At 51.8% G+C, this 115,343-nt stretch carries 108 protein-coding genes and 2 tRNA genes (2 of these 110 cut by a window edge); 64 read left to right on the top strand and 46 right to left on the bottom strand.

The genetic code is table 11. The features are described 5' to 3' along the window. Positions 1-396, top strand: partial view of an arsenic resistance protein gene (locus tag CRO57_RS10820; protein ID WP_097153470.1) — the final stretch only. It extends 645 nt beyond the left edge of the window; the window shows 396 of its 1,041 coding nt (coding positions 646-1,041); its start codon lies off the left edge, out of view; it ends in the stop codon at positions 394-396. Between the two features lie 6 nt (positions 397-402). Here CRO57_RS10820 and CRO57_RS24750 read toward each other — a convergent pair whose 3' ends face one another. After that, positions 403-567, bottom strand: coding sequence for a hypothetical protein (locus CRO57_RS24750; RefSeq protein ID WP_170956053.1), 165 nt, complete (start codon positions 565-567; stop codon positions 403-405). A 106-nt stretch (positions 568-673) separates the two neighbouring features. Here CRO57_RS24750 and CRO57_RS10815 point away from each other — a divergent pair, with 106 nt between their 5' ends. Then, the gene (locus CRO57_RS10815; RefSeq protein ID WP_210200841.1) at positions 674-1,408 is read left to right on the top strand and encodes a nuclear transport factor 2 family protein; all 735 of its coding nucleotides are present in this window, start codon (positions 674-676) and stop codon (positions 1,406-1,408) included. A 52-nt stretch (positions 1,409-1,460) separates the two neighbouring features. On the opposite strand, the gene CRO57_RS10810 is transcribed toward CRO57_RS10815, so the two are convergent. Then, the gene (locus CRO57_RS10810; RefSeq protein WP_097153468.1) at positions 1,461-3,839 is read right to left on the bottom strand and encodes a VapE domain-containing protein; all 2,379 of its coding nucleotides are present in this window, start codon (positions 3,837-3,839) and stop codon (positions 1,461-1,463) included. Between the two features lie 520 nt (positions 3,840-4,359). Next, positions 4,360-4,587, bottom strand: coding sequence for a hypothetical protein (locus tag CRO57_RS24745; RefSeq protein WP_170956052.1), 228 nt, complete (start codon positions 4,585-4,587; stop codon positions 4,360-4,362). Between the two features lie 118 nt (positions 4,588-4,705). Between CRO57_RS24745 and CRO57_RS10800 the strand changes: the two genes are divergently transcribed. Together CRO57_RS10800 and hisD are read left to right on the top strand one after the other, a co-directional pair. Next, positions 4,706-5,329 (top strand): helix-turn-helix domain-containing protein, encoded by a 624-nt coding sequence (locus CRO57_RS10800; protein WP_170956051.1) that lies wholly within the window; start codon positions 4,706-4,708, stop codon positions 5,327-5,329. A 381-nt stretch (positions 5,330-5,710) separates the two neighbouring features. Next, positions 5,711-7,003 (top strand): histidinol dehydrogenase, encoded by a 1,293-nt coding sequence (gene hisD / locus CRO57_RS10795; RefSeq protein ID WP_097153465.1) that lies wholly within the window; start codon positions 5,711-5,713, stop codon positions 7,001-7,003. A gap of 67 nt (positions 7,004-7,070) precedes the next feature. Here the strand turns inward: hisD and CRO57_RS10790 are convergent, their stop codons facing one another. Further along, complete coding sequence (locus tag CRO57_RS10790; protein WP_097153464.1) at positions 7,071-7,511, bottom strand: glyoxalase superfamily protein; 441 nt, start codon at positions 7,509-7,511, stop codon at positions 7,071-7,073. 324 nt (positions 7,512-7,835) lie between these two features. On the opposite strand from CRO57_RS10790, the gene gltS reads away from it, so the two are divergent. The 7 genes from gltS to CRO57_RS10750 all read left to right on the top strand — a co-directional run bounded on the left by gltS (position 7,836) and on the right by CRO57_RS10750 (position 11,916). Further along, positions 7,836-9,056 carry a sodium/glutamate symporter gene (gene gltS, locus CRO57_RS10785; protein ID WP_170956050.1) on the top strand — a complete coding sequence of 407 codons (1,221 nt, stop codon included), beginning with the start codon at positions 7,836-7,838 and terminating at the stop codon, positions 9,054-9,056. A gap of 154 nt (positions 9,057-9,210) precedes the next feature. After that, complete coding sequence (locus CRO57_RS10780) at positions 9,211-9,750, top strand: UPF0262 family protein (protein WP_244580072.1); 540 nt, start codon at positions 9,211-9,213, stop codon at positions 9,748-9,750. 2 nt (positions 9,751-9,752) lie between these two features. Beyond that, entirely contained in the window at positions 9,753-10,205 is a 453-nt protein-coding gene (locus tag CRO57_RS10775) for an arsenate-mycothiol transferase ArsC (RefSeq protein ID WP_097153463.1), read from the top strand. 309 nt (positions 10,206-10,514) lie between these two features. Next, positions 10,515-10,733 carry a translation initiation factor IF-1 gene (infA, locus tag CRO57_RS10765; RefSeq protein WP_090070279.1) on the top strand — a complete coding sequence of 73 codons (219 nt, stop codon included), beginning with the start codon at positions 10,515-10,517 and terminating at the stop codon, positions 10,731-10,733. Positions 10,734-10,834: 101 nt separating this feature from the next. After that, entirely contained in the window at positions 10,835-11,458 is a 624-nt protein-coding gene (locus CRO57_RS10760) for a Maf-like protein (RefSeq protein WP_097153461.1), read from the top strand. Between the two features lie 35 nt (positions 11,459-11,493). Then, on the top strand, positions 11,494-11,700 hold the full coding sequence (gene yacG / locus CRO57_RS10755) for a DNA gyrase inhibitor YacG (protein WP_342068281.1): 207 nt from the start codon (positions 11,494-11,496) through the stop codon (positions 11,698-11,700). 140 nt (positions 11,701-11,840) lie between these two features. After that, positions 11,841-11,916: transfer RNA gene (locus tag CRO57_RS10750), tRNA-Phe, on the top strand. Positions 11,917-12,086: 170 nt separating this feature from the next. On the opposite strand, the gene CRO57_RS10745 is transcribed toward CRO57_RS10750, so the two are convergent. From CRO57_RS10745 to CRO57_RS10730, 4 genes are read right to left on the bottom strand one after another with little or no spacing between them, the layout of a single operon-like run. Then, a complete protein-coding gene (locus CRO57_RS10745; RefSeq protein WP_141401222.1) occupies positions 12,087-12,626 on the bottom strand; it encodes a hypothetical protein in 540 nt (179 codons plus the stop codon). Positions 12,627-12,675: 49 nt separating this feature from the next. Further along, positions 12,676-14,964 (bottom strand): hypothetical protein, encoded by a 2,289-nt coding sequence (locus tag CRO57_RS10740; RefSeq protein WP_097153459.1) that lies wholly within the window; start codon positions 14,962-14,964, stop codon positions 12,676-12,678. After that, positions 14,924-16,015 carry a toxic anion resistance protein gene (locus CRO57_RS10735; protein ID WP_097153458.1) on the bottom strand — a complete coding sequence of 364 codons (1,092 nt, stop codon included), beginning with the start codon at positions 16,013-16,015 and terminating at the stop codon, positions 14,924-14,926. The genes CRO57_RS10740 and CRO57_RS10735 overlap by 41 nt, the downstream gene beginning before the upstream one ends. An 11-nt stretch (positions 16,016-16,026) precedes the next feature. Further along, entirely contained in the window at positions 16,027-16,755 is a 729-nt protein-coding gene (locus CRO57_RS10730) for a hypothetical protein (RefSeq protein ID WP_097153457.1), read from the bottom strand. A gap of 478 nt (positions 16,756-17,233) precedes the next feature. Here CRO57_RS10730 and CRO57_RS10725 point away from each other — a divergent pair, with 478 nt between their 5' ends. Then, the gene (locus CRO57_RS10725) at positions 17,234-18,760 is read left to right on the top strand and encodes an ABC-F family ATP-binding cassette domain-containing protein (protein WP_097153456.1); all 1,527 of its coding nucleotides are present in this window, start codon (positions 17,234-17,236) and stop codon (positions 18,758-18,760) included. 246 nt (positions 18,761-19,006) lie between these two features. Next, the gene (locus tag CRO57_RS10720) at positions 19,007-20,299 is read left to right on the top strand and encodes a SulP family inorganic anion transporter (RefSeq protein ID WP_210200840.1); all 1,293 of its coding nucleotides are present in this window, start codon (positions 19,007-19,009) and stop codon (positions 20,297-20,299) included. Positions 20,300-20,470: 171 nt separating this feature from the next. Here CRO57_RS10720 and pyrF read toward each other — a convergent pair whose 3' ends face one another. Continuing rightward, entirely contained in the window at positions 20,471-21,313 is an 843-nt protein-coding gene (pyrF, locus tag CRO57_RS10715; protein WP_097153454.1) for an orotidine-5'-phosphate decarboxylase, read from the bottom strand. Positions 21,314-21,753: 440 nt separating this feature from the next. Between pyrF and CRO57_RS10705 the strand changes: the two genes are divergently transcribed. From CRO57_RS10705 to CRO57_RS10690, 4 genes are all read left to right on the top strand, one after another. Next, on the top strand, positions 21,754-22,059 hold the full coding sequence (locus CRO57_RS10705; RefSeq protein WP_097153452.1) for a ribbon-helix-helix domain-containing protein: 306 nt from the start codon (positions 21,754-21,756) through the stop codon (positions 22,057-22,059). Between the two features lie 106 nt (positions 22,060-22,165). Beyond that, on the top strand, positions 22,166-22,561 hold the full coding sequence (locus CRO57_RS10700; RefSeq protein ID WP_097153451.1) for a VOC family protein: 396 nt from the start codon (positions 22,166-22,168) through the stop codon (positions 22,559-22,561). Positions 22,562-22,614: 53 nt separating this feature from the next. Continuing rightward, entirely contained in the window at positions 22,615-23,136 is a 522-nt protein-coding gene (locus CRO57_RS10695) for a Twin-arginine translocation pathway signal (RefSeq protein ID WP_097153450.1), read from the top strand. Between the two features lie 23 nt (positions 23,137-23,159). Further along, the gene (locus tag CRO57_RS10690; protein ID WP_097153449.1) at positions 23,160-24,731 is read left to right on the top strand and encodes a GMC family oxidoreductase; all 1,572 of its coding nucleotides are present in this window, start codon (positions 23,160-23,162) and stop codon (positions 24,729-24,731) included. Between the two features lie 134 nt (positions 24,732-24,865). Here the strand turns inward: CRO57_RS10690 and CRO57_RS10685 are convergent, their stop codons facing one another. Beyond that, positions 24,866-25,804, bottom strand: a complete 939-nt coding sequence (locus CRO57_RS10685; protein WP_097153448.1) for a DMT family transporter — start codon at positions 25,802-25,804, stop codon at positions 24,866-24,868. Positions 25,805-25,884: 80 nt separating this feature from the next. On the opposite strand from CRO57_RS10685, the gene CRO57_RS10680 reads away from it, so the two are divergent. Then, positions 25,885-26,739 (top strand): LysR family transcriptional regulator, encoded by an 855-nt coding sequence (locus CRO57_RS10680; RefSeq protein ID WP_097153447.1) that lies wholly within the window; start codon positions 25,885-25,887, stop codon positions 26,737-26,739. 170 nt (positions 26,740-26,909) lie between these two features. On the opposite strand, the gene CRO57_RS10675 is transcribed toward CRO57_RS10680, so the two are convergent. Both CRO57_RS10675 and CRO57_RS10670 read right to left on the bottom strand, forming a co-directional pair. Next, positions 26,910-26,993: transfer RNA gene (locus CRO57_RS10675), tRNA-Tyr, on the bottom strand. 416 nt (positions 26,994-27,409) lie between these two features. Continuing rightward, positions 27,410-27,817, bottom strand: a complete 408-nt coding sequence (locus CRO57_RS10670) for a nuclear transport factor 2 family protein (protein ID WP_097153446.1) — start codon at positions 27,815-27,817, stop codon at positions 27,410-27,412. Positions 27,818-27,892: 75 nt separating this feature from the next. Here CRO57_RS10670 and CRO57_RS10665 point away from each other — a divergent pair, with 75 nt between their 5' ends. Together CRO57_RS10665 and CRO57_RS10660 are read left to right on the top strand one after the other, a co-directional pair. Beyond that, a complete protein-coding gene (locus CRO57_RS10665) occupies positions 27,893-28,456 on the top strand; it encodes a TetR/AcrR family transcriptional regulator (protein WP_097153445.1) in 564 nt (187 codons plus the stop codon). An 86-nt stretch (positions 28,457-28,542) separates the two neighbouring features. Then, positions 28,543-29,303, top strand: a protein-coding gene (locus tag CRO57_RS10660) for an IS5 family transposase (protein ID WP_097153444.1) whose coding sequence is annotated in 2 segments (ribosomal slippage) — positions 28,543-28,861 and positions 28,861-29,303 — 762 coding nt in all. Because the reading frame shifts where the segments join, the coding sequence is not laid out codon by codon here. Positions 29,304-29,315: 12 nt separating this feature from the next. Here CRO57_RS10660 and CRO57_RS10655 read toward each other — a convergent pair. The 3 genes from CRO57_RS10655 to CRO57_RS10645 all read right to left on the bottom strand — a co-directional run bounded on the left by CRO57_RS10655 (position 29,316) and on the right by CRO57_RS10645 (position 30,848). Beyond that, on the bottom strand, positions 29,316-29,651 hold the full coding sequence (locus CRO57_RS10655) for a cupin domain-containing protein (protein ID WP_097154029.1): 336 nt from the start codon (positions 29,649-29,651) through the stop codon (positions 29,316-29,318). A gap of 109 nt (positions 29,652-29,760) precedes the next feature. Continuing rightward, entirely contained in the window at positions 29,761-30,381 is a 621-nt protein-coding gene (locus tag CRO57_RS10650) for a LysE family translocator (protein WP_170956049.1), read from the bottom strand. A gap of 8 nt (positions 30,382-30,389) precedes the next feature. Then, positions 30,390-30,848, bottom strand: a complete 459-nt coding sequence (locus CRO57_RS10645; protein WP_097153442.1) for an Lrp/AsnC family transcriptional regulator — start codon at positions 30,846-30,848, stop codon at positions 30,390-30,392. Between the two features lie 324 nt (positions 30,849-31,172). On the opposite strand from CRO57_RS10645, the gene CRO57_RS10640 reads away from it, so the two are divergent. From CRO57_RS10640 to CRO57_RS10625, 4 genes are all read left to right on the top strand, one after another. Continuing rightward, entirely contained in the window at positions 31,173-32,357 is a 1,185-nt protein-coding gene (locus tag CRO57_RS10640; RefSeq protein WP_170956048.1) for a PepSY-associated TM helix domain-containing protein, read from the top strand. 235 nt (positions 32,358-32,592) lie between these two features. Next, complete coding sequence (locus CRO57_RS10635; RefSeq protein ID WP_097153440.1) at positions 32,593-33,807, top strand: GTP-binding protein; 1,215 nt, start codon at positions 32,593-32,595, stop codon at positions 33,805-33,807. Further along, complete coding sequence (locus CRO57_RS10630; RefSeq protein WP_170956047.1) at positions 33,804-34,421, top strand: DUF1826 domain-containing protein; 618 nt, start codon at positions 33,804-33,806, stop codon at positions 34,419-34,421. Before CRO57_RS10635 ends, CRO57_RS10630 begins: the two co-directional genes overlap by 4 nt. 93 nt (positions 34,422-34,514) lie before the next feature. Continuing rightward, positions 34,515-34,895: a hypothetical protein gene (locus CRO57_RS10625; RefSeq protein WP_097153438.1), complete on the top strand. Its 381-nt coding sequence runs from the start codon at positions 34,515-34,517 to the stop codon at positions 34,893-34,895. 16 nt (positions 34,896-34,911) lie between these two features. Here CRO57_RS10625 and CRO57_RS10620 read toward each other — a convergent pair whose 3' ends face one another. The 6 genes from CRO57_RS10620 to CRO57_RS10595 form a co-directional block, all read right to left on the bottom strand. After that, positions 34,912-35,205, bottom strand: a complete 294-nt coding sequence (locus CRO57_RS10620; protein WP_141401219.1) for a hypothetical protein — start codon at positions 35,203-35,205, stop codon at positions 34,912-34,914. Positions 35,206-35,268: 63 nt separating this feature from the next. Then, positions 35,269-36,423, bottom strand: a complete 1,155-nt coding sequence (locus CRO57_RS10615) for an AAA family ATPase (RefSeq protein ID WP_244580071.1) — start codon at positions 36,421-36,423, stop codon at positions 35,269-35,271. A gap of 200 nt (positions 36,424-36,623) precedes the next feature. After that, positions 36,624-37,136, bottom strand: coding sequence for a hypothetical protein (locus tag CRO57_RS10610; protein ID WP_097153436.1), 513 nt, complete (start codon positions 37,134-37,136; stop codon positions 36,624-36,626). Positions 37,137-37,271: 135 nt separating this feature from the next. Beyond that, on the bottom strand, positions 37,272-37,862 hold the full coding sequence (locus tag CRO57_RS10605; protein ID WP_097153435.1) for a pyridoxamine 5'-phosphate oxidase family protein: 591 nt from the start codon (positions 37,860-37,862) through the stop codon (positions 37,272-37,274). A gap of 6 nt (positions 37,863-37,868) precedes the next feature. After that, positions 37,869-39,038, bottom strand: coding sequence for an aminotransferase class I/II-fold pyridoxal phosphate-dependent enzyme (locus tag CRO57_RS10600; protein ID WP_244580070.1), 1,170 nt, complete (start codon positions 39,036-39,038; stop codon positions 37,869-37,871). A 9-nt stretch (positions 39,039-39,047) separates the two neighbouring features. After that, positions 39,048-39,653, bottom strand: a complete 606-nt coding sequence (locus CRO57_RS10595) for a helix-turn-helix transcriptional regulator (protein WP_097153434.1) — start codon at positions 39,651-39,653, stop codon at positions 39,048-39,050. Between the two features lie 172 nt (positions 39,654-39,825). On the opposite strand from CRO57_RS10595, the gene CRO57_RS10590 reads away from it, so the two are divergent. The 5 genes from CRO57_RS10590 to CRO57_RS10570 all read left to right on the top strand — a co-directional run bounded on the left by CRO57_RS10590 (position 39,826) and on the right by CRO57_RS10570 (position 44,129). Further along, a complete protein-coding gene (locus CRO57_RS10590; protein WP_097153433.1) occupies positions 39,826-40,242 on the top strand; it encodes a c-type cytochrome in 417 nt (138 codons plus the stop codon). Between the two features lie 42 nt (positions 40,243-40,284). After that, the gene (locus tag CRO57_RS10585) at positions 40,285-40,605 is read left to right on the top strand and encodes a hypothetical protein (protein WP_170956046.1); all 321 of its coding nucleotides are present in this window, start codon (positions 40,285-40,287) and stop codon (positions 40,603-40,605) included. 39 nt (positions 40,606-40,644) lie between these two features. Next, positions 40,645-41,139, top strand: a complete 495-nt coding sequence (locus CRO57_RS10580; RefSeq protein WP_097154026.1) for a c-type cytochrome — start codon at positions 40,645-40,647, stop codon at positions 41,137-41,139. Next, the gene (locus tag CRO57_RS10575) at positions 41,136-42,611 is read left to right on the top strand and encodes a multicopper oxidase domain-containing protein (protein WP_141401218.1); all 1,476 of its coding nucleotides are present in this window, start codon (positions 41,136-41,138) and stop codon (positions 42,609-42,611) included. Before CRO57_RS10580 ends, CRO57_RS10575 begins: the two co-directional genes overlap by 4 nt. Before the next feature lie 129 nt (positions 42,612-42,740). Then, on the top strand, positions 42,741-44,129 hold the full coding sequence (locus CRO57_RS10570; RefSeq protein WP_097153431.1) for a KAP family P-loop NTPase fold protein: 1,389 nt from the start codon (positions 42,741-42,743) through the stop codon (positions 44,127-44,129). Between the two features lie 7 nt (positions 44,130-44,136). Here the strand turns inward: CRO57_RS10570 and dld are convergent, their stop codons facing one another. The 4 genes from dld to CRO57_RS10550 form a co-directional block, all read right to left on the bottom strand. Beyond that, positions 44,137-45,819: a D-lactate dehydrogenase gene (gene dld, locus CRO57_RS10565; RefSeq protein WP_097153430.1), complete on the bottom strand. Its 1,683-nt coding sequence runs from the start codon at positions 45,817-45,819 to the stop codon at positions 44,137-44,139. A gap of 43 nt (positions 45,820-45,862) precedes the next feature. Beyond that, positions 45,863-47,014, bottom strand: a complete 1,152-nt coding sequence (locus CRO57_RS10560) for an alpha-hydroxy acid oxidase (protein ID WP_097153429.1) — start codon at positions 47,012-47,014, stop codon at positions 45,863-45,865. A gap of 22 nt (positions 47,015-47,036) precedes the next feature. Then, positions 47,037-49,103 (bottom strand): TRAP transporter large permease subunit, encoded by a 2,067-nt coding sequence (locus CRO57_RS10555; protein WP_097153428.1) that lies wholly within the window; start codon positions 49,101-49,103, stop codon positions 47,037-47,039. A 231-nt stretch (positions 49,104-49,334) separates the two neighbouring features. Beyond that, positions 49,335-50,396: a TRAP transporter substrate-binding protein gene (locus CRO57_RS10550; protein WP_097153427.1), complete on the bottom strand. Its 1,062-nt coding sequence runs from the start codon at positions 50,394-50,396 to the stop codon at positions 49,335-49,337. A 381-nt stretch (positions 50,397-50,777) separates the two neighbouring features. Between CRO57_RS10550 and CRO57_RS10545 the strand changes: the two genes are divergently transcribed. After that, positions 50,778-51,590, top strand: coding sequence for a FadR/GntR family transcriptional regulator (locus tag CRO57_RS10545; protein ID WP_210200839.1), 813 nt, complete (start codon positions 50,778-50,780; stop codon positions 51,588-51,590). 45 nt (positions 51,591-51,635) lie between these two features. Here the strand turns inward: CRO57_RS10545 and CRO57_RS10540 are convergent, their stop codons facing one another. After that, a complete protein-coding gene (locus tag CRO57_RS10540) occupies positions 51,636-52,058 on the bottom strand; it encodes a hypothetical protein (protein ID WP_097153426.1) in 423 nt (140 codons plus the stop codon). A 186-nt stretch (positions 52,059-52,244) separates the two neighbouring features. Here CRO57_RS10540 and CRO57_RS10535 point away from each other — a divergent pair, with 186 nt between their 5' ends. Continuing rightward, positions 52,245-54,383, top strand: coding sequence for a S8/S53 family peptidase (locus tag CRO57_RS10535; RefSeq protein WP_097153425.1), 2,139 nt, complete (start codon positions 52,245-52,247; stop codon positions 54,381-54,383). Positions 54,384-54,779: 396 nt separating this feature from the next. On the opposite strand, the gene CRO57_RS10530 is transcribed toward CRO57_RS10535, so the two are convergent. Beyond that, positions 54,780-55,922, bottom strand: a complete 1,143-nt coding sequence (locus CRO57_RS10530; protein ID WP_141401217.1) for a phosphatase PAP2 family protein — start codon at positions 55,920-55,922, stop codon at positions 54,780-54,782. 179 nt (positions 55,923-56,101) lie between these two features. Between CRO57_RS10530 and CRO57_RS10520 the strand changes: the two genes are divergently transcribed. After that, positions 56,102-57,742, top strand: coding sequence for an AfsR/SARP family transcriptional regulator (locus CRO57_RS10520; protein ID WP_097153422.1), 1,641 nt, complete (start codon positions 56,102-56,104; stop codon positions 57,740-57,742). A gap of 59 nt (positions 57,743-57,801) precedes the next feature. Here CRO57_RS10520 and CRO57_RS10515 read toward each other — a convergent pair whose 3' ends face one another. From CRO57_RS10515 to dctP, 4 genes are all read right to left on the bottom strand, one after another. After that, positions 57,802-59,082, bottom strand: coding sequence for an aminotransferase class I/II-fold pyridoxal phosphate-dependent enzyme (locus CRO57_RS10515; RefSeq protein WP_170956045.1), 1,281 nt, complete (start codon positions 59,080-59,082; stop codon positions 57,802-57,804). 23 nt (positions 59,083-59,105) lie between these two features. Next, complete coding sequence (locus CRO57_RS10510; RefSeq protein ID WP_097153420.1) at positions 59,106-60,431, bottom strand: TRAP transporter large permease; 1,326 nt, start codon at positions 60,429-60,431, stop codon at positions 59,106-59,108. Positions 60,432-60,436: 5 nt separating this feature from the next. Further along, entirely contained in the window at positions 60,437-60,871 is a 435-nt protein-coding gene (locus CRO57_RS10505; RefSeq protein ID WP_170956044.1) for a TRAP transporter small permease, read from the bottom strand. Between the two features lie 76 nt (positions 60,872-60,947). Continuing rightward, positions 60,948-61,949: a TRAP transporter substrate-binding protein DctP gene (dctP, locus tag CRO57_RS10500; RefSeq protein WP_097153418.1), complete on the bottom strand. Its 1,002-nt coding sequence runs from the start codon at positions 61,947-61,949 to the stop codon at positions 60,948-60,950. A 119-nt stretch (positions 61,950-62,068) separates the two neighbouring features. On the opposite strand from dctP, the gene CRO57_RS10495 reads away from it, so the two are divergent. The 3 genes from CRO57_RS10495 to CRO57_RS10485 are packed head-to-tail and all read left to right on the top strand — an operon-like array spanning position 62,069 to position 64,348. Continuing rightward, positions 62,069-62,542 (top strand): RidA family protein, encoded by a 474-nt coding sequence (locus CRO57_RS10495; RefSeq protein ID WP_170956043.1) that lies wholly within the window; start codon positions 62,069-62,071, stop codon positions 62,540-62,542. 7 nt (positions 62,543-62,549) lie between these two features. Then, entirely contained in the window at positions 62,550-63,533 is a 984-nt protein-coding gene (locus CRO57_RS10490; RefSeq protein WP_170956042.1) for a D-cysteine desulfhydrase family protein, read from the top strand. Continuing rightward, a complete protein-coding gene (locus CRO57_RS10485; RefSeq protein WP_097153415.1) occupies positions 63,530-64,348 on the top strand; it encodes an alpha/beta fold hydrolase in 819 nt (272 codons plus the stop codon). The genes CRO57_RS10490 and CRO57_RS10485 overlap by 4 nt, the downstream gene beginning before the upstream one ends. A 109-nt stretch (positions 64,349-64,457) precedes the next feature. On the opposite strand, the gene CRO57_RS10480 is transcribed toward CRO57_RS10485, so the two are convergent. From CRO57_RS10480 to CRO57_RS10460, 5 genes are all read right to left on the bottom strand, one after another. Further along, positions 64,458-64,790 (bottom strand): hypothetical protein, encoded by a 333-nt coding sequence (locus CRO57_RS10480; RefSeq protein ID WP_097153414.1) that lies wholly within the window; start codon positions 64,788-64,790, stop codon positions 64,458-64,460. Between the two features lie 200 nt (positions 64,791-64,990). Next, entirely contained in the window at positions 64,991-65,905 is a 915-nt protein-coding gene (locus CRO57_RS10475; RefSeq protein WP_097153413.1) for a sugar kinase, read from the bottom strand. Then, positions 65,906-66,532 carry a 2-dehydro-3-deoxy-6-phosphogalactonate aldolase gene (locus CRO57_RS10470; RefSeq protein WP_097153412.1) on the bottom strand — a complete coding sequence of 209 codons (627 nt, stop codon included), beginning with the start codon at positions 66,530-66,532 and terminating at the stop codon, positions 65,906-65,908. 2 nt (positions 66,533-66,534) lie between these two features. Beyond that, positions 66,535-67,413, bottom strand: coding sequence for a 2-dehydro-3-deoxygalactonokinase (locus tag CRO57_RS10465; RefSeq protein ID WP_170956041.1), 879 nt, complete (start codon positions 67,411-67,413; stop codon positions 66,535-66,537). Then, a complete protein-coding gene (locus CRO57_RS10460; RefSeq protein ID WP_097153410.1) occupies positions 67,410-68,468 on the bottom strand; it encodes a D-TA family PLP-dependent enzyme in 1,059 nt (352 codons plus the stop codon). The genes CRO57_RS10465 and CRO57_RS10460 overlap by 4 nt, the downstream gene beginning before the upstream one ends. A 205-nt stretch (positions 68,469-68,673) precedes the next feature. Here CRO57_RS10460 and CRO57_RS10455 point away from each other — a divergent pair, with 205 nt between their 5' ends. From CRO57_RS10455 to CRO57_RS10430, 6 genes are all read left to right on the top strand, one after another. Then, positions 68,674-69,063 (top strand): RidA family protein, encoded by a 390-nt coding sequence (locus tag CRO57_RS10455; RefSeq protein WP_097153409.1) that lies wholly within the window; start codon positions 68,674-68,676, stop codon positions 69,061-69,063. A gap of 39 nt (positions 69,064-69,102) precedes the next feature. Continuing rightward, a complete protein-coding gene (locus CRO57_RS10450; RefSeq protein ID WP_097153408.1) occupies positions 69,103-69,891 on the top strand; it encodes an IclR family transcriptional regulator in 789 nt (262 codons plus the stop codon). 96 nt (positions 69,892-69,987) lie between these two features. Then, on the top strand, positions 69,988-71,199 hold the full coding sequence (locus CRO57_RS10445; RefSeq protein ID WP_244580069.1) for an exonuclease SbcCD subunit D: 1,212 nt from the start codon (positions 69,988-69,990) through the stop codon (positions 71,197-71,199). Beyond that, positions 71,199-74,261, top strand: a complete 3,063-nt coding sequence (locus CRO57_RS25120; RefSeq protein ID WP_097153407.1) for an AAA family ATPase — start codon at positions 71,199-71,201, stop codon at positions 74,259-74,261. The genes CRO57_RS10445 and CRO57_RS25120 overlap by 1 nt, the downstream gene beginning before the upstream one ends. Positions 74,262-74,321: 60 nt before the next feature. Further along, complete coding sequence (locus CRO57_RS10435; RefSeq protein ID WP_097153406.1) at positions 74,322-75,071, top strand: SDR family NAD(P)-dependent oxidoreductase; 750 nt, start codon at positions 74,322-74,324, stop codon at positions 75,069-75,071. Then, entirely contained in the window at positions 75,068-75,511 is a 444-nt protein-coding gene (locus tag CRO57_RS10430) for a nuclear transport factor 2 family protein (protein WP_097153405.1), read from the top strand. Before CRO57_RS10435 ends, CRO57_RS10430 begins: the two co-directional genes overlap by 4 nt. Before the next feature lie 207 nt (positions 75,512-75,718). Here the strand turns inward: CRO57_RS10430 and CRO57_RS10425 are convergent, their stop codons facing one another. The 3 genes from CRO57_RS10425 to CRO57_RS10415 are packed head-to-tail and all read right to left on the bottom strand — an operon-like array spanning position 75,719 to position 79,148. Further along, the gene (locus CRO57_RS10425) at positions 75,719-76,975 is read right to left on the bottom strand and encodes an SAM-dependent methyltransferase (protein WP_097153404.1); all 1,257 of its coding nucleotides are present in this window, start codon (positions 76,973-76,975) and stop codon (positions 75,719-75,721) included. Further along, complete coding sequence (locus tag CRO57_RS10420) at positions 76,972-77,808, bottom strand: DUF1365 domain-containing protein (protein ID WP_280176176.1); 837 nt, start codon at positions 77,806-77,808, stop codon at positions 76,972-76,974. The genes CRO57_RS10425 and CRO57_RS10420 overlap by 4 nt, the downstream gene beginning before the upstream one ends. Then, a complete protein-coding gene (locus tag CRO57_RS10415) occupies positions 77,805-79,148 on the bottom strand; it encodes an NAD(P)/FAD-dependent oxidoreductase (protein ID WP_097153402.1) in 1,344 nt (447 codons plus the stop codon). Before CRO57_RS10415 ends, CRO57_RS10420 begins: the two co-directional genes overlap by 4 nt. Positions 79,149-79,302: 154 nt before the next feature. Here CRO57_RS10415 and CRO57_RS10410 point away from each other — a divergent pair, with 154 nt between their 5' ends. From CRO57_RS10410 to CRO57_RS10395, 4 genes are all read left to right on the top strand, one after another. After that, positions 79,303-79,896, top strand: a complete 594-nt coding sequence (locus CRO57_RS10410) for a sigma-70 family RNA polymerase sigma factor (RefSeq protein ID WP_097153401.1) — start codon at positions 79,303-79,305, stop codon at positions 79,894-79,896. After that, positions 79,893-80,567: a ChrR family anti-sigma-E factor gene (locus tag CRO57_RS10405; RefSeq protein ID WP_097153400.1), complete on the top strand. Its 675-nt coding sequence runs from the start codon at positions 79,893-79,895 to the stop codon at positions 80,565-80,567. The genes CRO57_RS10410 and CRO57_RS10405 overlap by 4 nt, the downstream gene beginning before the upstream one ends. A gap of 278 nt (positions 80,568-80,845) precedes the next feature. Then, complete coding sequence (locus CRO57_RS10400; RefSeq protein WP_425291281.1) at positions 80,846-81,322, top strand: fasciclin domain-containing protein; 477 nt, start codon at positions 80,846-80,848, stop codon at positions 81,320-81,322. 186 nt (positions 81,323-81,508) lie between these two features. Beyond that, on the top strand, positions 81,509-82,594 hold the full coding sequence (locus CRO57_RS10395) for a substrate-binding domain-containing protein (RefSeq protein ID WP_097153398.1): 1,086 nt from the start codon (positions 81,509-81,511) through the stop codon (positions 82,592-82,594). A gap of 8 nt (positions 82,595-82,602) precedes the next feature. Here CRO57_RS10395 and modC read toward each other — a convergent pair whose 3' ends face one another. The 3 genes from modC to modA are packed head-to-tail and all read right to left on the bottom strand — an operon-like array spanning position 82,603 to position 85,229. Continuing rightward, on the bottom strand, positions 82,603-83,706 hold the full coding sequence (modC, locus tag CRO57_RS10390) for a molybdenum ABC transporter ATP-binding protein (RefSeq protein WP_097153397.1): 1,104 nt from the start codon (positions 83,704-83,706) through the stop codon (positions 82,603-82,605). Continuing rightward, positions 83,703-84,398 (bottom strand): molybdate ABC transporter permease subunit, encoded by a 696-nt coding sequence (modB, locus tag CRO57_RS10385; protein ID WP_097153396.1) that lies wholly within the window; start codon positions 84,396-84,398, stop codon positions 83,703-83,705. The genes modC and modB overlap by 4 nt, the downstream gene beginning before the upstream one ends. Before the next feature lie 42 nt (positions 84,399-84,440). Beyond that, positions 84,441-85,229 (bottom strand): molybdate ABC transporter substrate-binding protein, encoded by a 789-nt coding sequence (gene modA / locus CRO57_RS10380; RefSeq protein WP_170956039.1) that lies wholly within the window; start codon positions 85,227-85,229, stop codon positions 84,441-84,443. A 208-nt stretch (positions 85,230-85,437) separates the two neighbouring features. Here modA and CRO57_RS10375 point away from each other — a divergent pair, with 208 nt between their 5' ends. The 11 genes from CRO57_RS10375 (at position 85,438) to CRO57_RS10320 (ending at position 100,890) form a co-directional block, all read left to right on the top strand. Further along, the gene (locus tag CRO57_RS10375) at positions 85,438-87,606 is read left to right on the top strand and encodes a malate synthase G (RefSeq protein WP_097153394.1); all 2,169 of its coding nucleotides are present in this window, start codon (positions 85,438-85,440) and stop codon (positions 87,604-87,606) included. Between the two features lie 174 nt (positions 87,607-87,780). Next, positions 87,781-88,890 carry an S-(hydroxymethyl)glutathione dehydrogenase/class III alcohol dehydrogenase gene (locus CRO57_RS10370; RefSeq protein WP_097153393.1) on the top strand — a complete coding sequence of 370 codons (1,110 nt, stop codon included), beginning with the start codon at positions 87,781-87,783 and terminating at the stop codon, positions 88,888-88,890. A gap of 402 nt (positions 88,891-89,292) precedes the next feature. After that, complete coding sequence (locus CRO57_RS10365) at positions 89,293-90,108, top strand: hypothetical protein (protein WP_097153392.1); 816 nt, start codon at positions 89,293-89,295, stop codon at positions 90,106-90,108. Between the two features lie 293 nt (positions 90,109-90,401). Further along, positions 90,402-91,235 (top strand): S-formylglutathione hydrolase, encoded by an 834-nt coding sequence (gene fghA, locus CRO57_RS10355; protein ID WP_097153390.1) that lies wholly within the window; start codon positions 90,402-90,404, stop codon positions 91,233-91,235. 239 nt (positions 91,236-91,474) lie between these two features. Continuing rightward, positions 91,475-92,728, top strand: a complete 1,254-nt coding sequence (locus CRO57_RS10350; RefSeq protein WP_210200838.1) for a uracil-xanthine permease family protein — start codon at positions 91,475-91,477, stop codon at positions 92,726-92,728. Positions 92,729-93,260: 532 nt separating this feature from the next. Next, positions 93,261-93,752 (top strand): Lrp/AsnC family transcriptional regulator, encoded by a 492-nt coding sequence (locus CRO57_RS10345; RefSeq protein ID WP_210200837.1) that lies wholly within the window; start codon positions 93,261-93,263, stop codon positions 93,750-93,752. A gap of 277 nt (positions 93,753-94,029) precedes the next feature. Then, complete coding sequence (locus CRO57_RS10340) at positions 94,030-95,784, top strand: sensor histidine kinase (protein WP_170956038.1); 1,755 nt, start codon at positions 94,030-94,032, stop codon at positions 95,782-95,784. A gap of 45 nt (positions 95,785-95,829) precedes the next feature. Continuing rightward, the gene (locus tag CRO57_RS10335; RefSeq protein ID WP_280176181.1) at positions 95,830-97,158 is read left to right on the top strand and encodes a sigma-54-dependent transcriptional regulator; all 1,329 of its coding nucleotides are present in this window, start codon (positions 95,830-95,832) and stop codon (positions 97,156-97,158) included. Between the two features lie 640 nt (positions 97,159-97,798). Then, positions 97,799-98,797 carry a DctP family TRAP transporter solute-binding subunit gene (locus CRO57_RS10330; RefSeq protein ID WP_097153386.1) on the top strand — a complete coding sequence of 333 codons (999 nt, stop codon included), beginning with the start codon at positions 97,799-97,801 and terminating at the stop codon, positions 98,795-98,797. A gap of 84 nt (positions 98,798-98,881) precedes the next feature. Continuing rightward, on the top strand, positions 98,882-99,478 hold the full coding sequence (locus CRO57_RS10325; RefSeq protein WP_097153385.1) for a TRAP transporter small permease: 597 nt from the start codon (positions 98,882-98,884) through the stop codon (positions 99,476-99,478). Positions 99,479-99,489: 11 nt separating this feature from the next. Beyond that, a complete protein-coding gene (locus tag CRO57_RS10320) occupies positions 99,490-100,890 on the top strand; it encodes a TRAP transporter large permease (RefSeq protein ID WP_097153384.1) in 1,401 nt (466 codons plus the stop codon). 318 nt (positions 100,891-101,208) lie between these two features. Here CRO57_RS10320 and CRO57_RS10315 read toward each other — a convergent pair whose 3' ends face one another. Continuing rightward, positions 101,209-102,294 carry a citrate synthase/methylcitrate synthase gene (locus CRO57_RS10315; protein WP_097153383.1) on the bottom strand — a complete coding sequence of 362 codons (1,086 nt, stop codon included), beginning with the start codon at positions 102,292-102,294 and terminating at the stop codon, positions 101,209-101,211. 119 nt (positions 102,295-102,413) lie between these two features. Here CRO57_RS10315 and CRO57_RS10310 point away from each other — a divergent pair, with 119 nt between their 5' ends. From CRO57_RS10310 to CRO57_RS10300, 3 genes are all read left to right on the top strand, one after another. Beyond that, entirely contained in the window at positions 102,414-103,604 is a 1,191-nt protein-coding gene (locus CRO57_RS10310; protein WP_097153382.1) for a citrate synthase family protein, read from the top strand. A 141-nt stretch (positions 103,605-103,745) separates the two neighbouring features. Then, complete coding sequence (locus tag CRO57_RS10305; protein ID WP_097153381.1) at positions 103,746-104,534, top strand: creatininase family protein; 789 nt, start codon at positions 103,746-103,748, stop codon at positions 104,532-104,534. A gap of 130 nt (positions 104,535-104,664) precedes the next feature. Further along, positions 104,665-106,905 carry a heavy metal translocating P-type ATPase gene (locus CRO57_RS10300; RefSeq protein WP_097153380.1) on the top strand — a complete coding sequence of 747 codons (2,241 nt, stop codon included), beginning with the start codon at positions 104,665-104,667 and terminating at the stop codon, positions 106,903-106,905. A 103-nt stretch (positions 106,906-107,008) separates the two neighbouring features. Here the strand turns inward: CRO57_RS10300 and CRO57_RS10295 are convergent, their stop codons facing one another. Next, a complete protein-coding gene (locus CRO57_RS10295) occupies positions 107,009-108,073 on the bottom strand; it encodes a Glu/Leu/Phe/Val dehydrogenase dimerization domain-containing protein (protein WP_244580068.1) in 1,065 nt (354 codons plus the stop codon). A gap of 230 nt (positions 108,074-108,303) precedes the next feature. On the opposite strand from CRO57_RS10295, the gene CRO57_RS10290 reads away from it, so the two are divergent. Further along, complete coding sequence (locus CRO57_RS10290) at positions 108,304-108,975, top strand: DUF1007 family protein (protein WP_170956037.1); 672 nt, start codon at positions 108,304-108,306, stop codon at positions 108,973-108,975. Next, positions 108,966-110,042, top strand: coding sequence for a nickel/cobalt transporter (locus tag CRO57_RS10285; protein ID WP_097153378.1), 1,077 nt, complete (start codon positions 108,966-108,968; stop codon positions 110,040-110,042). Before CRO57_RS10290 ends, CRO57_RS10285 begins: the two co-directional genes overlap by 10 nt. A 56-nt stretch (positions 110,043-110,098) precedes the next feature. Here the strand turns inward: CRO57_RS10285 and CRO57_RS10280 are convergent, their stop codons facing one another. Then, entirely contained in the window at positions 110,099-110,821 is a 723-nt protein-coding gene (locus CRO57_RS10280; RefSeq protein WP_097153377.1) for a response regulator transcription factor, read from the bottom strand. A 104-nt stretch (positions 110,822-110,925) separates the two neighbouring features. Continuing rightward, on the bottom strand, positions 110,926-112,323 hold the full coding sequence (locus CRO57_RS10275) for a cache domain-containing protein (protein ID WP_097153376.1): 1,398 nt from the start codon (positions 112,321-112,323) through the stop codon (positions 110,926-110,928). A gap of 152 nt (positions 112,324-112,475) precedes the next feature. On the opposite strand from CRO57_RS10275, the gene CRO57_RS10270 reads away from it, so the two are divergent. From CRO57_RS10270 to CRO57_RS10260, 3 genes are all read left to right on the top strand, one after another. Further along, positions 112,476-113,564: a TRAP transporter substrate-binding protein gene (locus tag CRO57_RS10270; RefSeq protein WP_097153375.1), complete on the top strand. Its 1,089-nt coding sequence runs from the start codon at positions 112,476-112,478 to the stop codon at positions 113,562-113,564. Between the two features lie 211 nt (positions 113,565-113,775). Further along, the gene (locus tag CRO57_RS10265; RefSeq protein WP_097153374.1) at positions 113,776-114,306 is read left to right on the top strand and encodes a TRAP transporter small permease subunit; all 531 of its coding nucleotides are present in this window, start codon (positions 113,776-113,778) and stop codon (positions 114,304-114,306) included. A gap of 3 nt (positions 114,307-114,309) precedes the next feature. Then, a protein-coding gene (locus tag CRO57_RS10260; protein WP_097153373.1) for a TRAP transporter large permease crosses the window boundary here: on the top strand, positions 114,310-115,343 show its 5' portion. The gene runs 553 nt beyond the window's last position; 1,034 of the gene's 1,587 nt are visible here — the first part of the coding sequence; its start codon is at positions 114,310-114,312; its stop codon lies beyond the right edge, outside the window.

Here is a 115,343-nt window from a genome sequence, read left to right as displayed (position 1 = left end):
ACGGTGGCCGAACATTTCCGCACTTTGGTGTCATGGTCCATTCCGTTTGTGATCGCGGCTTTGGTCTTTTTCATTTTCGCGTCCAATATGGCGGTCCTGTTTGCCCAAAGCGGGCATATCCTGCTGATCGGGCTGGCAATCTTCTCCTTCTTTGTCATCAGCTTCATCGTCACTGAACTGTTGAGCAAAGGTTTCAAGCTTAATCATGGCAACCATGTGCTGCTGAGCATGACAACCACCGCCCGCAATGCTCCATTGATGCTGGCAGTCACCGCAGTGGCCTTTCCCGATCAGCCACAAATCTATGCGGCATTGATCCTTGGCATGCTGATCGAGTTCCCGCATCTCACCGCGCTGTCTGTCATTCTGAACAAGGCAGACGAGGAAAAGGCCTAAGGCCGTTTACCGTCTTACCCTCTCGAACTCTGTCGTAGATCCCGGCACCAGCTTCCAGCCGAGTTTTCGCAAGACTTTGGCGATGCGGTCGAAATGCAGGTTGGTGGCGCGGTCTATGGGCAAGGACGGCAATGCCAATCTGGAACTCTTGTTGCGGATGATCTGACCCATAGGTATTGCCGCTTAGGCTAGACCTATGGGATATTCATTCCTGTGAGATTTATAGCGTCATCCAAATAGAGAAAATCATCCAATGTCATCAAAAAGAGAATTGTTGATGAAGCTTCTCAAGGGCATCGAAACCGGTGATCCCGAGGCTGCGGCTGTGGTGAATGAAGATTTATATATTCAGCATAATCCCCGCACCGGAGAAGGCAGTCTTGGTCTTGCTGAATTATTTGCGAGATTGGCCAAAACTAAGCCCCGGGTTACGTTCATTCGGGTATTTGAAGATGGTGATTTTGCATTTGCCCATAATGAGTATGATTTTGATGGCGTTGAGATTGCATTCGAGGTTTTTCGCTTTGAAAAGGGCAAGGCGGTGGAACATTGGGACAATATCCAGATGCAACAGCCGCTTAATCCGTCTGGGCGTTCGATGATTGATGGTCAGATTGATATCGTGGACAGGCACAAAACAGAGGTCAACAGGGAACTGGTCAGGCAGTTTGCGCAGCAGATATTGGTGGAACGACAATTGGACTGTCTCGATGATTATCTGGCCAAGGATCTGATTCAGCACGATCCGGAAATAGCAGATGGCAGCGAGGCCTTGCGTCGGGCTCTTGAGGCTGAGCAGAAAGGCGAGCCTCGACTAAGTTATCACAAGGTGCATCGAGTGCTTGCTGAGGGAAATTTCGTGCTTTGCATGATTGAAGGAAACAGGGATGGATTGCATTCGGGTCTCTACCATCTTTTCCGAGTGGCCGAGGGCAAGATTGTCGAACAATGGACTACGGTTTCCCCAATTGCACCAAGAAGTGAATGGAAGAACGACAATGGGAAATTCTGACGAGCCCTGCGCTTGTTGGGAATGAAACTGTAATTGCATGAAGGTGGCATCTTTATCCTGCCACCTTCTCAAATTCTGTCGTTGACCCTGCCACCAGCTTCCAGCCAAGTTTGCGCAAGACTTTGGCAATGCGGTCGAAATGGAGGTTGGTGGCGCGGTCTATGGGCAAGTTCAGGGCGGCGATGGCGTCTTTTAGCTCATAATAGCCGGCGCTGGTCGCGTTATATTTGACACTTGCTGCCAGCACGCCTTCCCAGATATCGCCCGATGTGCGGGCCTGTTGCTGGGCTTGCAGCAGATCCTGCTCTTCTTCCTGGATCCACCAGACATTGCCGGATTGATACATGCAGACTGCCTCCGCCCAGATCTGGTCGCGGTCGACTTCTATCTTTTCTCGCTGGACTCTATCCGTCATGACGGGCCAAAAGCGTCGGGCGCCGGTGGGGTCTTTCAGATATGGTGCGCCATCGGGGTTGATGGTGCCGACCATCAGGCTGCGGCGCGGAGCGGTGATGATGTTGCGGCCATAGGGTGGGCGGAAGCGGTCGACCTGCTGGGTCATGAATTTCTTCACCGCATTGGCTTCCTTCTTGGTGAAGGAATGCATTTCTCCTACTTCCAGACACCAGATGCCCTGTTGTTCCATCATGGCGTCCTTGCTCTCGACGTCCGAAATATGATCGGAGAAGAAGTCTTCGCCAAACAGAGCACGGATGCCGGAGGATTTTCGTGCCCCTTGCGGGCCTTCCAAAATCAGCATCGTGTCCATCTTGCAGCCGGGATTGAGCGCTCGCGCCACGGCTGAGATAAGAAAGCGGCGGGAAATGATATTGGTATAGGTGCTTTCTTTGCTGCCGAAATAATCGCTCAGCAGATTAGCCGCGCGGGGGATTCCATCCCAGCGCAGGCCGAACAGATAATCCTCCAGCGGGTCGTAGCTATTGGCCTTGGCTACAGTATCGACCAGCATTTCCAAGGCCTTTGGTTTGGGCGTCAGGCCAAAGGCTTGCTCCATATATTGGGCGAGCCGGGGATAGTCGGCATCCTCTATGGGGCGGGGCTCGAAGCGGGTCTTATGCATCCAGTCCCATGGCGGGCGTTCGACCAGCATGGTGCGCAAGGCAAAGGCATTGTAGCTGATGACGCCTTTCAGGCTTTCATGATGTTCCAGATAGGAGAGGTGATTGTTGGTCGAGTGTTTGACCAGCGCCCCGTCCTTATTGAAGGTCAGATTGTGCATCCAGTCTGGATCTGGCTGAGGAATGATATCTGTGTCGATGCCTTCTGCAACAGATTGTGTATCTGAGATGCGGGCAGGCGCAGGCTCCAACGGTTGCTGCTCTATTGGTGCGGCTTCAATTGGGGCCTCTGCTCGCTCGGCTATCTCCTGCCAATCCGTCAGGCAGGCTCGCATCAAATTCTCGAATGCGGCTTTGTCATAGTCCAGATCGGCTGCATCAAAGCCTTTGGGTAAAGGCTCCGGCCAGTTCTGTTTGCTGATATCTACCCAGCGGATTTTACAGCCAAGGCGGCCGAGCATTTGCGCAATGGGGAGGATGGGTTTGCGGGCCTCGTCGTCGCCATGGAGCATGGCTTTGTAGCCGGGCTCGTCATGGTCGGGCCAGAGGATCACATCCTTGCCTTTGAGTGGGCTCCAATCCACATGGCGTGCGCCATTGGTGCCTCCGGGCCAGCTCAGCACGCAGCGATTGGTTGCCTGCATCAGGTGATCGCGTGCCTTTTCACCCTCCACCAGAATGACTTGGCTAATCTCAGGTCGCAAGCTTTCCAGTCCATAAAGCGGGCGCGGTTTGGTAAAGGGAAAGCGGGACCAGACTGTGCGGCCATCGGGCAGACGCACATGGCGGACCATGGGTGTTTCTTTTCTGCCACCGGGTAGGTCGGCCCGTAGCACCAGTCCATAAAGTTTGCCATTCGCGTCGCGATAGTCATGCACCAGACTTGGCTTTATCTTGCGAAAGGCATCATCGTTGTTCCCACTTTCTGCTGCGCGCTTGGGATTATAGAGGGGCTGCCATTCACCGACCTTGAAGGGGTGATCTTCGATAGGGACAGGTTCGATGCCTTCATAGATATCGTGGATGGCTGATTCTGGCAGGGATGAGATGTTTGGGATTGAGGCAGTATCAGCTTCCTGCTCGCCACCCAATATGGCGCAGGCTTCAGTGAAGGAGACGCCCTTCAAATCTTCGATGAAGGAGATGACATCGCCATGGGCACCGCAGCCCTTGCAATGATAATGCTGGTGGCCGTCATGACCGATGAAGATCTGAAAGGATGGGGTCTTTTCGGAATGAAACGGGCAGAGGCCGACATATTCGCGACCGCTTTTATAGAGTTTGACCCCATTCTGCGCGGCAATGTCAGACAGAGAGGTCAGTCTCTTGATCGTGTCGGTATTGTAGCCCATTCCAGTCTCATCGTGAGATGCCGTGATGTTCACGGCATTCCTGATGCCACGCTGCCAAAGTCAGGTGACAAAAAAAGCCCCGGCATTAAAGCCGGGGCAGTGGAAGATTGAAGGCCCCATAATGATAGACTTTATTTCATCACAGGGTCTTCAACCCCAAACCCATCAAGGCAACATGAAAGGCGGGAGGAGGCATGTTGCCGACGGGCTTGTCTTGAAATTTGCATTATGTTGTGATTATGACATTACTATATTGCTGCGAATGGCATGTGTCAGTGAGAAGGAGCTTCATCGGGAAATCTCGTCAGGAACTTGGTCGATGTCGGGAACAATAATAGCGTCCGGCGAGCTTGCGTCTGGCATCTCTTGGCCAGTCAATGCGGTTCAAGGCTTGGCTGAGGCTGCCGCTGTTCCAAAGGATCCCCAATTGCCGCAAATGCAACAAGGATGAAGGGAAGTTATGGCTGCGCCGGGGATGGGTTGGCCTGCTCTGTCCTGTTGCGGTGGGGTAAAGTGGCGCTCAAACATCTGGGATCAAGTCATCCTTGGTCAGGTTCACATCCTTTTGCTTGGCCAGACGCAGCAGGCGCACCTGAGTATGCTGATCGATCAGTCCGCGGCCGTAATGACGGGCACGGGAGATTTTCGATTTGTCACAATTGAGCTCAAAAGCCAGTTGGTTCTGGCTCATGCCAAATTTGCGCAGGACGATATTCCAGGGCGTATTGGATCGGGTATCGAGGGGCATATTGAAAATTTCTCATTATGTTGTGTTAATCACAACATACGATGACAACAACCTTGTCGTCAATAAGAAAAGTCGGTTCTTGTCATCTGTTGCGAATTATGCAACAGATGAAAGTGCTATGGGTATTGATATCAAAATCAACAAGGATTGGTTCCTGACCGCGTTCAAGGACAAGGGGACCAGCCTTCGACAGGCGGCCAAGCATTTGGAGATTGATCCATCTGCCATGAGCCGCATTCTGTCCGGACAGCGCAAATTGCAGATGAGCGAAGCCCAGGAACTGGCGCGCTTTCTCAATGTGCCGGTGGCGGAAGTTCTGGCGCAGGCCGGAATGGACATCCATGAAGTGCCGGAAAATTCCACCATTCAGCTGACGCGCGAGATTGATGGCGATGGCCTTCTGTCCGCACGGGCCGAGCCAACGGCGCTGCAATATCACATTGTCGCCAAGGCCAAGACCTCACTGGCGTCCGATAAAAGCGTTGTCGCGGCCGAAGTCAGTGCTCTGGATGGGTCTTTTGCTTTCTGGGATGGAGCGACTGTTTTGTTTCGCGATGCGATAGAGGTGGAAGGCCAGCTGGCCGATAGCCTCTGCGTGGTGACCCTCTCGGATGGCACCATGCGGATCGCCCACATAGGCAGTACCCGCCCGTCCGGTGAATCCACCCTGACGCTGCCCGATGGCAAGAAATTCAAAGACACCATAAAAACGGCAACCCCGATCCTCGCCGTGATCCCATGAATATAAAAGCCCGGAACCAAGCATCTTGATCAGGCCGGGCTTTTGATTTTCATAGTTTATGGCCCACACGCGCCTAAGCAGGGTTTCGGTAAAATTTTGTTGAGCAATGTCTTCTTATCAAAAAGACCTCTGCCTACTGGTCCTTTTGTGCTCTGACTTTGTCAATGTTCGTCTCCGGTTCTCAAATAGACATACCTATATTACGATTCTCGGCTTTACATTTCCGCGCCAGATCACAAAAAACCCCATGATGCAGAAGTCTTTTAAGATCTTTTGAGCCCTTGGTGCTTCTTCGCTCTTGAAGAAAGCTGCGGCTTTGCTCATAAAGGCGGGGAATTTGCCGATGGTGCCTTATAAAGGCTCGAATAAAGGAAAATGACGATGGCTATTCGCCTCGATGCCAATCAAGCTGACTTTGAAGCCCGCTTTCAGGACCTGCTTTCCATGAAAAGGGAAGTGTCTGAAGATGTTGACGCTATTGTTCGGGATATCATTGATCAAGTTAAGCATCATGGCGACGAGGCATTGTTCGAGCTGACCCAGAAGTTCGACCGTTTTGATGCTCGCGAAAAAGGCCTTCGTATCTCGCAACAAGAGATTGATGCGGCAGTAGCAAGCATTGATCCCGATGTCATGGCGGCCTTGGAGCTGGCGCGAGACCGGATCAAATCTCACCACCAGCGTCAGCTGCCAAAAGATGACATCTATGAAGATGCGCTGGGTGTGCAGCTTGGCTCTCGCTGGACTGCGATTGAAGCCGTCGGCCTTTATGTTCCGGGCGGTTTGGCGGCCTATCCGTCTTCCGTTTTGATGAATGCCGTGCCAGCCAAAGTAGCAGGCGTTGAGCGGCTGGTGATGGTTGTGCCAACCCCGGATGGCGTGCTGAACCCGCTGGTTCTGGCTGCGGCCAAGTTGGCTGGCGTTGACGAGATTTATCGCATTGGCGGCGCGCAGGCTGTGGCCGCACTGGCTTATGGCACCGATACCATAGACCCGGTTTACAAGATCGTTGGTCCGGGCAATGCCTTTGTGGCTGCGGCCAAGCGTCAGGTCTTTGGTCTGGTTGGCATTGATATGATTGCCGGTCCGTCTGAAGTTCTGGTGATTGCCGACAAGGAAAATGACCCGGATTGGATCGCTGTCGATCTGATGGCTCAGGCCGAGCATGATACCGCTGCCCAGTCCATTCTGATCAGTGATGATGCGGACTTTGCGACTGCCGTGGAAGAGGCCGTTGAGCGTCAGCTGAAGACTTTGCCAAAGGCTGATATTGCTGGTGCCAGCTGGCGCGATTATGGCGCGGTGATCACGGTTGCTGATTGGGAAACCGGCATGGCTTTGTCCAATCGCGTGGCACCAGAGCATCTGGAACTGGCTGTGGCCAATGCTGAAGAGATGGTCGAGAAAGTGCGTAATGCTGGCGCCATTTTCGTTGGTCGTTTCACACCGGAAGCGGTGGGTGATTATGTTGGCGGTTCCAACCATGTGCTGCCAACCGCCCGCTCAGCCCGCTTCTCCTCAGGTCTTGGCACACTGGACTTTGTCAAACGCAGCTCCATCCTGCGCTGTCAGCCAGACAATTTGCGTGAAATCGGCCCAGCTGCCGTGACACTGGCCCGTCAGGAAGGCCTGGAAGCCCATGCTCGCTCCGTCGCAACCCGCCTCAATATGTGATTTTTGGTTGCATTTGTGATGAAGAAGGGCCGGGAATATCCGGCCCTTTTCTATTTTGAAGGCCTGCTTACAGATCCAGTCGCATGTGGGGTTCTCCGTTGGAGGTTTGCTGCGGGCTGGTGCCGTCGGGGCCTATGGTGCAGGAAACCCGCTGACGGAAGGCGGAGAAGCTTTCAAAACTGACCACATCCACCGGTTGGTCAAACAGGATGGTCAATTGATAGCTGCCTTGCTGTTCGGTTGGCTGAACTTTTAGAACCTTGCCTGCAAAGGGTTGGGATAGATAATGGCCAGACAGGCGCATACCCTCATAGAAACGGTTGCCTGCCTTTGGCTGGTTCGCCGCTGCTGCAATCACATTCCAGTTTCGATAGCCATAGCGTTTGGCGATTTGCTCCAAAGCCTGACTATGGGAGAGGGGTGTTTCGGCCTCTGACGCTTGCGCGCGCAGCTTTTTGGCCTCGGCTTTCAGATCCGTCAGGGAGGGAAGAGAAATATTGCTCATCATACTGTTACTCATTGAGTTCGCAGATATTTTGAGACAGGGCCCGCATTGCCATCCATCTGCACGTCATGAGATCAGGATGAGATCAAGAGAATGAGAAAGATTTCACCATAGGTTTCCCCGCGAGCGGCAGGCATCTTTCGGCCTGGCCGGACACTCTCATGAGGTCTTTGTTTTGTCAAGCGGGCTTTCTTTGGTGGTTGTGTTTCCTCAGCCAAGAAAGTGGTGGGTATTGGCAAAATAGGTTCCCTGTCATACAGGCTTGTATGGATAATAGAAATTTGCGATTTTGCTTATCTCTTCCCTTCATTTGATCAGGAGCTATCCATGGAAGCTGTTACCCAGGGCAATGTCCTCGTCATTGAGGATTTCATCGCCATGACCATCGGAATTCTGGTCTATTTCATCGGGCGAGATTTGAATGGGCGAATTGATTTTCTGCGGACCTATAACATTCCGGAGCCTGTGACCGGTGGCGTACTGGCCTCGCTGGTATCTCTTGGTATCTTTCTGGTCTTCGATCTGCAGATCCAATATGAGCTGGAGACGCGGGACACGCTTTTGATCTTCTTTTTCACGGCCATCGGGCTGAATGCGCGGATCTCGGATTTGCTGAATGGTGGCAAGGCCCTCATCACGCTTTTGGGGCTGACGCTTGGCTATATCGTGTTGCAGGATGTGATTGGTGTGCTGATGGCGCGCTTGATTGGGCAGCCAGATGCAATGGGCATCCTGACAGGATCTGCTGCGCTGATCGGTGGCCATGGTACCGCCATTGCCTGGGCACCGGAAATTGCCGAACGCTTCAATCTACCCAATGCCATGGAGATTGGCGTGGCAGCGGCAACCCTTGGTCTGGTCATGGCCAGCCTGTTGGGTGGGCCAATCGCCAAGATTCTACTCAGTCGTTATAACCTCTCTGGTGATATGGAGCGCAGACCGGTGGTGGGTTTGCCAGTTGAGACCCGAGATGAGGAGCAGATCAATCATATCAGTTTGATGCGGGTGATCTTGACCCTGCATATCTCGATCATTCTGGGCTTCATCCTGAATGAGGTGATTGCTGCCATGGGGCTGAAATTGCCACTCTTTGTGGCCTGCCTGCTGGTGGCAATTGTGCTGTCCAATAGTGTACCGCGCTTTTTCCCGAATATTGGCTGGCCCGCCCGAACCCGGGCGCTGGCTGTGGTTTCTGATTTCTCGCTCGGCCTCTTCATCGCCATGTCCCTGATGGGCATGCAGCTTTGGAGCCTTGTCGATCTGGCCGGGCCATTGCTGATCTTGCTGGCAACGCAGGCCTTTGCGACAATTGTCTTCATTTTGTTCGTGCTCTTCCCGCTGATGGGGCGCGATTATATGGCCGTGGTGCTGAGCGCTGGCTTTGCGGGTTTTTCCCTTGGGGCGACGCCAACGGCCATTGCCAATATGACGGCGGTGACCAAGTCTCACGGCCCGGCGCCGGTGGCTTTCATCATTCTACCGTTGGTTGGCGCTTTCTTTGTCGATATCACCAATGCCTTTGTTATTCAGTTCTTCCTGACGCTCTAGGTGCAACTTTTCTGGCGAAACGTACATTTATCCCGACGCGAACTCTTTTTCCGAAAAGTCTGCAACTTTTCGGGAGCGCGCGCTATGGGGGTTTGACATGCTGCCGTTAAGAGGGCAAACAGATAAGGGAGCGCAAAGACAGGATCGATGACCTATGGCCGAGAGTATGCCCCAAGCTGGTGAGGCAGGCGCGGAACCATCCGCCAAGCTAGATGGTGAGACCAGCCCTTTTCGCCTGCTGGAAGTGACGTTGGATCCGGATTCCATTCAGCCGGCCAGTGCCGATATCGAGCATGAGCGGGCGGTTGCCATTTATGATCTGGTGGAGGAGAACAGCTTCCATCCCAATGGTCATGAGGCGGGTGGACCTTACAAGTTGGATCTGTCGCTGGTTGAGCGCAAGCTGGTCTTCAATATCCGATTGGAAGATGACAGCCCGGTCATTACCCATATCCTGTCGTTGACCCCGTTTCGCAAGATCGTCAAAGACTATTTCATGATTTGCGACAGCTATCATGAGGCCATCAAGACCGCGACACCATCTCGGATTGAGGCCATCGATATGGGGCGACGCGGGCTGCACAATGAAGGCTCGCAAATTTTGCAAAACCGGCTGGAAGGCAAAATTGATACCGATTTCCAAACGGCGCGTCGGCTCTTTACGCTGATTTGCGCGCTGCATTGGAGAGGTTGAGTATGGGTGGTGGATCAGCACGGCCCGACGCCGTTCTGTTTGCCTGTGGAATGAATGCCATTCGTTCTCCGATGGCCGCCTCGTTGGCGCGTCATCTGTTTCCCGGAGCGTTTTATGTGGCCTCGGCTGGTGTGAGACGGGGAAAGCCCGATCCCTTCGCAGTGGCGGTGATGGAGGAAATCGGGCTCGATATCTCCGAGCACCAACCCCATACCTTTGAAGATCTGGAAGACAGTTATTTCGATTTGGTGATCTCGCTGGCGCCGGAAGCGCACCATAAAGCGTTGGAAATGACCCGGACCGAGGCGATTGATGCTGAATATTGGCCCACCCTGGATCCGGCGCTGGCCAATGGCTCGCGTGAGCAGATCCTTGATTCCTATCGGGGGGTGCGCGATGGTATCTTGAAGCGCTTGAAAGAACGTTTTGACTGGCGTGCGATCCCGGGTGGATAGGCAATTGGACGATTGTTATGCCATTTTGGCCCGCTCGGTCCGGCTTATCGGGCAGGACTTGGCTTCGCTTTTGGCAAAAATGCACAAATAAAGGTTCACAAGATGGCCCAGCTGGGCTAGTGTGCGGCCAAATTTTCCAATTTGGATCATATTCTTGCAAAATGATGCAGGATTGTATGCTATACTCGGTGCTATGAGCATAAGGCCCTTTTGAGGCCAAGCCCCTCGCATTGATTTGCTTCCTGGTGAGATCTCACGAGAGCGGGGCAAGCAACCTATAGCCAAACATAGAGGACGTTTAGAACGCGCATGGCGAAAGAAGAAGTCTTGGAATTTCCTGGTGTTGTCACCGAACTGCTGCCAAATGCCACTTTCCGTGTGAAACTGGAAAATGATCACGAGATCGTTGCTCATACGGCTGGTCGTATGCGCAAGAACCGCATTCGTGTGCTGGCTGGTGACAAGGTTCAGGTCGAAATGACCCCATATGATCTGACCAAAGGCCGGATTACCTATCGCTTCAAGTGATTTGATTGATCGTGGCTTTTTATCTGCCTGATTTGCCTGAAAAGGCGCGTTTGTGCCTTATCAGGCGGCAGGTCGATTTTTTGATATAGAATTTGTTCGATATGTCTGGTTCAACACGCCTTGTTCTGGCATCAGCTTCTCCACGCAGGTTGCAATTGCTGCAGCAAATCGGGATCGAGCCGGATGCACTCAAACCTGCTGATCTCGATGAAACGCCGCATAAGAACGAGCAGCCGCGTGCGCTTGCCTTGCGTTTGGCGGAAGAGAAGGCCCGTGCTGTTGAGGCCATGCTGAAATCGGACGAACGTCTGGCGGGGAGTTATATCCTGTCCGCCGATACGGTTGTGGCTGTTGGGCGTCGATCCCTGCCAAAGCCGACACTGGCGGAAGAGGCCCATCAATGCTTGACGCTGTTGTCCGGTCGTACGCACAAGGTATTTACCGGTGTGGCAGTGGTAACCCCGCAAGGACGCTTGCGCTCCAAGCTGGTGCAGACCCGCGTGCGCTTCAAGCGCCTATCCCATGATATTGACCCCTATATTGCTTCTGGTGAATGGCAGGGTAAGGCAGGTGGCTATGCCATTCAGGGCATTGCGGGCTCTTTTGTGGTCAATCTCATCGGTTCCTACAGCTCGGTTGTCGGGCTGCCTTTGCATGAAACCGCAAACCTCTTGCAAGGTGAGGGTTACCCGTTGCGTATGAAATGGCTCGGTGGTGTGCGATAGCCCGGCCATGAGCAAATCTTATCTGATTGGATGACATGATGAGTGATGGCTTGACGTCTGAAGCAGGCACTGGCGCGAAAAAGGCAAAGCCGTGCCCGATTTGCCAAAGTCCTTCCAACAGGGAGAGCTTTCCTTTCTGTTCTCAGCGATGCAAGGATGTTGACTTAAGTCGTTGGCTTAAAGGCTCTTATGCCATTCCAGCGTTGGAGGAAGACGACCCGGATGATGAGGATTTTGCCTGATTGATCAGGGTCTTTTCACACAGGTTGGGGAAATGTTCCTCATCTGTAGAAAAAACAAAAACCGCTATAGACAGGGCAATTTGAACCTTCTATAACGCCCAAACAAATTGCAGCGCTGACACAGCGCACCGCAATAAAGTGCCCGGATAGCTCAGTTGGTAGAGCAGCGGATTGAAAATCCGCGTGTCGGTGGTTCGAATCCGCCTCCGGGCACCATTTTTATTTCTGGGGTTTTAAAACCTCATTCTCCCCCCAAAAAATGCTGCTGAGTTCGATGCTGATCCGATTGGGTTTGCGGTTGTTTTGTGCCGTGTGGTTGGTTGCGGCCCGCTCAACATGGTAATTGCTTCTAAGCGAGCCAGAATTGCTTTTTTGACGTTTAGGGGTCAGGCCCATCCGAGCAATCCACTCATGAAACTGCTGTTGACCAACATACCATCACTGACAAAATATTTGCCGTTTCCATTCTGTGATTGAAAGGGCTTGGAAAGAAGTGCGCGCGGAGCAACAACACCGTCTGCGATCTGTCCATTAGAGATCAGCTTGAGGCATTTTTCCCGTGTTTCTTCAAACGAAGTATCCAGACCTGCTCGCTCTGATCCAAATTCGCCATTCTCGCTGCGCCAGCATATTTCTTTGGTAAGTTCGAGGACTCTGTCATCGGGGATCTTGGCGTAAAAACCGTCCTTTTGACCGGATAGGTATCGTTCTCCGGCACACCAGAGAAATAGCCAGCCAGCGGTGGCTCTATCAAGCTCTGGTTGCTCGACCAGCCAAGGCAAAAATCCGTGCTTATCCCCCATATATGCGAGCGCTGCAACAGCGGCTTCATGCCAAATCAAAGGATCTCTTGATGATTTGATCCACTCGACATGGAGTGGATTGGTGACATCTAGTTCTTCCGGTAGCTCTTTTGCAGTTTGCACAATATTTCTCCTTGTCAGCAAGACCTTGGATAAGCTGGTTCGCTGGTTTTCAGACATGTCCGGATTTGTAGTCCAGCTTCTGCTGGGCCAAAGCGTTGATTTTTCGAAGATTCTGGTTGGCGACAAATCCGAGGATCAGCGTGACGCAAGCCGATAGGCCTATTGCAACGCTCAGCCAATAGAAGATTTGGGCGATAAAGCGTGGGACATCCGTCAATGCCTGAATGCGTGGTTTGGATTTATGATCTGGAAGAGGATGGCCGCGAGCCTCCACCCAATCGATCATCAACGCAATCTTGCGAAGGTGTACCAGGGATTGGGGCATGCCATTCTGGACGAGGAATGTAAGCCACTCGCTGGCTTGTTCTGGCTTGTTTTCCAGATAGGCGATTTGGGCCAGCGCATAAGTGGCGTTCAGTTTCTCAAAGGTGAGAAAGTCTTCTCTTTTCAGCACAGGCACGGTTTTGTCCTGCAAGAAGGAAGCCTTGTTTTTGGGCCCTTTGGGATTTGTCAAAGGGTCGGGTTTCTGTGATCCAATGGCGGACAATGAGGGAAGAGAAGGATCTCTTTGTTCATCAGAGATATCTATCTTTGTCACTTTTCCTGTCCCCATGTTGATTAAGGCGGGAAGGGTGGGAACTTGTGGTTTAAGGACACCCTCTGAGGCAGGTTGCTTGTCGCCTCGAAGTTGAGAACGAACCTCGGTGGAAATGCTGCTGGCAGCAATTTCGAACATTGAACTTCTGTTTGGAATGAGAGGATATATCTGCGCTGCAACGAAGATGAGAAGCATCCCCGCCAATATTGGTTTTGCGTGGCTTCTGAAGACAATAAGTGAGAAAAGCAGTATGCCAATGATCGGCAAATAAAGCGGGATGGTTCCACTCCACATGAAACCTTGATCAATCCCGTTTGACGATACCAGATTTCCAGATTGTTCAACCATTGTTTTGACGTTGCTTACCAGACTGACCTTGTCAAAGGCTGCATTGGATCCAGCAGAGGGAAGCCAGAATAGCACGGACGAATAGGCGGCCAGGCAAGATAAGCCAGCCAGAATGCATGCTGACAGACTATATAGGTTTGCTCGTTTGGATGCTTTGGTAACAATATCATTGCCACTCTCAAGGTCTGATGCACGGTTTGAGCTGGTGGCATTTGCCGCAGAATTTGCTTTGGTTGCTGCTGCAGACGGGATGATGCTCCTACTCTGCTGTTTCAACTGAGTATAAGCCTCGGTGATGCGGAGGGTACGGCGCTGAATTCTGGAGCTGATTATGCCCGCAAACGGTCCCATCAGACCTAGAAGGATACCAGTTCCAACGATGAATGAGGAAATCATTGTTTGCGTTTGATGGCTGGAAATGATGCTGTTTTGCTCGGCGGGGCCGTTCAGTCCAGATGCAATCGCATGATTGCGAATGATTTCAAATCTGCGCTGCGTGAACGGGCTTTGGGCCAGATTATGGTGCTCAGCTTCATCAAGCAGCCTGACGGCAGCATCCATTTGTCCTCGAAAGGCATGCTCTTGTGCCTGGGCGTAGGCATATCCCGCCTTGTCACTTGGATTGTCGAGTGATGCCAGAAAGGTTGTCATGGGTTCGGTTGTGCTACGATTTGAGCTTTTGGTCTCAGTTGGTTGGTTGGGCTGAAGCTCGGAAAAACGTAGGGATCGGTAATCCTGAGTTGGTGTATCTTTCAACCCAAGAATGCTCGCGAATGATGAGGCGGTCGTTGAAAGAACGGGCTTGTAGAAGAAGATTGCCAGAGGTATCAGCGCGAGCCGCAGATAGAACTGGATGGGCAATATGCGTATTGCCAAGATCAAGGCGAACGTCGCGAGAAAGACCGAGCGTACGGGGAAATGATAGCCAATCAACGGCCATGGAAACAACAACACGGCGAAGAAGAGGCCAGTCAAAACCCAGCGACGGCGCAGAATGGCGCTTAGTCCCAGAAGTGCGAGGACTGGGATTGCCGCATTTTTCATGTTGATCGGAATGAGATCTGTCAGAAGGACCAGACTATTGATCCGAATTTCAGAGAAATTCAGCTCTGTTACCAGACTGGCTGGAAAATAGATTGTGCCTTTCAATCCTTGCAGGCTTTGCGGATTGTCCGGCCAATGCGCCAAGGCGAAGAATGCCACCATAACTCCAAGGAAGGCGATCAGCTCACCAATGAGGCGAATGTTTTGAGAGACACCCTTAAGCCGTCCTAACTCAAGATCATCGTTTGGTGGAGATGTCGAAAGCCGATTGGTGACAGATCGGCGAAACTCACTTCCTTTGGCAAAGCTAGGCATGTCGCGCACCAGATAGTGTGATTGCTTTGGCATCCTTGGACATTTCCTGGCGCAAGCGTTCCAGTTCGACCATCGCATCGGCGCGTTCGGCTGCTCCCTTGCTATGGGCATCGCGTACATCAGAAAGCGTCATTAGGATGGTGTTGTGAACGTCGCGCAAGGTGTCGATATCGACGACCAGTCTCTGGTTTGCCTGAGCGGTTGCGACAGAGTTCTGTCGTAGCAATTCTGCATTTCGCCGCATCATGGTGTTGGTTGCATCATCGATGCTGTTGGCCAGATCAACAGCATTCTTTTGCTCATCAAGTGTCAGTGCCAGTAGAAAAGTGCGTTTCCAGGTCGGGAGCGTAAGGGTCTGGATGGTTTGAAATTTGTCGACCAGAAGAAGATTGTTTGATTGAATGACGCGAACCATAGAAAGCATTTGCATGGCGGTATGCTGCAACATGCGCAGATCGTCAGCGCGTTTGGAAAGCTGGTTTCGGGCATTTTCCAGCACGGCAGCTTTTTCGATTGAGACCATGTCAGTGCCAGCTTTAGGCTGTGATGCAATTTCCCTATCGACATCTGTAAGCCTTAGATCAATGGCGTCGATATGCTGTCCTAGAAGCGCATGCTCCTCCCGAACGCTATCATACATGGATTGATAGTCCCGATTGCGGCGGTTAAGCAGATCCGCTGTGCTTTCCACTTGCGATACGATTTTTTCAACCTGGGTTCTGACCGTTTCGAACCGGGCCATCATCTTTTCTTTTGATTGGGTGAAGCGTTTCAGGAGCCCCCCGACCACTGGCATTCTGGCGGTCGAATTATCCAGTTGTTTGAGGTCAAATGCCTGTACGGCATGTACGATCTGATTGAGTTGGTCGCCGGTTTCCGCAAGGCCCGAAACTCTGGAATTACCGAGGATCTCATCTGTATATTGTGCTGTTTTGGTTGCCAGTTCACTGCCGAAGCTTTGAATGGATAATGAAGAGTGATAGTCAATGGTCGATGCAAGGCGAGCAACTTCAGGATCGATCGAATGAGAGGTCTCGTGATCGGAGAAGTTCTGTTCGGTGGCGATTGCAATATTATTGGTCATTCCGACTATCCTCAGGCTAAATATTCAATGAATTGGTGATGGGTCTGGGCAAAGTCATCTGCTGCTTTGCGTTGGTCATGGCCAATGCTTGCTTGTGCCAGAGCAAGGACATTGCGCTGCCAAAGGGGAACCAGCAGTGTTCTGACATCGGTTACGCGGTCCAAAGTGCCATGCAAGGTTTGTTCGGCGAGTGAGATTTGCTGAAGTGTGGCGCTATTGGCTGCATGCAACGCCATGATATTGGATAGCCGTCTCTCGAAACGACTGATGACGAAGTCCTCTGCCGATGGAGATCGGATCAACAGATCCTTGGCTTCCTGGATGACGCAATTGAGGCGTTCTTGTTCGTGCTGAATGTCCTGGAAGGATTGTTTGAGCAGAAGCAGGACATGTTGTCCTGTCTCGGCCAGTTTGAGAAGATGGGACACGGAATTCAGGACATTCTGTGCTGCCAGTTCGAACTCAAGGCGTGCTTCGATGTTCTTGCCAGTCAATCTTGCCCAAGCACTTTGTCTGGAGAGCAGCTTTCGATGATCGACTTTCTGAAGCAGCGAGAGAATTGTCTCGATTTGCATGCGTATGTCGACCACCGGAGTTGTGCTGAGAAGATCAGTATCCAGAGATTTGGTGGCAGCGGCCTCGTCCAAAGCCAGAACGGCATTTTCATCCAGAATATTGGGTAACAACTGATCATCATTCAGCGCTGAGGATGTTTCTATCTCTCCATATGCTGACTGCATAATTGTGCTCACTTCGAATATGGCTCTCACGTCTCAAATGGATAAGTTCGAGCGAAAATTTCATGTGCACGTGATAGTTGATTTGAAGTGTAAATTTTCGCTTTATACGATATTGGGCCTTCAGGCAATCAGCAGAAAAAATCTGCCTCATGGTTAAATATATATGATTGTGATTTCGGATTTTTATTTATCTTAAGTTGTGTTTGGGCGAGGCTTGGCCCTGTGTTTGATTACAATTCAAAGCTTTGAATACCCCACTTGCCACCGTCCCATTTCCATTCTAGGCTTGCTCAACGGTCAATGATTCTAAACACGGGAGGGCTTTTACTGATTATGCGTATCACTCGCCTACTTCAGTATGGTCCGCGTTACGCCCTGTAGATGCGTTTACAGGGCTGACCGAAAATTCTTTCTTTTCTGGTCTGCCTGTTTTTTCGGCCGCGTCTTGCGGCGCATATTTTCTTGACCAGAGTTTCCTATGACAATCCTTGATATCAATGCCTTGAGCATCACGCTCGGCGATGTGCTTTTTTCCGATCTCACCCTGACTGTTTCCAAGGCCGACCGCATTGGGTTGGTGGCTGCCAATGGCAGTGGCAAGTCGACCTTGCTTTCCTGTATCGATGGAAAGAGCGAGCCAACCTCCGGCACCATCACCCGCTCCCGTGGTTTGCGGGTTGGCTATGTGCAACAGACCATCCCGCATGAGCATATGGATAAGACGCTGTATGATAGTGTGTTGGCCGCATTGCCGCCAGAGCAAGCGGATTATGAGAGCTGGCGCGTGGATGTGGTGCTGGGGGAGTTGCAGGTGCCTTATGAGCTGCAGCACAAGCCTTTGAGTGAGCTGAGCGGAGGTTGGCAGCGCACGGCGATGCTGGCTGCGGTCTGGATCACCGAACCGGACATGCTGTTGCTGGATGAGCCAACCAATCATCTGGATCTGCATCGTATTGCCTTGCTGCAGGATTGGCTGAATGCCTTGCCGCGCGATGTGCCGGTGATCATCACTTCTCATGATCGGGCCTTTCTGGATGCGACGACCAATCGCACGCTCTTTTTGCGGCCGGAAAGATCAAGGATCTTTCGTCTTCCTTTCTCTGAAGCGCGGGACGCATTGAATGAAGCCGATGCTGCGGATGAGCGGCGCTTTGCCAATGATCTGAACAAGGTGCAGCAATTGCGCAAGAAAGCCGCGAAGCTGAAAAATGTCGGCATCAATTCCGGCTCGGATCTGCTACTCACCAAAACCAAACAGCTGAACGAGCGGGCAAACAAGCTGGAAGAGGCCGCAAAGCCAGCCCATCGCGAGCAAAGTGCGGGTGATATTCGCCTGACCAATAGTGGCAGTCACGCCAAGGCTTTGATCACGCTCAATGATCTGGAGGTGACCACACCAGATGGACGACTGCTCTACAAGACAGGGCAAAAATGGATTTGCCCTGGCGATCGGGTGGTGTTGCTTGGGGCCAATGGCACGGGCAAAACCCGGCTGATCTCGATGATCCAGCGTGCTTTGTCGGGTGCTGAGACAGGGGTAAAGTTCGCTCCCTCCATCGTCCCCGCCTATTCCGATCAGCATCTCAGCCAATTGGAAGAGGGTGAGACGCCCATGTCGACACTGACCGCGCAATTTGATGTGGGCGATCAGCGGGCAAGAGCGTTATTGGCTGGAGCTGGCATCAATATTCAGATGCAGGATACCCGGCTTGGAAAGCTGTCCGGTGGTCAGAAAGTACGCCTCGCAATGCTGGCTCTGCGGTTGAAACATCCGAACTTCTATTTGCTGGATGAGCCGACCAACCATCTGGATATTGACGGGCAGGAAGCCTTGGAACGTGAGTTGATCGACCATGGGGCTTGTTGCCTGCTGGTCAGTCATGACCGAAGCTTCCTGCGTCATGTCGGCAATCGCTTCTGGTGGATCCAGGGCAAAAAACTGATTGAAGTCGATAGCCCGGAAGAGTTTCTGGAGCAAGAGATGAATAATGGGGAAGAAGTGTGAGTTTTGCTGTATCAGTAATTGGTTGCCTTTTCGGCGGGCAATGTCCTATGCTTCCTCTTGCTATCCTTGTACCAAGGAGGGGAGCAATAGCTTATATGTGCCATTCTTTCCTCTCGTTGGTATTCTCTTCTGGAAGTCAGATCAATGGCTGAAGCGCCCCAATTTTCTATAAGCAAATGGGATCGTTGACCAGATATTCAAACATATAACTTTGCACTGCAAGCCTCGAAGTGAGCTGGTGAAGTTTTGTCTATTCGTCGGTATAATTGCGATATGCGTCAACCAAAGATTTTTACGACATTACGAACATATAGCTGGACACTTTTTGTTGCCGACCTGTTGGCTGGCGTCACCGTGGCCATGGTCGCTCTGCCGCTCAGTCTTGCCATTGCGATTGCTTCGGGGGCTGATCCGGCCAAGGGGATTACGACAGCTATCATCGGTGGCTTTTTGATTTCACTCTTTGGTGGCAGTCGCGTTCAAATCGGAGGGCCAACAGGGGCGTTCATTGTTGTTGTGTTCGGGGTGATTGCCCATCATGGTTATGATGGTCTTGTTTTGGCAACTTTCATGGCAGGCATAATATTGCTTGTTGGTGGATATTTTAGAGCGGGAAATCTGATTGCCTTTGTTCCAGAAGCGGTGGTAAGCGGTTTCACCATTGGTATTGGCATCATTATTGCGATCAGCCAATTGAAAGATTTCCTTGGTCTGAGGATTGATGCAGTCCCAGCTGGTTTTGTGGAGAAAATTACGGCTCTGTGGGAGGTGCGTGATACTGCTGGTTTTGCACCCTTTGCTATTGCGCTTATTACGATTTTCCTGATTGTGCTTTTGCGACGAATTGCGCCACGCTTTCCCGTATTGATAATTGGGCTTGGGGTTAGTTCTGCTCTCGTGGCCTTCATGTCGCTGCCCGTAGATACGCTCGGTTCTCGCTTTGGAGATCTCTCTAGCCAAATGCCATGGCCCGAACTCCCCAACTTGTCGTTCGCACGAATTGTCGAACTCCTGCCATCTGCTTTCACTATTGCGTTTTTGGCGGGGGTTGAGTCTCTTCTGTCAGCGATGGTTGCTGATAAGATGATTGAGGGACATCACAGGCCAAATGCCGAACTGACTGCTCAAGGCATCGCCAATATAGGTTCGGCGCTGTTCGCAGGTCTTCCTGCCACAGGCGCAATTGCAAGAACTGCAACGAATATTAAAGCTGGTGGAAAAACACCGGTGGCGGGGATAGTCCATGCCATTGTCATTTTGCTGATGATGTTGCTTTTCGCACCATTGGTAAGTGATCTGGCCATGCCCGCACTTGCCGCACTTCTTGTTGTTACAGCTTGGAACATGACAGAGCCGCATAAATGGATCCAGTATGCCCGGGGTAGGAAAAGTGATATTTTTCTGCTGCTCCTCACGCTCGTATTGACCGTCCTCGTCGATTTGACTGTGGCCATAGGTGTTGGGGTTTCGATCGGTCTTGCTTTGCGTTTAAATCGTCGAAAATCTACAGAAAGCGATTGGTCGCCGCGTGATAGATGAGACCTGAGCCTAGTCACCCGAATCTAAAGTTCGTCACATTGCGCAGCGAGCGCCGAACGAACTTTAGATTTAAAAGAGTGACCGGCAAATATATGTTTCTATTGTGGTTTTCGTAATTGAAATAGGCAAGCGAGCTCGCAGATAAATGATGCCTATTTCAATTCCGCCACACTAGCTTCGATATATAGCAGCACGAATATCAGACGCTTTGGGGCCGTTGGCGGCAAGGGCCCGGCTGGAGCTGATTATGATCCTTTTGCGATCATCTGTCAGGCCGATTACATCTTTATAAGTGGCACCCTGCTGACCAATGCCCGGCGCGAGAAAATAAGCCTCAGGCAAGCGATCCAACGCATATTTCAAATCCGACGGGACGGTTGCTCCAACGACAGCTCCGATGGTTCTGTTTCCACGGGACTGCTCCCAATCTGCGATGTCGTCCAGAATCTTGTGCCATATCTTGGGGTTGCCATGCTCTTGCAACTCCGTGCCCTCGGGGTTTGAAGACCGCGTGACGACAAAGACATAAGCCCCAGCATCATGGGCTCTATTCAGCAAAGGGGCCAATGAGCCAAATCCCAAATATGGCGTTACGGTGATTGCGTCGACCTGCATCGGTGCAGTCTTTCCTAGCCATGCAGCTCCATAGGCGTCAATTGTTGATCCGATGTCGCCCCTTTTTGCGTCAGCAAGCACAAGCAGCCCCATTTGTCTGGCTTCTTTGATCACGTCCGTCAGAACCGCATAGCCTTCTACACCAAAACGTTCGAAATAGGCGACTTGCGGTTTTACAAGTGACACTGTATCTGCTGCTGCTTCCAGCATTGTCAGTGCGAATTTTCTGGCTCCCTTAGCCGTGTCATCCAATCCCCAAGCGGATAATGATGTCGGTGTGGGATCAATGCCTACGCATACACTTAATTCGGAACGGGGTGCATTTGACAAGACTTCGTATAGCGACATATTGGACCCTTCACGACAACTGGCAATTGGTAGGTTATTATCAGCTCTCATCTATGGGGTCCATAAGAGTTGGTTTTTTGGATGATATAGGGCTATGCGTTTGGCTTGTGGGCGATGATCCGGGTTTCATTTGCTCAAAATAATCAGGTTCGAGAAGGGCTACGTCGTCTGATTGTTGCGGATATCGATCTTTTTTGGCCTTCATTCACAATGGTCAGGTGATTGGACGGACTGTTTTGATCAACCGGAACTGAAACAGTTGATGTGCTTTGTCAGTTGATCGGAAAGAGTAGGAATTTCTCTTTTTTGTCAGATAGATCCAAAAATTCCTTTTCTGTCGATATTTGAAATATTGCGGCTTCAAAATGCACCAAAATTGCAAAACCTGGACATAAGGTCTTTTGTCTTTACCTTTCTTTTTGAAAAAAGCTTCTAGGCATTTTTCAATAAATTTGCCTATGATATCGCTCATCCAGAGTGAGGAAAGCAATATGTGCGAGGTTTTTGCCGGGCAGGATCCCATCCGTTACACATCCACAACGCGCCGTTTACGCTTGAATGGACAAAGCACCAGCATTCGGTTGGAAAATGCGTTTTGGGATATTCTGGATCAGATAGCCAGGGCAGATCAGGTCTCCACTCCTGTCTTCATTTCCAAACTGCATTCCGAAGTTCTGGAAACTCGTGGCGAACCGGTCAATTTTACTTCTCTTTTGCGTACGGCTTGCCTGGTTTTCGTTGCGCAATCTGGTGCCACTATGCCTCATGATGAGACCATGAGTGTGGCTGCCGAATAGGGTGAATTCAGAAAAACCCCTATGTAGTAAACCCCTACTACCTGTCATCCCATCAAGTAATGCATGCTGAATTGGTAAATTATCAAAACCAATTCAGGAGGCTCGTTTGGCTAAAGCCATTCACAGCATGATCCGTGTTCTCGATGAGAAAAGATCTGTCGATTTTTATCGACGGGCATTTGGGCTTGGCATTTCTGATCGGCTTGATTTCTCCGACTTCACGCTCATTTATCTGAGTAATCCAGAAACGAATTTTGAAGTTGAACTGACCGTCAACAAGAGGCGCACCGAGCCCTACGTGCTGGGCGACGGATATGGCCATCTGGCTGTTTCTGTTGAGGATCTGGATGCTGAGCATGCTCGTTTTGAAGCGGAAGGGTTATCCCCGCGCAAGCTGGTGGAGTTTGCCCCGGACGGAGAGCTCGTTGGGCGCTTTTTCTTCGTAGCAGATCCCGATGGCTATCAGATTGAGGTACTAGAGCGCTCCGGGCGATTTGAATGACAATGACGGTACTCGCTTTTACGGGTGCCACCTACTTGGGAAGGGAGGAGACCATGACCAAGTCCGAAATGCGGGGACTCACCCGCCGACAACTCCTGGCGCGCGTAAGTGCTGTCGGGGCATCTTTTCTGATCGGCTCCGGTTTCATCGCCGGGACCGGTGCAGCCTGGGCCTATGAGACCAATCATCTCAAATCGGAGGATTTCGCCACGTTGGTGCAGATGGCCCGTGATATCTACCCCCATGATCGTATTCCTGATGAGCATTATGTCAGTGCCGTCAAGGGATATGACAGCAGCGAGGCTGCGGCAGATATCGCAACAGGGATTACTAAGCTGAATGAAGCCGCAAAGAAAAAAGGCTTTGTGTCTTATCTGGATATGGGATGGGAGCGAGACCGTGTCGACATCCTGCGCAGTATGGAAGACAGCTCCTTTTTTCAGAAGATGCGCGGTGGTCTCGTCACTGGGCTTTATAACCAAAAGGCTGTTTGGCCGATTTTCGGCTATGAGGGCGAGAGCTTCTCCAAGGGCGGTTATGTCGACCGCGGCTTTGACGATATCAACTGGCTTTAGGACCGAAGGGGAGGACGAGGACCATGGCAGCACCTTTTGACATGAACGACGATAGTGTCGTTGTCATTATCGGAACAGGCGCCGGTGGCGGCGTGCTTGCAAATGAATTGGCCAAGAAAGGCGTCAGTGTTGTGGCGTTGGAGGCCGGCGGGCGGTATTTGCCCGAAGATTACATCAATGATGAATGGGAGAGTTTTGGTCAGTTGGCTTGGACCGATCCACGCACCACATCGGGGGATTGGCGTGTGGCGAAGGATTTCAGCGGACTGCCTGCATGGATCGTCAAGGCGGTTGGTGGTACCACTACTCATTGGGCCGGGGCATCCTTGCGGTTTCAAGATCATGAATGGAAGGCTGCAACCACCTATGGCAAGGTAGAAGGAGCCAATCTTCTGGACTGGCCGATTGAAGCTGAAGAAATGGCTCCCTGGTATGACAAGGCAGAGAAGAAGTTGGGCGTGACCCGCACCAATGGCTGGCCGGGTTTGCCGGGAAACAACAATTACAAGGTGTTTGAGGCCGGTGCCAAGGCATTGGGCTACAAGGAGGTCAGCACTGGGCGCATGGCCATCATGTCTCATGAGAATGGTGATCGGACCATGTGTCAGCAGACCGGTTTCTGTTTTCAGGGCTGTAAATGGGGCGCCAAATGGTCGGCCGCCTATACCGATATTCCGGAAGGCGAAGCGACCGGCAATCTGGAAGTGCGCGAGCGGGCCCATGTGGCACGGATTCTACATAATGAAGCTGGCAAGGTGAGCGGTGTCGAATATTATGATGCTGATGGCAAGCTTCAGATGCAGAAGGCGCGTGTGGTATGCTTGGCAGGCAACTCATTCGAGAGCCCGCGTCTTCTGCTGAATTCAGCCTCATCCATGTTCCCTGATGGGTTGGCCAATTCTTCCGGGCAGGTGGGGCGCAATTATATGCGCCATATGACCGGCTCGGTTTATGCGACCTTTGACAAGCCCGTTCGTATGTGGAGGGGAACCACCATGGCAGGCATCATTCAGGATGAAGCCAAACACGATCCGTCCCGTGGCTTTGTTGGCGGCTATGAGATGGAAACCCTCAGTCTTGGCATTCCCTTCATGGCGGCCTTTCTGGATCCCGGGGCATGGGGCCGTGAATTCACCACAGCTTTGGATTCATACGAGAATATGGCTGGCATGTGGCTTGTCGGGGAAGATATGCCACAAGAGACGAACAGGGTGACGCTGAATATGGATGTGAAGGATCAGCATGGATTGCCGGTTGCCAATGTGCATTTTGATGATCATCCAAATGATATCGCAATGCGTCAGCACGCCTATAAGCAAGGCATGGCAGTATATGAAGCGGTGGGGGCTACCCGTGTTTTCCCGACGCCGCCTTATCCGTCCACGCATAATCTCGGCACCAATCGTATGTCCGAGAAACCCGAAGATGGTGTGGTGAACAAATGGGGTCAGAGCCACGAAATAACCAATCTGTTCATCTCGGACGGGTCGCAGTTCACCACCGGTGCTGCGGTGAACCCGACATTGACCATTGTTGCCTTGGCGATCCGTCAGGCCGATTATCTTGCGGATGAATTGTCGAAAGGCAATCTCTGACCGGGCTGGTGCTTTCAGTTGGCAGTTGCTGAAAGCACCTTCTCGCAATGACCTTGCAATTCAGTCATTACCAAGAGCATTTGTGGGTGAATACAGAACAGCTGACTGTATTGGACAACATTCTTTTCATACGGTCAGCTTTTTGATTTTTTCAGGTTGGTAATTTGGGGGAGTGGTCCGCCGCTGGCCAGAAAGACTCCGATTGAAATGGTGATGATACCGAGCCAATCAACGGGTTTGGAAAATTCACCAAGGATGGGGATAGCCAAAAGGGCCGCCATGGCAGGGACCAGTGCCCCGAATGCAGCACCGCTGGATGCTCCCAGGATTGATACGGCTTTGCCAAACAGAAAAAGCGATACCACTGTCGTAAATACGCCTTGATAGATCGATTGGATGATCAGGTCTGATAGGGGTGCATCAAGCAATTTGGTCCCTGCAATAGCAAAATAAACCGGTAGATATCCGATCATTGAGCCAACGGAAACAAGAGCAGTCGCATGGAGCGGGGAAAGCTTTGCCCATTTCAGGATTATTGTGAAAACTGCCCAAAGAAAAGATGCGCAAAGGAAAATAGCATGACCGAAGGATCGATTGAGTTCGGCGGACATGAGTGACGAACCAGCAATGGCGATCACGCCAGTCAAAATCATTAGAAGGCCGAGCTTGCGATTGGGAGAGAATTTTTCGGAAAGAAAAAAGCTAGACAATAATGCAACGAATAGAGGCATGACACCAGGGACCAAAGCACCGGCATCGGCGGCGGGGGCGAATTCCAACCCACTTGCTGCGATGATTGCATATGGGGCTCCGGCACCGGAAATCAATAGTAAAAGTCTTGCCAGACCGAGTTGATCCAGCGCGAAGCCGTGTCTCATGATAACCGGCGAAAGCAGCAACCCAGCAACGCCAAAACGCAGTGCTGCTATATCCCAGGAATCCAGATTGGTGGTGACACCAAGACGTGTGATTGCCATCCATCCTGCCCAAATGGAAACAGCGGCTACACCATAAACTGCACCACGAAGGTAGGGGGTTGTATTGTCAGCTGTTTCAGGCCTCAAGTCTTTCATTGATCCAAGCTCCTACTGATTTTTTTGAAGGAATATCTTAATAGGAGACATGAGCCAAATGATTAGATATCATATATTGCATGAGCATAAATAATATCAATATCACCATGTTGCGTGTGCTGGATGCACTTGCTCATGAGAAAAGCTACACAAAGGTGGCCGAAGGATTGGGGCTTACCCAGTCTGGTGTCAGTCATGCGATGCGCGCCTGGGAGGAGTTGCTGGGCGGGCCACTTGTCTGGCGCTCTGGCCGTGAAGCGGGAATGACAGCTTTGGGCAAGAGGGCTCAGATCGAAGTGCGTGCGGCATTGGATCATCTGGAAGCATTGTCTGCTCTGAGTGTAGAGCCCGAAATTTCCGGCCATGTGACAATTGCGTCTGTTACCAGTGCTGCCGTTGGAATTTTGCCAAAGGTACTGGCAAAACTGCAAAAGTGGTATCCCAAAATTACGGTGGAGCTCATCGAGGGTTCTGACGAAGAATGCGCCACGTTGCTGGACAACAAAGTTGTAGATATTGCCATTTCCATGGGCAGATTGGGAGCCGATGCAACGCTGCTCAGGCATTTGGAACTTGGGGTTGTCTGTCCCAAAAATCATTCACTATCGAAACAGAGCAGCATTGATGTTCTTGATCTTGAAAATCATCCATTGCTGATGTCGGCGTCTGGTTGTGAGGAGGCCATCAATGACTATGCAGATCAGGCAGATGTAAAGCTGAATGTTTTTTTAAAGATAAGGGATACGCGTGCTTTGCTTGAAGCCGTCAAATCGGAACTGGGTATGACCATCTTGCCAAAATTGACGGTCTCCGAGCTGGGAGATGGATTGGTCTATAAGGATCTCAAAAGCCCTCTGATACGTGAATTGCAAATATGTTCTGTGGCTTCTCCCTCTCTGGCAACCCAGACCCTTTATGCGGAAATCATGGCCTGATTGAATGTTTGAACGAAGATGATAACGATGCCTGCTGGGACTGATGCATCGAGCTCCAAATATGGTCTAGTCAAAATTATGACAGAGAGCGGCGGTCCCGACCCGCAAGCCCATTCAGGCTCCGACAGATTAGCAGTCTGCGCCAGCACCCCGGCTGGTTCACTCTCTATTGGTGGAGTAGGCTGGAATTGAACCAGCACAGCTATAAGCGTCGGATTTACAGTCCGGTGGGCTCCCCAGTGCCCAGCTACTCCATTGGCGGAAGACAGAGGTCTTGATCCCCAGACCCGTTCGGGCCCCAGCCGCTTTCCAAGCGGTGCCGGACACCTGCCCGGTTCATCTTCCTTCTCAATGACCCGGGCAACAAAAAACCCGGTAAGCATCTGCTTCCGGGTCAAAAACATAACGATGTGCCTATCGCTTACCGCACACGCAAATGCCTTCGACCGCGAAGCGCGGACGCATATGAACTTGCTGAATAATAGGTTGCGATAGACATCGAATATTTCCTTTTTCTGAGGCTTGAATCGATACGCAAATGCAAAAAAATTGTCAACTCAAGGTTTGTTTTAATTTTTCTATCAACTTAAAATATCAATGAATTCAATAAGATATTCATGGGATAAATTTTCTCAAAATGGGACGAGAGCGAAGACGTCCTGGTTCATTCTCAAGCAAAGGGATCGAAGCAATCATAGTTTCGAAGGCCGGTGGCCTTGCCGTTTTCGAAGTCGAAAATGGCGACGCAATGGGCCTGTAAGTTCTGGTCTTTGGTCAGTGGAGGGAAGTCAATTTCCATGGTGCCACGCCAGATCATTTCCAGCATGACGCAGTCTCCATCTGCCAGTTCGCGGGTGATCTCGTACCTTTGCTCACGCAAGATGCCGCGGGCCTTTTCGATATCGGTTTTGAGCTTTGGCAGGTCGCGCTCTTCGCCATTCGGTTTGAACAGGTTTGGCCATTCGATCTGCTTCACATCCGAACTGAAGAAGGCATCAAGGACAGAGCCATCCATGCGTTCTACAGCCGTGACGAAACTCTTGGCAGCGATGAGGTTGGTTTGGGCTTGATCGGGCATGGATATCTCCACTAGAATGATGTTCTAGTATCATCATTAGAACGATGTTCTAGTTGTGTCAAGTGTGAGGGTTTCATGTCCGATCGTCGCCAATCCATCCTGGATGCCGCCCTGTCTGTTTTTGTTGAGAAGGGATATTCCTCTGCCACGATTGCGGATATCCGTCGTGCTTCCGGGGCAACGACAGGCAGCATTTATCATTTCTTTGGTGGCAAGCCTGACATCGCCGTGGAGATCTGGAAGACGGCCAATACGGAATGGGAAAAGATCGCCATTTCCAAGCGATCGAGCGAGACACCCAAGGAGATGATCCAGACGGTCGTGCTGGGCCTTGCTGAATGGGCTTTGCAAGACCGAGCGCTTTTTCTGTTTTACGAAGAGATGCGCATTCGGGCGCTCACGGATCCCGAGCTTGTCGAGATCCTAACCGTATCGAAACAGGGTTTTGAAGAGGCAGAAGTCGTCTATCAATCTTGGGTGAAAATGGGAGCGGTTCGGGATATGCCATGGCCATTGGCCTCGGCGCTGATCGTTGGGCCGACCTATGACTATTTGCGAAAATGTGGCGGTCTTGAGAGGCCTGAAGTGAATGCCATCCATCTTGCTGAAAGCGCATGGGACATCGTGCGACAGTCATGAATTGTAGGGTAGGCTAAGCTAGGCTCAAGACCCATTAATTTGCATTGATTGGCGATTTGTGATTCAGAGTGGCAAAGGAGTTTGCCATGCCTGATTTGTTTCTTCTGTCAGTCGATCCGATGTCGAAAATTGAACCCTTCTTTCCCAAGTCACACGGAATAGCCCGGGTCGATGACCGTCGTGTCATTTCCGGCATCATCTACGTTTTGAAGAACGGCCTTCAATGGAAGGATTCTCCCCAGGCTTATGGCCCTCACAAGACGCTCTACAATCGCTTCCGGCGTTGGACTGAACTTGGTGTTTTTGATCTTATTTTCAGTCATTTATCGGCTGAGGATGGACCGCCTGACACACTCATGATCGATGCAACCCATTTGAAAGCCCACCGCACCGCGTCGAGCTTGGTAAAAGGGGGATTCTTCCCCGCCACATCGGCCGCACAAAAGGTGGATTGAACACCAAATTGCACGCTGTGTGCGATGGTGAGGGGCGACCGGTTGCGATGTGCCTGACCGCAGGACAGATCTCGGATCATATCGGGGCTAAGATCCTGTATCCGGTTCTGCCAGAAGGCAATTGTGCGACGATGATAGCTGACAAGGGCTATGACTCTGATGAATACCGCTCCGCTCTTAGTGCTAAGGGAATCGCTTCATGCATTCCGCCGCGCAAGGGACGAAAAGACCCTGCTTCATTTTGTAAAATACAATACAAACAACGACATAAAATCGAGAACATGTTCGGGCGTCTCAAGGATTGGCGCCGCATAGCCACGCGTTACGACCGCCGGGCCGACATATTCATGGCTGCAATTACAATTGCAGCTATCGTCATATGGTGGATTTAATGAGTCCTGAGCCTAAGCCTTGATCGGGTAACGATCAGCCTCTTCAAACACATCAATCACCCGGGCTCCGGCCTTGATCTGTGCGCCATGCTCAACGCCGGCTGGAATGGAATAGCTGTCGCCTGCGCGGTAGATTTTTGTCTCGCTTCCGATGGTCAGCTCAATCTCACCTGCCACGACCGTGCCCCATTGCGCACCATGCGAATGCATGGGCAATTCCATGTCTTTGAGGAAGGTGAAAAAGGCAACCAATCCGGCCTCGGACTGCACCACTGAGGTTTGCACCACATCTTCAGGAAAGGGAACATCAATGGCGGGAAAGGCTTTGATGAAATCTGGATAGGACATGAAACACTTACCTTTTATGGATTTGGCCATCTATGGATATGAAGGCGTTATTCTTGAAACAAGGTCTAAATGTTCGTGCACTATAGCAGATCCAGCAGTCCTCAGCGCCTTATAATGCAGACCAGGCAATCCATGCACCCCAGATGAGAAGCACTGTGCCAGAGGCAAGATCCAGCCAGCGGGTGGTCTGGGGTGTGATACGAGAGCGGGCGAGGGATGCTGCAGTGACTAGAATGAGCCACCATAAGGCTGATCCTGCAAAGACCCCGAAAACCAGAATATAGGCAGCATAGGCGTGCGAGGCAGCCGCGCTACCCAGACCTGCGACCAGCGCGACGAAAGCCAGAATGGTCATGGGGTTGGAAATGGTCAGTGCAAAGGTTGTGGCAAAGGCCGAGACGATGCTGCCTGCTTCCTTGGCGTCGGCTGGCTTTGTGTCTGATTTGGCTTTGAAAAATGCGCGAACGGACAAGAGGCCAAGACAGGCAATCAGCAAGCCCCCAAAGAGCTGCATCGGCTGGGCATAGCTGATCATCAGGCCGGTCGCCGCAAAGCCAGCCGCCACCATGAAACCATAGATCCCGTCAGCCGTTGCTGCGCCAAGCCCCGAAGCAAGGCCGCTTGCTCGTCCTTCTTTCAGGGTGCGTCTGATGCAGAGCAGGCCAATTGGGCCAACGGGGGCTGCAACGGCAAAGCCGACGCCGATGCCTTTCAGCAAAATCTCAATCACACCAATCTCTATTCATCTGCTTTTGTCACCAGCATTTCCGCACTTTCCTTATGGGTCTTGAGGGCGAAAATGCTTTCGGTGCCTTGCACCGCTTTGAGGGGTTTGACCACTTTGGTCAGGAAAGCCTGTACCGCATTCATGTCGCGAACCCGCAGTTTCATCAGATAGGAGTGGGAGCCGGAAATATGATGCAGTTCCATGACCTCTGGCCGCTCACACAAGATGTCTACGGCTTCTTCTTCGCCGTCATACTTCATGTCGATCAGCACAAAGCAGGCAAGACCCGCGCCAACGCGCTCGGGATCCAGCTCCGCATGCCAGCCGCGGATGGTATCGTTGCTTGCCAGACGACGCAGGCGATCATTGGCCGTGGACGTTGGCACGCCAGCAGCTTCTGCGATTGCGGTGCTCGACGCCCGACCGTCGCGCTGCACAGCGTCACAAATCAAGAGATCGACCTTATCCATTTTCTACTCCATCCGGCCTGAGATGGTGATTTTGTATCAATTCCGAATTATTGAGTCAATATCGGACAAAAATCGATATTTTTTACTTTTGTTGCTGTTTGAGCGGAAATCGTTTGGAATGTCGGATGCGCTCTGGTCTTTGGAATATTCACATCTCGCTGAACCAGAGACAGAAAAGGGGGAGAGGAATTTGTAACCAACTGTGTCAGATCTTGCCTCTGATACAGTGGGCGACATTGTTGGGTGATGCGGACAACTCTCTGCGACAGAGGTCAGGCATCTTGGTTTCCATCCTTCAAGACTATCCAAGGGCGGGAGTCCATCATGGCATCCTCAAAGTCATCTCAATCCTCATTCAGACGCTTTCTTTTCTGGTCACATTTGATAACAGGTGTGGCCGTTGGAATTGTCATTTTCATTCTTGCTCTGACCGGCGCTCTACTGACCTATGAGGCGCAGATTAAGGAGATGTTCGAGCCAAGGATTGAGGCCAGTGGTGGGCAGATGGAAATGCTGTCGGCTGATGAACTGGTTGCCATCGCTGCACCGGCCTTTCCGGGGCGTAGCACCAGTCTGTCTTATGTTAGTGATCCCTCCAAACCAGTGGAAGTGAGGGCAGGACGGCGTGATGTGAAATTGCTCGATCCCTATAGTGGCGCTTTCATTGAGGCTCCAGCCAATCCCGCTCAACAATTCTTTCATTTTGTCGAAGATGTGCATCGCAGTTTGAGCGTCGGCTTTGATAGCTGGGGGGCGGACACGGTCAAGGCAGCCAATCTGGCCTTTTTGTTCCTGATTGTTTCTGGTGCTTACCTGTGGCTCCCACGCAAGTGGAAATGGCCTTTCCTGAAGCAAAGAATGGTGCTGGCCAAGATGCCGACCGCCAAAGCGCGTGACTTCAATTGGCATCATGTCTTTTCATTCTGGGTTATGATCCCGCTTCTGGCAGTAGTGGGGACCGGTGTGGTCTTCTCCTATGACTGGGCCAGCAAGGTGACGTATAATTCGCTTGGTCTGGAAGCGCCGGTGCATGGCAAACGGCCTCAACCTCCTCGCAAGAGCGAGGGTAAATCGGCCACGCAGACCGGCCAGTTGGTTTCCTATCAATCCATTCTTGAAACAGCACAGACAAGCCAAAGTGGCTGGACAAGCATCTCCGTCACGATCCCAAGCAATCCCAATGCCAAGAGCGTGAATGTGCTGGTGGACCGGGGCAATGGAAAACAGGCATCAAAAGAAACAAGACTTGTTTTCAGCCGGGAGAGTGGTGAGGTGGTAAAAACCCAAGACCCTGAAGCTCTGACCGCATCAACGCAATCTTTGCGCCGCTATATTCGTTTTCTTCATACCGGCGAAGTTTATGGAATTATCGGTCAAACGCTGGCAGGGCTGGCTTCTCTGGCGTCCCTCCTTCTGGTCTGGACAGGCTTTGCCCTCGCTTGGCGACGTTTGATCTCGCCACTTTTCCGGCCAAAAGCCAAGCCAACCATAACGCCAATGGCAAGTTAGTTTCCCAACCAACTGCCAAAGCAGTGCCCGCCATTCTGGACCGAGTGGCGGGCTTTTTTGTTCTGAAAGTGGTTCCCTTGCCTCTCGACTTTGGCTCCCTTGGCCCCGCTGATATCGGTGGCGTCACACACTAACTGGGTTTGTTCTCATTCATGCCCCCAAAAAAATCCTTGCAAGCAGGATGATCTCCATTTATGTAACGTTATAACATTACATATTTTTGTGGGGACCAACCATGTCAGATGCGCGCTTGCCGGTAACGGTTTTGTCCGGCTTTCTAGGGGTCGGAAAGACCACTTTGCTCAATAATGTTCTGAACAATCGCGAAGGGCTTCGGGTGGCTGTCATCGTCAATGACATGTCTGAAGTCAATATCGATGCGGATCTGGTTCGGGCCGGTGGGGCGGAACTGAGCCAGACCGATGAGACGCTGGTTGAAATGTCCAATGGCTGTATCTGTTGCACCTTGCGCGATGATTTGCTGCAGGAAGTGCGTCGGCTGGCAGATGAGAAGAAGTTCGATTATCTGCTGATTGAATCCACGGGCATTGCCGAGCCTTTGCCTGTTGCGGCAACCTTTGAATTTCGTGACGAAGAAGGGCAGAGTTTGTCCGATATTGCGCGCCTTGATACGATGGTCACGGTGGTGGATGCGGTCAATCTGCTGAAAGATTATTCCAGCCATGATTTCCTCAGTGATCGGGGTGAGATTTCGGGTGAGGGGGATGACCGGACCTTGGTGCATCTGCTCACCGATCAGATCGAATTTGCCGATATCGTCATTCTGAACAAGGTTGGCTCGGCTCGGCCTGATCAAGTGGATGCCGCGCGCAAGATCATTCGCAGCCTCAATGCCGATGCCAAAATCATCGAGACCGACTATTCCGATGTGGCGGCACGCGATGTGTTGAATACCGGGATGTTCGATTTTGAAAAGGCCCATGAGCATCCGCATTGGGCAAAAGAGCTCTATGGTTTTGCCGATCATGTGCCGGAAACGGATGAATATGACGTGCAGTCCTTTGTCTATCGCGCACGGCGTCCCTTTGATCCGGTCAAGATCAACGCGCTGTTGAACGGGGCTTTGCCTGGTGTCATTCGCTCCAAGGGGCATTTCTGGTTGGCGACGCGTCCGGATTGGGTGCTGGAATTCTCGTTGGCCGGGGCGCTCTCCAATGTCAGCCCCTTGGGGAAATGGTGGGCCTCCACTCCCAAGAGCCGTTGGCCAGACAATCCGCATGTCACCGATTATGTGAGCCGCCTTTGGGAAGATCCGTTTGGAGACCGTCGGCAGGAAATTGTCTTCATTGGCACGGGCATTGATTGGCCAGGTCTCAAAAGCCGATTGGATGCCTGTTTGATCGAAGAAGACAAAGGCGATGATCTGGCTGCCTTTGCCGCCATGGATGACCCATTCCCTGTATGGAAAATGAGAGAGCAAAGCGCATGACCCAGCTAGCGGAAGTTCAAGTCCTCACTGCTCAGGATGTCATGACTGGATGCGATGCTGAGGTGCTTTATTCGATTGGCCAGCCGGGCATCGCCGCAACCATTTGGGATAGGCGATTGGATCCTGCCTTGCAGGATTGGGTCAGTGGTCTGTCGTCGGATCGATTGCCGGAAGTGTGCGAAGAAGTCGCCATTGAAGGGGTGCATTCGCTTGTACTTAACGAATGTGAAGAGAAGAAGATCTCTGCCTGCGAAGGCAGAGAGGCTTTTCTTGATGATGTTGCCCAGATGGCCAAACTGTTTGGGAAGGTCATGAAGGTCGAGCGGGTCAAAATCCGTCTGGATGTGGCCGATGAGGTGATGTGCCCGCGCTTTCATCTGGACAATGTCGCGGCTCGTCTCCTCTGTACCTATCGGGGGCAGGGTACGCTCTATGTGGTTGATGCCTTGAGAGAGCGGCCAGATTGCTACAATCAGGTGGCTTTGGGCAGCGTTGGATTGTTCCGGGGCAAGCAATGGCCATCAGATGAGCAATGCATGCTTGTTCATCGCTCGCCGGAAGTGCCGAAAGGAACCGGACCAAGACTGCTTCTGGTGTTTGACCCGATTGGCTGATTGCATTCAATATATAGCGGCAAACCCGGCATTGAGATTACGCTCATATACCCCTTATGATGTGCGTGGCTATATTTGCGAGGCGCGAGTCATATGAGTTTTGAGCTATTGGTTCTTTTTGGCATTGGCGGGTTGATGCTTACGGCCATTTTGCACTCAATCGGTGGCGAAGCTTATCTGCTGCGGCCGCTTTTCAAAAAACGTGGCAACCGGGTGCTGGAAAGTGCATTATCGCGTTTGGTCTTGCGCTCTGCATGGCATGTGACATCGATGACATGGCTTGTTCTAGCCATCATCCTCTATGCCTATGCGTTCAAGCCTGACGATCTGGGAGCCGTCATTCTGCTGTCCATAGGATCTTGCTTTGCAGGGATCGGACTGTTCGATCTGATAGCCACCCGTGGTCGCCATGCTGGTTGGCCTTTTTTGTTGCTGACAGGGCTGGCCGTCCTGTCAGCCTATTTTTATCGCTAGCTCGGTCTTCCTTGCCCTATGTATAGCAAGCGGCGTGGACTGCATCTTCGAAGTTTGGATAATCCATGCCGCCAATCGGGTTGCCCCATTTTGGTGGCTCGATGGCGCGATAGTTGGGGCCGGAGCTGCGGAAATAGCTATAGATGAAGTATTTTTTGCCGTCTGAGCAGCGAATGGCGATGATGTTGGCTTTCTCTACATTCTTGGCGGCAGGTTGATGCATGCCGCCAATCACGATGAAGTCCAGCTGAGCCAGGGCAGGAGATATGAGAAGAGCAATGCTCAATAGGGCGGTCGCGATTGTTTTCATGAAAATCTCCATTTGATCAGGTTCTGATGGTGTAGTGAAAGAATATTGGCGGTCCGTCTTGTTTTATCGTTGAGGCCATTTCCAGGGTGGAATTTCGATGTCGGGGACGATGGTTTCGCCTTCTTCCTTCTGAAGTCCGAGGCTGGTGGCTCCCTGTTTGGTGAGGCTTTCCGTCAGAGAGCTTGCGTGAGAGACGATGATGACCTGGCTGGCCCTTGATGCATTGGCGATCATTTGAGCCAATGGTTCCAAAAGACTGGGATGCAGACTGCTCTCTGGTTCGTTCAGTATCATCAGAGATGGGGGCCGAGGCGTATGAAGTGCTGCAGCCAGCAGGACATATCGGAGTGTTCCATCTGACAATTCGGATGCCGTCAGAGGTCGTGAAAGACCCTGCTGCTGCATGGCAATGGAAAAGAAACCATCGCGAATATCAACCAATATTTGCGAACCGGGAAAAGCGTCTTCAATGGCTCTGTCAAATGCCGGGCCATCACCGATTTCCCGAATGGTTTGAATTGCTGCGGCCAAATCAGACCCATCAGACGACAATGCAATGGTCCGTGTTCCGATGCGCGGATGCCTTGCCGGTGCATCCTGGTCAATTCGAAAATGATCATAAAAGCGCCAGGCCCGCATACGGTCTCGCAACAGCAAAAGCTCCATTGCGTTGGTCGGATCGGCAGCTCTCATCATCATGCTCTCAAAGGGAGCCATATCACTGATTGTTGTTCTCAGTCTGCCGTCTTCACCCTGAACCATGACGCTTGAACCAGCGCGGCTTGCTATGGTGTTACGACGTGAAAGATATTCTCCAACCCAGACTGCTTCCGCCTTTATGACCGGGTCGTGGCCAAACATTGTTCTGTCCGGAATGGGAAGGCCCAGATCAATTGCATATCCGTAATCGTCAGAAGCAAATCCGAGCCTGAGAGATACGGGGGAGTCGCCGACATTGCCTTGTATGGGAGAGACACCCCTGCGCATTGTAGAGGAGTAATTGCTTTTTCCGGCCCACATGGTGGAGCGAAGCCCGCCTTCGGCTGCAAGAGATGCGATGCATCGACCTTGAGAGACCTCTGCCAGAAGGCGCAGGTTACGGTATAAGCTGGATTTTCCTGTTCCATTTGCTCCAGTGACGACGGTCAGGTTTTCCAATGGAAGGATTAGGCTGCGAAGAGAGCGATAGCCAGAAACAGCCAGTGTTATGATTGACAAGGTTTCTTTCTTTCTCTGACGGCGGGATCAGGTTTTTGCAGTAGATCTATGACTTTCAGTTAGCATTCCTGAACCAGATTTCAGACCAATTTTTGTCAATGTCTTCAAACTTCAGGCCTCTATCCTGATTTGCCATATCTCCGCTTGTTAATTCCCCGGATGCCGTCTCGTGGGTGCTTGCTATCCTGTTGCGGTCAGATCTAACGGATGTGGCTATAGGCTTTGGTGAAACCATAGAGCGGGAAGAGGGTGGCCACATAGGGCTTGCCGTTGCGATAGATATAGACGCTGACAAATCGGCCGCGCATGAAGCTGCGGGCAATGGCGGGCTCTGACGGGATGAAAAGAACGGACTCTTTCAGGGCTGCTCTTCCCTTATAGACTATATCCTTGCGAAACTTCCCATCGCCTTTATTGGTCAGGACAATCAGTTTCACGCTGTAATTGCCCGTATCATGGAAGGGCATTTCCATGAAATCAATGCGAAAGTCCTTGACGAACATGCCAAGCCCGACGCCGGTATAGTCTTCTGGATGAAAGGGCTGTTGAATGGACCCCACTTCTTCGCTGGGCTTGCCCATATAGCACCAGGCCTGATGGCATTTGCGATTGGGGTCATAAACACTGAAGCCAGGCTCATAATCTTCCGCGCTGAGTTGATGCGGATGGATCATCAGGAACAATACCGCGATTGCAGTTAATAGTCTGGCCATGCTGTCGCCTCCCAAGGCTGGCACTCGGCATATCCGCCGCATGATGCTCAGGATAGGAGCAGCCAAGCTCCTGAGATATAGCTACAAATGTAGCAAGAGCCAAGCGAAGTCTTTGATAGAGAAGAGAAAGTGAATTTATGGATTGATCAAGCAGCGCTCTGTCAGCGCGCCAGATGGGGCGTAGTCAAACAAGGCGCGTTTGTTGTCTTGCTGCTTCAACTGGAACCAATCCAGAGACTGCGCCTTGAAACGTACAACGCCAAAGACCTTTTGTCCTTCTGCCTCGCTTACGCTGTTTGGCGCAGGAACATCTTCTGGTGTGCCCAAGGCTTTCTCGTCTCCCGGAGGGCCACCCATATAGGTGGTGCGTGTCCAATAGGAGAGGGCGTCCCATGCGGAGTTTGCCAGCTCTGTGCCATGGCCGAACAATTCCACTTCGCCTTGCAGGCGCAGCTGGATGCGTGTGACTGGGCAATAGCCAAGCACGCTAGCGTTCGGGTTGGCAGTCAATTCCTGCCATTTTGGGCTGCGGATGTCAGTATGAAATTCCAGAAGGCGGGCGTCAGTATCCACCTCTCGCAGCACCACGGTGCGGGCCTGTGGTCGTGATTTTCCGTCCACCGAGCAAAGGGTCAGATAGCGAAAGGCCGCTTGCGGATCGCGGCTACTCTCTGACAATTGCGTCCAGGCGCTTTGTTCGATCTGGGTCAGGAAAAGATCGCTCATTGTGATTTACGCCCGATAGCTGGAATAGTGATTTTCGAAATGTTTGCGCATGGCGCTCAGACCATCTTCGAAGACCTTATCGCGGCCAAAGCCGATGCGGAAATGATCTTTTGGTATTTCTCCCAGATCTGAGCCATAGATCGAACTTGGCAGTAGCAGAACGCCGCTTTCTTCCAGCAAGGTACGGCAGAAGGCTTCACCGCCTTCCGGTCCGGTAAAGCGCGGGAAGGCAACGCAACCACCCAGAGGGCGGGTCCAATCGATCAGACCGGGGAAGTCAGCAAAGAGCTGTTCCAATGCTGTGATGTTTCGCTGCAACAGGCCATGATTGCGTCCAAGGATCTGCTCGCGGGCTTTCAGGGCGATCAGCGCCAGATGTTCGGATGGGGCGGAATTGCAGATGGAGAGATAATGTTTGTAGCGCTCGATCTGTTCCAGAAAGGCTTTGTCCTGGCTGGCAATCCAGCCAATGCGCAAGCCGGGCAGGCCATAGGCCTTTGACATCACATTCAGCGAGATGCCCTTTTCGTAGATGTCGGCAATCTGCGGCAGGCGGTCATTGGGGTCCAGTTCCACACCGCGATAGACTTCATCGCTGAGGATCCAGATATCATGCTCCCGGCAGATCTCGACCAAAGGTTCCAGATCGGCTTTGGGGATCAGCATGCCCGTAGGATTGTGCGGAAAGTTCAGCGATAACAGCTTGGTATTGGGGCGAATGGCATCGCGCAAGGCGTCCAGATCAATTGCCCAACCGCCTTTCATATTGCCTTGTCGCATGGGCAGGCCCGTGACTTCACAGACAGACAGCGGCACGGTCTCGGCGCTTTGATAATTGGGTGTCGGGACGATGGCATGATCGTCTTTGGTCAGCAGCGTCTTTGCGACCATATAAAGGCCTTCGCCAGCCCCTGCGAGACAGAGGATATTGTCATCGCTCATGCTCTCATAGGTGCTGGCAATCTCGGCGCGCAGCTCGGGCAGGCCCCAGGTCTGGGTATAGCCAAGCCAAAGATTTTTATAGGCCTCACGGTCTTGCGGGCTTGCCATGGCCAGCAGATCCGGCACGGCGAGACTTTCCATATCGGAAGCGGTCATGTGATGTTTGGCCTTGAATTCCCACTCGGAGAAAAAGACTTCCAAACCAAAATTGCGCATGGGCCGGGGAGCAGTCATGACAGCCTCCTATTTGCTTTGTTTGATGAGAGTATAGAGCGTGGCACGGGAGACACCCAAAGCCTCGGCCACATAATCGACAGCGCCACGGGCGGTGAAAATATCGGCGCTGATCAGCCGCTCGACGATGATTTCGCGCTCTGGTTTTTTCAGCTGATTGAAGGAGAGTTTCAGCTCCTTCAGCGTGGCGGCGATGATGGCATTGGTGACCTCGCGCCAGTCGTTGCGCAGCAGTTCCGATGTGGGCGCAGCTTCGATTTGCGTAAAAGCGGCCAGAATATCGCGGGCCATTTCCATCGCTTCAACGCGCATATTGATGCAGAAAAGCGCCGCTGGATTTCCCTGCTCATCGCGTATGAGAGCAGAGACTGAGCGCAGCCTTGCGCCATCGGAATTGGACTTCATATAGGGGCCGATGGTGTCATCGTCTTTAAGCTCAGATTGGAAATCGCCAAGTTCGCTGAGGCTGTCATCGCCTGCCTCGCGAGGGGAGAAGCTGTTTTCAATCAGGGCAATCCGACTTGTGACGAGGTCATGCAGCACCACTTCCACCTGTCCGGGCATCAGGCGGACAATGGCGCGGCAGATGGGAGCGAGGAGCATGATCTGGGACATCAAACGAATCCTGTACAATAATTCCAAAATTAGAATTATTGTATAATTTTAGTTTCGTCAAGTGTGCCTAATCTCTGGGTCATTGCCATTTTCTTCACTCCCGGTCTTGAGCTTCCAGTGACTGGAGGCTTTAGGCTGGGCCTGTTCATTCATTGATCAAAGGAGGATCTATATGAGACCACAGGGACCAATTGCCCTGCTTGTTGTTCTGCTCTCCGCGCTGATTGGGGGATTGCCTGCCATGGCGTCCAACCATGAAAAGGGCGAAGGTGAAGTGCTTGTGACTGTCACAGTGCCGGATCTCACCATGCCAGAGCAAATCGGCAAGGCTTTGTTTGAGGAGAATTGCGCCTCATGCCATGGCAAGAATGCCGCCGGGCAGAAGGATGTGGCACCGCCACTGATCCATATAATCTATGAGCCAAGCCATCATGGCGATATCTCGTTCCTGCTTGCCGCCAAACAAGGCGTGAGGGCGCATCACTGGCCATTTGGCAATATGCCACCGGTGCCAGAGGTGTCGGATGCGGAAGTGAAACGCATCACCCAATATATCCGTGCCGTGCAACGAGCGAACGGAATTTTCTAGCCTATGAAATTCTTTGTCTCAAAGTTCAGGACCGTTGGATTTGTGCTGATTTCCCTTGGCATGATCTCGCTCGCCCTGGCTGGAGGCAATCTCAATCATCTGCATAATCCCGATCCAATGCCCGTCGCATCTGCCATGTCTCATGGTGAGATGATGCAAGATGCCAGCGGCTTCATGGATTGTCTGGATTGTGAGCATTCGGCAGAAGAGCGCTCTCTTCATTGTGGCATGCAAATGCCGACCTTACTGCCGGAGCTGCCTGTTTTTTCGGACCTGCAACGGGATGACTATGCCCCTGACGCGCCCCATAATCTGGACGCGCTGATTGCAGTGCCCGACACCCCACCTCCTCGATTCCTGTGACTGAATTCCAAAGATAAATTCAACTCTCAGGACTAAATGATGAAACGTTCATTTTCCCAGACTGGCTTTGCGGCCTTGGGTCTGATCGCGCTTGCAGGGGCGGTTGTCTCTGCTGTCTATTTCTCCAAGCCAGACAAAGCCGGGGCTTTGTTCCAGCCCGACAATGCAAGCATTGTGGCGCAAGGCAAGGAAATCTATGCCGCCAATTGCGCCTCTTGCCATGGTGACAATCTGGAAGGTCAGCCCAATTGGCGCTCGCCAGATGCTGATGGCTATCTGCCTGCACCGCCCCATGACAAAAGCGGCCATACCTGGCACCACCCCGATGAGGCTTTGTTCGGCCTGACCAAGCTGGGCGTGGTCAAATATGCCAATCTGAAAGATCACAAATCCAATATGCCTGCCTATGAGGACATATTGTCGGATGACGAGATCATCGCCGTTCTTTCCTACATCAAGAGCACCTGGCCCAAGGATATTCGCGAGATGCACGACCAGCGAAATGCCATTGCAGCGCAGAGGAAAAAGGGATGAACAGACGACAATTCTTGGGCGGCACTGCTGCAATCGGAGCAGGGCTTGCGGGGCTTTATGCCTGGAACCGGGTTGATAATTTCGCCTATGCCAATATCGGCAAGATGCCACGGCTGACTATGCCGAAACTGCTGGACGCGACAGAGAGCCGAACGGCCAAACTGGTGGCGCAAAAGGGTAGCAGCGTCTTCAAAGAGCAGGCGGCCAATGCCACCTTTGGCTTCAATCAGCCCTATCTTGGGCCGACTTTGCGGGTCAGCAAAGGTGACTTCAATCCAATCATTGAGAACCAGATTCCGACGCCCATCAGCGTGCATTGGCATGGGTTGCTCATTCCCGGTGCGCATGATGGCGGGCCGCATTTGCCCATTGCCAAGGGGGAAGAATGGGCCCCAAAGATGCAGGTGGATCAGCCACCGGCGACACTGTGGTATCACACCCATATTCATGAGCGCACGGGCCATGATGTGCATAAGGGGCTTGCAGGCATCTTGCAGATCAGTGATGGCCGCGATGATGAACGTGGCCTGCCCAGCGATTATGGCGTGGATGATCTGACGCTGGTGCTGCAAGACCGGCGTATGGATGATCAGGGCTTTGTCTCCTATCAGCCTGCCATGCCCGACTATATGCATGGCTTTACCGGCAATGCGATGCTGGTCAATGGCCAATATGGGTCGGTGGCGGTGGCGCCGAAGAGCATAGTCCGGCTGCGCCTGATCAATGGCTCCAATGCCCGCATTTATGCGCTGCATTTTGAAGATGAGCGCGCTTTTCAACTGATTGCGACAGACAGTGGCTATCTGGAAAATCCGCTGATGATGACCAAGTTGCCGCTATCGCCGGGGGAGCGGGCGGAAATCTTGGTCGATTTCTCCTCGGGCAAGCCAGCCTTGCTGAAAAGCGATGCTGACCCGAACCAAGGGCCCGGCGGCATGATGGGCAACATGATGGGGCGTATGCGGGGAATGGTTGATGCTGTCTTTGATCGCAGCATCGATATTCTGCCCTTCGTGGTGGATGAGCGTGTAAGACCACGCATCACCAAATTTGCCGACAAACTGGATGCTCCGGCCTTCAATTTGCGTCGGGGAGATGTGGTAAAGACCCGCACCTTCATCATGGATCTGATGGGAGGAACGGAAGGTTTTTCTATCAACAATCAGCGCTTTGATATGGGCCGGATCGATGTGGACGTTGCCCTTGGCTCCACCGAGATCTGGCGTGTGGGCAGCCATATGCTGGCCCATCCCTTCCATGTTCACGGCGCGGTCTTTCAGGTTCTGTCCGAGGGGCAAAGCCTGCCAAGACCTCATAATCTGGGCTTCAAGGATACGGTGCTGGTGGGCGACGAAGTGGAGCTTCTTATTCGCTTTGACCATCCGGCCAGCAAAGAGCACCCCTTCATGTATCACTGCCATATTCTGGAACATGAAGATGCTGGCATGATGGGTCAGTTCACTGTGAGCTAACAACGAGGTGCGAATAAAACCGCCTTGCCATGGCTGAGGCGGTTTGTCGTTCTTTCTCAGTATTGTCGACTCGTGTAAAGGTGGTGCTGAAGAATATTTCTAATAAAAAGAGCTTTGAGGCACTGGCTTATGAGTGATCCGTGGAAAGAGGACAAACTGGGTTATCAAGAGATTGGTGAAACCTTCACGAAACTAATCCAGTCGATGAATTCCTCCAAAGTAATTTCGATTGAGGCGGGATTTGGTAGGGGGAAGACCTTCTTCCGTACGGCTTGGGCAGAGCATTTGCGTCAGTTAGGTGAAGTGGTTGCTGAGTTGGACGTCTTGAAGTCTGATCATTCAGGTGATCCGGTGGTGACGCTCTTGGGTGCTCTGGTTGAAATTCTTCCAAAAGAAGATCCTGAGAAACTGCAAGAAGTTATGTCCGCTACGAAAAAACTCTTGGCAGTCGGTGGGCGAGTGGCACTTAAAGCTGTTTTGAAAAGTGGTGCGGACGAACTTATTGATGCGGCGACTGACAAAGCGCAAGACGCTTTGGACGAGTTTGATGCATTGGACAATGTTATCAAAGACCTTGGTGATGGCATGTCTAATGCAGCAGGCGCTCTGATATCTGCGCAATTGGCAGCGGAGAATGTACGAAAAAAGGAACTACCGCAGCAGTTGGAGGTACTTCATTCCGCATTGATCGAGGAAGCCGAGAATGAGCGAGTTGTTGTGATCGTTGATGAATTGGATCGATGCCATCCTGACTATGCAATTTCCTTCCTTGAAGCAATGAATTTGATTTTTCGAGACTCGCCTTTTGTTTTCTGTCTTATGGTCAATGCAGATTATTTGGAAGCATTGGCAAAACATCGCTTTGGTGATGCTCAGAATGATGAGAAATATCTCGATAAATTTGTCGATATTCGTCTTGGATTGGGTCCAAAGGAGGATGCCTTTAAAAATGCAGTATATTCAATGGCAACGGGCTTGCCGTTGGCTATTCCATTTGGAGAGGACAAAGAGTTCTCAGTGGAGCGAGCAGCTGAGCTTGCTGGAGAACTTGCCGTACATACTGGCCTATCAATGAGGAAAGTAAAACGCATTTTGCTAAAGGTAGAAGTGGCGTTGCGCTGCCATGCGGATCGCCCATTGGATGCTCCCCTTCTTGTTTTTCTCGCGTTTAGCGATGTTGTAGGAGATGGGATCCATATGGGGTTTCTACCTCGGAGCTTTCTGACACCGGAGGAAGGAAGAAAATTGCTAAATAGAGGTGATGTTTCTCAGGAAAATCCGTCTTTTCAGTTGGCCCTATTGGCAGAAGACCTCACTAGAATTCTTCGAGATAATGGGCCAGAACTCGCTGAGTTACCGAATGATCGATATAAACTGCCTGATGGTTACGAAAATGATGACTGGGCAAAGGTTTTCGTTTTCTTATCTCCCCATTACATCCCAACACATCGAGCGGTGCTGGATGCGGTGGCTACAGTCCTTGTCCCTGAAAAAGAAGACATGAATGAAATGGCATAAGGCCACCCTACCCATAAAACTTCTTCTTTGACATTTTGCCCAGGCCCGGATTGAGGGAATTGGTGGGGTCTATGTCTTTGTAGAAATTGGCCAGGTCCGGTTTGGCGCAATAGAGGTGGCCTACATTATGTTCGGCTGGATATTCTGCGCCGCGCTGGTCTAGGATCTCCAGCATCTTGGCTTTCAGCTCGGTCAGGTCCACGCCCTTTTTGACGATGTAATCCTGATGCAGGACATGGCAGAGGAAGTGGCCGTAATAGAGGCGGCTGACCAGTTGATCATTGAGCTCAATTGGTAGCTGTTCCAGCCAGTCACGGTCATTGCGTTTCAGCGCGATATCGAGGGCCAGAATGCCTTCGACCTTCTGCTCGTGGATATTCATATAGCGCACGGCGGCACCGGCGGCGGCGAAGCGATGCAGGCCCGCAATCTTGCCCTCGCGGGCATCGCAGGCGAAGAAATCGCCCTCTTTGTCGGCAAAGAAGCTGTCGAAATAGGATTGTGCTTCCTCAATGCCTTCATCGCGGGCCTTCAGGATCAGATGGTGCGTGTAGTGTTTGCGGAAATCGCGCATGCGCTTGGGCAGAATGGTCGGCCAGACGCCAGCTGCGATCTGCATCACCCGGTCTGTCAGATTGGACAGGGGCGGGATCTTCTTCATATAGGCATCAACCTTGCCCTTGAGGGCAAAGAAGGTGGGCAGGCGATCGGTGCCGAGCTTGTCGATCATCACCACTGTGTCCTTGCCGTATTTCTCGGTCAGGTCATAGCATTCCTGATGCATATATTCGGCAGAGACGGGCAGGGTCTCGAATTGGCTAAGGATATGGCGGCGCAGTTCGGTCAGGTCCGATGGCTCATTGGTGCCGATATAGAAGACCTGCTCGTTTTTATTCTTGGGATAGGTATCCAGACGCACCGCAAAGACGGCGAGCTTGCCAGCGCATCCGGCAGATTCATAAAGGCGGCGCTTGTCGGCATTGAAGCGGGCCGGGCTGTCGGCATCCACATCGCGCACGCGGGCTTCATAATCGGTATCGGACGCCTTGCGATTGGAAGCTTCCATATCGCGATCTGAATAATTGCCCTGTTGCAGGCGAGAGAGGATCTCTTCCGGCGTGGTGCCCAGTTCAATGCCCAGATGATTGACAAGCTCCAGCTGGCCGTCCTCAGATATGCGGGCAAAGAGGGAAAGCTCGGTATAAGACGGGCCGCGTTCGACCAGTGAGCCGCCGGAATTGTTGCAGACGCCGCCAATGATGGAGGCGCCGATGCAGGACGAGCCGATGACGGAATGAGGCTCGCGCCCCAATGGGGCCAACAGCTTTTCCAGTGCAAAGAGGGTGGCACCGGGGAAGCTGATCACCTGTTTGCCGCCATCCAGCGTTTGCAGGCCGTCCATGCGACGGGTGTTGATCAGCACGACCTCGCGGTCATAGGTGCCTTTGGGGGTGGAACCTTCGGTGAGGCCAGTATTGGCGGCCTGCATGATGACGATGAGGTCATTGGCTACGCAGGTTTTCAGGATTTGCCATTGTTCCAGCAGCGTGCCGGGCTGGACCACGGCCAGCACCTCGCCCTCGCCAGACCGAAAGCCCTTGCGAAATGGCTCTGTCTGCCGGTCACCGGTCAGCACATGGGATTTTCCGACAATGGAGCGAAAGGTCTTGATCACATCCTGATGGCTCACACCACTTCTCCCTTACTGACAAACAGACTTATGACTGGCTGACTTATTGACCGCGAAACCGGACGCTGTCCCGGCTCAACTGATCGACGCTGGTCACGCCCATCAGCTTCATATCACGTTCAATCTCTGCGCGCATCAAACCGAGGGCACGCTCTACACCAGGCTGACCCGCCGCGGCCAGTGGGTAGAGATAGCCGCGACCAATACCGACGGCCTTGGCTCCCAGTGAGAGCGCCTTCAACACATGGGTGCCGCGCTGAATACCACTATCCATCATAACGTCCAGTCGGTCCCCAACTGCGTCGACGATCTCGGATAGTTGGTCAAATGGCGTGCGGGAGCCATCCAGCTGTCGGCCCCCATGGTTTGAAAGAACAATGCCGGTGCAGCCAATCTCCGCTGCGCGGCGTGCATCTTCGACAGTCATGATGCCTTTCAGGCAGAATTGGCCATCCCAGTCGCGCACCATCTCGGCCACATCGTCCCAATTCATGGACGGATCCAGCATTTCGGTGAAGTAACCACCAATGGAGCTGGCACCGCCACCCATGTCCACATGCTCTTCCAGTTGTGGCAGGCGGAACCGTTCATGGGTGACATAATTGATGCCCCACATGGGTTTGATGGCAAACTGGATCAATCCTTCCAGGGTCAGACGGAAGGGAATGGAAAAACCGGTGCGCAGGTCGCGCTCGCGGTTGCCGCCGGTGATGCTGTCTACGGTCAGCATCATCACCTCGACGCCCGCTTCCTTGGCGCGTTGCATCATGGCCGCATTCAGGCCCCGGTCCTTATGGAAATAGAATTGATAGACCTGCGGGTTCTTGTGCTTCTGCCGCAGCTCTTCCAGTGACACGGTGCCAAGGGAAGAGACGCCAAACATGGTGCCATATTTCTCGGCCGCCGCAGCTACGGCGCGCTCGCCCTTGTGATGGAAGAGCCGTTGCAGCGCAGTTGGCGAGCAATAGACCGGCATATCCAGCTTCTGGCCCATCACGGTGACGGACATATCGACGTCAGACACGCCGGTCAGAACAGATGGCAGCAGATCGCAATGATCGAACGAGCTGGTGTTCTGACGAAGGGTTGTCTCGTCATCGGCTCCGCCATCGATATAGTTGAAGATGGGGCCCGGCAGCCGTCGCTTGGCCAGTTGCCGGAAGTCGTGAAAGTTATGGCATTGACTGAGACGCATGGTTTCACTCCTTTGTTGGCAGTTAATAGGCGACGGACGGTAACCAGGTGGCGAGTTCCGGCCAGAGGAAGACAAAGGCAAGGCCGAGCAACTGCAGGATCACGAACGGGATGATGCCTTTATAGATGTCGGTCAGCTTGATCTCTGGCGGACAGACCCCTTTTAAGTAAAAGAGCGCAAAGCCCACCGGCGGCGTTAAGAAGGACGTTTGCAACGTCACTGCCACCAGAATGACGAACCAGATCAGGGCAGGCTCATCGACCACGCCAAAGCCAGGAATATCCAGACCCAGACCATTGACGATCGGGCGCATCAGCGGCAGCACGATCAGAGTGATCTCGATCCAATCCAGCACGAAGCCAAGCAGGAAGACGATGAAGAGGATGATGAGAACCGTACCTGTGGCACCGAAGCCTGCCCCTGCAATCATCTCTTCAATCAGCGCATCGCCACCCAGCTCACGCAGAACATAGGAGAAGATGGTCGCGCCAAGGAAGATGGCGAAGATATAGGCGGTGGTGTTGAAGGTGGATTTCAGCACATTCACCAGCTTGCGAATGGTCAGGCGGCGATAGCCAAGAGCCAGCAGGGTTGCACCAATCGCGCCGATGCCGGAAGCCTCGGTCGGGGTGGTGATGCCCGCAAAGATGGAGCCAAGCACGGCCAGGATCAGGCCAAGGGTTGGCAAGACGGCAATGGCAACATCCTTGACGGCGGCCCAATCCGGGCGGGTTGCGCCCTCTGGCACAGGAGCCACGTCACGCTTTACCAGCGACAGGATGAAGATATAGCTGAGGTAAAGCACACCAATCAGCACGCCGGGGAAGACCGCAGCCATGAACAGATCGCCCACGGACAGGGCCATCTGGTCGGCCATGATGACCAGCATGATGGATGGCGGAATAAGAATGCCAAGCGTACCGGAGGCCGAGACCACACCAGCAGCCAGCGTTGGCGAATATTTCTGCTGCATCATGGATGGCAAAGACAGCACGCCGAGTAGCACAACAGAAGCGCCAATGATGCCGGTAGAGGCCGCCAGAATGATGCCGATCATGGTCACTGTGATGGCAAGACCACCGCGTACGGTGCCAAACAGACGCTGCATGGAGCTCATCAGGCGCTCTGCCACACCGGATTCATCCAGCATCAGGCCCATGAAGATGAACATGGGAAGCGCGACCAGCACCGCATTGGACATGGTGGCATAGACGCGGTTCACCACAGCGCCAAGGCTGAGATAATCAAGGCCGGTCAGGGTCTCTTCCAGACCGGTCCAGTTCATCATGCCATTGTCGAACAGATAGGCCAGACCACAGAAGGCAACGCCGACACCGGCCAGCGTCCAGGCAACCGGGAAGCCAGTGAAGAGCAGGGCCACGAAGGTCAGGAACATGGCGATGACGAGCTTTTCCTCGGTGGTATGCACGAGGAAGGTCAGTGCGACGGCCACGACGGCAAAGCCGAGCAGAGCCCAGACGATGAGGCGCAGATCGGAGCCTTTGCGTTCTTCGGGCGCATCGACGAACAGGGCGTGGGCATCATGGATCAGGCGGGCAAGAGCGGCGAGGCCCAGCAACACGAAGCTGATCGGGATGATGGCTTTGAAAGCCCAGCGGGCGGGAAGACCAATGGGGCTGTTTGAACGCTCATTGACGCGCAGGCTTTCGGCGAAATAGTCATAACCCTGATCCACCATCAGATAGATGAAAGGAGCGAGCAGGGTGAGAATGCCGATGACCTCGATGATACGCTGGGCGCGCTGGCTGAGCTGGATATGCAGCAAGTCGACGCGCACATGGCTGTCGGTGACAAGGGCATAGGAGATGCCGACCATGGTCACCAGACCATAGAAGTGCCACTGGAGCTCATCAAGTTTTGGAAAGTTCAGATTGAACAGATAGCGACAGGTGACCTGGGTTACAATGGCACCGATGAGCAGGAGGTTGGCCCACATGACAACATGACCAACACCCTTGATGGCATGATCGATGCCTACGGCAAGGGCTTGTTTGTCGCGATCCTCATGTTCCAGGATCGTCTCATAAATCTCAATCGGATCATCGGTTTGGGGGAATTTCTCGGCCATTATGGTCTCCTCACCCATTGCTCATGCAATGCGCCAAACCCTCCTTTGTCAGCAGGGGCGGGTATGCAATGTGAATTCGAGCGCGTGTCATTTGTGACCTGGTGCGTCAGATCAATATACGCGAAAAAAATGTCCAGAGCGCTGAGTGCCAGCTGCAGAGCGGATCAGGCTCTGGACAGTCTGAAAGCAAAAAGGGCGGTGTCGTTCGCACCGCCCCCCTTGCCACCACCACTATTTGCGTGGGAGGAAAGCGTTTTCTTTCCAGATGGTGTAACCATCGCGGAAAGTCTGCATGTCACCCAGAACCTTGGCGAAGAATGGGTCTTTGCCTGCTTCTTCTTTAGCCACTTCGTCCCAGGTTTTGCGGAAGGTTGACAGCATTTCGTCGTTCCACTTCTTGATTTTCACGCCATTGTTGTTGACGTTATCAAGCAGTGCGTCATGCTGAATTGCTTCACCTTCTGCAAAGCTGTCGGTCATGGAAGCCTTACAGGCGTTTTCGATGATTGCCTTGTGCTGATCGGAAGCCTTGTTCCAGACATCCTTGTTCACCAGAAGCTCAAAGACGGTTGCCTGCTGGTGCCAACCTGGGAAGTAGTTGTACTTGACCAGTTTGTGGAAGCCGAGGCGGGCATCAATCGCTGGCATGGAGAATTCGGTGGCGTCAATTGCACCTTTTTCCAGTGCCGGGAAGATTTCGCCGCCAGGCAGCAGGGAAGTCGCTACGCCAAGCTTCTGCATGACTTTGCCGCCAAGACCGAAGAAGCGCATTTTCAGACCATCAAGATCTTCTGGCTTGTTGATCTCTTTTGCGAACCAGCCAGAGGTTTCTGGTGCGATGATGGCGCAAGGAACAACTTTGACGTTGAAGCCAGCCTGATCATACATTTCCTGATACAGAGCCAAGCCGTTGCCGTAGTAAAGCCAAGCCATGTATTCGCCAGCTTCCGGGCCGAATGGAACGGCGGAGAAGAGCGGAGCGGCTGGAATTTTACCTGCCCAGTAACCAGCGGTGGTGTAGCCGGAATTGATCTTGCCGGAAGATACTGCATCCAGAATTTCAAAAGCTGGAACCAGTTTGCCAGGCTCATAAACCTTCATCTTCAGCGTGCCGCCGGACATGACGTTCAGCTGTTTTGCGACCCGTGGAATTGGGGAGCCAAGGCCAGGCAGAGACGTGGAGAAGGCAATAGGGGTTTTCAGCAGCAGCTTGTCGGCAGCCAGTGCGCCAGTAGCCAAAGGTGCGGTCAGCATGGTTGCGGCAAGAGCCAGAGCTGCAAATGATTTCTTCATTCTATCCTCCCAGATATCTCGATATCGAAGCCGCGATTGCGGCTCAGGATGGTGGGCAGTCATTGCCCGTTCCTGGTGAGGTAAATAAACTTTACCAAATATCTAAGTCAACAATAAAATTTACCACTTAGGTCGAATGCGGGTTTTTGAAAGAAGATTTTTTGCTGAGTTTTGAGAACTCAAATATTATTTAAATAGCTGTAATTTATATTATTATTTGATCTTTGTCTTTTTGAATCAAAGCCTGCCTCTCGGAGCTTAACTTTGTTTGGTATCGGTCAATTTTTTCTACCAAAGGCGGGAAATCATCATTTCCGAATTTGCAATTTAGAGTATTTTGACTACACTCACTGTCAGTAAATTGACCGATAGAGAGATAAAATGTCCTCTGAATTTCCCATGCCTTTGACCCCGTTTGAACCCGTTGATCACGATACGGTTGCCGATGCTGTCGTCGAGCAAATCGAAGTGCTGATCGTCAATGGCGTGCTGAAGGAGGGCCGCAAATTGCCGTCCGAGCGCGACCTTGCCGAACAGACACGGGTGTCTCGACCAAAGGTGCGCGAAGCTTTGCAGCGGTTGGAGAATAATGGTCTGATCACCGTGCGCCACGGGGAAGGGGCTTTTGTCGCCCGCCTCACCGGGCGTGCCATGTCACCGGCCTTGCTGGCGCTTTATTCTCGTCATGGGGCGGCTTTTCATGATTACCTGGAATATCGAAAGGCGCAGGAAGCTTTTGCCGCGCGGCTTGCTGCTCAGCGCGCGACTGAGCATGACAAGGAACGTATCCGTCTCATTCTGGAAGATATGAAAACCAGTTGGGAAGAGGATGACATGGAGGCCTCACGCGAGGCGGACATGAATTTGCATTCGGCCATTGTTGATGCCAGCCAGAATACCACTCTCATTCATATGATGGCATCCATCTATGACCTGACCCGGCAGGGGGTCTTCTATAACCGCGATTTCCTGCGCACCATCGATGGATCTGGCAAGAAGTTATTGGAACAGCATATCGAACTGGGCATGTCGATCATTGAGGGCGATCCGGGCCGCGCCGAGAAAGCCTCATTGGATCATCTGAGTTTCGTCGAAGAATCCTATCGCACCTGGCAGGAGCGGGTGCGGCTGGAAGTGTTTGCCAAGAAACGCAAAATCCTGGACGACATAGACCGCGCCGGCCGCGAGGGTTGAGTTGATATGTTTGTCAAAAGGAATTCTGTCAGTAGAGATATTGAGTTAGAATTGTTGGCATATTTCTATTTGTGCTTCAGCCGTAGATGGATCGCCAAACATGCCGAGACCCAATAGTTCCGGGCGCCCGTAACACCATGCAATCAGGCAGTTGAACTCGGAAATGCAAAGATGCTCCGGTATTGCGAAACGGTGTTGACCGTTCAACTGAGAATAAGGTTTACGTGACGGTGGCAAGATCGCACAAATCCTATTATGCATGGCTGCATCAAAGATATTGGGTCGGCTGTCATTCTTTTGATAGGCCATCAGAACCCAGCCGGGGGAAGGGGAACCGGAAAACCTGAAATTATCGGATGTTTCCAGCCAGATTTTGCCATCCTCCTGAACGAATCTGAAATTGCCAGTCAATTGAGACTCGTTTTTGCTGTAGAAGGTGCCGCCAGCAAGCTGCTTAAACCTGCACATCAATTATTGTCTTCTCCCGTCTTGGTGGGGTGCGCTTCAAATCAGACGAACACTGCTATCTTGCACCAATTAAAATGTGAGTAGCGTGAATCTTCCGCGAATAGTTGACCCTCGATGCCCGATTTGTTTGACCTGTCCAGAAGCACCCGGCAATCTTGGAACCTGTCGTCGGCAAGGAGGGTGTTCATGTCAGATCAGGAAAAAAATAAAAATTCAGCAGCTTTGCTTTCTCCCTATATCGATTGGGCTATGCAGGTTGCATCTGACCGCATGACGACAGCGGGTGAAAATCTATATCACCCCGTTTTTATTAGAGAAAAACATGAATTCTTTGAGCGATCCGATCTGTTGAAAGTTGATTCCGATCAAGCAAGGGCCCATGACGGTTTGCGTCAGAAGCTCGCTTCTCGGATCTCTCAGCTACTGGTGGAGGAAGGGGATAGCACATCTGATCCGGTTATCGTGCTTGATCTGCATGAAGCGGTGGCTATTCACGTTGAGTGGAGTGCTCAAGCCTCCAAGGCTCCAGAGCAATTTCGTCCAACGGCGATGTATGTTTACATGGCCAGTTCCAAAGTTGAACGATTGCTCAAAACGGGCATCAAGTCCTTTAGCAAGCATTTTGAAATTCTGGATATCGGTCTTGCCGTTCCAATGAGTGGTGAGGTGCATGCAATCGATCTTGAACATGGCTTTGCCGATAATTCAGGCCCCATCATGGCAATCATTGATGATGGAATTGGATTTCTGAACAAGTCCTTTACTGAACATCAGGAGAAATCACGCTTTGCGTCCTTCTGGATGCAGGCGATTGAAAAGCCCTCGAAAAGTATCTCCAGCGTGCATCTCGGTCGTGTTTTCGAGAATGAGGACCTGGGCGCGTTTCTCAGGCAGGTTGCTGCGGGTGAGCGGGAAGATGATATCTATCGGTTGCTGATGGAAGATATTGTTGGGACGGAGGCGCATCAGAGCCTGTCCTATGCATCCAGTCATGGAACAATGGTAGCTGATCTGGCGTTCGGAAAGAGGGGAGATCCGGTGGACACCCTCAAATTGCTTGGTGTTCAATTGCCGCCAGAAACGGTGGAGGATACCTCCGGAGTGCGTTTTGCCCCCTATCTGGTGATGGCTGCAAGATGGATTTTGGCGCGTGCTCACTTGATTGATGGCGGGAAGGAGCCATTGATCATCACAGTGTCCATGGGATTTTTGGCAGGCCCGAAAAATGGCAGTCATTTTGTGGAATATGCGTTGGCAGAAACTGTCGAAAGGTGGCGGAAGGCAACGGGGCGCAGGACCCATATCATTTTCCCGTATGGAAACAGATATGAATCTCAGCAGGTTGCAACGCTGTGCCATGGAGAACCTCTCGGGGCATTGCCCAATCTGCTGGAGTGGGTCCTGCAACCCGACGATCCCACTACCAGTTATCTGGAAATCCGCTCTCGTCCGGTTCACAGGGGCGTCGCATCCAGAACCTTCGACAGCGAGTTGCTTTCGACCACATTGATGGTGTTGAAAATGCCAAATGGCGAGATTGTCTATGAGGGCGCTCCACCAGAGCAGGGCACCCATGCCGATCTCAAGTATGACGAGTGCGTTATCGGAAGGCTCTATCATGTACCACCCAGAGCTTTTGAGAAAGGCGTTACGCAGCCAGCGATGCTGGTGTGTGCCATGGCTCCGACAGCGGATCGCATTGAGGGTGGCGTTATGGCACCATCTGGAGCCTATAAACTTGATATTATTGATGTATCAGGCTCTCGTGAATTTGTTCTGCAAATTCAACGGGGTGATACGGCCCCTGGCTATATCAAAGGCGGTCGCCAATCCTACTTTGACAATTTCAACTCGCATCAATGGGATCAGCGGAATAGAGATTTTTCCGGTTTGTCCGATGATGGAGCAATCACTCACAAGGGGACCAATAGCGCTTTGAGTACTGCACATTTATTGCCTGGTGGACTGGGGGATAGCATCTTTAGCGTTGGCGCTGCCATGTTGGGTGAGAAGCATGAATATCTGCCTGCTGGCTATAGCTCGGAAGGGGCTGATTGGTCTGGTGAGCAACCAAAGCGGTCACATTTAATAGAACGCCAGGATGTGCATGCTGGAAAATTGGCCTGTGGAACTCTCAGCGGGTCCATGTCTCGTTTGAGTGGAACCAGTGCGGCCGCTCCTTTGGAGGCTCGCAATCTGGCTCTCACTGAGATTAACGGTGAACAACCCGATGTTTCTAACATTCCCGAAGATGATGTTTCGCGACTGGGAGATGTCGTGATTGATACCCGCTACCCATTGGAGCCGGGCGAAGATCGTTTTTAGAAATGCCATGATTTTTGAATGGCATGTATTCAGTTGAAATAGAAATGTACGGGAATTGGGGAGGGCAATTGCGACTATGTGGTGCATCTTGAATATTTGAACCCGAGTCCTCCCCTTGCGTGCCTGGCAGTTGATCGAGATGCGGGATCTTCTGCTGGCTGGCAAAATGAAGTGGGTAATGGCAACATTATAGCTGCTTCACAAGATGATTGAGCTGTTGGTGAGCGAAGAAATCATGCACGCAAGATGAAGCCCGGTTCGGACCTCCGAACCGGGCTTCTACTATTTGGGGCAATCTGAAAGCTGCACAAAATGGTTTTGGACTGCGCCATGCAGCGGAGCTGCAATCAAAGAATTGCGCGCCCAAAACCATTCTGGCAGGGACCTCCTCGTGATCTATGAAAGATCGGTCTCCTGTTTCGCTTTTTTCCAAAGTTGACCGAGGACAGGATCAACCTTTTCTAGTTCACCGGACCAATTGTTTGCATTGTCTCCAAGCAAGGTTGCGATTTCAGATGGGATGAAATCTTGCCAATTTTCGTCACCAATTTGATAACTGCGCTTTTCCAGACTTTCGTCTTTTCCGGTACAACAGGCCACGACATATTGACCGATGGTTACACCCAAAAAGGCACCAGCATAACTGTCGGTAGGGAAATGTACTCCTGCAACAGTTCGGTTGTCTGCTATGCGACCGGCCAGTCGGAACAGGCCATCCTTGGCCGATACCCAATCTTCATTGCCGGTCAGTGCGGACAGAACTGTTGCCAATGCAAATGCTTCGGTTGCATGGCCGCTTGGCCAGGTGCCATGGGTCGGAGTTTGAATGATAGGTTGCACGCGATTGTCGAACGTGATCGGGCGAGGGCAATCAAATTGCATTTTAAGCGGAAATTCGATTGCGGAGCAAAGCCGGAGCACAGCATCAATCAATTCCAGTGTCCATTTGGTGCTGTGGCCCTGCAAATAGATCAAGCTACCGAAGAAGGAAGTGATGTCTCCAATTTGAACATTGATCTCTTCGAGACGATCCATGCGTAGGTGGGCCGAACTCATGACTCTATCCAGCTGATCGCGGAACTCCTTGACGGTTGGACGAGTGAGCGTCAAAGCTGTTTTTCCAAAAATGCGGACTTTTCTTGAGTTCTGGGCTTTCTTGTCATTGTTCGGGATATGGATGGCGATATTTGATAGCAAGCTTGTGTCCAACACAGCATTGCGTTCACGACGATCCATCGTAGAAAATGCGCTCCAGGCTTTGCGACCCTGACGGTTGGGCTCAGGCGTCTGGACTTCATTGTCCCAGTGAAGATGCAAGCCATCGCGAGTGCTGGCAAGTGCCAGATTCAGAAGTGGGGAGCTTGCACTTCCAGCGTGTTCTCCGTGGCCGCCATGTCCACCGTGCCCACCATGCCCACCGTGGCCGCCATGCCCACCATGTCCGCCGTGCCCACCATGTCCGCCGTGCCCGCCATGTCCTCCGTGCCCGCCATGTCCACCATGGCCGCCATGCCCACCATGTCCGCCTTCTGTTGTCATGCTTCACTCCTGTTCAATCTGGAAACAATTGCCAGCTATGATTTTTCGGTATTGCTTCGGATGTCAATTTTTGAAGGACCTCAAAGGCGCGAAATCACGAAAAATTCACGAATGACCCCATGTCGAGCATTTTTTTTGGACAGGAAGTATGTTTTCATGGACAAGGGAGCGATGAGGGTATGTCTCAATCAATTGTAAAATTGCAGTTATTTGGGCCTTTTAAGGTGTTCTTGCAGGATGGTCAGGATGTCACGCCATCCAGCATTCGCGCCTGTGCGCTGCTGGCCATGCTGGCGTCATCAAACACACATGAGCGTTCTCGACGATGGCTGGAAGCAAATTTGTGGAGTGATCGCGCGCCCGAGCAAGCCAGTGGCAGTTTGCGTCAAGCTCTTATGGCCATTCGCAAAATTCTACCAGATGGACCTCTTCTTCTTAATACCAATCGTCAAACCGTAGCGCTGGCACCTGATGTCTTTGACATTCAGTCCCTAGAGGATATTTCCTCGGACGGGTCCATGGAGTTTCTGGAAGGCATGTGTATCCCTGATGCTGCCTTTCAAATCTGGCATCAGGACATGCAGTCCTTTTTTCGATCCGTGAAACGGCCTGTGACACATGACGTTGCAGGAACACGCCAACCTCTGACCATTCGTTGTAACGCCCTGCCGTATGCTAAAGCTGAGGAGAATTCACAGAACTTTTTGATTGCGCGCCATTCCTCTTTCCAACTGGGACAGTCAATCATTGAGACGGTCGGGGCCGAATGTCTCGTCTCGAAATCTGTCGGCACCGAGAAGGTTGCAAAGCGGCGTGCAGATCTGGATCTGACCTGTAACATTATCAGCGGTACAGATGATGATTTTCTGGTTATGGACATTGCTTCCTGCCATAACCAGCAGCTTCTCTATTCTGGCACAATCAAGCTCGCAAGCACGATGCCGCTTGATGCCGATTTGGAGTTTCAGCGCCTGAGCTTTGATGCGGCTGAGGCGGTGATGGAGAAAACTGCACAATCTTTGGCCGGCGAGGATCCGAGACGGATAGCACGACATCATCAATATAATGCCATCCAGGATATATTTCGATTTGATCGGGCTTCGCTGCTGAGTGCTGACCATAGTTTGGATATGGCATATAGCAATGAACCCAATCCGGTTTTCCTTGCTTGGAAAGCACTTATTCGCACGGTTCAGGCGGTTGAGCTGTTTGAGCCGAACGTGAACGTGCTGCAAAGACAGGCTCAGATATTGATTGAACAATGCTTGTATGAGGGTACCAATAACAGTGTTGTTTTATCACTGCTGGCGCTTGTGCAAGTCATGCTGTTTGGTGATGAAGAATATGCCATTGATCTTGCTACACCGGCTTTGGAGAAAAACCCTTCCAACGCCTTTGCGTTGCAGGCCATGGCGGCAACGCGGTTGATTTGCGGTGATAGCAAGAGTGCTTATGATTATTCACTCCGCAGTCGCAAAATTGCCCAAGGTTCCGCTTTTCGACATTGGTGGGATTTGTATCATTGCCTTTCTTGCATCGCGAACGAACGCTACGAAGAGGCTCTGAAAATGGCAGAAACCGCTGCGCGTCGGTCCCCCCGTTTTCGTCCGCCATTGAGGCAGATGATCAGCCTCTACACCTATTTTGGCGAAACAGAGAAGGCTCATAGGGCTGCCAGTCGGTTGCTCTATCTTGAACCAGGTTTCAATATAGAAAAATTCTTGACCAATATAAACTACCCAAACCGCACCTTGAGGAATTCGGGTTTGTTGAAGCTGGACTATGATCATTTGCGTGATTTTTCACAAGCAGCTTGTTAGAGATTTTCGAGGGTTGGTATTCACAACAGAAAGGCAGGAGCTCGTGACGATTTCGAGGGTCAATAATGGTCAGAAATTGCTTTGGCGAGACTGTGGCAGGTTGTTTCTTCAAGTTGACTGATGGTTACACGCAATCCGTTCTCGCTTTGCAGGCAGAATTCCGAACCAGTTCTTACTTCCCAGCCTTCTCGAAACAACCGACCGGCCAAGCGTTCTGCGCGGGGGGCAGGTATCCATACATTCAGGCCAGTTCCCGGCCAGTAAGGAACATTGTGATCGGTTAATGCCTTTTCGAAAGCAATGCGTCGCCTCGCGTATGTCGTAGCAGTGGAGATGAATAGTGATTTGAGCTCAGCAAGTTCGAACAATTTGCAGGTCAGGGTTTGCATGATATGGCTGATTGCTTGACCCCCGAGGGCTCGTTGAGAGCGTAGGCGTCCAATTGTTCTGGGTGATGCGATGGTTCCCCCAACCCTGAGGTCCGGGCCGAGATATTTTGCTGCAGAATGCAGGATTGCCCAATGGTTGCGCTTTGGGTCGATAAGTGAATTTGCTTTTGAACGGATCAAAGGGCCTGCATGCTCATCTTCTACAACAAGAACATCAGGGAACTGGTCGAGAACTTCTCGTAATTCCCTTGCGCGATCAACTGTTATGCAAACTCCAGTTGGATTTTGTGCACGTGGTGTGACAAAGACTGCCTTGGCTCCGGCTTCGAGCATATCTTTCAAGGATTGGGGAATGATGCCTTCGCTATCCATTGATAATGGAAGTGGAGTAAGTCCATTGGCTCGTACCAGGTGAAGCAATTTCATATAGCATGGATCTTCTATGGCAACCTTGTCACCAAAAGAGAGATAGAGGCGTAACAACCTCTCCATCACATCCGTATTTCCCGAGGAGATTATCATTTCGCCATCTGGATATTCCAGCGTCTTGTTCAAGTTCAGGAAATGTTTGCAGAGCTGCTGGTTGTCTGCAGGGTCACCATACAAACTTGGTGACCCTATCGACATCTCGTGCAGGACTTTGGTTGCGTCAGGCAGAAGAGCGGGATCGGGGTTGTTGAAACTCAGATCCACGACTCCTGGATAGGTGCGGCGCAGATATTCTTCATCATTGATGATGGGTCGCAAAGACACTCGCATGTTACGACCGGAAGGTTCGACAAGGCCCAGATGCTGCAGTTTCTTGTATGCTGCAGCCACCGTATTTCGATTAAGGCCAACGGTTTCTGCAAGGCTACGGATCGGCTCAAGGCGATCACCCGGTTTTAGCCTTCCTTCCTCGATCTTTTTTCGTATATCGTCCGCAAGTTCTTGAGCTGTTGCGATTTGCATTTCTGACTGACCATGTTGTTTTGCTAGTTCAATAGCATGTTTGGTAGCCATAATGCCAATTGCGGGATGAAGGTTACAAGCAAAACTACGGGTAAATGTCCCGTCAGTAACAGTTTTAGGGATGGACCGATATAAGCTGGGAGATGAAGATTGGAGATGCCGCCTGCCATGAACAACAATGGAGCGCAAGGTGGTGATACATTCCCAAGGCCTAGATTGACCCCCACTATCGCTGCAAAGTGAACCGGATTTATCCCGGCTTTTATCGCGATTGGCATCAGGACAACTGCTGCCAGAATGCTTCCTGAAATATCATCGACCAGCATGCCGATCACCAGAAGCGCCACATTCAACAGGAGCAGTACTACGATATAATTGTCTGAAAGCCCAAGAATGGTATTGGCAATATTCTGGGGAATTTGTTCCATGGACATTGAGCGTGTCAGAACAAACAAGAAGAAGAGAATGATGGCGATCTGACCTGTCATGGCGACACCATCCCGAACAGAGCTGGCGATAGAACGCAGGGTCAGGCGGCGATAAATGATCCAGCCAACGAAAAATGCATAGACCACCGCCACAGCGGCGGCTTCAGTTGGCGTGAAGATACCACTATAAATTCCGCCAAGAACTATAAGAGGCAAACCAAGGGCCCATGACGCCTCGATCAGATCTGTCTGTTTGCGGCCTTGTTCTGCATCATGATCTGCCCTCAAAATCTGCTTTGATCGATAATTTTTCTGGTTTGTCTGTCTCGCTGCCACACCCGAAAAAGCCATGTTCAATAGAGCATAGACGAATGCGAGAATGAGCCCGGGGATAACGGTTGAGAGGAATGCAGCACCAACGGATATTCCCGATGTTATCGCGAAAACGATCATTGGAATGCTCGGTGGTATCATCAAGGATAATACCGAGGAACAGGCCACCAACGCCGTTGCATATCCGGGCTTGTATCCATCGTCGATCATACGGGGGATCATGATGCGGCCAATGGCGGCGATAGCGGCTGCTGCACTGCCAGATATGGCTCCAAATAAAGCACATGACAAAATTGTCACCAATCCCAGACCTCCACGCAATTGTCCGAAAATTCGGTCAACGACCCTTAGGAGCCGGTCTGAAATTCCTGCCTCACTCATCAGTGCACCTGAGATGATGAACAATGGCAATGCCAGAAGTGCAAATCCCCCCATCTGGGACATGGCTTGGCCAAGGTGAAATGATGAGTTGCCGCCAGCTATTGCTGTTATCAAAAATCCCGTGACACCAAAAGCATATGCAATCGGAAAGCCGCAAAGGATCATCAACAGCAGCGCGAAGACTGCTGCTATCATACCAAATTCCATGATCCTTATCCTTTGTAGAGACGCTTGAGGGAGGTAAAGAAATGGAAAAGCTCGGCAAGGCAGCTCAAGCTTATGCCGATCAGCAGGCTGGATGCCCAAAGACCGCGGGGCCAGCGCAGATAGGTGCTGACTCGACCATTGCCGGACGTGAAAGCAAAATAATCCCAGGCGCGAAACAGGATGAATAGCAAAAAGCAAAGGGAAGCAAAGCTTATGAAAAGCTCATGCCAATGTCTGGTCCGTTGGGATCTGATAATCAAAGTTTCCAGACCACCCGCGATATGACATTTTTGCCATGTTCCATAAGCAAAACCGAGAAAATAGACCCAAAGGCCCAGAAGAATTGCAGCTTCTTCGAATCCCAGAAATGCAGAATCAAGTTCGCGGAGAATGACTTGGGCAAACATAAGTCCTGCAAGGCCCAGTCCAAAAAAGACCATCGATGCTTCAAGTGTCCATCTCGTTAACCGCTCGGCTCTTTGGAGCCGAACGGAGGTCAAGTTTTCACTATTCATGTTAGTTCTTTGGACTCGAGGCCTTTTTCAGACGGGCCATAACGTCATTGCCCAACTGATCCTGCAGATATTTCCATTCATTCTCCATAGCGGAGGCTCGAATTGCTTTTAACTGGGTCTCGGTTGGCTTGACGATTTTGATCCCGGCATCTTTGATTTTTTCCATCCAATCTTTGCTTTGCCGTTGAGCGTCAGACCATGAGAATGCGATGGCTGTGTCAGCTGCGGTGGTGAAACAAGCTTGCTGAGCCTTTGACAATTTATCAAACCAGGCATTGTTGACGGCAAAGAATGCGTGCTCGAAATAGTCATTGGTCAATATGTAGCTTTCAATGACATCGCGCATTTGCCAAATCTCGGCTGGCGGAGCGAATGTTCGCCCGTCGACGGTGCCAAGTTGCAGAGCGGTATAAACTTCTGAAAATGGCAGTGGTACAACGCTGAAGCCCAGTTTTTCGAAACGTATCCGACCTATCGGCATGGGTGGAACCCGAAGCTTTACGCCGGATGCATCTGAGGGGAGGTTTACCGGGATACGGGTGTCTCCTTTCCGCATGGCAATGCCGCCAAAGTCAACCGGGATTGTTCCCATCATGCGGATACCAAGATCGCTTAGAATTTCCTTGTAGAGGCTCTCCACATCGCCCCCCGGACCGTAGACTTTTCGAGCTGTTTCCCAGTTATCGGCAACATAACCAAGAAATGATACATCCAGACGAGGGTCCACTTCTGAGTTGGCAAAGACAAAGGTTGCAGGAATAACGCCAACCATTGCCTGCTCGAATTGAACTGTCCAATCCCCGAGATCGCCGCCCAGATGATACTCGACATTGAATTCCCCGGAGCAGGTCTTTGCAAGGGACTTCATGAAGGTTTTTGCCGTTGGATGGAAGATGTGCGCTTCAGGCAAAGCGTGGGAAAGAATGAAGGATTCCTCGGCGTGCAACGGTTGTGAAAATTGCAATCCGATTGCTGTAACGGCGCATGCCAATAGTTTGTTCATGATGGTTTCTCCTCCCTGAGAAATTGCTGATTTACAATTGTCATATGACAATATATATAATGCCTATGTCAATAATATTTTATTTTGACAATGTTTCAGCCAGCCATTTGGAGGAATCAATGGCCATAAATTCCAAAGACAAAGTGATATCGCACAAGCCGGCAAAGCCTATTGGGCACTTCTGTCATGTTCGTCAGTTCGGCGATATCCTTTACGTTTCAGGACAGCTTCCGTTTGATGACAATGGACTTGTCGTTGCTGGCAAAGTCGGATCGGAAGTCGGACTGGATGATGCATGTGAAGCAGCCAAATTGTGTGTGCTGAATGGCTTTCAGGCTATTCATGACTTGCTTGGACCCGATTGGAAGGAGCGGATTGTTGTTGCGCGGCATACGGTTTTTGTTGCTTGCGGGTCGGACAAGGTCGCTCTTCCCGAAATAGCCAATGCTGCTTCATCAGAGATTTGTGATGTTCTCGGACCAGATCAGGTCTCAGCGAGATCCGCAGTAGGAGTTTGCCAGCTTCCGGCGAACTCACCGGTTGAGGTAGAGATGACGCTTGGCCTTCTGTCGGAAGATCAATCGGTGGCGTGAGATGAGCATGCAAACAGATTTTATGATGCAACCCAAAATTTCTCTCCTTCAGGATACGCCACAGCTCCAGCCACTTGATCGGTTGTCCAAGCACCTTGGTGGCCCGCAGATTTTTCTCAAACGCGATGACCTTGGCCCATCTGGAGGGGGCAATAAAATCCGAAAGTTTGAGCGGCAGTTTGCGGATGCCAGGGCAGTGGGGGCGGATACTCTTATTCTTGCGGCACATTCGCAGTCAAATTGCGCGCGCGAGCTGGTTGGTTGTGCTGCTCAATGTGGATTTGAAGTGGTCATTGCGGTCAAGGATCTGGTTGAGCGAAAGGATGTTTCCTATCTCTTTAGTGGCAATGCCCTGCTAATGGACTTGATGAATACGCGCTTTGAACTTGTTGATCCTGAGCGTGACTTCATGGAGGGAATGATTGAGATTGCCGAGATACTCAGAAAGGGTGGAAAGTCGCCCTACATTTTGCCTTTCGGAGCTTCGGATAATCTGGGGGTTCGCGGTTATATAGAATCCGGTCGGGAAATTTTGCAGTTATGCAAGGATCTTGACAGGCATCCAGACACCATCGTTGTCGCGACCGGAACCTGTGGCACTCAGGCAGGACTTGTTATCGCTGTTGAAAACGAGGCTTCGGGGACAAATGTGCAAGGATTTTCCATCCTGCATGATGAAGCAATGGCACAACAGGAGATCAATCGCCTTATTACCGAAACCATCGGTCATTCAAACATCAATACGAAAATCAAGGTTGATAGCCGTGCGCTTGGGGCGGGCTATGGACAACCGACGAAGGAGTGTGTTGAAGCCATCCGGTTGGTGGCACAGCTTGAGGGCGTTTTTCTGGATCCGGTTTACACGGGCAAGGCCATGGCGGGTTTTATCGGCTGGCTTCCAGAATCAGGTCTGGGTTCCAACGATACCGTGGTGTTTGTGCATACCGGCGGTTTACCCCTGCTCTTTGCATACCAGGAGATTTTCAGATGACAGAATTTAGAAAAGTCCCCACTCAATCAGGCGAAATCATCCATGTTCGGATAGACGGACCAGAAGATGCAACACCTGTTCTCCTGATAACCGGCTTTATTGGGGTTGCCGATTTCTGGAATCCACTCATTGAGTTGATGAAGCAAGATTTCAGAGTGATTTCATATGATCAACGGGGCACTGGTCAAAGTGGCAAATATGATGATGCTCTGTCGATGCAGCAACTTGCTGATGATGCATTGACCATTCTGAAGGCAGTTACTGTATGTCCGGCAGTTGTGCTTGGTCACTCCATGGGTGCTTGTGTGGGATGGATCCTTGCCGATAAAGCCATTGAACATGTAAGAGCCATATATGCCCTTGGAGGGTGGGATCAGGCTGATTCATGGATGCAACGGGTCTTCGAAGCCAGACTATTGGCTTATAAGGATTCGGGAGTTTTGGCCTATATCCGCGCAACGACCCTCTTTATGAATCCCCCTGCAATGGTCAATTGCAATGAAGATGCATTCTCAGAGGCGGAGCAGAAAATGGTGCCGACCATTCCTCCTCTTTCGGAGATTGAAGATCGCACTGCTGCGGTTTTGGCATTCAATGCGCATGCGTTTCAACCGGCCATTGATGTGCCTATGCGGATAGCATGCGCAGCAGATGACTGGATGACACCGATTGCCTTGTCCGAAAATCTTTTAAAGATGAACAGGCATGCAAGTTTTCGGAAGTTTGATATTGGTGGGCATTATCTGCCCAAAAGTCAGGCCATCCATCTGCAACAAGACTTTCAATCTTGGTTGGATGATGTCCTTCGTGGGTGATCTTGTTGACAGGCGACTTCTGGATTTGCCTGTTTGTAGTGATATAGGACAGCGTTTCTGATGCGAGAAGAGGTCGCTCCCCCGCTTCGATGAAGCGGGGGAAATGTCTTTATTGTGCAGAGCAGTTTTTCTGATTGGCCAGGCGCACCAGATTGGTCTGACGTGTGCGGGCTGCATTTTCTGCTTCTTCTGCGGAAGAATAGGTCACGATCAGAGCAGGCCAGAACAGGGCTGCTGCGGCAACATTCGTGCCGGTGATGCCTTTTTTGCTTTGTGCTTCATCTTCAAAGCGTTTTGCTTCCTGAATTTCTTGCATGATCTGCGCGCAAGAGAGTTGCTCATCGCCGATTTGTTCGGTCTGAACAACCTTCGATGTGGAGCAGGCAGAGAGAGAGAATGCTGCAAGCAGGGCGATGAGGGGGAGTTTGGATTTCGTAATCATTTTGACGCCTTGATTGTTTGGGATGAACCTCGCAAAAGACGGGATTATCGAGCCCTGTTCCTTGCTCCGCTATGGTCCATCCAGGATCACCAACAGTGACTGGTAAACTAATCGTTCACACTTTTTTGTCGAGTCATAAGTGCTGTATGTGCGTAACTTCCATGGCTCTCAGACATCGCTTTTTGTACATTTGTTGCATCTCAAGGCCAAGACTTGATGAAATCCAATGTTTTCGGCAGATCTGGAATGGCAGCAATTGCGCCATAGCCACAGACAGACAAGGCAGCAGCTGCATTGGCGCGGGTTGCAGCTTCGATATTATCTGTGCCAGCAAGACAAGCTGCGAGAAATGCTCCATTGAAGCAGTCGCCTGCGCCAGTGGCATCAATTGCAGAAACCTGATGTGGTGCAATGCTCGTTCGGCCTTCCTTGCTGGAGAGCAAGACGCCCTTGTGACCCAATGTCAAGGCAACCACTGATGCGCCGAGATCATGATAGAAATCGGCAATGGCTTCTGGTTGTTCCAATCCGGTCAGGGTTTTGGCGTCATCATAGCCGGGCAAGGCAACGTCACAGATTTTCATAACTTCATGGGTCATTTTTCGTGCACGGTCCAACGGCCATAGTGCGGTGCGCAGGTTTGGATCGAAGGCGAACAAACCACCTGAATTTTTAACCTGTCTGGCGCATTCCATCACCGCGTCATGCATGGAGGGGCTGATGGCAAGACTGATGCCGGAAGCATAGAAAATCTTGCAGTGCTGCAAGGCATCGACAGGTAGATCTTTGGGACCGTAAGTGCTGGCAGCTGATCCTGCTCGACGATAGGTAAAATGATGACCGTCTTCATCATGGGTTACGAAATAGAGCCCTGTTTCCTTGTCGTCGGTCTCGATGACATGATCCTGCACGACGCCTTCGCGTTGCCATAAAGCCCTAATATCCCTTGCAAACAGATCCGAGCCCAAGCGTGTCAGAATACCTGATGATGCTCCCTGACGGGCTGCTGCAATAGCGACATTGGAAATATCGCCACCAAAACCGGGTAAAAACATGCCGTCGGGTTGCTGATTCAGCTCGAATAGAGGCTCACCCAAACAGAAGAGATCCGTCATTCAGCTGTCCTTTGTCTGATAGGCTTTTGCGAGGGCCTCAGCTTTGTATGCGACGTCTTTAGCACCGTCTCCCGGTTTGTAAAGAGCACTACCAACTCCGATCATGTTCACCCCGGCGGCTAGCCAAGTTGAGAATGTATCTGCATTGGTGCCACCGGTGGCGACAATGCTGGTATTGCTGGGCAGGACCGCCCGCCAGGCCTTGATTGCAGCCGGACCGCAGAGATCTGCCGGGAAATATTTCAGGATGTCAGCGCCAGCTTTCAGTGCAGCAAAGGCTTCGCTGGGGGTAAAGACACCAGGACAGGACAGCATGGCCTTTTCCTTGGTTTCAGACACCACATCCAGATCGAAATTTGGAGAGACGACAATTTTGCAGCCAATATCTGCAAGCTGATTGACTTCTTCCCGTTCAAGTACCGTGCCTGCCCCTATCAGAGCGTCTTTTCCATAGCGAGATATGAGCATCTCGATGGACCGCATGGCATCTGGTGAATTCAGGGGTACTTCGATCCGGCGAATATCATGTGCGATCAGCTGATCAGCGATTGGCAGGATTTCGCCTGATGTGATGCCACGTAAAATTGCCAGTACTGGAATACCGGGATAGGGTGTGGTTTCGGTCATTTTCATGTCTCAATTTTTGACTGGATCGCGCGAAATAGTGCTGTTGTTGTACAGGCATCTGCTGACAGAGGTGCGAAATTGCAGCCAAGCACAGTCATGGCCCTTGAATAGAGCTCTGCCATCATGCCATCAGCGATCAATGTCACGGACAGGCGATTGGGATTCGCCGATAGAATTTCACTCCCAATCAGGCAACCGGACAGATACCAGGTGCTTTCTTGCCCGCTTTGCTTCTGGGCCAGAACCTGACTGCGGGGAAGGAATAACAGATTGAGCAACGGGGTGGATTTGGCTGCCTCAACTCCTTTGGCAAAAGCCTGCCAGTCGGGCTCACCTTCGACTGTAAACTCACCAAAGATGGTGTGTTTGCGGCTGACGGCAAACAGCTCTCCGGTGACATAGGTATCAAAATCCAGAAATTGCTCTTTTTCAATCCGGGCCCATTTGGAATGGGTGCCGGGGAGGCAGAATAGGCCCTTGTGACCTTGGGATGTTGCACCCAGAATTTGGGTTTCCTCACCCCGCATGACATCCGGGCTTGGGTTGCTTTTTGAGGCACCGGACAGGAAGTAAAGATTTGGTTCGGGGGTTTGGATGGGCGCCTGCAGCCAGTTTTTCAACGCACCAGGGCAGCTGATATAGGGGACTTCAAACCATCCGGTGCGTGAGCCAATCTGGCCGCAGGCAATTCTGGGAACATCATTGGAGACGTTCAGTGGCTCCAGCAGAGATTGATAGCAATTCTTGAAACCATGCGCACGGGCATCGGCAAATTCCATTGATATGGCATTCTGGGTGATTATTTCCCCATCTGACCCAAAGGCCCACGCCCGGACGTTACTGGACCCCCAGTCAATTCCTACTCCAACCGCATGTGTCACCAAACCTGACCTCTTGCAATGACCGATGTTGATTCCAAATGAGTTTCACTCCGCACAAGCTCCACATGATCAAGCATATTGGCAACAACGCAAGCATGGTTTGGTACAATGCGCAGCTGATCCCCAACCTTTAGATTGATGTCCTGCTGGGACGTGATGCGGCCATGTTCTTCGCTAAGCTGATCAATCATCAGATCATCCCGACTGAGCACATGACCGTGACCGGTCAGCCCCAAAAGATCCGAGGTCAGGACCTTGGAGCCAGCATCAATCACTGCATGATGCTTGGATGGAACCGAGATGACGGTGGCAAGCACAGTTAGGGCGCAATCATCCCAAGTGCAGACGCCTCGATTGACGAGCGAGCGGTCGTTATAGGCATAAGTGCCGATGCGATATTCGGTGGCCAGCGGCATTTCATGGGCTTGCCACATATCTGGCGAGCCGCCGGAAGAGATAACTTCGACGCTCAATCCTTTCACAGTGATCAGATCTCTGGCTTCAGCAAGCCATTTTGCCACCTCAGGCAATTTGCCGGTTGGCGGATAGGTCATCAAACCAAGGAATTTCAGACCCGGTAGCGTATCGATCCTTTGTGCCAGCTCTGCGGCTATCTCAGGTGTGGCGACACCGCAACGATCGGCTCCTGTATTGCATTCCACCAGCACCGGCAATGGAGCTGGGGCGTCGGCAAAGGCTTTGCTTAGGCCTTCGATCACGGTTGCATTGTCAGCAACCACAGAAAGACGGACTTTTTCGGACAGAGCGCGCAGACGCTTTGTCTTGGCTTCCCCCAGAATATTATAGGTGATCAGCACATCTTCGATGCCCCCTTGGGAGATCATCGTTTCGGCTTCGCTGATTTTTTGGCAGGTGATGCCAATGGCCCCTTGTTTGATCTGATAATGGGCGAGCCTTGGCAATTTGTGGGTTTTGATATGGGGGCGCACCTTCAGTCCGTGGCTGTCGCAATAGTTTTGAAACTTGGCGATGTTGGCCTCTACCACATCCAGGTCCACGAGTATTGCTGGTGTATCCAGGGCTATTTTTTTCATTTTGTTTCTCGATTTGTTCAAGCGGGCTTTTGATTGGGTGCGCCATCAAAAAGGTATTGCAGTTGACAGGCAAGGGATAGCATGACAGATATTATTCCGCAATACCGATATTAATTACGGTATACCGGAATTATGGATTTGGCGCATGGTGTTTCCAGCTTGAGCCTTTCTAGAGACTTGAAAATACAAATTGAGGAAATGAAAGATGACGATCAAACGGCACGGTCTTAACCAGTCCAAGGGTTCGGGCCAGCAGGCGCTGCCCTTTGCAAAGGCAACCGAGGCGGATGGCTGGCTCTATGTGTCTGGCCAGACACCGATGGTTGATGGGGAAGTCATTGATGGGGGCATTGTTCCGCAGTCTCATCAGGCTATTCGCAACATGATTGCGATTGTTGAAGAGGCTGGATATTCCACTGCGGATATCATGCGCATCGGGGTTTGGCTCGATGATCCGCGCGATTTCTGGAGTTTCAATAAGGTCTTTGCCGAATATTTCGGAGAGCACCCACCGGCGCGCGCCTGTGTGCAATCGGCAATGGTGGTTGATTGCAAAGTCGAAGTGGACTGTATAGCGTTCCGTAAAGTAGACTGAGCGGGTTTATACCAACGAGTGGGAACAGAGAAAGAAGCAATGTCAAAATCTGAACCACGCAAAACCAAGGCAAAGGGACTGGATCGCGCGTTTGCAATCCTGGATCACCTCTGCCAGGTGGGGAGGCCGCAACGGCCGATTGATATTGCTGAAGGCATGGGCGCACCAAAATCGACTGTCTACGATCTGGTTGCCCTGCTTGTCTCGACCAATGTTCTGGAGAAAGTCGACAAACAAGGACGGGTTTTTCTTGGGCCGAAGCTCAATTTCTGGAGCACCAATTATAATCGGCATTTTGATTTGAGTGGCATTGCCCAGCCTATTCTGGAAAGCATTACAGAAGAAACGCGAGAGACGTCACAGCTCTGTACGCTGGATGGCGACAAATATTATGTTGCCATGATGAATGAGGGGAACCGGCCTTTCCGCATCAGCGCCAATGTCGGCGAGCGAACGCCTATTCCCTGGACGGCGTCCGGTCGGTTGCTGCTGTCGCATTTGAGCGATGAGCAAATTCTCGATCTCATTCCGGAAGACGATTTTGATTTGCCCGATGGGTCGCGTCTGGACCCAAAGGACTTTATCGACAGTATCCGATCGGCGAGCGAGGCTGCCTTCTTTGATTTCGACAGTGTGGCAGATACCTTCACCCACTGTTTTGCTGCACCGGTCATCGGCGCAGACGGTATTTGCAAACATACCCTTTGCATCATCGCACCCAAGGACGATGCCATCGAGAATTATCAGACCTATCGCAAGGTTCTGGTTGATGCGGCAGCGAAGCTGTCTCGAAGGCTGGCCAATGACAGCTCGGTGGCCGCGGAATAGTCCAGATATTTTCGTATCCCTATTTGAGGAGAGAAAGGCAGGCCTGACTTTGGCGTTGCTTATTGCGCGCGAATGTTACAAGCAGATTGAGGGAAAGTGAACGTTGTTGCTGTCAAGGTGCGATGGTCCATCCCTTTCAACAGAGGCATTCTGGAGCTTGGCAAATATATGAAACTTCTGCATACGGCGGACTGGCATTTGGGCAAGAGCTTTCGCGGCCTGTCCCTGCTGGAGGATCAGCGCTTCATTCTCGATCAGATTTTGGATGCTGCGAAGAGCCATGAGGTGGATGTCCTGATCCTTGCTGGTGATGTTTATGACAAGCCATCGCCACCGGAAGGGGCTGTCTCATTGTTTCGGCATTTTCTGGAGCGCTTTTATGCCGAGACAGACGCTGCCTTTGTAGCAATTGCTGGCAATCATGATTCCGGTCATCGTCTGGGTGTGTTCGAAAAACTCCTTGATCCCAAGCGCATTCTCATTCGTGGCCCCTTACAGGCAGAAGAGCCTGCCTTGATCTTAGAGGATGAGCATGGGTCGGTGGCATTTTCCGCTGTGCCTTATGGTGAGATCTATGCTGCAAGACGGGTGTTTGAAGATGAGAGCATCCAGACACCGGAAGATGTGTTGCGGGCAGAATTGGAAGCAGCTCGAAAGGCCGTGCCGCAGGGCGCGCGCTGGGTGGTGAGCGCCCACGCCTTTGTCACTGGTGGGTTGCCAAGTGACAGCGAGCGGCCTCTTGCTGTGGGCCGGGTCGAGACGGTCTCCAACAATCTGTTTGATGGGGCGGCCTATGTGGCGCTTGGCCACTTGCACCGGTCGCAACAGGTGGGAAGCGAGACCATTCGATATAGCGGCTCGCCTTTGGTGTTTGATTTCGATGAGGCGGGTAGTCAGAAATCCTGCATGATTGTTGATCTGGATTCCGACGGTGTCAGCCATATGGAGCAGATCGATCTTCATCCTGTTCGCAAGGTGCGAGAGGTGCGAGGATTGCTGGCGGACTTGCTGATCGAGGCAGAAAAAGAGCCAAGCGAGGATTATCTCCGTGCGGTTCTGCTGGATGAGGGGGCGCTGGTGGATCCGGTCAGCCAGCTTCGGCCTTTCTATCCCAATGTGATGCAGGTTCAGCGTGAGAAAAAACAAGACATGGTGCTTGGCAAGGCCGGGCGTGCAACCTCCAAGCTCAGCGATCCATCTGCCGTGATCAGCGAGTTTGTCGAGTTCGTGCGCGGCGAGGCCGTCAGTGATGGTGAGGACGGGGTGATCCATTCCTTGCTCGGTGAGCCTGTTCGGGAGGATGTGTGATGCGGCCCATTCGTTTGACATTGCAAGCCTTTGGCCCTTATGCGGGCTGTGAAGTGGTGGATTTTCGCAATGTGCTGGATGCCGGTGTCTTTGGCATTTATGGGCCGACTGGCGCGGGCAAGACCTCCATTTTCGATGGTATTTCCTTTGCGTTATTTGGCGTCTCCTCTGGTGACGAACGCGCGCCGGAAGACATGCTCTCGCACTATGCGGATCCATCCGTTCTAACCAAGGTGGAGCTGGTCTTTGACTTGGGGGAAAAGCGTTATGTGGTGCGACGCATTCCAAAGCAGCAGCGCTCGGCCAGTCGCGGTAACAATCTGGCGGTTCAGCATCATGAGGCTTATCTCTTTGACGCAACCGGTCTGACGTTGGAAGACTTTAGCGACGATTTTGCAGGCGAGATTGTGGCCGAGAAAAAGGTCTCGGTCGTGGATAATCATATCAAGGATCTGCTTGGTTATGATGCTGCACAATTCCGCCAGATCGTATTGCTGCCGCAAGGCGAGTTTCGCCAGATCCTGACGGCGAAGTCGGATGATCGGGCGGTGATCCTGAAGCGTTTGTTTGATGTTTCTTCCTATGAGCGGATCATGCATCAGGCGCGCGAGAAGGCTGCGGTCAAACGCCGTGAAATTCAGGATCAACGCCTCATTCGCGATAACAAACTGATTGATACAGGATGTGAAACGCTCGCTGAGTTCCTGTCCCAGATTGAAGGCCAGGAAACAGCTTTGGCCGCGCTGGCAGCAAAGTTGCCGGAGATGGAAAAGGATCTGGAAAGCAGTCAGCAAGCTCTGATCGAAGCGCAGATGCTGTCTCAGAAATTCAAGGATCTTGCCAGCGCCCGCGAGGAACAGGAAAAGCTGGCGGAAGCGGCAGAACAGATCAGCCTTTATCAGGACCGACTGGTGCGAGCGAAACAAGCGCAGAGTGTTGTCACATCAGAGAGCCTTTTCAAGCAGGCACAAGATCAGGTGCAGCAGGCCATTCGGCGTGAAGTTCAAGCAAAGCAAGCTCTGGAGCAGGCGAATGCGCGCCATATTGCCGCCAGTCAGCATCTGAAAGAGCAGGAAGCAAATAAACCGCAACGCGATGCCGCACTTGAGACAGTGCGGGAATTTGAGCGCTGGGCCACTCTGATTGAAAAGGCTCAGCCCTTGCGTGAGAAGGGACGGCAGACACAAAGGCAGCTGGAAAAAGCCCGTCTCGATCAGCAACGAATGGAAGGTTCGGTTCAGACGCAAAAAACCGCCCTTGCGGATTTGCGTTTGCTGCAAAAAGAGCAACCTGCGCATGCCAAGGCTTTGTTCGAGAGTGAAAAGACGCTTGGTGCTTTGGAAACAGAGCTGAAAGCTGCCCGCGACTTTGAGACAGCATCGCGATCCGTTGCAGCAGCTTCCAAAGATGTCGAACAGTTCAAGCAGCGTCATACGATCGCTGAACAAAAGCTGATGGCAACGCAACAGGTCTTTGCTGATGCGGAGAAAGAGCTGACGGATAGTCAGATCCTGCATGTCGCGCATAAGCTGGAAGATGGACAGCCGTGCCCGGTCTGTGGATCGGCTGAGCATCCAAATCCTGCCAAGGGCGACCCGGAGCGATTGGGACGGCATGACCATTTTGCTGAAGCCGAACAGGCACGGGATGAAGCCGCGAAGCTGGAACGTGCGGCTGCAACGGATCTGAACCGAGCGTTGGCGAAGCTGGAAGAGCGGCAGGCAGCATTGGATGTCATGGCGAAGCCAGAGCGGGTTGAAAGTGAGATCGTCAAAGCTCTGAATGATGCCAAGTCAGAACAAATGCGACTGACAGCGGATCGACGCTTTGCTGATCTGGAAGCTCGTCTTGGCAAGGCCGAGGCTGAGTTATCAGATGCCGAGCAAGCTTTGGAACGCGCAAAGGTGAGCGTTGGCGAATTGGAGATTGCCCAATCCAATGCAGTGACTGAACTGAAGACAGTGATGCAGGATGTGCCAGCAGATTGGCATGATGCACAGCGACTGGCGCAAGAACTTTCCCGGCATCGTGATCACGCGCAACGTCTGGAAGGTGAATGGCAAAAGGCAATTGAGGTCGAGAAGCAAACAGCTGTTGCCTTGGCATCCGCGCAGCAAGCGCAGGCCGGTTTGCAAGGTGACATCGAACGCTTGCAGGAAGAAAAAGACAAAGCCGAGCAAGAGCTGGAACGGGTGCTGATAGAAGCAGATATGGATCTGGAAAGCTATCAGGCGGCCAAACCGGATATCGCTCATATGCAAAAGCTCGAAAGCAAAATTCAGGGCTATGAGCAGGCAAAGGCTGCCAATAAGGATCGACAGGATCGGCTGATTGTCGAGATTGGTGAAGCTCTGCCACCGGATCTTGAGGCGCTTGGGATCCAAAAACAAGCCAGCATGACGGCTCTGAATGCTGCCCGCGAAGAACAGGCTCGTCAGGGAAGCGAACTGATGCAAAAGCAAAAGCGCCTGAAGGATTTGCAGGATCTGAATGCAAAGATTGCTGATCTGGAAGAGATCTACAAACCGCTGGGCGAGATTGCTGATCTGGTCAATGGCAATAATGATGTGAAGATCCGACTGCCGGACTTTGCTGTGGCGGCTATGCTGGATGAAGTCTTGATGGCAGCGAATTTACGTCTCGGGCCGATGACCGGTGGGCGTTATCAGCTCCATCGCCCGGAAGAGCGCACAGGCGGACGCGGCAAGCGCGGGCTTGATATCGTGGTCTTTGATGGCAATACCCAGATTTCCCGTCCAACCAAGAGCTTGTCTGGTGGTGAGGGCTTTCAGGCTTCCCTTGCTTTGGCGCTCGGGCTTTCTGATGTGGTGGAGCAGAATAGCGGAGGTATCAAGCTGGATGCCATCTTTATTGACGAAGGCTTTGGCAGTCTGGATGAAGAGACATTGGATACTGCGCTTGATAGCCTGTGCTCCCTGTCTGGCGAAAAGCGGGCGGTAGGATTGATTTCACATACTGAACAGGTGAAAGCCCTGATTACGGCTGGATTTGATATCGAAAAAACGCCGAATGGATCACATATTCGCGAGAGAGCCATCTAATGGGCATTAGGGCCTAATCCGCTTCTTCCTCTCCTTCGTAACAAGAGGAAAGGAAGAGACATGGCAGAGCATTATCAAACTATCTGGATTATCGGCGCCAGCTCCGGCATCGGAGCGGCGTTGGCGCGTCATTATGCCAAGAGCGGGCACAAGGTCATTGTATCCGCTCGTCGGGCAGGCCCGTTGCAGGCAATGGCAGAGGAATATTCCAATCTGTCGGCTTTGCCGCTGGATGTGGAGAAATCAGCAGAAATTGAAGCGGCTGTTGCGAACTTGCAAGAAGAGAGGTCTGTTCCAGATCTGGTTCTTTACTGCGCGGCCGTTTATGAGCCGGGTGGACTGGATGTGACCAACTACCACCAGGCTTCGAGCCATATGCAGGTCAATTATCTTGGCTTCGTTGGTGTCCTGGATGCCATCACACCAGTTTTCAAACAAGCCGGTCGCGGGCATCTGTCGGTTGTTGCCTCGCTCAGCGGTTATCGCGGACTTCCCAATGCTGCGCTTTATGGGCCGACCAAAGCTGCCCTGATCAATCTTTGTGAGACGATTAAACCGGAATTCGATGCAATGGGTCTGCAAATCAGTGTCATCAATCCCGGCTTTGTGAAAACGCCCATGACAGACAAGAACAGCTTTTCCATGCCATTTCTGATAACATCGGAGCAGGCAGCCGAAATTATTGCTTCGCGCCTGAACCGGTCAGCATTTGAGATTGCTTTTCCTCTGCCCATGGTGTTGATCTTGAAGATCTTGCGTCTGTTGCCTTATCGGCTGTATTTCTGGCTGAGCAGGAGGATGATTTCATGAACCTGTCCTATGAAGAACGCTGCAAGAGAACGGCAGAAGCCTATGCGCATTTCTTTGAATCCTTGCGCGCAGACACTATCGAAGAAGTGCGGGATTTGGTGAGCCCGCAGGTGCATTTTGTTGACCCGTTCAATGACGTGGTTGGGTGGGACAAGATGGTGCAGGTGTTTGAGAGGATGTTCGCCGATGTCGAGCAGCCCGAATTCACCATTCTCGATCAGATCTGGTCGAATGATCTGTGCTTCTTGCGCTGGGATTTCTCCTGCAAACAAAAGCAACTCGGCTATTGGTCTGTGAGAGGCATGAGTGAGCTGCATTTCGATGCTGAAGGGCTGGTCAGCGCTCATTATGATTATTGGGATTCAGGCAGAAACTTCTATGCCAAGCTACCTCTGATCGGCGGTCTGATACGTTTCATCATGTCCCGCGCGAGTATTTAGAACTCTTAGGATCTGGTTTAAAGTCCCGAGCCAAGCCCTCTCCCCCTCCCAAACCACCCGTCATGGTACCCTCTTGGTACTTTCAGGGGCGGTTGAGAGGGGAGAGGGCTGGGCATGCAGCCGACAGCGCGTTCCCGAAAAGTTGCAGACTTTTCGGATAAGAACTCGCCCCTCAAAGTCTCATTCAGAGACTTTTAAACCGGGCATTTACCCATCCATGGGTTTTTGAATGACATAGAAACCCACATCCAGGCTCTCTTCTGCAAAGCCTGCTTCACAATAGCAAAGATAGTAGGTCCATAGGCGCTTGAAACGTTCATCAAAACCAAGCTGTTTGATGGCTGACCAATTCTTCAGAAAATCCTTGCGCCATTGCTGCAGGGTCAACTCATAATCCTTGCCGAAATATTCTTCCTTTTCCAGCCTCAGACCCTGGCTAGCGATCTGTTCCTTCATGGCTTTGGGGCAGGGCAGGAAACCGCCAGGAAAGACATAGCGCTGAATGAAATCGACATTGTAGCGATAGAAGTCGAAATGCTCATCCTTGATGACGATAACCTGAATGACAGCGCGTGCGCCGGGCTTCAGGCTTTCCTTGATCTGCTTGAAATAGGTCGGCCAATTGGCTTCGCCCACGGCTTCCAGCATCTCTACCGAAACGATGGCGTCATAGTTGCCCTTGATATCGCGATAATCGGTAAGGCTCAGCTTGGCCAGATGGTCCAGATTTTGTTCTCTCAGCTGGCTCTGAGCATAATGTAGCTGCTCTTTGGATAGAGTGACGCCATCCAGCTGATGACCACGCTTGGCCGCTGTTGCTGCCATCGCACCCCAGCCACAGCCAATCTCGAGGATTTTGCCATTGTCAGGCACCTGAGCAAGATCGAGAATGTGCTCATATTTGCGCTCCTGTGCTTCAATCAGCTCCGTCTTGCTGCAATTTTGCATCTGATAGGCGCTGGAATAGCTCATGCTCTCATCAAGCCAAAACTCGTAGAAATCATTGCCTAGATCATAATGATCGCTGATGTTGCGACGACTACCCTTTTTGCTGTTGGCGCGCCTTGCATGATAGAGCCGCGCCAAAAGAGCAGTCCATTTGTCCTTGCTGACAAGGTCCAGTAGTTCAGAGCGGTTGCGCTGAAAGAGCTTGAACAGAGCTGTCAGGTCTGCACAATGCCAATGACCTTGCAGATAGCTTTCGGCCAAGGCCAAGGGATGGGCTGAAAACAAAGCACTCAGCACTTTATGGGACGTAATCGAAATATGAAGGCTGCTGGCTTGAGCTGAGCCAAAGCTCAAAAGCTCACCGCCCGGCAGGGCAATGGTCAGATGCCCATGTTGCACGGAGTCAAAGCAACGTTTCAGCAAGGCGGCGAGCAGCTTGTCTTTCCAATAAGGCAGGCTCAAGGAGGAGCTGTTTGTGTCTGTATGAGGAGACGGGGTTTGCTCTTGAATTGTCATTTTCCGTCTCCTTTTGTGTGCGTGCTAAAGGCAGTATTTTCAAATGCTGGTGTGACCGGACGGTCTGGCCGTTTTGGTTTTTTATGAAAAGGTGCGCCCTTCCACCAAAGCTTCAATGCTTCCCAATGGATTGCACCAAGGATTTTCCAACCACCTTGGCAATATTGGGCGGCAAGGAACAGAAGCTTCCAGCCGGTGAGGGGGATCTGCTTGCCGGTGAAAATGGCAGTCAGGCGCGGAGTATTTTGATGGGACTGGCGAATGGTGATCGCGAAGCGCTCATCAGGCAAAGTGATATCGAAATCATATCGTCCCTCCATCGACATGAAGGGAGAGACATGGAAGCGCTTTTCGCAGCCATGTTGCCAGTGGTTCTCTCGTTCAGATCCAGGCTCACTCAAACGCACAGCATAATGATGGCGCTCTTTGAAGGTGTTGCGTACCTGATAGAGAATGGCGATAGGTTGGTCGTCCTCATCATAACAAATGAAGATGGTCAGAGGATTGAAGGCTTTGCCCAGAAACCGGGGATAAGCCAGCATATCGATGCGTGCCGGTGCCGGATCATAGGGTGTGAGCGCTTCTCCCTGAACCAGCATGTCATGAACGAAGACGGGAAGGCTGTCATAGCCTTTTTCCATATGATCCTTGTCATGCAGGCTGAAGAGATTGAAGCCGTTATGCGAGAAGAATGGCAGACGCTTGCTTGCTTCCTTTGATTGGCTCAAGGTCAGGCACAACGTAAAGACCTGATAGGTCAGGCGATGGTCCAGGTCGCCATGTCGTTGGTGCATGACCTTTCCAGCGTAGCAGCGAAGAGGGGGATGGCTCATTGCGCTGCCTCGCTTTGGATTTTGTTCCAGCTTGGCGGGAAATGCATGCGAGAAGATGGGTTGTCCAAACTCCATGGCCGGGTGACATCCCCTAGGCGCTCGGCAACGGCAAGACCGGCCTGCAAACCGTCTTCATGGAAACCATGACCAAGATAGGCACCGCAATACCAGGTGCGGTTCTGGCCTTGCAGGCTCCATAGATCGCGCTGGGCCTGCATTGCTTGTGCATCAAAAACCGGATGGGAATAAAGGTAAGTGCGCAGGATATCACCTTGATTGGGCTGCTGAATGGGATTGAGCGTCACAAAGATATCTTCATCTGTGGGCAGGTCCTGCAACCGGTTCATCCAGTAACTGACGCAAAGCTTGCTGGCATCCTCGTCTTCCTTCTTGAGATAGTTCCATGCTGCCCAGGCTTTTTTCCGTTTTGGCATGAGGCTTTTGTCTCGATGCAGGATAGCGACATTATTCTGATAGCGGATATTGGCGAGAATATCTTTCTCTCGTTGATCCATTGAATTGGGATGGGTCTTGAGCAATCGCAGGGCCTGATCGGAATGACAAGCCAGAACCACATGGTCATAGTTACGGCTCTCTCCATCGCGAAAATGCAGGGTGACGCCACTGGGGGTGCGTTCCATGAGTTCGATCTTGCTGTTTAATGTGATCGAGCCCGAAATCCGCTTGGCCAACTGATTGACATATTGTCTGGAGCCATCTTTTACCGTGCGCCATTTCGGGCGGTTCTTGATTTGCAAAAGGCCGTGATTGTCGCAAAAGCGAATGAAAGAGGTGAAGGGGAATTTCAGCATCTTTTCTGCTGGCATGGACCAGATGGCCGCACCCATGGGCAGCAGGTGATCCTTGATGAAGCTTCGGCCGTATTTCTTCTCACGCATATATGCGCCCAATGTCAGTGAATTGTTCTTTGGGTCAGCTGCATCAATGCGGGCCTCAGCATAGAAGCGGCGAATGTCCATCAGCATACGGAGAAAGGAAGGACGGAACAGATTGGAGCTTTGCGCAAATAGAGATGCCAGGTTGGAGCCCGCATATTCGTGTTCACCACCATTGATTGAAACCGAGAAGGACATGTCGGTGGCGTAGGATGCGATATTGAGGTGATCAAAGAGAGCAATCAGGTTTGGATAGGTTACTTCGTTATAGACAATGAAACCGGTATCAACGGAGATAGACTGGCCATTGATCATCATATCTTGTGTATTGGCATGCCCGCCCAGCCGGTCATCTTTTTCAAAAAGATCAACTTTGTGCTTTTTTGAAAGTAGCCAGGCTGCGCTCAAGCCAGAAATACCTGATCCGATGACGGCGATATGCATGAATTCGTCCTTAGATAGTGTTTCTACTTTCTATGGTGCAGAAATTTAAATGGATCACCTTTTTTACAATTCATTTTTTTTGGTGATCCAATTCAAAATGTAAACCGTAAGAGCATGTAACAGAGTTTACAGGGTGTACAATCCAATGGGAAACATGCAGCTTATAGTTGGGACATCTGAAAAGGGGCGTGATTTGGCGACCAAGGATCTCAACAGGCTGCTTCAAATTGTGGGGCAGGACCATTGCCGTGCCAGTTTCCGTACGCTCTTCGAGCATTTTGCTCCGCGGCTCAAATCCTTTTTCTTGAAGGTCGGGACGAACGAGGAAACTGCTGAAGAGTTGATACAGGAAACTTTTGTGCAGGTTTGGCGCAAGGCTCATCTTTATGATGCGAAAAAGGCTGCTGCCTCGACATGGATTTTCACCATTGCAAGAAATAGACGGATCGACCGGTTCCGCTCTGAAAAGAGCTTTGTCTATCGTGACGATCAGTATTTTGCCGATACGCTGACTTGTGAAGCTCAGCAGGCGGATGATGTCTATCAGGGAGAAATGGAAGAGCGTGTGAAGCATGCCATTGGCTTGCTTTCTGCCAATCAGGCAGAGATCATTCGTCTTTCCTTCTTCCAGGAAGCCAGCCATCGGGAGATTGCAGCAAAGCTGTCGCTTCCTCTTGGTACCGTGAAATCGCGCCTGCGTTTGGCGTTCAAGCATTTGAGGACTATTTTGAGGGAGATGGCACCATGATCAATCACCATCTCAGTGATGAAATGATTTTGGCCTATGCAGCGGGTTCGCTGCCGGTTGGTCAGGCCATGCTTGCACGCTGTCATCTGGATATGTGTCCCCATTGCCAGCAGAGATTGTTCCAGGCCCAAATGGTGGGTGGGGCTTTGCTGGATGACATGGAAGAGACAGTTGTTGCGAGCTCTGGCTTTGATCAGCTTATGGCGGAGTTGGATGATCCGGATCAGGATGCACCAATCCAGTTTGAGGACCGCGCGCCAGTTACCAAAACATCACTGATCGATAATTCTGTTCCTTCTGTTCTCACCGAGGTCATGGGCCATGGACTGGATGAGGTGAAATGGAAACTGGTCGGACCAGGCATTCGTCAGTTCGTTCTCCCTATTGAGAGCCCTGAAGGTGAGAAAGTTCGTCTTCTCAAACTCTCTCCTGGTTTCGTGACGCCTCAGCATAGCCACCATGGCTGTGAGATGACCTTGGTCTTGCGCGGTTCATTTTCGGATGAATCCGGTCGCTACAAGGTTGGCGATATTCAGGAAGCCGATGATGATATCGATCATCAGCCGGTGGCAGATACCGAGGAAGATTGTATCTGCCTGACGGTGACCGATGCTCCATTGGAATTCAAGAATGTCATGACCCGGCTCTTGCAGCCGATTGTCGGAATTTAAGCATCTTGCAAGCGGGCCTATCTGGCCCGCTTTCGTCTGACTTTTCTCCAAGATTTATGGCCCACAACTCTGCGGAAGTGCTGAAAAATAGTCTTCTATTGCTCGCATTTAATACGACTGAGAAAGGGTTTTGGATCATGCAAAATATCGTGATATCAAATACTTAATTAATTTGATCCAAATGTACTTTGGCACGTAACAGTTTCTGTAAACGCATTTGAGAGCGGGTGGCTTTCACATTCGCCAGAAACTGGAGAAAGATCATGAAAAAGTTTGTAATGGGTTCCGTAGTGGCTATGACTGTTGCACTGGCTAGCTTTGGCGCATCTGCAAAGAATATCGTTGAAATGGCTGCCGAAGCGGGTTCCTTCAATACCCTTATTGCTGCTGCCAAGGCTGCGGGCCTTGCTGATGCATTGGCGACCAGTGAAAATCTTACCGTCTTTGCGCCAACCGATGAGGCTTTTGCCAAGCTTCCCGCAGGGACAGTTGAAACCCTTCTCAAGCCTGAAAACAAAGATCAGCTGGTTGCCATCCTCAGCTATCATGTGGTGCCACGCAAGCTTACATCCGATATGCTGCCAGGTCGAAAGATTGCTGTGCGTACCATCAAGCCGACCAAAGATCGCACCCTGTCGGTCAAGAAAAGTCATGGCAGGGTTTCTGTCGATAACGCCAGCGTCGTAAAAGCTGATATCATGGCATCAAATGGTGTGATTCATGTGATTGATGAAGTGGTTTTACCATCAAAATAAGTCTGATCATTTGCCATATAAGCAAGGACAAGAGGAGCGTTGCTCCTCTTTTTTTGCGCGAATTTCTCCAGTTGGAGGAAATCTCCACTTCTTTTCATGATTACTACTTGTGTTTGTATATTTTGGATATTAGTGACCATTGATATTCAATTTTACCGGTTTGAGAACTTCAAGGCATAGGTGGGCATGATCTTGAGACGATTTGGTAGGGTGATCCGAATTGAAGTATTCATACGGATCGCATTTTATTGGCTTTCAGCCATCGTGATTTTTTCTTCTTCTTTAGCGCAAAATGCTTATGCGAATGAGGGTTTGGATCTGGTTCGCTCGACAGTAGTGCCACGTATTGCTTTGGTACGCTTTGTCTCGCGCGGGGATTTTTTTGAAGCCTATCTGGATGGTGTCAAACGACAGGCCAAGGCGCTGGGTGTCGAGTTGATCGAGATGGGGGCGAGGCAGGATCCCTTGGTGCAGGCTGAAATGGTGGAACAAGCCATTGCCATGGGGGTTGAGGGCATTATCGTTCAGCATGGGCGCGAGGACACCTTGATCGAAGTATCGAAAAAAGCCGTTGAAACCGGCATTCCGATTGTTGCGTTCGATGTTGATGTCAAAAATGAAAATGTACCGCAGATCGAGCAATCGGATGCTGAGATCGTCTCACTTCTGACCGAGCAAATGCTCAAGGATAACGGAGATCGTTTTAACGCTGCCTATATCTATTTCCCCGGGCCGACACCGCTTGATCGACGTGATGCGGTTTGGCAGGCCTTCAAGAAAAAACAACCTGGTGTGCAAGAACTTGCAACTTTTGGCACCATGGACCAACCTATACCCCGCTTCACTGCCAATCAGGCACGAGCCGTCTTGACGGTTCATTCTGATGTGGACGTGATTTTTGCTCCTTATGATGATTTTGCACTTGGGGCGAAAAGTGCTGTTCAGGAGGCGGACCTGTCTGAGCAGATCAAGATCTACTCAGCTGATATTACCGATCGAGATATAAAGGAAATGCGTGAGCCTGGATCACCTTGGGTCGCAACCGCGGCAAGTAATCCCTACCTATTGGGGGAAGTCAGCGTGCGCTCCGTAGCCATGTTGATGGCGGGGGAAGATCCGGGTCGCAAGATTGTTGTTCAGCCTCGGCTGATCACAAGAGGTCTGCTTAACAGCATGAATATCACTTCATTGAAGGACTTGGCTCGGCGGATGCCGGAATTTGCTGATCAGGATATCGCCAAGCCGGACTGGATGCCTGTGCCGGAACGCTAGCTCTGGTTTTAGCTGCTGGTGCGGTCCTGCCCCAATCGCCGATCCATGCTGATAGATTTGACGATGGCATAAAGCGCACTGCCGGTCTTGAGCTCCAAACGTTCCCAGGATTTCTTTGTGATGCGCGCCAGCAGTTTGATGCCTGCGCATTGCAATTGGACTTCGACCGAATGATTGGGATGCTCTCGATAGTCTGTGATGATGACAGGCAAGATATTATTGGCGCTGATGGCCTGTGGCTCTTCCGTTGCCAATAACACATCGCGAGCGCGGATGCGCAGGCGGACCGGGTCACCGGGATTGCCTGGTAATTGAGAAGCCCAGAGGGTGCCGCCATCGAATTGCACTTTGCTCATGCCATTGTCGATATCATGCGAGAGGATGGTGGCGACAAAGGCGGTGCCTGCTTCAAAGCGCCCGGTGAGCGGGAACAGATCCAGACGGTTCATCACATTATGGACTGGGCCCTTTGCTGCCAATTTGCCTTCGCTGATCAGCAGCATTTCGTCCGCAAGGCGCGCGACTTCAGATATGGAATGGCTGATATAGAGGATCGGGATGTTACTCTCATCCCGAAGGCGTTCCAGATGCGGCAGGATTTCGTGCTTTCGGCCCTGATCCAGCGCCGCCATCGGTTCATCCAGCAGCAGTAGCGACGGGTTGGAGAGAAGGGCTCGGCCCAATGCCACTCGCTGCTTTTCTCCTCCGGACAAGCGTCCAGGATGACGATCCAGCAAATGGCCGATATCAAGTAGATCAATCAGGTGATCGATCTCTTGCTTGCCTGGCGGCTGCTGGCAGCGCTTGGCACCAAAGAGCAAATTCTTCTTGATGGTCAGATGCGGGAAGAGGCGAGAATCCTGGAACATATACGCAATGTTGCGCTTATGGGTTGGGCGATTGATCTTGGCAGATGATGAGAAAAGCGTCTCGCCGTTCAGTTGCACTTGGCCTTCTTGCGGAGTGATCAGTCCGGCAATGGCATTGATGGTGAGGGACTTGCCAGCACCTGATGGGCCAAAGAGCGCCGTGAGGCCCTTGGTGGGCAGATCAAAAGCCAGATCCAGTTTGAATTGCTTCATCTGGTGGTTGAGTTGAACGGATAAACTCATTGGCTCATCCTCGCTTTGACATGGCGTGCAGCAAGTTCGGACAAGAGCAATCCGATGAATGCAAGAGCGATGGCCAAGGTAACAAGGCGAGCGGCAGCGGCCTCGCCACCCGGTGTTTGCAAGGCGGAATAGATGGCCAGCGGCAGGGTGCGTGTCTCGCCGGGAATGTTCGAGACAAAGGTGATGATGGCGCCAAATTCCCCAAGGCTGGCGGCAAAAGCAGTGATGGCTCCGGCCAGAATTCCCGGAAGGGCCAAAGGCAGGGTGATATTGACGAAGCGATCGATTGGTCCCGCACCCAGTGTTTTGGCGGCATCAATCAATCCCGGATCCATACTTTCCATGGCAAGGCGAATGGAGCGCACCTGAAAAGGAAAGGTGATGATGGCAGCGGCAAGGGCCGCGCCAGTCCAGCTGAAAACAAAACGAAGGCCAAATGTCTCATTCAACCATGCGCCCAAGGGTGCGCGGGTGCCAAAGGTGACCAGTAGCAAATAGCCCATGACGACGGGAGGCAGGATCAGTGGCAGATGAACAATGCCGTCCAACAATGCTTTCCCCGGGAAAGCGGGGCGTGCCAAGAGGCTTGCGGTCAGCAGAGCAAAGGGCAGGGCAGAGCAGACGGCAATGGTGGAAATCTTGAAGCTCAAGAGAAGCGCTTCCATTTCCGCTGCGGTGATCCAGTCAAACATTCCGCGTTCTTTCTGCCTGTCTTTGAGAGCCCAACTTCTTCCTTATGGCGCATCCGACAAGAGAAAGCCATGCTTGGTGAAGATTTCCCGGCCCTCTTGGGAGTTCAGGAATTCAAAGAAGGATTTGGCTTCCTCGCTATGCTCAGATCCGGTCAGCGCCATGGCATATCGGATGGGTACGATGTCTTTGTCAAAGCGATAGAGAATATCGAGCCTCTCGGACAACAAAGCATCAGTGCCATAAAGAATACCAAGGGGTGTTTCGCCTTGTTCGATCAGGGCAAGAGCGGCGCGGGCATTATCCGTGCGGGCAATGTGGTGCATGAGGGGCGACCATAGGCCGGTTTTCTCTAGCGTGGCTTTGCCATAAAGGCCGAGGGGCACATGATCGGGATCTCCCATGGCCAGTTTGCCATGCTCACCCAGTAGCTTCATGAGATCGACCTGAAGCAGTTCACTTAGAGGCTGTCTGTTCAGATGTTTGGGAGCAACCAGCACCAATTGATTGGAAAGGGCGCGGCTTTGCCATTCCTTGGAGACTAGATTTTGTTCCTGCAGATAATCCATCCATCTGATATTGGCCGAGAAGAAGAGATCTGCAGGGGCTCCGGCTTCTATCTGGCGGGCAAGGGATGAAGACGAGGCAAGGGAGAGGTGGATCTTTGTGCCTGTTTTTTCTTCAAACGCTTCGCTTGCTTCGGTCAATGCCGAGGACAAGCTGGCGGCTGCAAAGATGGTCAGATTGCCCGCTTGCGCAAGTGGGGCGAACAACATGCAAAATAGAAGGGTCAGGACCGCAAGGTCGGGTCGTCTGAAATGTGTGACTGGCATTCTGGTTCCTTGCAAATGGCATGACTTCGGAGCCGAGAATAGGGGGCTTGCTGTTATCTGGCTATAGAGCATTTAACGATCTTGTGTCTTGGCTGCGATCAAGTCCTGGTGCAATGTGGAAAAACACTCTTTCCCTTGAGGCTAGAGATCTTTGTCCTTCAATTGGTTAGGATCGAGCCAACATGTTTTCGAATGAATGAGGCGATAAATGGGAGCTTACATACAGATCGGTCGTTTGAAGGTTGATGAGACTTTCAGGGCATTTGTTGAAGAGCGTTTGATTGATGGCTTGCCCGTGAGCGCCGAACAGGTCTGGCTTGGCTTGGATGCTCTGGCTCATGATCTGGTGGGTGAGAATCGGGCCTTGTTGGCCGAGCGTGATGCCTTGCAGACCAAACTGGATGGCTGGCACAAGGCTCATCCCGGACCGATTGCCGATATGGCTGGCTATCAGAATTTCCTGCGTGAGATCGGTTATCTGGAGCCAGAGGTCGAGGATTTTAGCGTCAAGACGTCCAATGTGGATGCCGAGATTGCGTCCATTGCCGGGGCGCAGCTTGTGGTGCCGGTGATGAATGCTCGCTATGCTCTGAATGCAGCCAATGCGCGCTGGGGTTCGCTCTATGATGCGCTATATGGCACTGATGCCATCTCGGAAGATGATGGTGCGGAGCGAGCAGGTGGTTACAATCCAGTACGTGGCACCAAGGTGATTGCCTGGGGTCGGAATTTCCTCGACAAGGCTGTGCCGCTTGCAGAAGGTTCGCATCATGATGTGACTGACTATTGTGTGCGCGATGGTGCCTTGATCATGCATTTTGGTGAGAAACAGGTGCCATTGGCTGATCCCTCTGCTTTTGTCGGCTTCTGCGGCAATGAGAAGGATCCGAAGAAAATTCTTCTCAAGCATAATGGTTTGCATATCGAATTGATCATCAATGCAGATCACCCGGTAGGCAGCACGGATAAAGCGCGTGTTGCCGATATCGTGCTGGAATCTGCCATGTCGACCATCATGGATTGCGAAGATTCGGTGGCGGCGGTGGATGCCGAGGACAAGATCCTTGCCTATTCCAACTGGCTTGGTCTGATGAAGGGCGATTTGAGTGAGCAAGTCGTCAAAGGCAGCCAAACCATTGAACGTGTGCTGAACCAGGATCGCCTCTATGCCGGGCCTGCTGGTGGCAGCATAAGCCTGCCGGGCCGCTCATTGATGCTGGTGCGCAATGTCGGGCATCTGATGACCAACCCGACCATTCTGCTCTCTGACGGATCCGAGATCCCGGAAGGTATGATGGATGCGGTCTTTACCTCTCTTGCGGCGATGCATGATCTGGCGCGTGAAGGTGTCAATTCCAATAGCCGTGCGGGATCGGTCTATATCGTGAAGCCGAAGATGCATGGCTCCAAGGAAGTGGCCTTTGCCTCCAAGCTGTTTGCTCGTGTCGAGACCATGCTGGGTATGCATCCTTACACCCTGAAAATGGGCATCATGGATGAAGAGCGCCGGACTTCAGCCAACCTCAAGAATTGCATTCATGCAGCCAAGGATCGGGTTGTCTTCATCAATACCGGTTTCCTGGATCGCACCGGTGATGAAATGCATACTGCCATGCAGGCGGGCGCGATGATCCCGAAAGGTGAGATGAAAGCCACCTCCTGGATCAATGCCTATGAAAACCGCAATGTCGAGATTGGCCTTGCCTGTGGTCTGTCCGGAAAGGCGCAGATCGGTAAGGGCATGTGGGCCATGCCGGACAAGATGGTGGATATGCTGGATCAGAAAATCGGCCATCCGAAATCTGGTGCCAATACCGCTTGGGTTCCAAGCCCGACAGCTGCGACGCTGCACGCCACCCATTATCATGAAGTGGATGTGTTTGCGGTTCAGGCCGAGATTGCCAAGCGCGAGCCTGCCAAACTGGATGATCTGCTGACCATTCCAGTAGCACGGGACACCAATTGGCCGGATGATTTGTTACAGCGCGAGCTGGACAATAATGCCCAGGGCATTCTTGGCTATGTGGTGCGTTGGGTGGATCAGGGCGTTGGTTGCTCCAAGGTGCCTGATATCAACAATATTGGCCTGATGGAAGACCGCGCGACCTTGCGTATCTCGTCCCAGCATATGGCCAATTGGCTGGCGCATGGCATCGTCACCAAAGAGCGTGTGACGGAAACCCTGGAACGGATGGCCTCTGTCGTGGATGGTCAGAATGCTGGCGACGCTGCCTATCAGCCGATGGCTGGCAATTTTGATGGTTCCATTGCCTTCCAGGCTGCTTGCAATCTCGTCTTTGACGGATTGGTGCAGCCATCTGGTTATACCGAGCCGATCTTGCATAAACGTCGTCTGGAAGTGAAGGCACAAGCCTGATCATGGCTTGCTGTTTAGCAAATGCGAATGATTTGAGGGAAAAGGGCGTTGAATATGACGCCCTTTTTCTTTGTAGTTTTCGCAAGTGCAGCATGCTTTTTCTTTGGTGGTGGTGATGTCATGCGCTACTCTCGCTTGATCAATAATACAAGACACTAATTGAGGAGAAAATCCATGGATGTACGGGCAGCCGTGGCTTACAAAGCGGGCGATCCATTGGTGATCGAGACTGTGCAACTGGACGGACCACGGGATGGCGAAGTTCTGGTTGAGATCATGGCAACTGGCGTTTGCCATACTGATGCCTTCACCCTGTCAGGAGATGATCCGGAAGGCCTGTTCCCGGCTATTTTGGGCCATGAGGGCGCGGGTATCGTACGGGCTGTCGGCAAGGGTGTGACGTCTGTGAAGGAAGGTGATCATGTGATCCCGCTTTACACACCGGAATGCCGTGAGTGCGATTATTGTCTGCATCCAAAAACCAATCTGTGTCAGGCTATTCGCGAGACGCAAGGTCAGGGCCTGATGCCGGATGGCACCAGCCGTTTCTCCATCAATGGTGAGAAGATCCATCATTATATGGGTACGTCCACCTTCTCCAACTTCACCGTTCTGCCTGAAATTGCTGTGGCGAAAATCCGTGAAGATGCCCCGTTTGACAAGGTTTGCTATATTGGCTGTGGCGTGACCACTGGCATTGGTGCCGTGATCCATACTGCAGGCGTTGAAATTGGCTCCAATGTGGTCGTCTTTGGTCTTGGTGGTATTGGTCTGAATGTGATCCAAGGCGCACGCCTTGCTGGTGCGAACAAGATTGTCGGCGTTGATATCAACCCGAACAAGCGTGCTCTGGCAGAGGCCTATGGCATGACCCACTTTGTCAATCCGAAGGAAGTGGAAGGTGATCTGGTACCATATCTGGTCAGCCTGACTGATGGCGGTGCTGACTATTCCTTTGATGCGACCGGCAACGTGAATGTGATGCGCGATGCGCTGGAATGCTGCCACAAGGGCTGGGGCGAGAGCATCATCATTGGTGTTGCCGGTGCCGGGCAGGAAATTTCCACCCGTCCATTCCAGTTGGTGACTGGGCGTAGCTGGCGCGGTACTGCCTTTGGTGGCGCCCGTGGCCGGACCGATGTGCCAAAGATCGTTGACTGGTATATGGATGGCAAGATCGATATCGATCAGATGATTACACATGTCATGCCGTTGGATGAGATCAACAATGCCTTTGATCTGATGCATGAAGGCAAATCCATCCGCTCGGTCATCACCTTCTGATCAAGGGATCTGATCTCACTTCGAAATTAAAAAGGAGGAAAGCGCTTGTTTTCCTCCTTTTCTCTTTTGGTTTCGGCTAATTTACAAGAGGATGAGTAGCTCGAAACTATGCTTGTGAGTTACGAGAGGATCGCCACGGCGATGATCGTTGTATTCATTTTGAGTTGAGCAAGGCTTTCATTGGACCTGCTATCGCCTTATGGCCTAGCGGGGAGATGAAAGTATCAACAACCAAGGGTGGTGGATTGGCCGTCAGCCTTATCTTTGGTATGTGACAGGCATGAGCGAGGTATAATTTTTCGTTTTTTGCCGTTCAGGGATTGATCTTTGCTCCCAAGAGTCCGACACTTCTGCAAAAGAAATAAGAGTTTATGCTTTTGAGACTGGAAACTACGGGGTGTGATGATGCTTTTTCTCGATGCGGTGCGTCATTTTTTCTCTAAAACAACTTCTGCTGTTCTCGGCGTTGCCGTCGGTGCTGCGGTGCTTGTCGGCGGTGTGAGCTTTGAAGCGAAAGCAGCGGACGATACACCGTTCTTTACCGGTGTATGGGAGTTGAATGACGGTAACAATCTTCGTCCCCTGGTCATGAGTGACTGGTTGATTTTTGATGGCAAGATGCCTCGGATCTGGCTTTATAAGCGTCAGGGTTCGGTTCCCGGCTCCAGCTATCAATTCTATGCGCGCAATGTGGGCGTGAACGGATTGTCAAAAGCGCGGGTCGATGTGGCCATGATCGATGAATATCACATGGCTTATCAATTGTCCGCTGATGGTGCCATCCTTGAAAAAGGCACAGCGCGTCGTCTTTCCGTTCCCAATGCAGATGGCTCCTGTCTGGCGGTTGATACCAATATGAAGGATCTGCAGGGACGCTGGCAGGTTGTGGGTTCTGGCAAGCGCAAGGAAATGATTTCCCTGTCCGATACGTCTCTGACTTTTGACAAGCAGAAAATAGCGGTTCAGACTCGTCTGCTGCGTACAGGCCAGATTGCGATCATGGCCAATGGCGCTCCTTACGCCATGCTGACGGATGCGGGTGGTGATTATGCTGTTCTGCAGATTTTGCAACAAGGGACGCCCGCTTTTACGGGTGGACCGATTGGGCATCTGCTGTCTTTCTCCAAGGAAGTGGTGGTGCGTCGTCCCAATGGTCGCTGTGATGCCGCCATTGCAAAGCGCTTGAAATTCATGGGTAAGCCGGTGAAACGCAAGTAGGCGAAATCCGAAAACTGACGGCACAACAACAAAACTGTCATGGTATGGCAGTCATTCTTCTGTTAGATAAAGGAGCGATGTTCAGCCAGAGCATTGCTCTTTTGCCATGGTCCATAATTCTGACCTGGTTTTTCACTAGAGCAGATCTGCGATTTCTGAAACGCAAGATTTGCTTTCACTCTTTTTGTGAAGCGGGTTCTTGTTCGAAAAGTCTGCAGCTTTTCGGAAACGCGTTGTAAAATTTACAGGATCCATCTCGCTCTGTGAAAGCCGGGATGATTCGAGGAGGGGCAATGGAACTGATTTCCAAGGTAAAATCATTTGGTGGTGAGCAACGGGTTTATCGCCATGCGTCCAAATCAACCGGAACTGACATGGATTTTGCTGTCTTCTTGCCCCGTGAAGCTTTGGATGGCTATGCCTGTTCTTCACTGATCTATCTGTCTGGCCTGACCTGTACATGGGAAAATGTCATGACGAAAGGCTTTCCGCAGCAACATGCGGCCGAGCATGGGATGATCTTTGTCGCACCGGATACCAGCCCGCGCGGTGAGGCGGTTGCCAATGATGAGGCTTATGATCTGGGACAAGGTGCTGGTTTTTATCTCAATGCCACCCAAAATCCATGGAAATCCAATTTCCAGATGGAAAGCTATATTGCGGAAGAATTGCCAGAGCTGTTGATTGACAGCCTGCCATTGGATGAAGACGCCATTGGTTTGACCGGTCATTCCATGGGTGGCCATGGCGCGCTGACTTTGGCGATGAAGAACCCCGATCTCTTCCAGTCGGTCTCCGCTTTTGCACCAATCGTCAATCCGATGGATTGCCCTTGGGGTCAGAAGGCGTTCAAGAATTATCTCGGAGATGATGAAGCCACTTATGCTGCTTATGACGCCTGTGCGCTGGTTGCCTCTGAAGGTTGGGAGAAGGATATCCTGATCGATCAGGGCATGGCTGATAACTTCCTTGAAGAGCAGCTGAAGCCTTGGGCTTTTGATGCCGCTTGCCGTAAGGCGGGTATTGATCTGACCTTGCGTCTGCAAGGCGGCTATGATCATTCCTATTATTTCATCTCCACCTTCCTTGCAGATCATGTGGCATGGCATGCAGCGCGTCTGGATTAAGATCGCATTATCTGGATGAACGGATGAGGGGAGTGCCTGGCGCTCCCTTTTTCATTTTGTCCAAAATTGCGCAAAACCCGTTCTGGAATCGCGGCATATTGCGGTTTTATGAAAAAAGGACTTTCCACTTTGGTCTAGAATCAGGCAGACAACAAACTCGATCCAAACAAAAATTTCATGATGGATCGGCCCTGTACCCTTACTTGGATTGGGTGGCTGATCCAGTTGGGAGACATAAAATGTCCGAAGATCACTCTTCGGCTGACATGGGGGTCGGTCGTCAAATTCTGCTCGGGGCGCAAATGTTGTTTGTGGCCTTCGGTGCTTTGGTTCTCGTTCCAATTCTTACCGGTCTTGATCCATCTGTGGCGTTGTTCACCGCAGGTGCCGGTACGCTGGTGTTCCAGTTTGTCACCAAGCGTCAGGTTCCGGTTTTCCTCGCTTCTTCCTTTGCCTTCATCGCGCCGATCATTTTCGGTGTGAAAACCTGGGGCGTTGCTGCCACCATGTCCGGTCTGTTCGCAGCCGGTCTGGTCTATGTGGCCTTGTCGCTTCTGGTGCGCGTCAAAGGGCAGGGCATCATTGATCGCATCCTGCCACCGGTTGTTGTTGGCCCGGTGATCATGGTGATCGGTCTGTCGCTGGCGCCTGTTGCCGTGAATATGGCACAAGGCAAAACCGGCGATGGTGCAGCACAATTGGTGCCGCTTGATCAGGCCGTGATTGTGGCTCTGGTGTCCATTGTTGCGACCATTCTGGTGTCCTTGCTGGGTAAGGGGCTGTTCAAGTTGTTGCCAATTCTGGTCGGTATTTTGGCTGGTTATGCCACTGCCTTTGCCTTCGGCATGGTCAATCTGGATGCGGTCTCTGCTGCGCCGGTCTTTGCAGTTCCTGCTTTCACCCTGCCAGAATTCAATCTGGAAGCGATCCTGTTCATCTTGCCTGTGGCTATTGCCCCGGCGATTGAGCATATTGGCGATGTTGCAGCGATCTCGAATGTTACCAAGAAGGATTATCTGACCAAGCCAGGTCTCAAAAACACCCTTCTCGGCGATGGTCTGGCAACAAGTCTTGCGGCCTTCTTTGGTGGTCCTCCAAACACCACCTATTCGGAAGTGACCGGTGCTGTGGCGCTGACCAAGGCATTCAACCCTGCCATCATGACATTTGCTGCCATCTGGGCCATCGTTCTGGCGTTCTCAGGCACACTCGGCGCTATCCTAGGCTCCATTCCTGTGCCTGTGATGGGCGGCATCCTGTTCATCCTGTTCGGTGCCATTGCGGTGATTGGTGTTTCCACGCTTCTGCGTGTGGGTGATGCGCTGACCGAGCCACGCAATCTGATCATTGCATCCGTGGTTCTGGTTGTCGGCATTGGCGGCATGGAAGTTGGCTATGGCGACTTCCACATCAAGGGCATTGGTCTCTCTGCTGTGGTTGCGATCTTGCTGAACGCATTCTTGCCTTATCCGAAACCGGATGAAGCTGAATAAGCTTGCTTCAGTCTGAAATGTTTAAAACCCGCTGAGATATCTCAGCGGGTTTTTCATTATATCCCTCACGGCTAATCGTCGCTTTCGCGAAGGCCTCCGGGAGGGCGGGCCATCCTTATCAATACGCTTTTCATCTCGCCTTGGCTCGATGGCGTATCTTGTCGGCCCGGTCACCTATCGGTTCCCGGTGAAAGCGTTAGGCTTTCACCGAATTCTTTTTCCACGAGCGATTGGTGGGGGAAAAGGATCCGCAAAAGAAAATCCTTTCTTTTGCGACGGCCGATAGGCAAGCGCAAAGCGTGCCCTCGCAGGCCCGAGCAAGGCGAGGAATAGCCGCAAGAGATAAAATCCGTGAAGACATATCAAGCCAAAAAAAATCCCGGCAAGGAGGTTCGCCGGGATCAAGAAACTAATCAAGGGGTGGGGTTGTTATATATGCGCCTAGTGTGGGGCAAATGGCTTGCAAAATGTGTGCTTTCTGTCGCAATATTGCGGTCTGTTTCGCACATTGTGTGCGTTAACGTAAGGGAATATGCATGTAATGGAGCTGGATAGCTTTGATTTGCGCTTGCTGGATGCGCTTCAGCAAGACGGAGCCATGACCAATCAGGATTTGTCAGAGCTGGTGCATCTGTCAGCCTCGCAATGCTCACGGCGGCGTAGTCGACTGGAGAAAGAAGGCATCATACGTGGCTATCGGGCATCTTTGGCCCCTGAAAAACTGGGTCTGGAAGTCACCGTTTTCATGAATGTGACCCTCAATACCCATAGCCGGGATACGGCTAGATATTTTCGCAATCTGTTACAGTCGGTTGCTGCCGTGAGAGAAGCCCATGCATTGGTGGGGGATATGGATTATCTGGTCAAACTGGTGGTTAATGATCTCTCCATGCTCTCCGAGATCGTCAATGATATCTTCCTGCCTCACGAAAGTGTGCAGCATGTGCGCACCTCCATCGTTCTGGAAAGTCTGAAAGAAGAAGGGCCTTATAATCTGGCGCATTTGAAAGAGGCTCTGGGCTAGTGTGGTGGAATTGAAATAGGTATCATTTATCGGCAAGTTCATTTGCCTATTTCAATTCCGAAAACCACACTAGAAGCATATATTTGCTAGTCACCCTTTTGAATCTAAAGTTCGTTTGGTGCTCACTGCTCAATGTGACGAACTTTAGATTCGGGTGACTAGACCGGGACTTCAATAGCTCAAGAAACCGAGGCAGCATTGCCTTTTTCCTAGATTTGGTTCATCAGATAGTCATCCCTCATATATGAAGGACAATTGGTCCTGGGCAGGTTGTTTTATGGCAGAGCGCGTTCTACGTCCGGCAGATTTGGCACGAGCGCATAGACTTGTTCTGACAGTCGCTGCTGTTTTTCTTGCAATTGCAGTGATGATAGCCGGTGTATTGGGGTACCGGTTGGCTCTGATCACAAGTCAGGATCAGGCCGAGGCCCGGCTTACCTTGCAGGTTCAGGCTCTGGCAAATTCTTTGGAGAAATACCGGTTGCTCGCACCTCTTGCGGCTCGACGTCCAGACGTTCTTTCAATCTTGTCTAATGCTCCTGATTGGCAGGAGAAGGAGGCCGCACTCGTTACACTCTCACAGCTTGGGGTGATGAGCAGTGCCGTCGAGATTGAATTGACTTATCTGAACGGGGATCGATTATTGGTGCTTGATCATCAACTGATCCGTGTTTCTGATGAGAATGGCCAAGTCGGGTTTCGTCCTGATATTGTTGATGCGTTTCAGGGGCGCCTTGGGCGACGCCTGCCCGCCGAGAAAGATGGGCAAATCTATATTTTTTCCAGTCCTGTGCGACGAGACGGAGTGCTTGTTGGGGCGCTTTCCGTTCATGTCGATATGAGCGAAACCGAAGAGAATTGGGCGCTCTCTGCGGAGCCGATCATTGCCGTGGATGCGTCCAGACGGGTCATCCTTTCCAATCGTGATGGTTGGTTTGGAGCCGGATTCAGATCTGTTGGTCAGCCTTTGGATGATTTGGATTTGACCAGCGAGATTACTTTGTTGGCTGATGCCAGCCTGTTTGGCCCTGGTCTTGTTTCAGTTCGTGGATCACGAGCCAAGCAACGGTTCGTAGCTGCTATTCACGTTGATCCTCTTCTTGGCTGGACATTCTATGCGCTTGAACCTTTGAGAAAACCTGCGCTTGTTGCCGCCAGTGTTGGGGCGGCAGTGGCCATGTTTGGCAGTTTTTTGCTTGGGTGGTTGTGGGTTGCTTTCAACCGACAACAGCTTCAATTGACGCAGAGGCGCAAGGATAAAGCTTCCGCTTTGTGGCTGGAACGGCGTGTCAGAGATCGTACCAAGGAATTGCGCCAGACCCAGGCCGGGCTTATCCATTCCGCTAAACTGGCAGCTATCGGTCAGATGTCAGCTGTTTTGAGCCATGAATATAACCAGCCGCTGGCGGCCATTCGCTCTTATGCGGAGAATGCACAGCTTCTATTTGAAGCCGGTAAATCGGAGCAGGGTAGCGATAATCTGGTCCGGATCAGTAAACTCGTGGATCGTCTTGCTAAACTCTCTCGTAACCTGAAAACCTTTGCCCGTCGTCCCGGTGTCGATACCAAAGCGGTGTCTGTTTCCGTCATTCTGGACGAGGCCATGATGTTGATGATGCCACAGGCCAAAAAGCAGGGGATTGAGATTGTTGCCTTGAGCGAGAACAAGACCCTTGAAGTGATGGCAGGGCATACTCGTCTGGAGCAGGTTCTGATCAATCTGATCTCCAATGCGCTGGATGCTTTTCTCGATGCCGGTTTGACGACCGGGACCATTCGTATTGAATGTTTCGAGCAGGATGAGACGGGTATCATCAGGGTGTGTGATAATGGCGGTGGGGTGGAAGATGCTTTGAAGGGTGAAATCTTCGAGCCATTTGTCACCAGCAAGGATAAAGGACATGGATTGGGGCTCGGCTTGCCGATTGCCTTCAATCTGGTCAAAGGCTTTGGTGGGCAGCTTACATTGATTGATGCGCCGGATCCTGCCTTTACTACCTGTTTTGAAATTCGCCTGCCTCTGGCATCATAGGCTAAATTTTCGCTCCTTTGGGCGAGATTGAACTAAGGAAGTTGGATCATGGGTCCCAAAGTATTGCTGGCCGAAGACGAGGAAGAGGTTCGCTTTGCCCTGAAGCAGGGGCTGGAGCTGGCTGACTTCGATGTTCAGGATTTCGATGGGGCCGATGGGGTGCTGGAATGGGTCTCCCGTCATTTTGATGGCATCCTGATTTCTGATATCCGCATGGGCGATGTTGACGGGATGGATCTGATGAAAGAGGTCCAGGATATTGATGATGCCCTTCCGGTCATTCTGATTACCGGTCATGGTGATGTACCTCTGGCTGTGGAAGCCATGCGGGCTGGTGCCTATGACTTTATTGAAAAGCCGTTCCCGGTTGCCAAGCTGGTGTCTGTTGTCACGAGAGCTTTGGAAAAGCGTCGGCTGGTGCTGGAGAACCGTGCGCTCCGTCAGGAACTCGCAGAAGAGAGCGAGCTGGAGGGACGCCTCGTTGGGCGCTCCGCCTTGATGAACCGGCTTCGTGCGGAAATTCTGGCATTGGCAGATACGGATGCGGATGTTCTGATTGAAGGTGAGACCGGAGCGGGCAAGGAAATGGTGGCTCGGGCGCTGCATGAAGAAGGCAAACGCGCCGACAAGCCTTTTGTTGCGCTCAATTGTGGTGGTTTGCCTGCCGAGATCATCGAATCCGAATTGTTCGGTCATGTGCAAGGGGCCTTTACAGGGGCCTCCTCCAAGCGCGTGGGTAAATTGGAACACGGCAATGGCGGTACGGTTTTTTTGGATGAGATCGAATCCATGCCGTTGGAACTACAGGTCAAGCTGTTGCGGGTCATCGAAGATCGTACAATCGAGCCGCTTGGTACAAACAAGTCCATTTCTCTCGATATCCGTTTCATTGCTGCGACCAAAACCGATCTTGAGCAGGCCAGCAAGGAAGGGCAGTTCCGCGCCGACCTTTTCTATCGTTTGAATGTCGTGACATTAAATATCCCGCCTTTGCGGGATCGCAAGGAAGATATTCCGGATCTCTTCAACTTCCTCGCTCGTGGTGCACGGTCTCGTTATCGCAAGGAGATCCCGGATCTTCAGCCAACGCTTCTGGATCGGCTGATGGATTATGACTGGCCAGGCAATGTCCGCGAGCTGCGCAACGCTGCCGACCGCTTTGTGTTGGGTTTGTCCTTGGGTTTGGGTGATGAGGTGATCGAGCCTGATGCCCTGCAAGCCAATAGTCTCTCTGAGCGCGTGGGCGCATATGAGAAACGCTTAGTCGCCGAAGAACTTCGCCGGCAGGAGGGATGCCGCACCAAAGCTGCTGAAGCTTTGGGCGTGGGCCGCAAGACTCTCTATGACAAGATGGCGAAGTACGGGTTGGAGTAAATTTAGATGTCTTCACGGCTTTGTTTCCCTCACGGCTAATCCTGATCTGACGATCAGGGCCTATGGGGGTGCGCTTCGCGCTTGCCTATCGGCCGTCGCAAAAGGAAGAATTTCCTTTTGCGGATCCTTTTCCCAAGCTAATCTCTGAAGGATAAATGAATTCGGCAGAAACATAGGTTTCTGCCGGGAGCTGATAAGCGACCGGGCTGTATAGCCCGCGCCCTCGCAGGCCCTTGGCGAAGCCAAGGATTAGCCGTGAGAGGAATAAATGCTTTCAAGGATAAAAGAATTCGGTGAAAGCACGGCGCTTTCATCGGGAACCGATAGGTGACCGAACCGTATGGTTCGTCCCGTCTGGAGCCCTGATCGTCAGATCAGGATTAGCGTGAAGACATATAAAACTGTATAGAAAAGGTGACATTCTCCACTTTGTGTGTGTGGGAATGGTGACATGTGTCTGGACGGTGCGGAATTTGGCGCTTTTTGCATAGATAGGATGAGTGATTGGAATCTCAAGACGAATCCTGAAATTTACGAAAAATTTATAAACTGGCACGGGCCTTGCTATCTATTTTGCATCTTTAACTGCCCAAGGGACTGAACCTGCGGGCTGATGATGATTTCCGGGAGGAAGATAGATATGAAAAAGTTCGTTCTTGCGGCTGCAACTGCTGCTCTTATGGCTGGTGCGGCTCCTGCAATGGCTAATTGTGATGACGGCGAAGTGGTCATCAAATTCTCTCACGTGACTGCTGCAACCGGCCATCCAAAGGGCGAAGCTGCAACGCTGCTGGCTAAGCGCGTGAACGAAGAGATGAATGGCAAGGCTTGCATGGAAGTCTTCCCGAACTCCCAGCTGTTCAACGATAACAAGGTTCTGGAAGCTCTGCTCCTTGGTGACGTTCAGATGGCTGCTCCATCCCTTGCCAAGTTCGAGAAATATACCAAGAAGTTCCGTCTGTTCGATCTTCCATTCCTGTTCAACGACATCGACGCAGTTGATCGCTTCCAGACCTCTGAAGATGGTCAGAAGCTGCTGGACAGCATGCAGCGTAAAGGCCTGCAGGGTCTTGGCTACTGGCATAACGGCATCAAGAACTTCTCCGCCAACAAGCCATTGGTTGCTCCAACCGACGCGGCTGGCCTGAAGTTCCGCGTTCAGACTTCTGAAGTGGCTGTTGCCATGATCGAAGCACTGGAAGCAAACCCACAGAAGCTGGCCTTTAAAGAAGTATATGGCGCTCTGCAGACCGGCGTTGTTGATGGTCAGGAAAACACCTGGTCAAACATCTACACCAAGAAGTTCTTCGAAGTTCAGGATGGTGTAACCGAGACCAACCACCAGGTTCTCGACTATCTGGTTGTGACCTCTACCGAATGGTGGGACGGCCTGGATCCAGCAGTTCGCGATCAGCTGAAGACAATCATGGATGAGGTTTCTGCTACCCGTAACTCCATGTCCACCGAGATCAACACCCAGAACCGTGCGAAGATCCTGGAAGCTGGCGGTAAGATCCGTGAGCTGTCCGCTGATGAGCGTCAGGCCTGGGTCGATGTCATGAAGCCTGTTTGGGACAAGTTCAAGGACGATATCGGCCAAGAGCTGATCGACTCTGCTCTGTCCGCCAACAAGAAATAAGTCTGGCATCAAATAGATTGGAATGGGCGGTCATTTGACCGCCCATTCTTCAACGAGGCCAGGATTGGCTGTTGGGGAGGAAAGATGGAACGTCTTTCGCAATTCGTCACGAAATTTGAAGAGAGTGTAATCGCTCTGCTGCTGGCAGGGATGACCTTGTTGTCCTTCTCGCAGGTGATTGCGCGTTATGTGTTCAATTCAGGCTGGGGCGCTGCTTTGGAAGCGACCACTTTGATGTTTGCCTGGATGATTTTGTTCGGCATGTCCTATGGCATCAAGATCGGCGCGCATCTGGGGGTAGATGCAATGATCAATCTGCTGCCAAGTCGGGCCTTTCGCATCGTTGCCGTGATTGGGGCTTTGGCTGGTGTCGTTTATGCTGGTTTCCTGCTGTATGGTTCCTGGCGTTATCTTGGCACGATGTGGAAATTCAATATCGGTCTGGAAGAGCTTCATTTCCCTGGCTGGTTTGCCAATGGTGTGGCGCCGGCTCTGGGATGGGAAATCTATGACAATGAAGTGCCGCGCTGGCTTGCCTATTCCATTCTTCCTATCGGTTTGGCGCTGTTTGCCTTTCGCTGTCTGCAGGCTGCCTGGCAGATCATCAAGGGTGATCGCAAGATGATCATCGCCAGTCATGAGGCTGAAGACCTTGTGGCCGAGAATAAAGACGCGGTTTAGGAGACAGCAACGTGGAAACTCTCTTTCTATTTGGGCTGGTCCTTAGCCTTCTGTTTATTGGTGCGCCAATCTCAATCTCGCTGGGTTTGTCCAGTGTGCTCTATATCGCCTTGTTCTCCAACGATTCCATGGCGTCGATTGCCCAGAAATTGTTTGAAGCGACCGAGCATTATACGCTTCTTGCCATTCCATTCTTCGTCGTCTCCTCCTCCTTCATGGCCACGGGTGGTGTTGCGCGCAGGATTATTCGTTTTGCCATTGCCGTGGTGGGCCCGTTCCCCGGTGGTTTGGCTATGGCCGGTGTGTTTGCTTGTATGTTGTTTGCAGCGCTCTCCGGCTCTTCGCCTGCCACCGTGGTGGCGATTGGTACCATCGTGATTGCCGGTATGAAGGAAGTTGGCTATCCGAAGGAATTTGCGGCTGGCGTGATCGCCAATGCCGGGACGTTGGGCATCCTCATTCCTCCATCCATCGTGATGGTTGTGTATGCTGCTGCGACCGATGTGTCCGTGGGTCGTATGTTCCTTGCCGGCGTCATTCCTGGTCTTCTGGCTGGCCTGATGTTGATGGGCGGGATCTATTTTTCGGCCAAGAAGAACAATTACCCGCGTCAGCCATGGAAAGGCATGGGGGAATTCCTTTCTGCTGCTGGTGACAGTGCCTTTGGTCTGTTCCTGATCATCATCATTCTTGGCGGTATCTATGGTGGTATCTTCACCCCGACCGAGGCGGCTGCTGTGGCGGCTGTCTACGCCTTCTTCATCGCTCTGTTCATCTATCGCGATATGGGTCCACTGAAGGGTGTGCCATGGCGCAAGCCTGAAGAAGGTCTGGGTGAGGCGACTTTCCGCAACACCTATATGATGGTTACGCGCTCGGTGCCTGCTATCTTCCATAGTGATACGCAGAAGGTGATGACGGACTCTGCCAAGACCACCATCATGCTGATGTTCATCATCGCCAATGCGCTTCTGTTTGCCCATGTGCTGACAACCGAGCGTATTCCGCAACAGATCACTGATCTGATGATTGGCGCTGGCTTCAACTGGTGGACCTTCCTGTTGGCCGTCAACATCCTGTTGTTGCTGGGTGGTCAGTTCATGGAGCCATCAGGCTTGCTCTTGATTGTTGCTCCAGTGGTCTTCCCGATTGCCATCGAGCTGGGTGTTGATCCAATTCACCTTGGCATCATCATGGTGGTGAACATGGAGATCGGCATGATCACGCCGCCGATTGGTCTGAATCTGTTCGTGACCTCGGGCATTACCGGGATGTCACTGGTGCAGGTGGTGAAAGCCGCTCTGCCGTGGGTCGGCATCCTGATGATCTTCCTCATTCTGGTAACCTATGTGCCTTGGATTTCTACGGCGCTTCCAACGGCCCTCATGGGACCAGAAATTGTCACCCGATAGGCTGCGAGTTATCGGGTGACGACCTCCCAAGACGGAAAAGGCCATCTTCCTTATGGAAGGTGGCCTTTTTGCTTTTAAAAGACCACTGCATAATGGTCCTTTTGCGCTCTGACTTTGTCAATGATCGCCTCCGGTTCTCAAATAGTTCCGGCTATGTTGCGATCCTCGGCATCACATTTCCGCGCCAGATCACAATAATCCTCATTCTGCAGAGGTCTTTTGAAAACTTGAATTACATGATCCCGTCTCCCCCTCTCAACCACCCGATATGGTACCCTTGTGAGTTGTCGGGAGGGGGAGGGGGGTCGGTTCAGGATGCTAGATTGATGGCCCGATATAGCGCGATTGCGGGCGGATCAGCTTGCCAGCGCTTTGCTGTTCAATGACATGAGCGGCCCAACCAGCAGAACGACCTACCGCAAAAAGAGGCGTGAAGAGCGTGCGGTCAAAACCAATGGCATCCAGTAGCACCGCTGTATAGAATTCCACATTGGTATCCAGCACCCGGTCCGGCTTATGACGCTTCAAGGCTTTTAGCGCTGCTTGCTCGATGGCTTGGGCTTTTTCAATGCGGTCGGTCAGATGGGTGAGGGATTTGAGCCCCTCTTTCAAAACATCAGCTCTTGGATCACGCACCCGATAGACCCGATGACCAAAGCCCATGAGACGATTGCCTGCATTGAGCTCCTGTTCAATCCAGCGATCGGCTTTCTTTGGCTCGCCAATATCTTCGATCATGTCCAGTACTGGCCCCGGTGCTCCGCCATGCAATGGGCCTTTCAGAGCGCCAATCGCAGCGGAGAGGCATGAGCGCATATCGGAGAGGGTAGAGGCTACCACGCGGGCGGTGAAGGTCGAGGCATTGAGGCCATGATCCAGAATGGTGACAAGATAACGATCCATTGCATCAATAGCTTCCTTGTCGGGCTCGCTGCCATGAAGCATGAAGAGTAGATCCTTTGAAAAACCAGCTTCTGGATCGGGAGTGATTGGCGTTTGACCTTGCTTCAATCGGCGAGCAGAGGTTAAGAAAACAGCCAAGGCCGCGGTCAATTCGACAGCATTTGTTCTCTCATCCTCGTCGATTGTCAGGCTATCAAGACCTAAGCGCATCCAGTCGATGACAGAGAGCTCCTTTGCCAAGGGGGCGAGCTGTTCGACGGCTTGGAAGGCTTTCAGTCTGGCAGTTCCAAAAGCTGGGGTGAGATTGGTCTGTGAGGGCAGCAGAAGACCTTGCCAGAGATGGCAGACAGCTTCTTCGAAGCTTTGCTTGCCTGCAATGTCATCGATGGCTTTGCCGCGCAGGATCAATTCTCCCTTTTGTCCATCGACATGGCTCAATGTGGTCTCGGCTACGATGATGTTTTCAAGGCCCGGGGCGTGGATGGCTGCAATCTGCGTCATGGCAATGTCCTCTCATATTTGTCATTTGATAGGACAGGCTTTTCGTGCAATTATCAGCATTGATCAATCTTGATAGATACAATCAATATATCAATATATCAATATAAGTGAGATAGTGGATGCCGGACGAGATCATGCTCTCTGCACGAGAGGCCGCAGCGGAACTGGGGGTACGGGTCGAAACGCTTTATTCCTATGTCAGCCGCGGCTTGATCCGCTCTGAGCCGGGACCGGGGCGGGCGCGGCTTTACTCGGCATCCGACGTTCGTGCGTTTCGTTTGCGGGATCCGGCTTTGCGGCAACAAGCTGAAGGGGGAGGGACCGAGAAATCTGAACCCACTATCATCCATTCTTCCTTGACAGACATTGATCCGGAATTCGGGCCACTTTATCGCGGACGGCGAGCGACTGAACTGGCAGGAGAAAGTTCTCTGGAATCGGTGGCAACGCTTCTTTGGGGATGCGATGGCATCAATCCGTTTGATGATGAAGCACCCAGTCGCCCTTTGGCCAGTGCGCCGCAGGCATTGCGGGCGGTGGAGCGTGCCATGGTGATGCTATCGGCTTGGCCCGTGGTGGATCGCTCGGCCTATGCTCATCATCCCTCGCTTCTCTGGCGGCATGGGGCTGCTCTTTGCAGATTGGTGGCATCTGAGTTGGTGAATATGCCGCCTTCCAGTTTGCCTATTGCCGATGTCATGGCCAATGCCTGGGGGATCAAGGAGGAGAGTGATCGGCAATTGATATCTGCCGCCTTGGTGCTGAGCGCTGATCATGAGCTGAATTCCAGTGCCTATGCCGTGCGGGTGGCGGCTTCAACCGGTGCGCCATTGCATGGGGCTCTGGTATCGGGTTTGGGCACATTCCTCGGTCCAAAGCATGGAGGTGCCAGTGTGCAGGTGGAGCATTGGCTGGACGGTTTGCCATCCGATCTGGATGTTGCAGCCATGATGGAAGAGCGCTTGATGCGGGCGGACAAGTTACCCGGCTTCGGGCATTTGCTTTACGATCAGATCGACCCGAGAGCGGTGTGCCTGCTGAATGCGATTGAAGAGGCCTATCCTGATCATCCGCGCATGCGATTGACGCAGGAATTGATTGAAGAGGCAAAACGGCTCTTTGGTCTGGCTCCTAATATCGATTTCTCGCTGGCAGTTTTGAAGGATATTCTGGGTCTGCCCGAGACCAGCGGTATGGCTCTGTTTTGCGCCGGGCGCATGGTTGGCTGGATCGGCCACGCCATTGAGCAATATGGATCTGGTCAACATATTCGCCCACGCGCCGTTTATGTGGGACCAAAGGCGATTTAGAGACAATCTGTGATTGCCCCTAGAGTTCATAAACTTGATCCGTTACATTTTTGCTTGAAGCGAGTTCTTATCCGAAAAGTGCTTCAACTTTTCGGGAACGCGCTCTAAAAGAGACGAGATGAAGAAGAAGGCGAGGGCAGAATGGCTGTTTGGGATTGGCGAGAGTTGGGACGCGATGCGTTCACGCAAGATCGCATGGCCGAGGCGATTGTGGTTCTGCCCATTGCCGCGATTGAACAGCATGGTCCGCATCTGCCTGTCGGAACCGATGCTCTTTTGGCCGAGGGCTATATTGAGGAACTGCGCCGCATTTGCCCGGCTGATCTGGATCTGGTCTTGATGCCTTTGCAGCAAATTGGCTGGTCTGAGGAGCATATTGATCAGGCTGGAACGCTGACTTCGAGCTGGAAACATCTCCTTCCGCTCTGGACGGATCTGCTGCTTAGTGGCAAGCGTTCTGGTGTGCGCAAAGCCATCATCATCAATAGCCATGGCGGCAATAGTCCGTTGATGGATATCCTGATGCAGGATATGCGCGTGCATCATGCCATGCAGGTGTCTGCCACAAACTGGCTGCGGTTCGGTTCCCCTGATGGGCTCTTCTCGGCTGATGAGCAGGCCTTTGGCATTCATGGCGGCGATGTTGAAACTTCCATGATGCTGCATTTGCGCCCTGATCTGGTGGATATGCAAATGGCACAGGCTTTTTTATCCAGTCAGGAAGATCTGGTCACGACAAAAGAGCATTTGCGCTTTTATGGTCGCAAGCCCATGGGCTGGATGGCGAGCGATCTGAATGAGCATGGTGTGGTTGGCGATGCCAGCATCGCCGATGCCGAAAAAGGCAAGGCGTTGATTGAGCATATTGTCAGCGGCTTCGTTGTCTATGCTGGTGAAGTTGCCGACTTCGATCTACCAGCACTCTCGTGATCGCGCATAATGTCACAGCATGTGAATACTGGTCGATATCGACTTGACCTTCCAGTCACTGGAATCTCTATGTTGCCATAGGACCAATGTCTCAGGACCATAGGTTATTGGTGATAAGGATTTTCTGATCATGTCGGTTTCAAGTGCAATCCAGACAAATGCTGCTGCCAGTAAAGCGGCAGAACAGACTTTCGTTTTTGATGTTACAGGCATGCATTGCGCTGCCTGTTCCTCTCGGGTTGAGCGGGTACTCAATGCCAAGGACGGTGTGACAGCAAATGTCAATCTGGCGCTTGAGCGCGCAGATGTGCAGGTCAGCGATGCTTTTGATGCTGATGATGTTAAAGCCATGATCGAGAAGACAGGCTTTGGTGCCAGTCTGCGTCAGGGTTCGATTGCCGATCGACAGAAACAAGCCGATGCGCTGGATCAGCAAAGACAGGAAGAAGAACAAGCGAGCTTCAAGTTGTTCATCTTCTCAATGGTTCTGACAATTCCCCTTGTTGCGCCGATGTTTACCAACTGGTTCGGGCTGGATTTGCATCTGGCCCCTTGGTGGCAATTGGCGCTGGCTGGCCCTGTTCAGGTGATTGTCGGCAAGCGTTTTTATGTCGGGGCCTTCAAGGCTCTGCGCTCCAAGGCGGCCAATATGGATGTGCTGGTGGCACTTGGTACGACGGCTGCCTTTCTCTTCTCGCTCTATCAGGTCGTGAGCCTTGGCGATGGGGCCAAAGGTCATCTCTATTTCGAAGCGTCAGCTGCCATTCTGACCTTGATCCTGTTCGGTAAATGGTTGGAAGGTCGCGCTCGCCGCTCAGCGTCTGATGCATTGCGTGCCTTGATGAATTTGCGCCCGCAAACCGCGCGTTTGGTGCGTGAAGGCAAGGCTGACGAAGATGTCGGGATTGATCAGATCAAGGCTGGAGATCTGGTGCGTGTTCTGCCCGGGGAGACTGTGCCCGTTGATGGGATGATCACCGAAGGTAAGAGCGAGTTTGATGAAGCATTGCTGTCCGGTGAAAGCCTGCCTGTGGTACGGACGGAAGGTGACAAGGTTGTGACCGGTGCCATCAATGGCGTTGGCTCTGTCATCCTGAAAGTCACCGCTCTTGGTGAAGATACGGTGCTGGCGCGGATCACCCGCCTGGTGGACCAGGCCCAGACCGGCCGCGCCAAGCTGCAAAGCTTGGCCGATCGTGTGTCTGCCATCTTCGTGCCTGTCGTTGTCGTGCTGGCAATCCTGACCTTTGCCGGTTGGATGCTGGCAACAGGTTCCTTCGAGCAAGCGCTTGTGGCGTCAGTCTCCGTTCTGGTGATTGCATGTCCTTGCGCGCTGGGTTTGGCGACGCCAACGGCGCTGGTTGCGGGAACGGGCGCTGCGGCGCGGCAAGGCATTTTGATCCGCGACATCGATGTGCTGGAAGAGGTGCGCAAGATTGATCAGATCCTGTTTGATAAAACGGGAACACTCACCTCTGGCCAACCTGCTTTGGTGCATGTTGCCCCTTATGAGGGTTTGAACAGTGAAGAGCTGTTGCGATTGGTTGCGAGCGTTCAATCCGGGAGTGAGCATCCGCTAGCGCGGGCCAGCGTTAGTGCCGCCGGTGAGGTCTTTGATCCATCGCTCAAGGCTGAGGATGTGACCGCTCGTGTTGGCAAGGGCGTAGAAGCCTTGGTCGATGGGCAGTCCATGCTGATCGGCAAACAAAGCTTCCTTGAAGACAAAGGCGTCGATCTTGGCGAAGGCATCAGTTTGGCGGATCGTTTGCGGGATGAAGGTCAGAGTATCAGCTTTGTCTCGAAAGATGGGCAACTGATTGGCGTGCTGGCTTTTGCTGATCCGGCTCGCCCTGAGAGCCGTGAGGCCATTGTTAATCTGAAGGAGCGTGGCCTGAAGACTGCCATGCTCAGTGGTGACAATGAGGAGGTTGCTGCACGGGTTGGCGGTGTGCTTGGTCTGGACGAGACCAAAGGTGACATGAGTCCGCAAGGAAAGCTGGATCATTTGAAAGCATTGCAGGCAGACGGTCATCATGTGGCGATGGTTGGGGATGGGCTCAATGATGCTCCAGCTCTTGCGCAGGCCAATCTGGGTGTGGCTATGGGCTCTGGTACTGATGTCGCCATTGGTGCGGCGGCGATTACCTTGATGCGGTCCGATCCACGTCTTGTGGCCAGCAGTCTAGATATTGCCAACAGAACCTATGCCAAGATCTGGCAGAACCTGTTCTGGGCCTTCATCTATAACGTGATCGGAATTCCGTTGGCAGCCTTTGGCTTCCTCAACCCTGCACTGGCTGGTGCCGCGATGGCCTTGTCATCGGTCTCTGTCGTTTCCAATGCTTTGTTGCTGAGACGCTGGAGAGCGTAAGGATTTAAAGTTTAAGTGGTGGGCGAAAAGAGAACCCGCGGGAGGAAACTCCTGCGGGTTTTCAGTATTAGGCCATAGCCTCGTAGATGAGCTTTATAACTTCTTACTTGTCAAAGCGCTGTTCAGCAATCTGGTCAGCAATTTTGCCCGTTGGCTGGTTTTGTGCTTTTGCCGCATCAAAGATTTCAAGCAGTGTCTCGCCGATGGCGACGGTTTTTTCTGTCGCCTCAGCTTCGGCTTTCTCATCATTTCCAGTCATGGCAACAGCAATCACGCCGCCAGCATTGATGACATAGTCAGGGGCATAGAGAATGCCTGCGTGTCGCAGGGCTTCGTCGTCTTCTGCCTTCAGGAGTTGATTGTTCGCAGCACCTGCTACAACCGTTGCTTTGATCTCAGGAATGGTCTTGCTGTTCAGGCCACCACCCAATGCGCATGGGGCAAAGATATCGCAATCCACCAGATGTGCCTGATCCGGTGCGCAGGTGTCGGCATCAAAGGTTGCAATGGCTTTATCCAGATTTGGCTGATAGACATCAGAGACCGTGAGGATCGCGCCTTCTTCATATAGATGGGTCGCCAGACGGAACCCGACATTGCCAAGACCCTGAACGCTGATGCGCAGGCCTTTCAGATTGGCATCGCCAAATTTGTGCTGAGCTGCCGCCTTGATGCCATGATAAACGCCAAGCGCGGTGTATGGGGATGGATCGCCCAGACCTTGCTCGGACGTGCCGCCAACATTCGGCGCAATCCTGGCCATTCTGTCTGCATCATCGGAGGTGATACCCACATCTTCGGCGGTGATATAGCGATCAGCCAAACACCTCACATGATGAGCGAACGCTTCTATCAGTTCCGGCGTCTTGTCCTTGTGAGAGTCAGCAATGATGACCGATTTGCCACCGCCATGGGGAAGACCTGCCAAAGCATTTTTATAGGTCATGCCACGGGAGAGGCGCAAGGCATCGGTCAGGGCCTCGCCAGATGTCTCGTAGAGCCACATGCGACAACCACCAATGGCTGGACCGAGATTTGTGTTATGAACGGCTATGATGGCTTTCAGGCCGCTTTTCTTGTCTGTGCAGAAGAGAACCTGCTCGTGATGATCAAATTCGGGGTGATCAAATGTCACAGCCATGTCAAAGGCCTCTGGAATAAGGGTCATGTGTTCCTCGAAACTGATTGTTTGAGAAATTATCTCCCAAAATTTGAAAAATAATGTCTAAATTCATCGCAATTCACCGCATTTTGATGCTACTTTGTCCCTCTGTATGCCTTATTTTGGTTCAATTATTCCTTTGGTGGATTATGTGATGTCATGTTGTCGCCAGACTCTGGTGCTTGATATGCTCATCAGAATTGATGTCGCGAGGCATCGTGCAAGAGAGAAGTGTGATGAAAAAGATTGCGGCAATCGGGATGGGACTGGCCTGCCTTGGCGGTTTGATGGGCACGGTTGGACAGGCACTGGCACATCCCCATGTCTGGGTGAGCGTTCGTACAGAGCTTGTTATGGATGGCACCAAAGTGAGTGCCATCAAGCATCACTGGCTGTTTGATGATGCCTTCAGTGCCTTTGCAAGCCAGGGGCTGGACGAGAATGGTGATGGCAAACTGTCTCGAGAGGAATTACAGCCTCTTGCCCAGGTGAATGTCGAATCTCTTTCGGAATATGACTATTTCAGTGACCTCTATGTAAAAGGTGCGCCCGCAAAAGAGGAATTGCCATTCACTGACCCCAAAGATTATTGGTTGAGTATGAAAGGGGATCAATTGGAGCTACATTTCACCTTGCCTGTGGTGGCTGAGCTTGATGGTAAGGCCGATCTTGTATTGGATGTGTATGATCCAAGCTTTTTTGTCGACTTTTCCTTTGCAGAAAAAAATACTGCCAAGTTGGTGGGAGCTGATGAGAGCTGCAAGGTAGCTTTGAAAAAGCCTGAAGCTTTGGATGACGACACAATAGGGTTGTTGGCTCAGATTCCTGCTGATCAGCGTGAAATCCCTGAAGACTTGATGAAAATGACTTCTACTCTTGCCAATCAGGTTCAGCTTACATGCAAATAAATCGAGCGTTTGCTCTTGTGTTTCTGGCTGGCCTTGCTTTGAGCATCGGTCTGTCTGATCTGGCTATTGCTGCCCCATCACCCTTTGGTGTTGCGTTGCCTGAAACCACCGGTGCTGTTGCTACCGGCCTATGGGGTGACATTCAAGGCTGGATTCTCGCTCGGCAGTCAGAATTTTATCTGGCGTTGAAAGGCATGGTAAAGGCCATTTCCGATGATCCGTTGGCGTTGACCAGCCTTTTGGGGCTGTCCTTTGCTTATGGGGCTTTTCATGCAGCTGGGCCTGGTCATGGCAAGGTTGTGCTGACCACTTACCTCTTCGCGTCTGGTGCGACGGCACGACGTGGTGCGCTATTGGCGTTGATTGCGGCCATGGTTCAGGCCAGTGTTGCAGTTGGCTTGATCGGTATTGCAGCTATTGCTTTGAATTTGACCTCCATGGTGATCACCCAGACAGCGCAGATCATGGAATTGGCATCCTATGCTTTGTTTGTGGTTCTGGGCCTATGGTTGCTCAGTCGGGCCTGGCGTGCCGCCTTTGCCATGAAAGGCGAGGGGACAGGTCACAGTCATGACCACGATAATCACCAACATGGGCATCATCATGAGCACCATGATCACGGGCATCACGATCATGATCACTCTGATGGTTATCACTCTCATCATCGACACGATCACGATGAGCATGGCAATTGCTCCTGTGGGCATAGTCATGCGCCAAGTTTGGAAATGGCGGATCAGGCGCGGTCGCTCAAAGCCATGGCCTTGGCGGTCTTTTCCATGGGATTGCGGCCTTGTTCAGGTGCGCTGATTGTTCTGGTCTTCGCGCTTTCTCAGAATGTCTTTTGGGCTGGTGTTGCGTCCGCCTACGCCATGGGGTTGGGCACAGGCCTCTCTATTGCTCTTCTAGCCTTGTTTGCCGTTTATGCACGGCATTTGTCGCAAAAGGTGGCAGAACGTGGCCTGACTCACCGAGCCTTTGACTGGGCAGGCGTGGGTGTACTAGCACTTGCGGGCGTTGTTGTGGCTGGATTTGGTGGTGTCCTGCTGGCAGCTAATTTGCTTTAGAGCGGTTTCCTGGAAGGTTGATGCATTTGTTGGAAAGAACCTGCTAAAATAAAGACTTAATCCAAGGCAGGTGGCTTGAGGCTTGGTTCTTCGTTCTGAGGGGAGATGAGGCCCATTTCCATAGCGATATGGGTGAGCTGTGCTGCATTGCCGCCGCCGATTTTTTCCCGCATGCGTTGGCGGTGGCTTTCAACTGTTCGTACGCCAATGCCTAGATCAGCAGCAATTTCCTTGTTGGCCTTGCCTTGAGCAATGCCGAGCAATACATCCATTTCCCGATCCGTCAGATTGTAGGGATTGGGATCTGCTTTCTCGCCTTCTTCTTTCAAGGCCGAGAGTGAGACATTCTTGGAGAAATAGAAGCCACCGGCAGCAACAGAGGCGATGGCCGAGACCATGCCTTGTGTGCAGACATCCTTGAGTAGAAACCCATTGGCGCCGGTGGCCATAGCGGCCTGTACATATTCGGGATTGTCATACATGCTGAGAAACAGGATGCCGCAGCTTTTATTCTCCATACGAATGGCTTTGGCGGCTTCAAGGCCATTCATCAGTGGCATGGAGATATCAAGAATGACAATGTCGGGCTGATAGAGGCGTGTATGGTCGACTGCCTGCTGGCCATTTTCGGCTTCGGCAACAATCTCCAGATTGTCTTCCAGTTCCAATCTGGCACGGATACCGTCTCGCACCAAGGCATGGTCGTCGGCAATTACAATGCGTAGCTTGGGACGCTCGTCTGAATCGCCCCCTTGTTCAGACTCTTGATGGAAGGTCATGCCCGCCTCATTCTGGTTTGGTTTGGTTCTTTTTATTTTTTTTGATCTCGTTCTTCTTGGGCGGTTTTGTATCAGGGCTTTTGCCCTAGTTATTTATCCCGACCCTAGCTTTGCGGCAAATTGGCAAATAATTCAAGCCCTCCAGACAGCGCATTTCGGATGGTAAGGTTGCCACCATGGCTTTCGATGCGCTCATACATGTTACGAAGACCAAGGCCTTCGTTGCTCAATGGGCTATCCGGATGGGCCAGGCCTTTGCCATTGTCACGAATGGAGAGAGCAACCATTTTCTTTGCATCATCGTTACGCAAAATGATCTCTACCTGATCAGCGTCGGCATGGCGCGCAACATTGGTCAGGGCTTCCTGTACCACTCTGTAAAGAGCAATCTTTGCCTTTTCTTCCAAACGATCACCAATGGTGTTGGCTTGAATAGTCGTCTTGATCTTGGTGCTTTCCTCAAAGTCTCGTCCCAGTCCTCGAATGGCAGCGGCCAATCCCATATTATCAAGCGCTGAGGGATGCAGATCCTTGGAAAGGCGTCTGACGTCGGCAATGGAGGTATCCAGAATAGAGAGGCTCTTTTCCAGCAAAGCAAAGGGTTTTTGGTTGTTCTTGACTAAATCCATGGTCATTTCCAACCGATGACGAATGGAAACCAGAAGCTGATTGATACCATCATGCAGATCGTTGGAAACACGTTTTCGCTCTTCTTCCTGTACATCGATAATGCGTTTGGTCAGAGCTTTGAGACGGGTGTCGGCCAGTTTGTGTTCGCTATAATTCAGTGCTGCGATCGAGATGGCGACGACCAGAACCGCAAAGAGTGAAATCAGAAAGAGAATGGTTTCGGCTTTGCGAATTGAGGCGCGCATATCTGCTTCAAAGGCCAGGACTTCCTTGTCGATATCATCCAGATAAAGTCCGGTGCCCAGCATCCAGCCCCATTTGGGCAAGTAAGCTGCATAGCCCATCTTCTGTCCTTTTTCGCCGGTGGACGGATTATTCCAGAGATAGGTATGGTAATCTCCACCATCCACGGCCTTTTTCATAAGCTGCTGAATAACAAAATTATTCTCTTCGTCCTTCAGATACCAAAGGTTGGCACCGATCAATTGTGGGGAAGGGGGATGTACCAGTGCGGTTCCTGCACGATCATAGGCAAAGAAATAGCCATTTTGGGAAAAGGTAAGATTGTTGAGGATCTTCTTGACTGTCTTCTGGGCCTGCCATGTACCTCCGGGTTCTTCCTTGTAAACGTGATCCACTGCACGCAAGGCCAGTGCAATATAGTTGGCCAGTTCTTGTCTTTTCGACTCTCTGATACGGCTCTCTATCAGCTTGCTTTCGGTCTCGATGAGTTGGTTTGCTTCCTGATGAATGATCAGGCCTGTGAAAAACGAGACTGCAAGCACAGGAAGAATGGCGATTAGCAGGATTTTTATTTTAAAGGGCAGTTTGCCGTTGGCAGGCGGAGCGTTTTGTGATCGTATCCTTAGCATGTCTCGCCCTTTTGTGGTTGTTTTGCGTAGTATTACGGCAAATCTTTCGCTGAAACTACACTAGTCTGCCCAATGGCGTTTCTGTAAGCACTAAAGCTGGCCCAAATGGGCCGCGCAATCCATCTCAGAGATTGCTTGTGGAGGAAAAATATATGGATCGTCGTTCGTTTCTGAAAAAAGCCAGTCTTGTTTCAGGCGCTGCTGCTGCGTCTACTCTGGCTGCTCCTGCCTATGCTGAAGGCAAGCGCACCCTGAAACTGGTTACTACCTGGCCGAAGAATTTCCCAGGTCTTGGTACTGGTGCCCAGCGCATGGCTGACCGCATCACTGCGATGACTGATGGTCAGCTGACCGTCAAGTTGTATGCTGCTGGTGAGCTGGTACCACCGTTCGAGAGCTTTGATGCTGTTTCTACCGGTACTGCTGACATGTATCATGGCGCAGAATATTACTGGCAGGGCAAACACAAAGCCTTCAACTTCTTTACTGCTGTTCCCATGGGTTTGACAGCTAACGAGCTGGATGCCTGGATCAACAATGCTGGTGGTCAGGAGCTTTGGGATGAGCTGTCTGGCAAGTTCAACATCAAACCGTTCATGGCTGGTAACACCGGCGTGCAGATGGGTGGTTGGTTCAACAAGGAAATCAACAGCCTGGAAGACCTGAAAGGTCTGAAAATGCGTATGCCTGGTCTTGGTGGCGAAACCCTTCGCCGACTGGGTGCCAGCGCTGTTGCTTTGCCCGGTGGCGAAATTTTCCCATCCCTTCAGTCTGGTGCGATTGATGCGACCGAGTGGGTTGGTCCTTGGAATGATCTGGCCTTCGGTTTCTACAAGATCACCAAGTTCTACTACTATCCTGGTTTCCATGAGCCAGGCGCAGGTCTTGCTGCCGGTATGAATCTGGACGTGTATAACGGCCTTTCCAAAGCTCATCAGGCAGTTGTGCAAAATGCTTGCATGGCTGAGAACAACTTCATGTTCTCCGAGTTCAACGCCAAAAATGGTGCCGCTCTGGAAACTCTGCTGAACAAGCACAAAGTGAATCTGAAACAGTTCCCTGATGATGTGTTTGATGCAATCGGCAAGAAGGCAGAAGAAGTGGTTGCCGAGGTTGCTGAAGTGGATGAATTGTCCAAGCGCATCTATGACAGCTATATCAAAGCTCGTAAGGATATTGGTGACTGGGGTCGTATCTCCGAACAGACCTACACCAAGAGCCGTGACCGGGTTCTGGGTTAAGCCCCGATCAAATGACGTTACAGCTCCTCCCGGCTTCGGGGGGAGTTTCTTTTGGCATCACTCAAGTGTTTCATGACACTGATGAGTGATGAATGAACCGGCAAAGTCTCATGGACATGCCGTTCGCCCGCAATTGAGTGCGCATCACCATACAATAAGAAGAAGATGCGACACGGGTTGCTGCTTGGCCGATATGGGGCGGGAGTTGAAAATGCGAGCATTCGCAGACCTGATTGACAGGTTTAATGTGGTGACCGGGAAAAGCCTGGCCTGGTTTGCCCTCATCATAGTTCTTATCCAGTTTGCTGTTGTGTTGATGCGCTATGTTTTTGGCATAGGTTCCATCTTCATGCAGGAACTTATCGTTTATCTGCATGCTTTTTTGTTCATGCTGGCTTCTGCCTATACCCTTGCGCATGATGGTCATGTGCGGGTGGATATTTTCTATCGTGAAGCTCAACCGCGCACCAAAGCAAAGATCAACATGTTTGGTGCCGCCTTCTTGATGATCCCTGTTTGTATCCTGATCATCTATGTGTCCTGGGATTATGTCTATAACAGTTGGGCAATCATGGAGGGTAGTCAGGAAACATCTGGTATCCAGGCTCGTTTCTTGCTGAAAAGTGCCATTATCGGGTTTTCCGTGCAGATGGCTTTGCAAGGCTTTGTTATGATGGTTCGCTCCTGGTACGCCCTGCAGGGTGATGAAGTTGAACTTCAGCGTTTGAGGGTTACGGAGTAAATCATGGAAGCCTTTGCTCATATTCTTGATTTGGCCATGTTCGCGGCTGCCTGCGTGGTCCTTATGCTCGGTTTTCCCGTGGCCTTCACGCTTGCTGGTGTGGCGTTTGCCTTTGCTCTTATCGGATTTGCGCTTGGCGTATTCGATATGAGCTTCCTGTCAGCTCTGCCTCAACGCATTTTCGGCACCATGACCAATGAGGTGCTGATCGCAGTGCCTCTGTTTGTGTTCATGGGCGTCATGCTGGAGCGTTCCAAGGTTGCCGAGGAACTGCTCGATACCATGGGACGTCTTATGGGCTCTGTTCATGGTGGGCTTGGTATTGCTGTCTCGCTTGTGGGAGCCTTGCTGGCTGCATCCACCGGTATCGTTGGTGCGACGGTGGTCACCATGGGTCTGTTGTCTTTGCCGACCATGCTCAAGCGTGGTTATTCGCCAGAGCTGGCTTGTGGCTCGATTGCAGCGGCCGGTACATTGGGGCAGATCATACCTCCTTCCATCGTTCTGGTCATTCTGGGTGATCAGCTCTCCAATGCCTATCAGAAAGCGCAGCTGGAAATGGGCATTTTCTCGCCCGAGACCGTGTCTGTTGGCGATCTGTTTGCCGGTGCACTTATTCCCGGTCTGATGTTGGTTGGCTTCTATATCCTGTATCAAGTGATGGTTGCCATCGTTCGACCAAGTTCTGCACCATCTATTCCAAAGGCTGAAAATCCCGGTGTAACAGGCAAGGAAATTATTCATGCCCTGTTGCCTCCGATCCTTTTGATCCTTGCTGTGCTTGGTTCCATTCTTGGTGGCATTGCCACTCCGACCGAGGCTGCTGCGGTGGGTGCTGTAGGCGCTATTCTGTTGGCAGGTTATCGGCTGGATGAGGAGCATAGCTGGCCGATCTTTCTGGCTGCCATCGCTCTGGTCGTGATGCTGTTCCTGACTGCCAATATGGATCTACGGGTAGCTCGTGATGTGGTTTCCTCAACCGATCAGATCGGTATCTATGCCGCTATTGTCTGTTCGGTGGTTCTGACTTGGGGGAT

The organism is Cohaesibacter gelatinilyticus (assembly GCF_900215605.1).
Taxonomy (GTDB): domain Bacteria; phylum Pseudomonadota; class Alphaproteobacteria; order Rhizobiales; family Cohaesibacteraceae; genus Cohaesibacter; species Cohaesibacter gelatinilyticus.
This window is presented reverse-complemented; position numbering and strand designations above follow the sequence as displayed.

Bases quoted from the DNA above. Each gene is read 5' to 3' on its own strand.
- CRO57_RS10645 (WP_097153442.1), bottom strand. From the start codon at position 30,848: ATGGATAAGGTCGATCTCTTGATTTGTGACGCTGTGCAGCGCGACGGT.
- CRO57_RS10470 (WP_097153412.1), bottom strand. From the start codon at position 66,532: ATGACCGAAACCACACCCTATCCCGGTATTCCAGTACTGGCAATTTTA.
- CRO57_RS10420 (WP_280176176.1), bottom strand. From the start codon at position 77,808: ATGAGCCATCCCCCTCTTCGCTGCTACGCTGGAAAGGTCATGCACCAA.
- CRO57_RS10610 (WP_097153436.1), bottom strand. From the start codon at position 37,136: ATGGCCAGACTATTAACTGCAATCGCGGTATTGTTCCTGATGATCCAT.
- CRO57_RS10450 (WP_097153408.1), top strand. From the start codon at position 69,103: ATGTCAAAATCTGAACCACGCAAAACCAAGGCAAAGGGACTGGATCGC.
- CRO57_RS24750 (WP_170956053.1), bottom strand. From the start codon at position 567: ATGGGTCAGATCATCCGCAACAAGAGTTCCAGATTGGCATTGCCGTCC.
- CRO57_RS10310 (WP_097153382.1), top strand. From the start codon at position 102,414: ATGCCGGACGAGATCATGCTCTCTGCACGAGAGGCCGCAGCGGAACTG.
- CRO57_RS10435 (WP_097153406.1), top strand. From the start codon at position 74,322: ATGGCAGAGCATTATCAAACTATCTGGATTATCGGCGCCAGCTCCGGC.
- CRO57_RS10370 (WP_097153393.1), top strand. From the start codon at position 87,781: ATGGATGTACGGGCAGCCGTGGCTTACAAAGCGGGCGATCCATTGGTG.
- CRO57_RS10295 (WP_244580068.1), bottom strand. From the start codon at position 108,073: ATGACCCTTATTCCAGAGGCCTTTGACATGGCTGTGACATTTGATCAC.
- CRO57_RS10285 (WP_097153378.1), top strand. From the start codon at position 108,966: ATGCAAATAAATCGAGCGTTTGCTCTTGTGTTTCTGGCTGGCCTTGCT.
- CRO57_RS10410 (WP_097153401.1), top strand. From the start codon at position 79,303: ATGCAGCTTATAGTTGGGACATCTGAAAAGGGGCGTGATTTGGCGACC.
- CRO57_RS10400 (WP_425291281.1), top strand. From the start codon at position 80,846: ATGGGTTCCGTAGTGGCTATGACTGTTGCACTGGCTAGCTTTGGCGCA.
- CRO57_RS10620 (WP_141401219.1), bottom strand. From the start codon at position 35,205: ATGAAAACAATCGCGACCGCCCTATTGAGCATTGCTCTTCTCATATCT.
- CRO57_RS10365 (WP_097153392.1), top strand. From the start codon at position 89,293: ATGATGCTTTTTCTCGATGCGGTGCGTCATTTTTTCTCTAAAACAACT.
- CRO57_RS10350 (WP_210200838.1), top strand. From the start codon at position 91,475: ATGTCCGAAGATCACTCTTCGGCTGACATGGGGGTCGGTCGTCAAATT.
- CRO57_RS10670 (WP_097153446.1), bottom strand. From the start codon at position 27,817: ATGCCCGATCAAGCCCAAACCAACCTCATCGCTGCCAAGAGTTTCGTC.
- CRO57_RS10730 (WP_097153457.1), bottom strand. From the start codon at position 16,755: ATGCAGTCAGCATATGGAGAGATAGAAACATCCTCAGCGCTGAATGAT.
- CRO57_RS10725 (WP_097153456.1), top strand. From the start codon at position 17,234: ATGACAATCCTTGATATCAATGCCTTGAGCATCACGCTCGGCGATGTG.
- CRO57_RS10665 (WP_097153445.1), top strand. From the start codon at position 27,893: ATGTCCGATCGTCGCCAATCCATCCTGGATGCCGCCCTGTCTGTTTTT.
- pyrF (WP_097153454.1), bottom strand. From the start codon at position 21,313: ATGAGAGCTGATAATAACCTACCAATTGCCAGTTGTCGTGAAGGGTCC.
- CRO57_RS10490 (WP_170956042.1), top strand. From the start codon at position 62,550: ATGCAAACAGATTTTATGATGCAACCCAAAATTTCTCTCCTTCAGGAT.
- CRO57_RS10760 (WP_097153461.1), top strand. From the start codon at position 10,835: ATGTCTGGTTCAACACGCCTTGTTCTGGCATCAGCTTCTCCACGCAGG.
- CRO57_RS10655 (WP_097154029.1), bottom strand. From the start codon at position 29,651: ATGTCCTATCCAGATTTCATCAAAGCCTTTCCCGCCATTGATGTTCCC.
- CRO57_RS10480 (WP_097153414.1), bottom strand. From the start codon at position 64,790: ATGATTACGAAATCCAAACTCCCCCTCATCGCCCTGCTTGCAGCATTC.
- CRO57_RS10600 (WP_244580070.1), bottom strand. From the start codon at position 39,038: ATGACTGCTCCCCGGCCCATGCGCAATTTTGGTTTGGAAGTCTTTTTC.
- yacG (WP_342068281.1), top strand. From the start codon at position 11,494: ATGATGAGTGATGGCTTGACGTCTGAAGCAGGCACTGGCGCGAAAAAG.
- CRO57_RS10685 (WP_097153448.1), bottom strand. From the start codon at position 25,804: ATGAAAGACTTGAGGCCTGAAACAGCTGACAATACAACCCCCTACCTT.
- CRO57_RS10740 (WP_097153459.1), bottom strand. From the start codon at position 14,964: ATGCCAAAGCAATCACACTATCTGGTGCGCGACATGCCTAGCTTTGCC.
- CRO57_RS10550 (WP_097153427.1), bottom strand. From the start codon at position 50,396: ATGAAGAAATCATTTGCAGCTCTGGCTCTTGCCGCAACCATGCTGACC.
- CRO57_RS10505 (WP_170956044.1), bottom strand. From the start codon at position 60,871: ATGGTCTTTTTTGGACTGGGCCTTGCAGGACTTATGTTTGCCCAAGTC.
- CRO57_RS10425 (WP_097153404.1), bottom strand. From the start codon at position 76,975: ATGACAATTCAAGAGCAAACCCCGTCTCCTCATACAGACACAAACAGC.
- CRO57_RS24745 (WP_170956052.1), bottom strand. From the start codon at position 4,587: ATGCCCCTCGATACCCGATCCAATACGCCCTGGAATATCGTCCTGCGC.
- CRO57_RS10520 (WP_097153422.1), top strand. From the start codon at position 56,102: ATGTCTCAATCAATTGTAAAATTGCAGTTATTTGGGCCTTTTAAGGTG.
- CRO57_RS10800 (WP_170956051.1), top strand. From the start codon at position 4,706: ATGGGTATTGATATCAAAATCAACAAGGATTGGTTCCTGACCGCGTTC.
- CRO57_RS10275 (WP_097153376.1), bottom strand. From the start codon at position 112,323: ATGCTAAGGATACGATCACAAAACGCTCCGCCTGCCAACGGCAAACTG.
- CRO57_RS10290 (WP_170956037.1), top strand. From the start codon at position 108,304: ATGAAAAAGATTGCGGCAATCGGGATGGGACTGGCCTGCCTTGGCGGT.
- CRO57_RS10815 (WP_210200841.1), top strand. From the start codon at position 674: ATGAAGCTTCTCAAGGGCATCGAAACCGGTGATCCCGAGGCTGCGGCT.
- CRO57_RS10640 (WP_170956048.1), top strand. From the start codon at position 31,173: ATGGCATCCTCAAAGTCATCTCAATCCTCATTCAGACGCTTTCTTTTC.
- CRO57_RS10485 (WP_097153415.1), top strand. From the start codon at position 63,530: ATGACAGAATTTAGAAAAGTCCCCACTCAATCAGGCGAAATCATCCAT.
- CRO57_RS10495 (WP_170956043.1), top strand. From the start codon at position 62,069: ATGGCCATAAATTCCAAAGACAAAGTGATATCGCACAAGCCGGCAAAG.
- CRO57_RS10790 (WP_097153464.1), bottom strand. From the start codon at position 7,511: ATGATGAGCAATATTTCTCTTCCCTCCCTGACGGATCTGAAAGCCGAG.
- modC (WP_097153397.1), bottom strand. From the start codon at position 83,706: ATGAGTTTATCCGTTCAACTCAACCACCAGATGAAGCAATTCAAACTG.
- CRO57_RS10455 (WP_097153409.1), top strand. From the start codon at position 68,674: ATGACGATCAAACGGCACGGTCTTAACCAGTCCAAGGGTTCGGGCCAG.
- CRO57_RS25120 (WP_097153407.1), top strand. From the start codon at position 71,199: ATGCGGCCCATTCGTTTGACATTGCAAGCCTTTGGCCCTTATGCGGGC.
- CRO57_RS10695 (WP_097153450.1), top strand. From the start codon at position 22,615: ATGACCAAGTCCGAAATGCGGGGACTCACCCGCCGACAACTCCTGGCG.
- CRO57_RS10510 (WP_097153420.1), bottom strand. From the start codon at position 60,431: ATGGAATTTGGTATGATAGCAGCAGTCTTCGCGCTGCTGTTGATGATC.
- CRO57_RS10560 (WP_097153429.1), bottom strand. From the start codon at position 47,014: ATGCGTCTCAGTCAATGCCATAACTTTCACGACTTCCGGCAACTGGCC.
- CRO57_RS10325 (WP_097153385.1), top strand. From the start codon at position 98,882: ATGGAACGTCTTTCGCAATTCGTCACGAAATTTGAAGAGAGTGTAATC.
- CRO57_RS10515 (WP_170956045.1), bottom strand. From the start codon at position 59,082: ATGCAAATCGCAACAGCTCAAGAACTTGCGGACGATATACGAAAAAAG.
- CRO57_RS10315 (WP_097153383.1), bottom strand. From the start codon at position 102,294: ATGACGCAGATTGCAGCCATCCACGCCCCGGGCCTTGAAAACATCATC.
- CRO57_RS10580 (WP_097154026.1), top strand. From the start codon at position 40,645: ATGAAACGTTCATTTTCCCAGACTGGCTTTGCGGCCTTGGGTCTGATC.
- CRO57_RS10430 (WP_097153405.1), top strand. From the start codon at position 75,068: ATGAACCTGTCCTATGAAGAACGCTGCAAGAGAACGGCAGAAGCCTAT.
- modB (WP_097153396.1), bottom strand. From the start codon at position 84,398: ATGTTTGACTGGATCACCGCAGCGGAAATGGAAGCGCTTCTCTTGAGC.
- CRO57_RS10530 (WP_141401217.1), bottom strand. From the start codon at position 55,922: ATGACAACAGAAGGCGGACATGGTGGGCATGGCGGCCATGGTGGACAT.
- CRO57_RS10595 (WP_097153434.1), bottom strand. From the start codon at position 39,653: ATGTCCCAGATCATGCTCCTCGCTCCCATCTGCCGCGCCATTGTCCGC.
- CRO57_RS10690 (WP_097153449.1), top strand. From the start codon at position 23,160: ATGGCAGCACCTTTTGACATGAACGACGATAGTGTCGTTGTCATTATC.
- CRO57_RS10630 (WP_170956047.1), top strand. From the start codon at position 33,804: ATGACCCAGCTAGCGGAAGTTCAAGTCCTCACTGCTCAGGATGTCATG.
- CRO57_RS10575 (WP_141401218.1), top strand. From the start codon at position 41,136: ATGAACAGACGACAATTCTTGGGCGGCACTGCTGCAATCGGAGCAGGG.
- CRO57_RS10375 (WP_097153394.1), top strand. From the start codon at position 85,438: ATGGGAGCTTACATACAGATCGGTCGTTTGAAGGTTGATGAGACTTTC.
- CRO57_RS10415 (WP_097153402.1), bottom strand. From the start codon at position 79,148: ATGCATATCGCCGTCATCGGATCAGGTATTTCTGGCTTGAGCGCAGCC.
- CRO57_RS10705 (WP_097153452.1), top strand. From the start codon at position 21,754: ATGTGCGAGGTTTTTGCCGGGCAGGATCCCATCCGTTACACATCCACA.
- CRO57_RS10555 (WP_097153428.1), bottom strand. From the start codon at position 49,103: ATGGCCGAGAAATTCCCCCAAACCGATGATCCGATTGAGATTTATGAG.
- CRO57_RS10635 (WP_097153440.1), top strand. From the start codon at position 32,593: ATGTCAGATGCGCGCTTGCCGGTAACGGTTTTGTCCGGCTTTCTAGGG.
- CRO57_RS10540 (WP_097153426.1), bottom strand. From the start codon at position 52,058: ATGTGCAGGTTTAAGCAGCTTGCTGGCGGCACCTTCTACAGCAAAAAC.
- CRO57_RS10810 (WP_097153468.1), bottom strand. From the start codon at position 3,839: ATGGGCTACAATACCGACACGATCAAGAGACTGACCTCTCTGTCTGAC.
- CRO57_RS10345 (WP_210200837.1), top strand. From the start codon at position 93,261: ATGCATGTAATGGAGCTGGATAGCTTTGATTTGCGCTTGCTGGATGCG.
- infA (WP_090070279.1), top strand. From the start codon at position 10,515: ATGGCGAAAGAAGAAGTCTTGGAATTTCCTGGTGTTGTCACCGAACTG.
- CRO57_RS10280 (WP_097153377.1), bottom strand. From the start codon at position 110,821: ATGACCTTCCATCAAGAGTCTGAACAAGGGGGCGATTCAGACGAGCGT.
- CRO57_RS10625 (WP_097153438.1), top strand. From the start codon at position 34,515: ATGAGTTTTGAGCTATTGGTTCTTTTTGGCATTGGCGGGTTGATGCTT.
- CRO57_RS10590 (WP_097153433.1), top strand. From the start codon at position 39,826: ATGAGACCACAGGGACCAATTGCCCTGCTTGTTGTTCTGCTCTCCGCG.
- CRO57_RS10545 (WP_210200839.1), top strand. From the start codon at position 50,778: ATGTCCTCTGAATTTCCCATGCCTTTGACCCCGTTTGAACCCGTTGAT.
- CRO57_RS10570 (WP_097153431.1), top strand. From the start codon at position 42,741: ATGAGTGATCCGTGGAAAGAGGACAAACTGGGTTATCAAGAGATTGGT.
- CRO57_RS10605 (WP_097153435.1), bottom strand. From the start codon at position 37,862: ATGAGCGATCTTTTCCTGACCCAGATCGAACAAAGCGCCTGGACGCAA.
- hisD (WP_097153465.1), top strand. From the start codon at position 5,711: ATGGCTATTCGCCTCGATGCCAATCAAGCTGACTTTGAAGCCCGCTTT.
- CRO57_RS10460 (WP_097153410.1), bottom strand. From the start codon at position 68,468: ATGAAAAAAATAGCCCTGGATACACCAGCAATACTCGTGGACCTGGAT.
- CRO57_RS10735 (WP_097153458.1), bottom strand. From the start codon at position 16,015: ATGACCAATAATATTGCAATCGCCACCGAACAGAACTTCTCCGATCAC.
- CRO57_RS10340 (WP_170956038.1), top strand. From the start codon at position 94,030: ATGGCAGAGCGCGTTCTACGTCCGGCAGATTTGGCACGAGCGCATAGA.
- CRO57_RS10535 (WP_097153425.1), top strand. From the start codon at position 52,245: ATGTCAGATCAGGAAAAAAATAAAAATTCAGCAGCTTTGCTTTCTCCC.
- CRO57_RS10405 (WP_097153400.1), top strand. From the start codon at position 79,893: ATGATCAATCACCATCTCAGTGATGAAATGATTTTGGCCTATGCAGCG.
- CRO57_RS10780 (WP_244580072.1), top strand. From the start codon at position 9,211: ATGGCCGAGAGTATGCCCCAAGCTGGTGAGGCAGGCGCGGAACCATCC.
- CRO57_RS10305 (WP_097153381.1), top strand. From the start codon at position 103,746: ATGGCTGTTTGGGATTGGCGAGAGTTGGGACGCGATGCGTTCACGCAA.
- dctP (WP_097153418.1), bottom strand. From the start codon at position 61,949: ATGAACAAACTATTGGCATGCGCCGTTACAGCAATCGGATTGCAATTT.
- CRO57_RS10775 (WP_097153463.1), top strand. From the start codon at position 9,753: ATGGGTGGTGGATCAGCACGGCCCGACGCCGTTCTGTTTGCCTGTGGA.
- CRO57_RS10300 (WP_097153380.1), top strand. From the start codon at position 104,665: ATGTCGGTTTCAAGTGCAATCCAGACAAATGCTGCTGCCAGTAAAGCG.
- CRO57_RS10680 (WP_097153447.1), top strand. From the start codon at position 25,885: ATGAGCATAAATAATATCAATATCACCATGTTGCGTGTGCTGGATGCA.
- CRO57_RS10265 (WP_097153374.1), top strand. From the start codon at position 113,776: ATGCGAGCATTCGCAGACCTGATTGACAGGTTTAATGTGGTGACCGGG.
- CRO57_RS10330 (WP_097153386.1), top strand. From the start codon at position 97,799: ATGAAAAAGTTCGTTCTTGCGGCTGCAACTGCTGCTCTTATGGCTGGT.
- CRO57_RS10395 (WP_097153398.1), top strand. From the start codon at position 81,509: ATGATCTTGAGACGATTTGGTAGGGTGATCCGAATTGAAGTATTCATA.
- gltS (WP_170956050.1), top strand. From the start codon at position 7,836: ATGGAAGCTGTTACCCAGGGCAATGTCCTCGTCATTGAGGATTTCATC.
- CRO57_RS10270 (WP_097153375.1), top strand. From the start codon at position 112,476: ATGGATCGTCGTTCGTTTCTGAAAAAAGCCAGTCTTGTTTCAGGCGCT.
- modA (WP_170956039.1), bottom strand. From the start codon at position 85,229: ATGCCAGTCACACATTTCAGACGACCCGACCTTGCGGTCCTGACCCTT.
- fghA (WP_097153390.1), top strand. From the start codon at position 90,402: ATGGAACTGATTTCCAAGGTAAAATCATTTGGTGGTGAGCAACGGGTT.
- CRO57_RS10475 (WP_097153413.1), bottom strand. From the start codon at position 65,905: ATGACGGATCTCTTCTGTTTGGGTGAGCCTCTATTCGAGCTGAATCAG.